The organism is Lysinibacillus macroides, from assembly GCF_001281525.1.
Lineage (GTDB): Bacteria > Bacillota > Bacilli > Bacillales_A > Planococcaceae > Lysinibacillus > Lysinibacillus macroides.
This window is the reverse complement of sequence record NZ_LGCI01000010.1, coordinates 485,971-601,313: the sequence shown is the minus strand read 5'-3', so window position 1 is coordinate 601,313 and position 115,343 is coordinate 485,971. Positions and strand designations below refer to the sequence as shown.

At 38.5% G+C, this 115,343-nt stretch carries 123 protein-coding genes, 2 pseudogenes and 1 riboswitch (1 of these 126 running past the window's edge); of the genes and pseudogenes, 89 read left to right on the top strand and 36 right to left on the bottom strand.

The genetic code is table 11. The features are described 5' to 3' along the window. The 14 genes from alaS to ADM90_RS24350 all read left to right on the top strand — a co-directional run. Nucleotides 1–528: the 3' portion of an alanine--tRNA ligase gene (gene alaS, locus ADM90_RS17755; RefSeq protein WP_053996248.1), read on the top strand. The gene continues 2,133 nt to the left of window position 1, outside the view; 528 of the gene's 2,661 nt are visible here — the last part of the coding sequence; its start codon lies off the left edge, out of view; the stop codon is at nucleotides 526–528. An 88-nt stretch (nucleotides 529–616) separates the two neighbouring features. Then, entirely contained in the window at nucleotides 617–883 is a 267-nt protein-coding gene (locus ADM90_RS17750; protein ID WP_004226839.1) for an IreB family regulatory phosphoprotein, read from the top strand. A 2-nt stretch (nucleotides 884–885) separates the two neighbouring features. Next, the gene (gene ruvX, locus ADM90_RS17745) at nucleotides 886–1,302 is read left to right on the top strand and encodes a Holliday junction resolvase RuvX (protein ID WP_053996247.1); all 417 of its coding nucleotides are present in this window, start codon (nucleotides 886–888) and stop codon (nucleotides 1,300–1,302) included. Between the two features lie 18 nt (nucleotides 1,303–1,320). Further along, complete coding sequence (locus ADM90_RS17740; protein WP_053996246.1) at nucleotides 1,321–1,629, top strand: DUF1292 domain-containing protein; 309 nt, start codon at nucleotides 1,321–1,323, stop codon at nucleotides 1,627–1,629. A 249-nt stretch (nucleotides 1,630–1,878) separates the two neighbouring features. Further along, a complete protein-coding gene (locus ADM90_RS17735; RefSeq protein WP_053996245.1) occupies nucleotides 1,879–2,406 on the top strand; it encodes a DUF1292 domain-containing protein in 528 nt (175 codons plus the stop codon). Between the two features lie 150 nt (nucleotides 2,407–2,556). Next, nucleotides 2,557–3,684: an endolytic transglycosylase MltG gene (gene mltG, locus ADM90_RS17730; RefSeq protein WP_053996244.1), complete on the top strand. Its 1,128-nt coding sequence runs from the start codon at nucleotides 2,557–2,559 to the stop codon at nucleotides 3,682–3,684. A 271-nt stretch (nucleotides 3,685–3,955) separates the two neighbouring features. Continuing rightward, entirely contained in the window at nucleotides 3,956–4,588 is a 633-nt protein-coding gene (locus tag ADM90_RS17725; protein ID WP_053996243.1) for an O-methyltransferase, read from the top strand. A 5-nt stretch (nucleotides 4,589–4,593) separates the two neighbouring features. After that, nucleotides 4,594–5,526: a peptidase U32 family protein gene (locus ADM90_RS17720; RefSeq protein WP_053996242.1), complete on the top strand. Its 933-nt coding sequence runs from the start codon at nucleotides 4,594–4,596 to the stop codon at nucleotides 5,524–5,526. 13 nt (nucleotides 5,527–5,539) lie between these two features. Next, nucleotides 5,540–6,820 (top strand): peptidase U32 family protein, encoded by a 1,281-nt coding sequence (locus tag ADM90_RS17715; RefSeq protein ID WP_053996241.1) that lies wholly within the window; start codon nucleotides 5,540–5,542, stop codon nucleotides 6,818–6,820. After that, nucleotides 6,821–7,459 (top strand): uridine kinase, encoded by a 639-nt coding sequence (udk, locus tag ADM90_RS17710; RefSeq protein WP_053996240.1) that lies wholly within the window; start codon nucleotides 6,821–6,823, stop codon nucleotides 7,457–7,459. A 175-nt stretch (nucleotides 7,460–7,634) separates the two neighbouring features. Further along, nucleotides 7,635–8,123 carry a transcription elongation factor GreA gene (gene greA, locus ADM90_RS17705; protein WP_053996239.1) on the top strand — a complete coding sequence of 163 codons (489 nt, stop codon included), beginning with the start codon at nucleotides 7,635–7,637 and terminating at the stop codon, nucleotides 8,121–8,123. A 151-nt stretch (nucleotides 8,124–8,274) separates the two neighbouring features. Beyond that, nucleotides 8,275–8,934, top strand: coding sequence for a YrrS family protein (locus ADM90_RS17700; protein WP_053996238.1), 660 nt, complete (start codon nucleotides 8,275–8,277; stop codon nucleotides 8,932–8,934). Nucleotides 8,935–8,993: 59 nt separating this feature from the next. Continuing rightward, nucleotides 8,994–9,686 (top strand): 5'-methylthioadenosine/S-adenosylhomocysteine nucleosidase, encoded by a 693-nt coding sequence (gene mtnN / locus ADM90_RS17695; protein ID WP_053996237.1) that lies wholly within the window; start codon nucleotides 8,994–8,996, stop codon nucleotides 9,684–9,686. Between the two features lie 39 nt (nucleotides 9,687–9,725). Beyond that, on the top strand, nucleotides 9,726–9,887 hold the full coding sequence (locus ADM90_RS24350; protein WP_235473672.1) for a hypothetical protein: 162 nt from the start codon (nucleotides 9,726–9,728) through the stop codon (nucleotides 9,885–9,887). 55 nt (nucleotides 9,888–9,942) lie between these two features. Here ADM90_RS24350 and sigK read toward each other — a convergent pair whose 3' ends face one another. Next, nucleotides 9,943–10,650, bottom strand: a complete 708-nt coding sequence (gene sigK / locus ADM90_RS17690; protein ID WP_053996236.1) for an RNA polymerase sporulation sigma factor SigK — start codon at nucleotides 10,648–10,650, stop codon at nucleotides 9,943–9,945. An 87-nt stretch (nucleotides 10,651–10,737) separates the two neighbouring features. After that, a complete protein-coding gene (gene pssA / locus ADM90_RS17685; RefSeq protein ID WP_053996724.1) occupies nucleotides 10,738–11,238 on the bottom strand; it encodes a CDP-diacylglycerol--serine O-phosphatidyltransferase in 501 nt (166 codons plus the stop codon). Nucleotides 11,239–11,373: 135 nt separating this feature from the next. Here pssA and ADM90_RS17680 point away from each other — a divergent pair, with 135 nt between their 5' ends. The 12 genes from ADM90_RS17680 to ADM90_RS17625 all read left to right on the top strand — a co-directional run bounded on the left by ADM90_RS17680 (nucleotide 11,374) and on the right by ADM90_RS17625 (nucleotide 21,012). Further along, nucleotides 11,374–12,156 carry a phosphatidylserine decarboxylase gene (locus tag ADM90_RS17680; protein WP_053996235.1) on the top strand — a complete coding sequence of 261 codons (783 nt, stop codon included), beginning with the start codon at nucleotides 11,374–11,376 and terminating at the stop codon, nucleotides 12,154–12,156. A 36-nt stretch (nucleotides 12,157–12,192) separates the two neighbouring features. After that, nucleotides 12,193–12,714: a YqeG family HAD IIIA-type phosphatase gene (locus tag ADM90_RS17675; RefSeq protein WP_053996234.1), complete on the top strand. Its 522-nt coding sequence runs from the start codon at nucleotides 12,193–12,195 to the stop codon at nucleotides 12,712–12,714. Further along, nucleotides 12,711–13,814, top strand: coding sequence for a ribosome biogenesis GTPase YqeH (gene yqeH, locus ADM90_RS17670; protein ID WP_053996233.1), 1,104 nt, complete (start codon nucleotides 12,711–12,713; stop codon nucleotides 13,812–13,814). Before ADM90_RS17675 ends, yqeH begins: the two co-directional genes overlap by 4 nt. Before the next feature lie 19 nt (nucleotides 13,815–13,833). Continuing rightward, a complete protein-coding gene (aroE, locus tag ADM90_RS17665; RefSeq protein WP_053996232.1) occupies nucleotides 13,834–14,664 on the top strand; it encodes a shikimate dehydrogenase in 831 nt (276 codons plus the stop codon). Between the two features lie 5 nt (nucleotides 14,665–14,669). Continuing rightward, nucleotides 14,670–14,972, top strand: coding sequence for a ribosome assembly RNA-binding protein YhbY (gene yhbY, locus ADM90_RS17660; protein WP_053996231.1), 303 nt, complete (start codon nucleotides 14,670–14,672; stop codon nucleotides 14,970–14,972). A gap of 9 nt (nucleotides 14,973–14,981) precedes the next feature. Then, complete coding sequence (locus ADM90_RS17655; RefSeq protein ID WP_053996230.1) at nucleotides 14,982–15,572, top strand: nicotinate-nucleotide adenylyltransferase; 591 nt, start codon at nucleotides 14,982–14,984, stop codon at nucleotides 15,570–15,572. After that, nucleotides 15,541–16,113, top strand: a complete 573-nt coding sequence (yqeK, locus tag ADM90_RS17650) for a bis(5'-nucleosyl)-tetraphosphatase (symmetrical) YqeK (protein ID WP_053996229.1) — start codon at nucleotides 15,541–15,543, stop codon at nucleotides 16,111–16,113. Before ADM90_RS17655 ends, yqeK begins: the two co-directional genes overlap by 32 nt. Further along, on the top strand, nucleotides 16,110–16,454 hold the full coding sequence (gene rsfS, locus ADM90_RS17645; protein WP_053996228.1) for a ribosome silencing factor: 345 nt from the start codon (nucleotides 16,110–16,112) through the stop codon (nucleotides 16,452–16,454). Before yqeK ends, rsfS begins: the two co-directional genes overlap by 4 nt. After that, on the top strand, nucleotides 16,455–17,195 hold the full coding sequence (locus ADM90_RS17640) for a class I SAM-dependent DNA methyltransferase (RefSeq protein WP_053996227.1): 741 nt from the start codon (nucleotides 16,455–16,457) through the stop codon (nucleotides 17,193–17,195). Between the two features lie 209 nt (nucleotides 17,196–17,404). Then, nucleotides 17,405–18,052, top strand: a complete 648-nt coding sequence (locus tag ADM90_RS17635) for a helix-hairpin-helix domain-containing protein (protein ID WP_053996226.1) — start codon at nucleotides 17,405–17,407, stop codon at nucleotides 18,050–18,052. A 100-nt stretch (nucleotides 18,053–18,152) separates the two neighbouring features. Beyond that, complete coding sequence (locus ADM90_RS17630; RefSeq protein WP_053996225.1) at nucleotides 18,153–18,728, top strand: ComE operon protein 2; 576 nt, start codon at nucleotides 18,153–18,155, stop codon at nucleotides 18,726–18,728. Then, nucleotides 18,697–21,012, top strand: a complete 2,316-nt coding sequence (locus tag ADM90_RS17625) for a DNA internalization-related competence protein ComEC/Rec2 (RefSeq protein ID WP_412176997.1) — start codon at nucleotides 18,697–18,699, stop codon at nucleotides 21,010–21,012. The genes ADM90_RS17630 and ADM90_RS17625 overlap by 32 nt, the downstream gene beginning before the upstream one ends. Nucleotides 21,013–21,043: 31 nt before the next feature. Here ADM90_RS17625 and ADM90_RS24020 read toward each other — a convergent pair whose 3' ends face one another. Next, nucleotides 21,044–21,181 carry a YqzM family protein gene (locus ADM90_RS24020; RefSeq protein ID WP_083448602.1) on the bottom strand — a complete coding sequence of 46 codons (138 nt, stop codon included), beginning with the start codon at nucleotides 21,179–21,181 and terminating at the stop codon, nucleotides 21,044–21,046. A 165-nt stretch (nucleotides 21,182–21,346) separates the two neighbouring features. Between ADM90_RS24020 and holA the strand changes: the two genes are divergently transcribed. Then, nucleotides 21,347–22,357 carry a DNA polymerase III subunit delta gene (gene holA / locus ADM90_RS17620; protein WP_053996224.1) on the top strand — a complete coding sequence of 337 codons (1,011 nt, stop codon included), beginning with the start codon at nucleotides 21,347–21,349 and terminating at the stop codon, nucleotides 22,355–22,357. Between the two features lie 57 nt (nucleotides 22,358–22,414). Here holA and rpsT read toward each other — a convergent pair whose 3' ends face one another. Next, the gene (rpsT, locus tag ADM90_RS17615) at nucleotides 22,415–22,663 is read right to left on the bottom strand and encodes a 30S ribosomal protein S20 (protein ID WP_053996223.1); all 249 of its coding nucleotides are present in this window, start codon (nucleotides 22,661–22,663) and stop codon (nucleotides 22,415–22,417) included. Between the two features lie 163 nt (nucleotides 22,664–22,826). Here rpsT and gpr point away from each other — a divergent pair, with 163 nt between their 5' ends. The 10 genes from gpr to lepA all read left to right on the top strand — a co-directional run bounded on the left by gpr (nucleotide 22,827) and on the right by lepA (nucleotide 37,929). Further along, entirely contained in the window at nucleotides 22,827–23,843 is a 1,017-nt protein-coding gene (gene gpr / locus ADM90_RS17610) for a GPR endopeptidase (protein ID WP_053996222.1), read from the top strand. A 97-nt stretch (nucleotides 23,844–23,940) separates the two neighbouring features. Next, complete coding sequence (gene spoIIP, locus ADM90_RS17605) at nucleotides 23,941–24,783, top strand: stage II sporulation protein P (RefSeq protein ID WP_235473666.1); 843 nt, start codon at nucleotides 23,941–23,943, stop codon at nucleotides 24,781–24,783. 272 nt (nucleotides 24,784–25,055) lie between these two features. Next, nucleotides 25,056–25,256: riboswitch (cobalamin riboswitch) on the top strand. Nucleotides 25,257–25,431: 175 nt separating this feature from the next. After that, nucleotides 25,432–26,157: a DUF4430 domain-containing protein gene (locus tag ADM90_RS17600; RefSeq protein ID WP_053996220.1), complete on the top strand. Its 726-nt coding sequence runs from the start codon at nucleotides 25,432–25,434 to the stop codon at nucleotides 26,155–26,157. Nucleotides 26,158–26,235: 78 nt separating this feature from the next. Beyond that, a complete protein-coding gene (locus ADM90_RS24880; protein WP_053996219.1) occupies nucleotides 26,236–30,201 on the top strand; it encodes an S-layer homology domain-containing protein in 3,966 nt (1,321 codons plus the stop codon). A gap of 65 nt (nucleotides 30,202–30,266) precedes the next feature. After that, nucleotides 30,267–31,799 (top strand): S-layer homology domain-containing protein, encoded by a 1,533-nt coding sequence (locus ADM90_RS17590; RefSeq protein WP_053996218.1) that lies wholly within the window; start codon nucleotides 30,267–30,269, stop codon nucleotides 31,797–31,799. 1 nt (nucleotide 31,800) lies between these two features. Continuing rightward, the gene (locus ADM90_RS24875; RefSeq protein WP_053996217.1) at nucleotides 31,801–32,643 is read left to right on the top strand and encodes a DUF4430 domain-containing protein; all 843 of its coding nucleotides are present in this window, start codon (nucleotides 31,801–31,803) and stop codon (nucleotides 32,641–32,643) included. Further along, nucleotides 32,643–33,524, top strand: coding sequence for an energy-coupling factor transporter transmembrane component T (locus tag ADM90_RS17580; RefSeq protein WP_053996216.1), 882 nt, complete (start codon nucleotides 32,643–32,645; stop codon nucleotides 33,522–33,524). Before ADM90_RS24875 ends, ADM90_RS17580 begins: the two co-directional genes overlap by 1 nt. Next, nucleotides 33,497–35,143 (top strand): ABC transporter ATP-binding protein, encoded by a 1,647-nt coding sequence (locus ADM90_RS17575; protein WP_053996215.1) that lies wholly within the window; start codon nucleotides 33,497–33,499, stop codon nucleotides 35,141–35,143. The genes ADM90_RS17580 and ADM90_RS17575 overlap by 28 nt, the downstream gene beginning before the upstream one ends. Then, the gene (locus ADM90_RS17570) at nucleotides 35,122–35,817 is read left to right on the top strand and encodes an ECF transporter S component (protein ID WP_053996214.1); all 696 of its coding nucleotides are present in this window, start codon (nucleotides 35,122–35,124) and stop codon (nucleotides 35,815–35,817) included. The genes ADM90_RS17575 and ADM90_RS17570 overlap by 22 nt, the downstream gene beginning before the upstream one ends. A 285-nt stretch (nucleotides 35,818–36,102) precedes the next feature. Beyond that, the gene (gene lepA / locus ADM90_RS17565; RefSeq protein WP_053996213.1) at nucleotides 36,103–37,929 is read left to right on the top strand and encodes a translation elongation factor 4; all 1,827 of its coding nucleotides are present in this window, start codon (nucleotides 36,103–36,105) and stop codon (nucleotides 37,927–37,929) included. 123 nt (nucleotides 37,930–38,052) lie between these two features. Here lepA and ADM90_RS25605 read toward each other — a convergent pair whose 3' ends face one another. The 3 genes from ADM90_RS25605 to ADM90_RS17555 are packed head-to-tail and all read right to left on the bottom strand — an operon-like array spanning nucleotide 38,053 to nucleotide 39,613. Further along, entirely contained in the window at nucleotides 38,053–38,373 is a 321-nt protein-coding gene (locus ADM90_RS25605) for a tyrosine-type recombinase/integrase (protein WP_412177000.1), read from the bottom strand. Nucleotides 38,374–38,393: 20 nt separating this feature from the next. Continuing rightward, a complete protein-coding gene (locus tag ADM90_RS17560) occupies nucleotides 38,394–39,062 on the bottom strand; it encodes a Fic family protein (protein ID WP_235473663.1) in 669 nt (222 codons plus the stop codon). 44 nt (nucleotides 39,063–39,106) lie between these two features. Continuing rightward, complete coding sequence (locus ADM90_RS17555; protein ID WP_053996212.1) at nucleotides 39,107–39,613, bottom strand: helix-turn-helix domain-containing protein; 507 nt, start codon at nucleotides 39,611–39,613, stop codon at nucleotides 39,107–39,109. 804 nt (nucleotides 39,614–40,417) lie between these two features. Here ADM90_RS17555 and ADM90_RS17550 point away from each other — a divergent pair. After that, entirely contained in the window at nucleotides 40,418–41,410 is a 993-nt protein-coding gene (locus ADM90_RS17550; RefSeq protein ID WP_053996211.1) for a hypothetical protein, read from the top strand. Between the two features lie 559 nt (nucleotides 41,411–41,969). On the opposite strand, the gene ADM90_RS25400 is transcribed toward ADM90_RS17550, so the two are convergent. Both ADM90_RS25400 and ADM90_RS17545 read right to left on the bottom strand, forming a co-directional pair. Then, nucleotides 41,970–42,104: a hypothetical protein gene (locus ADM90_RS25400; RefSeq protein ID WP_268766644.1), complete on the bottom strand. Its 135-nt coding sequence runs from the start codon at nucleotides 42,102–42,104 to the stop codon at nucleotides 41,970–41,972. A 515-nt stretch (nucleotides 42,105–42,619) separates the two neighbouring features. After that, a complete protein-coding gene (locus tag ADM90_RS17545) occupies nucleotides 42,620–43,162 on the bottom strand; it encodes a GNAT family N-acetyltransferase (protein ID WP_053996210.1) in 543 nt (180 codons plus the stop codon). Nucleotides 43,163–43,322: 160 nt separating this feature from the next. Here ADM90_RS17545 and ADM90_RS17540 point away from each other — a divergent pair, with 160 nt between their 5' ends. From ADM90_RS17540 to ADM90_RS17525, 4 genes are read left to right on the top strand one after another with little or no spacing between them, the layout of a single operon-like run. Continuing rightward, nucleotides 43,323–43,745, top strand: coding sequence for a GNAT family N-acetyltransferase (locus ADM90_RS17540; RefSeq protein ID WP_053996209.1), 423 nt, complete (start codon nucleotides 43,323–43,325; stop codon nucleotides 43,743–43,745). Further along, a complete protein-coding gene (locus ADM90_RS17535; protein ID WP_053996208.1) occupies nucleotides 43,742–44,734 on the top strand; it encodes a zinc-dependent alcohol dehydrogenase family protein in 993 nt (330 codons plus the stop codon). The genes ADM90_RS17540 and ADM90_RS17535 overlap by 4 nt, the downstream gene beginning before the upstream one ends. 12 nt (nucleotides 44,735–44,746) lie before the next feature. After that, nucleotides 44,747–45,760 (top strand): DUF1835 domain-containing protein, encoded by a 1,014-nt coding sequence (locus ADM90_RS17530; protein ID WP_053996207.1) that lies wholly within the window; start codon nucleotides 44,747–44,749, stop codon nucleotides 45,758–45,760. A 25-nt stretch (nucleotides 45,761–45,785) separates the two neighbouring features. Then, on the top strand, nucleotides 45,786–46,211 hold the full coding sequence (locus ADM90_RS17525) for a GatB/YqeY domain-containing protein (RefSeq protein ID WP_053996206.1): 426 nt from the start codon (nucleotides 45,786–45,788) through the stop codon (nucleotides 46,209–46,211). Between the two features lie 113 nt (nucleotides 46,212–46,324). Here ADM90_RS17525 and ADM90_RS17520 read toward each other — a convergent pair whose 3' ends face one another. The 3 genes from ADM90_RS17520 to ADM90_RS17510 all read right to left on the bottom strand — a co-directional run bounded on the left by ADM90_RS17520 (nucleotide 46,325) and on the right by ADM90_RS17510 (nucleotide 50,653). Next, nucleotides 46,325–48,022 carry a methyl-accepting chemotaxis protein gene (locus ADM90_RS17520; RefSeq protein ID WP_053996205.1) on the bottom strand — a complete coding sequence of 566 codons (1,698 nt, stop codon included), beginning with the start codon at nucleotides 48,020–48,022 and terminating at the stop codon, nucleotides 46,325–46,327. Next, nucleotides 48,009–49,649 carry a pyridoxal phosphate-dependent decarboxylase family protein gene (locus ADM90_RS17515; protein ID WP_053996204.1) on the bottom strand — a complete coding sequence of 547 codons (1,641 nt, stop codon included), beginning with the start codon at nucleotides 49,647–49,649 and terminating at the stop codon, nucleotides 48,009–48,011. Before ADM90_RS17515 ends, ADM90_RS17520 begins: the two co-directional genes overlap by 14 nt. Before the next feature lie 299 nt (nucleotides 49,650–49,948). Continuing rightward, entirely contained in the window at nucleotides 49,949–50,653 is a 705-nt protein-coding gene (locus tag ADM90_RS17510; protein WP_053996203.1) for a polysaccharide deacetylase family protein, read from the bottom strand. 167 nt (nucleotides 50,654–50,820) lie between these two features. On the opposite strand from ADM90_RS17510, the gene ADM90_RS17505 reads away from it, so the two are divergent. From ADM90_RS17505 to prmA, 8 genes are all read left to right on the top strand, one after another. Further along, the gene (locus tag ADM90_RS17505; protein WP_053996202.1) at nucleotides 50,821–52,008 is read left to right on the top strand and encodes a DHH family phosphoesterase; all 1,188 of its coding nucleotides are present in this window, start codon (nucleotides 50,821–50,823) and stop codon (nucleotides 52,006–52,008) included. Between the two features lie 114 nt (nucleotides 52,009–52,122). After that, the gene (locus ADM90_RS17500) at nucleotides 52,123–52,971 is read left to right on the top strand and encodes a DUF4179 domain-containing protein (RefSeq protein WP_053996721.1); all 849 of its coding nucleotides are present in this window, start codon (nucleotides 52,123–52,125) and stop codon (nucleotides 52,969–52,971) included. Nucleotides 52,972–53,142: 171 nt separating this feature from the next. Next, nucleotides 53,143–54,288 carry a radical SAM family heme chaperone HemW gene (gene hemW, locus ADM90_RS17495; protein ID WP_053996201.1) on the top strand — a complete coding sequence of 382 codons (1,146 nt, stop codon included), beginning with the start codon at nucleotides 53,143–53,145 and terminating at the stop codon, nucleotides 54,286–54,288. Between the two features lie 89 nt (nucleotides 54,289–54,377). Beyond that, nucleotides 54,378–55,409, top strand: coding sequence for a heat-inducible transcriptional repressor HrcA (hrcA, locus tag ADM90_RS17490; RefSeq protein WP_053996200.1), 1,032 nt, complete (start codon nucleotides 54,378–54,380; stop codon nucleotides 55,407–55,409). A gap of 14 nt (nucleotides 55,410–55,423) precedes the next feature. Next, nucleotides 55,424–56,005 (top strand): nucleotide exchange factor GrpE, encoded by a 582-nt coding sequence (gene grpE / locus ADM90_RS17485; protein WP_053996199.1) that lies wholly within the window; start codon nucleotides 55,424–55,426, stop codon nucleotides 56,003–56,005. Nucleotides 56,006–56,080: 75 nt separating this feature from the next. Further along, nucleotides 56,081–57,916: a molecular chaperone DnaK gene (gene dnaK, locus ADM90_RS17480; RefSeq protein ID WP_053996198.1), complete on the top strand. Its 1,836-nt coding sequence runs from the start codon at nucleotides 56,081–56,083 to the stop codon at nucleotides 57,914–57,916. Nucleotides 57,917–58,130: 214 nt separating this feature from the next. Beyond that, nucleotides 58,131–59,252 (top strand): molecular chaperone DnaJ, encoded by a 1,122-nt coding sequence (gene dnaJ, locus ADM90_RS17475; RefSeq protein ID WP_053996197.1) that lies wholly within the window; start codon nucleotides 58,131–58,133, stop codon nucleotides 59,250–59,252. Nucleotides 59,253–59,273: 21 nt separating this feature from the next. Further along, nucleotides 59,274–60,215 (top strand): 50S ribosomal protein L11 methyltransferase, encoded by a 942-nt coding sequence (prmA, locus tag ADM90_RS17470; protein WP_053996196.1) that lies wholly within the window; start codon nucleotides 59,274–59,276, stop codon nucleotides 60,213–60,215. A gap of 539 nt (nucleotides 60,216–60,754) precedes the next feature. Here prmA and ADM90_RS17465 read toward each other — a convergent pair. Then, nucleotides 60,755–61,993, bottom strand: coding sequence for an IS110 family RNA-guided transposase (locus tag ADM90_RS17465; protein WP_053995080.1), 1,239 nt, complete (start codon nucleotides 61,991–61,993; stop codon nucleotides 60,755–60,757). 621 nt (nucleotides 61,994–62,614) lie between these two features. On the opposite strand from ADM90_RS17465, the gene ADM90_RS17455 reads away from it, so the two are divergent. The 3 genes from ADM90_RS17455 to ADM90_RS17445 all read left to right on the top strand — a co-directional run bounded on the left by ADM90_RS17455 (nucleotide 62,615) and on the right by ADM90_RS17445 (nucleotide 65,607). Further along, on the top strand, nucleotides 62,615–63,550 hold the full coding sequence (locus ADM90_RS17455) for a hypothetical protein (RefSeq protein ID WP_053996194.1): 936 nt from the start codon (nucleotides 62,615–62,617) through the stop codon (nucleotides 63,548–63,550). A 273-nt stretch (nucleotides 63,551–63,823) separates the two neighbouring features. After that, nucleotides 63,824–64,540: a hypothetical protein gene (locus ADM90_RS17450; protein ID WP_053996193.1), complete on the top strand. Its 717-nt coding sequence runs from the start codon at nucleotides 63,824–63,826 to the stop codon at nucleotides 64,538–64,540. 329 nt (nucleotides 64,541–64,869) lie between these two features. Further along, the gene (locus tag ADM90_RS17445) at nucleotides 64,870–65,607 is read left to right on the top strand and encodes a 16S rRNA (uracil(1498)-N(3))-methyltransferase (RefSeq protein ID WP_053996192.1); all 738 of its coding nucleotides are present in this window, start codon (nucleotides 64,870–64,872) and stop codon (nucleotides 65,605–65,607) included. A 94-nt stretch (nucleotides 65,608–65,701) separates the two neighbouring features. Here the strand turns inward: ADM90_RS17445 and ADM90_RS17440 are convergent, their stop codons facing one another. The 5 genes from ADM90_RS17440 to mtaB all read right to left on the bottom strand — a co-directional run bounded on the left by ADM90_RS17440 (nucleotide 65,702) and on the right by mtaB (nucleotide 69,083). After that, nucleotides 65,702–66,271, bottom strand: coding sequence for a manganese catalase family protein (locus tag ADM90_RS17440; RefSeq protein WP_053996191.1), 570 nt, complete (start codon nucleotides 66,269–66,271; stop codon nucleotides 65,702–65,704). 24 nt (nucleotides 66,272–66,295) lie between these two features. Continuing rightward, complete coding sequence (locus ADM90_RS17435) at nucleotides 66,296–66,562, bottom strand: spore coat protein CotJB (protein ID WP_053996190.1); 267 nt, start codon at nucleotides 66,560–66,562, stop codon at nucleotides 66,296–66,298. Next, on the bottom strand, nucleotides 66,555–66,782 hold the full coding sequence (locus ADM90_RS17430; RefSeq protein WP_053996189.1) for a spore coat associated protein CotJA: 228 nt from the start codon (nucleotides 66,780–66,782) through the stop codon (nucleotides 66,555–66,557). The genes ADM90_RS17435 and ADM90_RS17430 overlap by 8 nt, the downstream gene beginning before the upstream one ends. 141 nt (nucleotides 66,783–66,923) lie before the next feature. Next, on the bottom strand, nucleotides 66,924–67,595 hold the full coding sequence (gene deoC, locus ADM90_RS17425; protein ID WP_053996188.1) for a deoxyribose-phosphate aldolase: 672 nt from the start codon (nucleotides 67,593–67,595) through the stop codon (nucleotides 66,924–66,926). Nucleotides 67,596–67,736: 141 nt separating this feature from the next. Next, nucleotides 67,737–69,083 carry a tRNA (N(6)-L-threonylcarbamoyladenosine(37)-C(2))-methylthiotransferase MtaB gene (mtaB, locus tag ADM90_RS17420; protein WP_053996187.1) on the bottom strand — a complete coding sequence of 449 codons (1,347 nt, stop codon included), beginning with the start codon at nucleotides 69,081–69,083 and terminating at the stop codon, nucleotides 67,737–67,739. Nucleotides 69,084–69,469: 386 nt separating this feature from the next. On the opposite strand from mtaB, the gene rpsU reads away from it, so the two are divergent. The 14 genes from rpsU (at nucleotide 69,470) to ADM90_RS17350 (ending at nucleotide 83,132) form a co-directional block, all read left to right on the top strand. Then, nucleotides 69,470–69,643: a 30S ribosomal protein S21 gene (gene rpsU, locus ADM90_RS17415; protein ID WP_004227078.1), complete on the top strand. Its 174-nt coding sequence runs from the start codon at nucleotides 69,470–69,472 to the stop codon at nucleotides 69,641–69,643. Nucleotides 69,644–69,933: 290 nt separating this feature from the next. Continuing rightward, nucleotides 69,934–71,262: an NfeD family protein gene (locus ADM90_RS17410; RefSeq protein ID WP_053996186.1), complete on the top strand. Its 1,329-nt coding sequence runs from the start codon at nucleotides 69,934–69,936 to the stop codon at nucleotides 71,260–71,262. A gap of 2 nt (nucleotides 71,263–71,264) precedes the next feature. After that, nucleotides 71,265–72,269 carry a flotillin-like protein FloA gene (gene floA, locus ADM90_RS17405; RefSeq protein WP_053996185.1) on the top strand — a complete coding sequence of 335 codons (1,005 nt, stop codon included), beginning with the start codon at nucleotides 71,265–71,267 and terminating at the stop codon, nucleotides 72,267–72,269. 25 nt (nucleotides 72,270–72,294) lie between these two features. Then, nucleotides 72,295–72,765 carry a hypothetical protein gene (locus tag ADM90_RS17400; protein WP_053996184.1) on the top strand — a complete coding sequence of 157 codons (471 nt, stop codon included), beginning with the start codon at nucleotides 72,295–72,297 and terminating at the stop codon, nucleotides 72,763–72,765. Between the two features lie 54 nt (nucleotides 72,766–72,819). Further along, nucleotides 72,820–73,068 (top strand): hypothetical protein, encoded by a 249-nt coding sequence (locus tag ADM90_RS17395; protein WP_053996183.1) that lies wholly within the window; start codon nucleotides 72,820–72,822, stop codon nucleotides 73,066–73,068. Nucleotide 73,069: 1 nt separating this feature from the next. Next, a complete protein-coding gene (locus tag ADM90_RS17390) occupies nucleotides 73,070–74,182 on the top strand; it encodes a sporulation protein YqfD (protein ID WP_053996182.1) in 1,113 nt (370 codons plus the stop codon). Between the two features lie 2 nt (nucleotides 74,183–74,184). Then, on the top strand, nucleotides 74,185–75,141 hold the full coding sequence (locus tag ADM90_RS17385; protein WP_053996181.1) for a PhoH family protein: 957 nt from the start codon (nucleotides 74,185–74,187) through the stop codon (nucleotides 75,139–75,141). A gap of 379 nt (nucleotides 75,142–75,520) precedes the next feature. Next, nucleotides 75,521–77,641 carry an HD family phosphohydrolase gene (locus ADM90_RS17380; protein WP_053996180.1) on the top strand — a complete coding sequence of 707 codons (2,121 nt, stop codon included), beginning with the start codon at nucleotides 75,521–75,523 and terminating at the stop codon, nucleotides 77,639–77,641. 8 nt (nucleotides 77,642–77,649) lie between these two features. Then, complete coding sequence (gene ybeY, locus ADM90_RS17375; protein ID WP_053996179.1) at nucleotides 77,650–78,123, top strand: rRNA maturation RNase YbeY; 474 nt, start codon at nucleotides 77,650–77,652, stop codon at nucleotides 78,121–78,123. Then, nucleotides 78,124–78,474 (top strand): diacylglycerol kinase family protein, encoded by a 351-nt coding sequence (locus ADM90_RS17370; protein WP_053996178.1) that lies wholly within the window; start codon nucleotides 78,124–78,126, stop codon nucleotides 78,472–78,474. Nucleotides 78,475–78,521: 47 nt separating this feature from the next. After that, the gene (locus ADM90_RS17365) at nucleotides 78,522–78,935 is read left to right on the top strand and encodes a cytidine deaminase (protein WP_083448599.1); all 414 of its coding nucleotides are present in this window, start codon (nucleotides 78,522–78,524) and stop codon (nucleotides 78,933–78,935) included. Next, the gene (era, locus tag ADM90_RS17360) at nucleotides 78,922–79,839 is read left to right on the top strand and encodes a GTPase Era (RefSeq protein ID WP_053996177.1); all 918 of its coding nucleotides are present in this window, start codon (nucleotides 78,922–78,924) and stop codon (nucleotides 79,837–79,839) included. Before ADM90_RS17365 ends, era begins: the two co-directional genes overlap by 14 nt. A 78-nt stretch (nucleotides 79,840–79,917) precedes the next feature. Continuing rightward, a complete protein-coding gene (gene recO / locus ADM90_RS17355; protein ID WP_053996176.1) occupies nucleotides 79,918–80,712 on the top strand; it encodes a DNA repair protein RecO in 795 nt (264 codons plus the stop codon). Between the two features lie 701 nt (nucleotides 80,713–81,413). Then, nucleotides 81,414–83,132, top strand: coding sequence for an HD-GYP domain-containing protein (locus ADM90_RS17350; protein WP_053996175.1), 1,719 nt, complete (start codon nucleotides 81,414–81,416; stop codon nucleotides 83,130–83,132). A gap of 54 nt (nucleotides 83,133–83,186) precedes the next feature. Here ADM90_RS17350 and ADM90_RS17345 read toward each other — a convergent pair whose 3' ends face one another. Beyond that, entirely contained in the window at nucleotides 83,187–84,572 is a 1,386-nt protein-coding gene (locus ADM90_RS17345) for a glycine--tRNA ligase (RefSeq protein ID WP_053996174.1), read from the bottom strand. A 377-nt stretch (nucleotides 84,573–84,949) separates the two neighbouring features. On the opposite strand from ADM90_RS17345, the gene ADM90_RS17340 reads away from it, so the two are divergent. The 11 genes from ADM90_RS17340 to ADM90_RS17290 all read left to right on the top strand — a co-directional run bounded on the left by ADM90_RS17340 (nucleotide 84,950) and on the right by ADM90_RS17290 (nucleotide 94,395). Beyond that, nucleotides 84,950–85,588: a helix-turn-helix transcriptional regulator gene (locus ADM90_RS17340; RefSeq protein WP_053996173.1), complete on the top strand. Its 639-nt coding sequence runs from the start codon at nucleotides 84,950–84,952 to the stop codon at nucleotides 85,586–85,588. An 11-nt stretch (nucleotides 85,589–85,599) separates the two neighbouring features. Continuing rightward, a complete protein-coding gene (locus ADM90_RS17335) occupies nucleotides 85,600–86,412 on the top strand; it encodes a pyruvate, water dikinase regulatory protein (protein WP_053996172.1) in 813 nt (270 codons plus the stop codon). Nucleotides 86,413–86,620: 208 nt separating this feature from the next. Beyond that, entirely contained in the window at nucleotides 86,621–88,453 is a 1,833-nt protein-coding gene (gene dnaG / locus ADM90_RS17330) for a DNA primase (RefSeq protein WP_083448598.1), read from the top strand. A 32-nt stretch (nucleotides 88,454–88,485) separates the two neighbouring features. Then, on the top strand, nucleotides 88,486–89,613 hold the full coding sequence (gene rpoD / locus ADM90_RS17325; protein WP_053996170.1) for an RNA polymerase sigma factor RpoD: 1,128 nt from the start codon (nucleotides 88,486–88,488) through the stop codon (nucleotides 89,611–89,613). Nucleotides 89,614–89,848: 235 nt separating this feature from the next. Then, entirely contained in the window at nucleotides 89,849–90,415 is a 567-nt protein-coding gene (locus tag ADM90_RS17320) for a hypothetical protein (protein ID WP_053996169.1), read from the top strand. A gap of 258 nt (nucleotides 90,416–90,673) precedes the next feature. Further along, entirely contained in the window at nucleotides 90,674–91,030 is a 357-nt protein-coding gene (gene cccA, locus ADM90_RS17315; RefSeq protein WP_053996168.1) for a cytochrome c550, read from the top strand. A gap of 170 nt (nucleotides 91,031–91,200) precedes the next feature. Continuing rightward, a complete protein-coding gene (locus ADM90_RS17310) occupies nucleotides 91,201–91,893 on the top strand; it encodes a tRNA (adenine(22)-N(1))-methyltransferase (protein WP_053996167.1) in 693 nt (230 codons plus the stop codon). A gap of 1 nt (nucleotide 91,894) precedes the next feature. Next, a complete protein-coding gene (locus tag ADM90_RS17305; RefSeq protein WP_053996166.1) occupies nucleotides 91,895–93,016 on the top strand; it encodes a Nif3-like dinuclear metal center hexameric protein in 1,122 nt (373 codons plus the stop codon). A 15-nt stretch (nucleotides 93,017–93,031) separates the two neighbouring features. Continuing rightward, complete coding sequence (locus ADM90_RS17300) at nucleotides 93,032–93,256, top strand: hypothetical protein (protein WP_053996165.1); 225 nt, start codon at nucleotides 93,032–93,034, stop codon at nucleotides 93,254–93,256. A gap of 81 nt (nucleotides 93,257–93,337) precedes the next feature. Then, complete coding sequence (locus ADM90_RS17295; protein WP_053996164.1) at nucleotides 93,338–93,586, top strand: DUF2164 domain-containing protein; 249 nt, start codon at nucleotides 93,338–93,340, stop codon at nucleotides 93,584–93,586. A 182-nt stretch (nucleotides 93,587–93,768) separates the two neighbouring features. Next, nucleotides 93,769–94,395, top strand: coding sequence for a hypothetical protein (locus tag ADM90_RS17290; RefSeq protein WP_053996163.1), 627 nt, complete (start codon nucleotides 93,769–93,771; stop codon nucleotides 94,393–94,395). 133 nt (nucleotides 94,396–94,528) lie between these two features. Here ADM90_RS17290 and ADM90_RS25220 read toward each other — a convergent pair whose 3' ends face one another. The 4 genes from ADM90_RS25220 to ADM90_RS17275 all read right to left on the bottom strand — a co-directional run bounded on the left by ADM90_RS25220 (nucleotide 94,529) and on the right by ADM90_RS17275 (nucleotide 97,751). Next, nucleotides 94,529–94,735, bottom strand: coding sequence for a hypothetical protein (locus tag ADM90_RS25220; RefSeq protein ID WP_235473660.1), 207 nt, complete (start codon nucleotides 94,733–94,735; stop codon nucleotides 94,529–94,531). 187 nt (nucleotides 94,736–94,922) lie between these two features. Beyond that, on the bottom strand, nucleotides 94,923–95,066 hold the full coding sequence (locus ADM90_RS25215) for a hypothetical protein (protein ID WP_235473658.1): 144 nt from the start codon (nucleotides 95,064–95,066) through the stop codon (nucleotides 94,923–94,925). Nucleotides 95,067–95,180: 114 nt separating this feature from the next. Further along, nucleotides 95,181–96,443 carry a dicarboxylate/amino acid:cation symporter gene (locus ADM90_RS17280; protein WP_053996162.1) on the bottom strand — a complete coding sequence of 421 codons (1,263 nt, stop codon included), beginning with the start codon at nucleotides 96,441–96,443 and terminating at the stop codon, nucleotides 95,181–95,183. A 252-nt stretch (nucleotides 96,444–96,695) separates the two neighbouring features. Beyond that, nucleotides 96,696–97,751 carry a TRAP transporter substrate-binding protein gene (locus ADM90_RS17275; RefSeq protein WP_053996161.1) on the bottom strand — a complete coding sequence of 352 codons (1,056 nt, stop codon included), beginning with the start codon at nucleotides 97,749–97,751 and terminating at the stop codon, nucleotides 96,696–96,698. A 112-nt stretch (nucleotides 97,752–97,863) separates the two neighbouring features. Here ADM90_RS17275 and ADM90_RS17270 point away from each other — a divergent pair, with 112 nt between their 5' ends. Together ADM90_RS17270 and ADM90_RS17265 are read left to right on the top strand one after the other, a co-directional pair. Continuing rightward, nucleotides 97,864–99,444 carry an ATP-binding protein gene (locus ADM90_RS17270; protein ID WP_053996160.1) on the top strand — a complete coding sequence of 527 codons (1,581 nt, stop codon included), beginning with the start codon at nucleotides 97,864–97,866 and terminating at the stop codon, nucleotides 99,442–99,444. Between the two features lie 18 nt (nucleotides 99,445–99,462). Then, nucleotides 99,463–100,164: a response regulator gene (locus ADM90_RS17265; RefSeq protein ID WP_083448596.1), complete on the top strand. Its 702-nt coding sequence runs from the start codon at nucleotides 99,463–99,465 to the stop codon at nucleotides 100,162–100,164. Between the two features lie 46 nt (nucleotides 100,165–100,210). Here ADM90_RS17265 and ADM90_RS17260 read toward each other — a convergent pair whose 3' ends face one another. From ADM90_RS17260 to ADM90_RS17250, 3 genes are all read right to left on the bottom strand, one after another. Further along, on the bottom strand, nucleotides 100,211–101,179 hold the full coding sequence (locus ADM90_RS17260; protein ID WP_053996159.1) for a 4-hydroxy-3-methylbut-2-enyl diphosphate reductase: 969 nt from the start codon (nucleotides 101,177–101,179) through the stop codon (nucleotides 100,211–100,213). A 73-nt stretch (nucleotides 101,180–101,252) separates the two neighbouring features. Then, nucleotides 101,253–101,750, bottom strand: coding sequence for a VrrA/YqfQ family protein (gene vrrA / locus ADM90_RS17255; RefSeq protein ID WP_053996158.1), 498 nt, complete (start codon nucleotides 101,748–101,750; stop codon nucleotides 101,253–101,255). Between the two features lie 165 nt (nucleotides 101,751–101,915). After that, the gene (locus ADM90_RS17250) at nucleotides 101,916–102,971 is read right to left on the bottom strand and encodes a 2,3-butanediol dehydrogenase (protein ID WP_053996157.1); all 1,056 of its coding nucleotides are present in this window, start codon (nucleotides 102,969–102,971) and stop codon (nucleotides 101,916–101,918) included. 278 nt (nucleotides 102,972–103,249) lie between these two features. Between ADM90_RS17250 and ADM90_RS17245 the strand changes: the two genes are divergently transcribed. Both ADM90_RS17245 and ADM90_RS17240 read left to right on the top strand, forming a co-directional pair. Next, nucleotides 103,250–104,551, top strand: a complete 1,302-nt coding sequence (locus ADM90_RS17245; RefSeq protein ID WP_053996156.1) for a DEAD/DEAH box helicase — start codon at nucleotides 103,250–103,252, stop codon at nucleotides 104,549–104,551. 12 nt (nucleotides 104,552–104,563) lie between these two features. Next, the gene (locus ADM90_RS17240; protein WP_053996155.1) at nucleotides 104,564–105,457 is read left to right on the top strand and encodes a deoxyribonuclease IV; all 894 of its coding nucleotides are present in this window, start codon (nucleotides 104,564–104,566) and stop codon (nucleotides 105,455–105,457) included. Nucleotides 105,458–105,497: 40 nt separating this feature from the next. Here the strand turns inward: ADM90_RS17240 and ADM90_RS17235 are convergent, their stop codons facing one another. Beyond that, the gene (locus ADM90_RS17235) at nucleotides 105,498–105,734 is read right to left on the bottom strand and encodes an endonuclease IV (protein ID WP_053996154.1); all 237 of its coding nucleotides are present in this window, start codon (nucleotides 105,732–105,734) and stop codon (nucleotides 105,498–105,500) included. 129 nt (nucleotides 105,735–105,863) lie between these two features. Between ADM90_RS17235 and ADM90_RS17230 the strand changes: the two genes are divergently transcribed. Genes ADM90_RS17230 through ADM90_RS17220 form a run of 3 tightly spaced genes read left to right on the top strand, consistent with a single transcriptional unit; the run spans nucleotide 105,864 to nucleotide 107,913 of the window. After that, complete coding sequence (locus ADM90_RS17230; RefSeq protein ID WP_053996153.1) at nucleotides 105,864–106,610, top strand: metal ABC transporter ATP-binding protein; 747 nt, start codon at nucleotides 105,864–105,866, stop codon at nucleotides 106,608–106,610. Between the two features lie 14 nt (nucleotides 106,611–106,624). After that, nucleotides 106,625–107,488: a metal ABC transporter permease gene (locus ADM90_RS17225; RefSeq protein ID WP_053996152.1), complete on the top strand. Its 864-nt coding sequence runs from the start codon at nucleotides 106,625–106,627 to the stop codon at nucleotides 107,486–107,488. Continuing rightward, nucleotides 107,485–107,913, top strand: a complete 429-nt coding sequence (locus ADM90_RS17220) for a Fur family transcriptional regulator (RefSeq protein WP_053996151.1) — start codon at nucleotides 107,485–107,487, stop codon at nucleotides 107,911–107,913. The genes ADM90_RS17225 and ADM90_RS17220 overlap by 4 nt, the downstream gene beginning before the upstream one ends. A gap of 277 nt (nucleotides 107,914–108,190) precedes the next feature. On the opposite strand, the gene ADM90_RS17215 is transcribed toward ADM90_RS17220, so the two are convergent. Beyond that, nucleotides 108,191–108,535: a hypothetical protein gene (locus ADM90_RS17215; RefSeq protein WP_053996150.1), complete on the bottom strand. Its 345-nt coding sequence runs from the start codon at nucleotides 108,533–108,535 to the stop codon at nucleotides 108,191–108,193. 237 nt (nucleotides 108,536–108,772) lie between these two features. Then, nucleotides 108,773–109,864 carry a 3-phosphoserine/phosphohydroxythreonine transaminase gene (gene serC, locus ADM90_RS17210; protein ID WP_053996149.1) on the bottom strand — a complete coding sequence of 364 codons (1,092 nt, stop codon included), beginning with the start codon at nucleotides 109,862–109,864 and terminating at the stop codon, nucleotides 108,773–108,775. A gap of 322 nt (nucleotides 109,865–110,186) precedes the next feature. On the opposite strand from serC, the gene ADM90_RS17205 reads away from it, so the two are divergent. Then, nucleotides 110,187–110,723: an isochorismatase family protein gene (locus ADM90_RS17205; RefSeq protein WP_053996148.1), complete on the top strand. Its 537-nt coding sequence runs from the start codon at nucleotides 110,187–110,189 to the stop codon at nucleotides 110,721–110,723. Nucleotides 110,724–110,770: 47 nt separating this feature from the next. Here the strand turns inward: ADM90_RS17205 and ADM90_RS25600 are convergent, their stop codons facing one another. Together ADM90_RS25600 and ADM90_RS25595 are read right to left on the bottom strand one after the other, a co-directional pair. After that, nucleotides 110,771–111,094, bottom strand: a complete 324-nt coding sequence (locus ADM90_RS25600) for a tyrosine-type recombinase/integrase (protein ID WP_268766658.1) — start codon at nucleotides 111,092–111,094, stop codon at nucleotides 110,771–110,773. A 137-nt stretch (nucleotides 111,095–111,231) separates the two neighbouring features. Beyond that, on the bottom strand, nucleotides 111,232–111,504 hold the full coding sequence (locus tag ADM90_RS25595; RefSeq protein ID WP_235473656.1) for a site-specific integrase: 273 nt from the start codon (nucleotides 111,502–111,504) through the stop codon (nucleotides 111,232–111,234). Nucleotides 111,505–112,335: 831 nt separating this feature from the next. Here ADM90_RS25595 and ADM90_RS17190 point away from each other — a divergent pair. Both ADM90_RS17190 and ADM90_RS24000 read left to right on the top strand, forming a co-directional pair. Next, complete coding sequence (locus ADM90_RS17190) at nucleotides 112,336–112,539, top strand: hypothetical protein (RefSeq protein WP_053996145.1); 204 nt, start codon at nucleotides 112,336–112,338, stop codon at nucleotides 112,537–112,539. A 67-nt stretch (nucleotides 112,540–112,606) separates the two neighbouring features. Beyond that, nucleotides 112,607–112,759: pseudogene (locus ADM90_RS24000) on the top strand (helix-turn-helix domain-containing protein); the annotation flags it as partial. A 133-nt stretch (nucleotides 112,760–112,892) separates the two neighbouring features. Here ADM90_RS24000 and ADM90_RS17180 read toward each other — a convergent pair. Genes ADM90_RS17180 through ADM90_RS23995 form a run of 3 tightly spaced genes read right to left on the bottom strand, consistent with a single transcriptional unit; the run spans nucleotide 112,893 to nucleotide 113,651 of the window. Next, nucleotides 112,893–113,105 carry a hypothetical protein gene (locus ADM90_RS17180; protein ID WP_053996143.1) on the bottom strand — a complete coding sequence of 71 codons (213 nt, stop codon included), beginning with the start codon at nucleotides 113,103–113,105 and terminating at the stop codon, nucleotides 112,893–112,895. Between the two features lie 14 nt (nucleotides 113,106–113,119). Further along, nucleotides 113,120–113,452, bottom strand: coding sequence for a type II toxin-antitoxin system RelE family toxin (locus ADM90_RS17175; protein ID WP_235473653.1), 333 nt, complete (start codon nucleotides 113,450–113,452; stop codon nucleotides 113,120–113,122). 22 nt (nucleotides 113,453–113,474) lie between these two features. Then, nucleotides 113,475–113,651, bottom strand: a complete 177-nt coding sequence (locus ADM90_RS23995; protein WP_235473651.1) for a helix-turn-helix domain-containing protein — start codon at nucleotides 113,649–113,651, stop codon at nucleotides 113,475–113,477. A gap of 88 nt (nucleotides 113,652–113,739) precedes the next feature. Here ADM90_RS23995 and ADM90_RS17165 point away from each other — a divergent pair, with 88 nt between their 5' ends. Continuing rightward, the gene (locus tag ADM90_RS17165) at nucleotides 113,740–114,219 is read left to right on the top strand and encodes a hypothetical protein (RefSeq protein WP_152928044.1); all 480 of its coding nucleotides are present in this window, start codon (nucleotides 113,740–113,742) and stop codon (nucleotides 114,217–114,219) included. Between the two features lie 227 nt (nucleotides 114,220–114,446). Here ADM90_RS17165 and ADM90_RS17160 read toward each other — a convergent pair. Further along, nucleotides 114,447–114,829 (bottom strand): annotated as a pseudogene (locus ADM90_RS17160) (IS256 family transposase); the annotation flags it as partial. A 4-nt stretch (nucleotides 114,830–114,833) separates the two neighbouring features. Next, nucleotides 114,834–115,343: IS630 family transposase (locus ADM90_RS17155; protein ID WP_152928024.1), on the bottom strand; the 510-nt coding region annotated here is incomplete at its 5' end.

The following is a 115,343-nucleotide window of genomic DNA, read 5'->3' as shown; positions in this document are numbered from 1 at the left end:
AAGGTGGCTTATGAAACAATAAAAGAGGAGGAGGCTTTACTAAATGATGCCGCAGCATTATTAAAAGCAAATCCGAAAGATATTGTGACGAAAGTACAGGCATTACAAACTGACTATAAAGATTTACAACGTGAAAATGAAGCACTATCTCAAAAAATTGCCAATGCTCAAGCTGGCGCAATTATTGATGCAGCCCAAACATTTGGTGATGTGACAGTGCTCGCTACAAAGGTAGAAGCGAAGGATAATAATCAATTGCGTCAAATGATGGATGATTTAAAAGTTAAAATGCCAAAAGCTGTGATTGTTCTTGGTGCGGTTGATGGCGACAAAGTGATGTTATGTGCAGGGGTAACGAAGGATTTAGTTGGTGGCAATTATCATGCAGGAAATATTGTGAAAATGGTGGCTGAAGCTTGCGGTGGTAAAGGTGGCGGTCGTCCAGATATGGCGATGGCAGGTGCAAAAGATGCATCAAAACTTGATGAAGCACTACTTTCTGTGTATGATTATGTTAAATCCATTTAATTAATTCACCAAAACATGTTATAATAAAGAGAAATTGGAGATGAGCTTGTTCGCACATCTCCTTATTTCTGAAAGCGAGGTGCTGGTCATGAGTTCATTTGATCAAACGATGAAATTTAATTTTCCAGAAGAATCAATGGAACAGGAAGTCAAGCAGGTAATGTTGAAAGTACATTCTTCATTAGAGGAAAAGGGATATAACCCTATCAATCAGATTGTTGGTTACTTACTTTCTGGTGATCCGGCGTATATTCCTCGCCATCAGGATGCTCGTAATTTAATTCGCAAGCTTGAACGTGACGAAATTCTTGAAGAGCTTGTTAAATTTTATATTAAAAAGAATAACGAGGACTAGCAATGAGAATTATGGGATTAGACGTTGGGTCAAAAACTGTTGGCGTTGCTGTAAGTGATGCGCTAGGTTGGACTGCCCAAGGTATTGAAACCGTAAAAATTGATGAAGCTAACGGAGAATTCGGCATTGAACGTATAGCCCAGTTAGTAAAGGAGTATGCTATTACAGAGTTTGTAGTAGGATATCCTAAAAACATGAACAATACGGTTGGACCGCGTGGAGAGGCTTCTGAACACTATAAAAAGCTATTAGAAGAACATTTTTCTCTACCGGTTACATTATGGGATGAACGTTTAACAACAATGGCAGCTGAACGTATGCTAATTGAAGCGGACGTGAGTCGCAAAAAGCGTAAGCAGGTCATTGATAAAATGGCGGCTGTGATGATTTTACAAGGCTACTTAGATAGCAAAAATTAATTGATGAGGTGACAATGCATGGCACACGAGCATAACCATGAAGAAGAATTACATGTTCAACACATTACAGTGATTGACGAGAACGGAAATGAGCAGCTTTGTGAAGTAATTCACGTTCATGAATCTCCAGAGTTTGGCAAATCATATGTATTCTACTCAATGGTAGGCGCAGAAGAAGATGAGGATGGCTCAGTTGAAATTTTTGTATCTTCATTTGTACCCTCTGAAAATGGTGAAGATGGTGAATTAGCGCCAATCGAAACTGAAGCAGAGTGGGATATGGTAGAGGACGTTTTAAACGCTTTAGAGGATGAAAACGAAGACTAATCTTCTAACTCAAAGCTTGGAACAAGGATCGCAGCTTGCAGTCCTTGTTCCTTTTTTCGTTTCTGCTCAATGCTGGCGTAAAAGTGAACAAAAAAGGAGAGTTCGCTCAATAACGGTATAAGAGTGATCAAAAAATAGAAGAAACTGCTCAATAATGGTATGAGAGTGATCAAAAAAAAGAGAATCCGCTCAATAATAGCATAAAAGAGACGTAACTACTTAATAATTATCATACAAGGAGAAATTTATATGAATGAAGAAACACAAAAATTTACAATAGTTGGGAAAGATGGTATGGAGCAATATTGTCGTGTTGTGTTGACATTTGATGCTGAGGAAAAATCATATGTCTTATTCTCAATTTTGGATGAACATGGTGAAGAAATTCCAGAAGATCTTTCTGCTATGACATTTGATTATGATGACAATACTGGGGAAATGATAAATTTACAAGCTGTTGAAACAGACTTAGAGTGGGAAATGATTAATGAGGTAGTGTTAGCACTTCTCGATGAATTTGAGGAAGAGCCACAGCTAATTACTGTGACAGGTGAAGATGGCAGAGATCAAGTTTGTGAGGTGATTCATACGTTTTCATCCGAGCAATTTAGCAAATCGTATGTTTTATATGTGCCTGCAACGGATGAGCCGATAGAAGAACGTGAGATCTTTGCTGCACAATATATCGCTGGAACAAATGGACATATTGAAGAGCTATTGCCGATTGAGTCGGATGAAGAGTGGGAATTTGTCGAAGAAGTAGTAAACACTTTATAGTTTGAACGAATTCTATAAAAGCTTGGAAATCTGCTAACGAAAGTCGTTGGCAGATTTTTTACATATGCAATTTCTCCTGAATTGTCGATTTCTGTTTGTCGTGAAAGTTGATTTCTAGTATGATATTGGATAGTGATAGGGGGGAAACCCGTGGATAACGGTTCAAAAAAACAAGAAATGTTTGCAAAAATGCAAGAAAAAAAATCTGAGGTAAAAATTGTGAGAAAAATCGTTGCAATTACTGCTATTGTCTTTGTGCTAATTATAGGAATCGGTGGCTTAATTGGCTACAATTATGTTAAAGGTGCATTAAAGCCGCTAGATCCTGATGCCACAAAAACAATTGCAGTTGAAGTACCAATTGGTTCTGGTTTAAGCTCTATTTCCACACTATTAGAGGAAAAAGGTGTTATTAAGGATGCACGTGTCTTTAAATATTATGCAAAATTTAAAAATGAATCACAATTCCAAGCAGGGAATTATGATTTAACACAAGCAATGACATTTGATGAGCTCATTGAAAGTCTGAAAACAGGGAAAGTATATCGCAAGCCTGTCTTTACGATGACAATTCCTGAAGGCTTAACACTTGAACAAATTGGACAAATTATTGAAAAGAAAACACCATATACACAGCAGGAATTTATGGATTTAGTGACAAGTGATACATTTGTTCAACAAATGATGGCCAATTACCCTGAGCTTGTAACAGAGGCTGTGTTAGCTGACAACATTCGCTATGATTTAGAGGGCTATTTATACCCAGCAACCTACTCTTATTATGAAGAAAAGCCATCCTTAGAGGCCATCGTAGAGGAAATGGTAGCAGCTATGAATAATGTGGTGAAAAATTACAGTGATGTTTTAGCAGAAAAACAAATGTCTGTGCATCAGCTATTAACATTTGCTTCATTGCTGGAAGAAGAGGCGACTGCTCAAACAGATCGAGAAACAATCGCAAGCGTCTTCTACAACCGAATAAATACAGATATGCCATTACAAACAGACCCAACGGTTTTATATGCACTTGGTGATCATAAAGATCGTGTCCTATATGAAGATTTAGAAGTGGATAATGCCTACAACACATATAAAAATAAAGGCTTACCACCTGGCCCTATAGCAGGCGCTGGTAAAACGTCGATTGAGGCAACATTAAATCCAAGTGACACAGAGTACTTCTACTTCTTGGCAGATAAAGAGGGTGTCAACCACTTCTCAAAAACATATGATGAGCATTTACAGAAGGTTGAAAAATATTTACGCCAAGCAGAGTAAGCACAAACGTATAGCATGATGATATGGATAGAAGGAAAGAAAAATAGCTTTCCTTCTATTTTCGTGCTATTATAAAGTGTGATTTTTGGTCAATCCGCATTCTATGTGAAATAAATATGCGTGGTGGCAATTGTTTAAGCACATTTAAAGCAATTGCTTATTTTTGTATGGGTAAGTACCAAGACTTTATGTTTGGTCTTTTTCTTTTTGTTAAATGATGAAGTACAGACAACGGCAAAGCGCACGTTGCCTTTTAAATGAGGGTGAAACAATGGAATTATCAGATGGATATATACAATCATTTATACAGCCACGTAATACATTGCTTTTAGAAATGGAAGCATATGCGGAGGAGAATCATATACCAATTATGCAGCTAGCAGCGATTGATGCTTTAAATCAGCTGCTACGTATTCAAAATCCGTCAAAAATTTTAGAGATCGGCACGGCCATTGGATATTCAGCGATCAGAATGGCAGAGGCATTGCCACATGTACAAATTGTTACAATTGAGCGGGATACAGAGCGCGTCACAGCAGCAAAGGCTTATATTGAACGTTCAGCTGCAGCAGATCGTATTACGGTCATTGAAGGAGACGCGTTAGAGGTGGATGATCAAGCCATTCACACAATATTTGATGCTGTTTTTATTGATGCCGCAAAGGGACAATATCAGCGCTTTTTTGAAAAATATGCGCCTCTCGTAGCATCAGGCGGTGTTCTGTATATCGATAATATGTATATGCATGGCTTATCAGATTTAGATTTAAAGGATGTGCCACGTCGCAAGCGTACAATGATTCGTAATTTAAAAAACTTCACGGAATGGATTATGCAGCACCCCGATTATACAAGTGCTTTTTTACCAGTCGGTGATGGTTTATTACTATGTTTGAAGAGGTGACTACTATGAAAAAACCAGAATTGCTTGTGACACCACAATCAATAGAACATATAAAAGCACTTTTAAATGCTGGAGCAGATGCTTTTATTATTGGTGAACAACAATTTGGTCTACGTCTAGCAGGAGAATTCTCTGTTGATGAAGTGGAAGAAGCAACAATGCTTATTCACGCAGCAGGTAAAAAGGTGTATGTGGCAGTGAATGCACTGTTCCATAATGAAAAATTAGAGGCACTTGCTAACTATTTAAAAGAAATGCAGCGTATTGGTGTGGATCGTTTAATTTACGGTGATCCAGCGGTACTCATTATTCGCAGAGAGCAAGGTGTTACGATTCCGTTACATTGGAATCCAGAAACGACAGCTACAAACTGGTTTACGGCTAATTACTGGGGGAAACGTGGTGCAACGCGTGCCGTGTTAGCGCGTGAACTTTCTCTTGATGAAGTATTAGAAATTAAAGAAAATACCGAGATGGAAATTGAGGTACAAGTACATGGAATGACATGTATGTTCCAATCAAAACGTCCATTACTCGGCCATTATTTCTTATATCAAGATAAAGTAATGGCTATTGAAAATCGCCAAGAAAATCGTAATATGTTCCTACATGATGATGAACGAAATAATAAATATCCAATATACGAAGATGTAAATGGTACACATATTTTCAGTCCTAATGATATGTGTATTATTGATGAGCTAGGCGAATTATTTGAAGGTGGCATTGATGCTCTGAAAATTGAAGGTGTACTTCAGGCGTCAGACTATGTAGTAACGGTAACAGAAGCTTATCGAAAAGCAATCGATACGTATTTTGACGAGTCAGAAGAAGCGTATGAAGACATAAAAGACGATTTATTAGCTAAAATTGAAGCGATTCAGCCAGCGATTAGACCATTAGATACAGGCTTTATCTTTAAAGAAACAGTTTACTAGGAGGGGCAGTAACATGGCATTAGCATTAGCACAAAATGATAAAATCCGTGACATTGTCGACGGTAAACGTGTCATTACAAAAAAACCAGAGCTACTTGCCCCGGCAGGTAGCTTAGAGAAATTAAAAGTAGCGGTTCATTATGGAGCAGATGCCGTTTTTATTGGTGGACAAGAGTTTGGCTTACGCTCCAACGCAGATAACTTTACGATTGAAGAGATGCGTGAAGGTGTGGAATTTGCCAACCGATACGGCGCAAAAATTTATGTCACAACAAATATTTTTGCTCATAATGAAAATATGGCGGGCTTAGAGGATTACTTACAGGATATTGAATCTGCAGGTGTAACAGGTATTATTGTAGCAGATCCATTAATTATCGAAACATGCCGTACAGCAGCACCTAAGCTTGAAATTCACCTTTCCACACAGCAATCGCTATCGAACTGGAAGGCTGTGCAGTATTGGAAGGAAGAAGGCTTACATCGTGTTGTATTAGCACGTGAAGTAGGCGGAGAAGAAATGAAGCTGATGAAGGAAAAGGTTGATATTGAAATAGAGGCCTTCGTTCATGGCGCTATGTGTATCGCCTATTCGGGTCGCTGTGTACTGTCCAATCATATGACGGCTCGTGACTCCAACCGTGGTGGTTGCTGTCAATCATGTCGCTGGGACTATGATTTATATGAGCTGGAAGATGGTGAAGAAAAGGCACTTTTCGATGATAGCCATGCACCATTTGCAATGAGTCCAAAAGATTTAAAATTAATTGAAGCCATTCCACATATGATTGAGCTTGGCATTGATTCGTTAAAAATTGAAGGTCGTATGAAATCCATCCACTATGTCGCAACAGTGGTTTCTGTCTATCGTAAAGTGATTGATGCCTATTGTGCTGATCCTGATCATTTTAAAATTAAACGTGAGTGGCTGGAGGAGCTAGACAAATGTGCTAACCGTGATACGGCTGAAGCATTCTTCCATGATGCACCTGGCGTTGAGGAGCAGATGTTTGGTGTCCATGGTCGTAAAACAACCTATGAATTTGCGGGTCTTATTTTAGAGCATGATCCAGAGACAAAAATAGTGACAATGCAACAGCGTAATTATTTTAAACCTGGTGACGAAGTAGAATTCTTTGGTCCTGAAATTGAGAATTTCCGTTTAACAATGGGTGAAATTTGGGACGAGGATGGCAATAGCCTAGATGCAGCTCGTCATCCATTACAAATTGTTAAATTTAAATGTGATACACCATTGAAACCGCATAACATGATGCGAAAGGAGAATAACTAAATGGCAGTGAAGCGTCCTGTTGTTATTGGTATTGCAGGTGGTTCATGCTCAGGTAAAACGAGTGTGACACATGCCATTTACGATGTTTTCCGTAATCATTCAGTGGTGGTCATTGAACAAGATTTTTATTATAAAGATCAGCGTCATTTAACATTTGAAGAGCGTTTAGGCACAAACTATGATCATCCATTAGCGTTTGATAATGATTTATTAATTGACCATATAAAAAAATTATTAGCGCGCCAGTCAATAGAGAAGCCTGTCTATGACTATGTACAGCATACAAGAGCGCAGGAAGTTATTCATATTGAGCCTGTAGATGTTATTATTCTGGAAGGCATTCTTGTGCTGGAGGATGCAGATTTACGAGATTTAATGGATATTAAATTATTTGTGGATACGGATGCGGATTTACGTATTATTCGTCGTCTGCTACGTGATATTAAAGAGCGTGGTCGTACAACTGATTCGGTGATTGAGCAATATTTATCGGCAGTACGACCTATGCATAATTTATTTATTGAGCCAACGAAACGTTATGCTGATATTATTATTCCTGAAGGCGGGGATAATGAGGTTGCGATTGATTTAATGGTAACGAAAATTAAAACTATTCTTGAAACCAACAACGTATTGTAATAAGATAGAGTGGTATTGACAATATTTTCATGCATATTTGAAAAAGCGATGCATACTATTAGGTCAAAGCGTAATTTGAAAACGTTTAAAAATAATAAAATTCGATTAAATGCTTCTTTATAACATTTAGTCGAGTTTTATGTTTTTATATTGAAGAAATAAGGAGTGAAGGACTTTGGCAAACGAAAAACAGTACCCAATGACAGCTGAGGGGAAACGCAAATTAGAAGAAGAATTAGTGAAATTAGAAACAGAAACACGTAAGGAGATCGTGGAACGCATTAAAATAGCACGTGATTTTGGTGATCTTTCTGAAAACGCTGAGTATGATTCAGCAAAAGAAGAACAAGCCTTTTTAGAAGGACGTATCTCTACGCTAAAATCAATGATTCGTAATGCGGTTATTATTTCTGAGGATGAAACAGATAATAGTGTAGTATCACTAGGGAAAACGGTTACATTTGTTGAAATTATTAATGGTAAACCATCAACAGAGGAAGAATCGTATACAATTGTAGGTTCAGCTGAGGCAGATCCTATGGAATTCCGTATTTCAAATGAATCACCAATTGCTAAAGGTCTACTTGGACGTGGTGAGGGTGAAGAAGTAGCGATCCAAACACCTGGTGGCGAAATGAAAGTGAAAATTCTTTCTATTAAATAATAGATAGGTGTACAAGCAGTTGGTCTTTCTATCAAAAAAAGACCAGCTGCTTTTTATCTACTTAAAATTGGCAGTTTAGAAATTATAGGTATAATTATTTTGCAAGTGCTGTCGAACTTGATAGAATATTGGCTAGAGAGGGGGAGAGTTTATGAGTGAACGACAAACTCGCAGTAGTCGTCATTTGCAGCCATCTCGTAATAAAAAGCTAGATAAACTATTGAATGTTTTAATTGGTATTGTGGTCGTACTAATTATACTAACAGCAACTTATGTGTTTAAATGGCAAGGTGATGCAGAGCAAGCAGTGAAAGATGAACCAATCCAAGAGGAAAAGAACGATGACAAAGAGGCTGACAAAGCTAGTGAGAAAGAGCCTATTCAAGAGGATGAGCAAGAGCATGCAATAGACGAGGATGAAGCCCTAGAGGAAGAACCAGAAGTAGCACAGGAGGAGCAGAACACCTTAGAAGAATCAACATCCAACGATCCAATCGTTGACAAGGTAATTACAAGCAAAAACTGGCAGCCAACACCGACAACACAAACAGGGCAACATGTGTCTTCTTATGATGATAAATCTGTAGACTGGGCTGAAAAGGTAGCCACTGTAACAAATGCTACGGGGATTGATGAAAGCAATATGACTATTTGGCGTATGCAAAATAACGGTAGCTCTAATTCAACGCTCGCTGTTGTTTCAACGAATGATAAATCTCAAATGTATCGTGTCAGCATGGAATGGGTGGATAATGAAGGCTGGATACCTGTAAAGCTCGAGCAACTTAATACATTAGAAGGCTCCTATTGACGAAAATCACTCTTTTGATTATTTTTAATAGAGTTGATAAAGAAGGGAAGTAACAAGACATGAAAATAGCAGTCATTGGTGCAATGGAAGAAGAAGTGGAGCTATTACGTGCGGCATTAAACGATGCGCAAAGTACAACAATTGCAGGTAGCGAATATACAACAGGCACATACGAGGGTAAGGAAATCGTCTTATTAAAAAGTGGCATTGGTAAAGTGAATGCTGCTATGTCCACAACGATTCTTTTACATGAATTTCAGCCTGATGTTGTAATCAATACAGGCTCTGCGGGTGGATATGATGAACAGCTCGAGGTTGGTGCAGTGGTTATTTCTGATGAGGTACGACACCATGATGTAGATGTCACAATATTTGGCTACGAGATCGGTCAAATGGCGGGTATGCCAGCAGCCTATCAATCAGACGAACGCTTAATAAAGGTCGCTGAGGAGGCTGTACAGGCTGTAGGCGAGCACCAATATGGCATTGGCTTAATTTGCTCAGGGGATACGTTTATGAATGATCCTGTGCATGTAGAATCTGTCCGTCGTCATTTCCCTCAAATGAAGGCTGTTGAGATGGAAGCGGCTGCTATTGCACAAGTATGCTATCAATTTGCCACTCCTTTTGTTGTGATTCGTGCGTTATCAGATATTGCAGGGAAGGAATCCAATATTAGCTTTGATGAGTTCTTACCAATTGCCGCAAAGCATTCAACTCAGGTCGTATTAAAAGCGATTACTTCTTTATAAATAAACTACACAAAATAGTCAAAATGTGTTGTTCTCAATGTGAGAAAAATCACAGTTCATCGGAGCTATACATGCTACACTAATAGCAATCAATCTCTTTCGTTATGGGAGGAAGTTATTATGCTATTTTTAACAGCAGGTGTTGTGATTATCACCACTTTAATCGGTTCACTAATTTCAGTAGAATTATTAGAATCATAACAGGAAAAGCTCCCTTGTGACACGTTGGAATGTCGCAGGGGGCTTTTTTATATAGCTATTCAATCGCTTTTTGATCTCGTTTGTATAATTGATAGAGTTTAATAAGCGCGCGTTTTTCAATACGGGATACATAACTGCGGGAAATATTTAAACGGGCTGCAATTTCCTTTTGTGTGAGTGCATCCTGCTGATTTAAACCATAACGAAGTGTGACAATTTCAAGTTCGCGTTCATCAAGCATATGCAAATAGTGATAGAGCTGTGCAACATGCTCTTTATGCTCTAGCTTCTCTGTTGCACTTTCTTCATCACATTGAAGTAAATCTCGAATTTGCAGTGCATTGCCATCTTTATCTGTGCCGATTGGCTCAAACAGTGAAACATCTTTTTGCACTTTTTTCTGTGTTCGTAGATGCATTAATATTTCATTTTCAATACAGCGTGCAGCGTAGGTGGCAAGTCTTGTTTTTTTGTCAGGCGTATAGCTTTCTACAGCTTTCATAAGGCCAATTGTGCCAATCGAAATATAATCATCCAGCTGCTCATGCTTTGGATGGAATTTTTTTACGACATGTGCAACAAGCCTCATATTCCGTTCTATTAGGTCAAGCCGCGCCTGCTCATCGCCACCTAAAAATCGCTCAATACAAGCAGCTTCCTCTTCTTTTGAAAAGGGTTTATGAAATGTTTGCCCCTTTAAATAGCCAAGTAATGCAGGAAGCTCAAACCATAACTGCAACATAGATGTAAAAATTCCGCTCATTGAATGATGTCATCCTTTCCCCATTTTTCGACAGTATATGTTTAAAAGCTGTGGGAAATGAAAAAAAGTGCAACAGCAAATGTGCTGTTACACTTTTTTTAGTGTAAATGTACTGATCATCAGTAAAGCTAAAATGGGAAAAAGGAAAAGATAAAATGCCGGATGGAACGTATTAGCCGCAAAATACGTTAAAGTTAAGAATGTACCTGCAGCAGTAATTGGTAAGCCTGTGAAATAGCCATTCGCTTCGCTAATATTGAAGCGAGCTAAACGCATCGCACCACAGACAATAAATAATACGGCCATCATCATGCCGACAAAACCAAAATCAACTAGAACAACTTCATACATTAATAATGCAGGCGCCACACCAAATGATATAATATCACTCATAGAATCCAATTGTTTACCTAACTCAGACACTTGTCCGAGCGCTCTCGCTACCTTACCATCGTAGCGATCAAGAAGAGCTGCTATGAAGATAAACAAGGCACTATAGCTATAATATTCATGTAGAGTGGCCATAATAGCCGCGCCTCCAAAGGACATATTACTAATTGTGATGAAGTTAGCTGCGTGCGATTTCATTTTCTTAACCGTGGTATCCACCAACTTGTGATAAAAAAACAAGGGGGATCACTCCTTTGACTTAAGATATTATACCATTATACTTCGAATGCAAAAAAATTGACAGTCTAAATTAATGGATAGGGGTTTTACTGTATGAAAGAAAAATTATACCAAAGCTTAATAGAACTAACGAATGGTAAGCAATCCTCTCATCTTTTGCAAACTATTGCAAAAGCGAAGTGGAGTAAACGTATTATTCCAAGCTATATGAAACTATACGATATTAACCTTGAAGAAGTTTCAAAAAAACCACAGCAATTTTCATGTTTACATGAATTTTTTACAAGAGAGCTATTGGAAGATGCTCGGCCGATTGAAAAAAATCCTATGACTTATGCCAGTCCTGTCGATGCCAAAGTAGAATCCTTTGGACGAATTGAATGGGATATGACATTTCTTGTAAAAGGTAAGCCTTATGCACTACAAGATTTGCTCGGCAATACAGAACGAGCGACACAATATATAGATGGTCACTTTATTGTGTTTTACTTAAGTCCTGCCGATTATCATCGCATCCATAGCCCAATTGATGGCGAGGTCGTACGTCAATATACACTGGGCCAAAAATCTTATCCTGTAAATCAATTAGGTCTTACATACGGTAAAAAACCAATTTCTCATAATTACCGTTTAGTAACAGAGTTGAAGGCCGCAAACAATCAGCAGGTTGCATTTATAAAAGTAGGTGCGACCTTTGTTAACTCTATTGTTCTTACCAATACAACATCCAAATGGCATAAGGGGCAGGAGGTTGGTTATTTTTCATTTGGCTCAACAGTTGTTATGCTATTTGAAAAAGATGCAATTGAGTTTACAGACAATGTTGTGCAAGGAAGCCCAATTCGAATGGGTGAAGCCTTTGCAAATATGCTATAATGGTCGAATAATACGTTAAGATTAGGGGTCGCTATTTTGTACAATTTTTTATTACCAAATGAATTTGTCACAAATATTTTTGAAATTACACCAGAAAAGCTACATGAATTAGGGATTAGAGGCATTATTACAGACTTAGACAATACGCTTGTAGAATGGGATCGTGCAGATGCAACAGAAGAGCTGACGATCTGGTTACGCATTATGAAAGAATCAGGTATTCGTGTTATTATTGCATCGAATAATAATGAAGCACGTGTGAAACATTTTGCTGAGCCCTTAGGCATCCCATATATTCACAAAGCAAAAAAGCCGCTTCGCAATGCTTTTTATAGCGCACTGATTCAATTAGGCTTGCGTCCTAAAGAAGTCGTGATGGTCGGCGATCAGCTTCTTACAGATGTAATGGGCGCTAATCGCTTAGGGCTATATACCGTGTTAGTAAAGCCTGTTGCCCAATCAGATGGGCTTGTGACGAAATTTAACCGTTTCATTGAACGTCGTGTGTTTAATGATTTAAAACGAAAAGGAATAATAACTTGGGAGGAACAAGAATGATTGAAATGCCAAATTGTATTGGCTGTGGTACAACAATTCAAACAGAGGACCAAACAGCAGTTGGGTATGCACCCCCATCATCATTAGAAAAGGATGTGGTCATTTGCCAGCGCTGCTTCCGTTTGAAAAATTATAATGAAATTCAACCAGTATCATTAACAGATGATGACTTTTTACGTATTTTAAATGGTCTTGGTACACAGCAAGGCTTAATCGTAAAAATTGTTGATATATTTGATTTTAATGGAAGCTGGCTACCTGGACTTCACCGTTTTGTCGGTAAAAATCCTGTCTTATTAATTGCCAATAAAGCCGACTTATTGCCAAAGTCAGTAAAGCCGAAAAAGGTGATTAACTGGCTGAAGCGTGAAGCGAAGGCTCTAGGGCTTCAACCAGTGGATGTCCTCTTAGTCAGTGCCCATAAAGGCAAAGGAATGGTTGAGGCAATGGAAGCCATTGACGAATACCGCCAAGGACGCAATGTCTATGTGGTCGGCTGTACAAATGTTGGGAAATCTACCTTTATTAATCGCATTATTAAGCAGGCTACAGGTGAGGGTGAAGTGATTACAACGTCGCATTTCCCAGGCACAACTTTAGATATGATTGAGATTCCATTGGATGATGGTAGTGCATTATATGACACACCTGGCATTATTAATCACCATCAAATGGCCCATCATATTGATGCCAGTGAATTAAAATATATTATGCCGAAAAAAGAGATCAAGCCAAAGGTCTACCAGCAAAATGCAGGACAAACCTTATTTATTGGGGCATTGGCGAGATTTGATTTTATTCAAGGGGACCGTTCTGCCTTTACAATTCATGTGGCAAACGATCTACCCATTCATCGTACAAAGCTTGAGAAAGCAGATGCATTGTATGTAGAACATAAAGGCGAGTTGCTAGCACCCCCAACAGCGGACTTTATTGACCAGCTACCACCATTGGTGCGTCATGAGTTCTCGATAAAAGAGGCTAAAACAGATGTTGTATTCTCTGGGCTAGGCTGGATTACGGTTCAGCATGCCAATGTAGTAGTAGCGGCATATGCACCAAAAGGTGTACAGGTGTCCATTCGTCCTTCACTTATTTAGAGAGAAAAGGGGCTAGAACATGAAGAAATGGTTTGCGGTTATTGGTGATCCGATTGAACATTCTAAATCACCAGCTATGCACAATGCTTGGTTTGAGGAGATGGATATTGACGCAACATATATTCCTATCCATGTAGCTTCTCACCAGCTAGAATCAGCCGTTGCGGGTTTAAAAACATTAGGAGCAAGCGGCTGGAATGTCACAATCCCTCATAAAACAGCGATTATTCCCTATTTAGATGAGCTGGATGAGCTGGCACAAAAAATGGGTGCTGTTAATACAGTGGTGCGTACACAAGAGGGCAAGCTGAAAGGTTATAATACAGATGGTATAGGCTTTGTACGTTCATTAGAGGACGCTGTTGGCACAACCCATAAAAATAAGTCAGTGCTGCTTGTTGGTGCTGGTGGTGCTGCGCGTGGCATTGCCTTTGCGATGCAGCAGCAAGGCTATCGCGATTTAACGATGGCCAATCGTACAGTAGCAAATGCACAAGCGATTGTGGACGAGATGGGGATGGGTCGCGCAATATCTTTACAAGAGGCGGAAGAAACATTAGCTGATTTCAGTATTATTGTGCAAATGACATCGGCTGGTCTTGCTACGGGCAATTTTTCAATGCCATTTTCATTAGATCGGCTTACAACAGAAGCAATTGTTGCAGATATTGTGTATAATCCATTAATGACGCCTTTTTTACAGGCTGCTGAAGAACAAGGAGCAACGATTGTCACGGGCTTAGGCATGTTTGTGCATCAAGGAGCGATCGCTTTTGAGCATTGGCTAGGAAGCTATCCAAATACAAATTCAATGATTGCGCAGCTAAAGGCGCAATTGGGAGGAAACTAATTTTTATGTTAACAGGTAAACAAAAACGTTTTTTACGTGCAGAGGCACACCATTTAGCACCTATTTTCCAAGTGGGAAAAGGTGGCGTTAATGATGAAATGACAAAGCAAATTCGTGAGGCATTAGAAGCACGTGAACTGATTAAAGTGCGTATTTTAGATAACTGTGAAGAGGATAAACATGATGTTGCAGAAGCACTGGCAAAAGGCGCACATGCAGAGCTTGTACAACTCATTGGCCTAACAGTTGTTTTATATAAAGAATCGCGCAATCATAAAAAGATTGTCTTACCAAAAACAGCGAAGTAAGGTGAAACGATGAAACGAGTCGGTTTATTAGGAGGCACATTTAATCCACCACATATAGGGCATTTATTAATGGCAAATGAAGTTTATCATGCACTAAGGCTTGATGAAATCCGCTTTATGCCCAATGCCATACCGCCACATAAGCATGCACGTTTTGATGCTAGCAATGCCGAACGTCTTGAAATGGTGCGGCATGCGATTCGCCCATTTCCTCATTTTTCAGTAGAGTCGTATGAGGTTGAGAAGGGTGGCGTATCCTATTCTTACGAGACGCTTTCTGCATTGTGTAGCCGAGAATCAAATGTGCAGTTTTACTTTATTATCGGCGGTGATATGATTGATTCGCTACATACATGGCATTGTATAGATGATTTAGTGAAACTTGTTCAGTTTGTCGGTGTAAAGCGTCCAGGGACAGCGGCGACAACAGAGTACCCTATAAGTATGGTGGAAATACCTCAAATCGATTTATCGTCCACACTGATTCGTCAACGTCTGGCAACTGGAGGAACGGTGACATTTTTATTACCAGAGGCGGTAGAGACGTTCATACGAGAGGAAGGTCTTTATGGAACGCGAGCAGTATTTAGCGGCGATTAAGCCACGAATGCCTGAAAAACGTTATATTCATACAATCGGTGTAATGGAAACAGCCATCGCCTTAGCACAAAAGTATGGCGAGGATGTGAAAAAGGCTGAAACAGCAGCCATCCTCCACGATATTGCGAAATATGCAGACATTGAATGGATGGAGAGGATCGTTCGTGATGAACATTTAGATTCAAGACTCATTGGTTGGGGTAGTGAATTACTACATGGTCCAGTGGGTGCCTATATAGCACAAAGTGAATTTGGCATCACAGATGAGGAATTGTTGAATGCTATTCGTTTCCATACAACAGGACGCGCTGGTATGAGCCGTTTAGAAAAAATTATTTTTGTCGCAGATATGATTGAACCAAACCGTCGATTTGATGGGGTTGACCGTCTGCGAAAAAAGGCGCAAAAAAATTTGGATAAGGCGATAAGTGCATGTGTGCGCCATACATTGGCATTTTTAATTGACACAAAGCAGCCGATTTATCCTTTATCAATAGAATGTTATAACGATATAATGAACAGAGAGGATAGTGAAGGATGACTTCAACTTTATTACAAGCAGCGTACAAAGCAATTGACGACAAACATGGTGAGGATATTGTCGTATTAAATATGCAAGGAATTTCCCTTTTAGCGGATTACTTTATCATTGCCCATGGTAATTCAGATCGCCAAGTGCAAGCAATTGCGCGTGAGCTACAGGATGTAGCCGAACAACAGGGCTATGAAATCCGCCGTGTAGAGGGCTTTGATGCAGCTAGGTGGGTTCTTGTAGACTTAGGCGATGTAGTGGCACATATATTCCATAAGGATGAGCGTGCTTATTATAATTTAGAGCGTCTATGGGGCGATGCACCGCAACTAGACGTACCAGAGGCTTAAGTGAGTAGCTACGAACGCTTTGCTTATGTCTATGATGAGCTACAAGTAGATATTCCTTACGATCGTTATATAGATTGGGTTGTACAATATGCACCAAGCAACCAATATCCGACACTCTTAGATATTGGTTGTGGTACGGGTGTACTGAGCTTGCTATTTGCACAGGCTGGCTATCAGGTCAGCGGTATTGATTTATCAGAAGAGATGCTGTCCATTGCAGCAGAGCGCTTTGCTGACGCAGGATACCATGCGCCATTGTATTGTATGTCTATGGATGAGCTAGAGGGCTTTGAGGCACTGGATGTTGTGACAATTGCGATTGATTCCCTCAATTATGTTTTAGAGGAGCAGGCTGTTTATACAACATTAGCACGTATTTACAATGCTTTACGAGATGGGGGTCAGCTATTTTTCGATGTCCACTCATTATTTAAAATGACGGAAATTTTTTTAGATGGGCCGTTTACGTATGATGATGGTGATATTAGCTACATATGGCATACGGAGCCTGGTGACTACGAATATTCCATTATCCATCAAATGACCTTTTATGTGCGAGAGTCTGCCAGCGATTTGTATGAACGTTTTGATGAGGAGCATATGCAACGCACTTTCTCCCTCGAACAATATATAACTTGGCTTCGTGCGATTGGCTTTAGCGATGTAAAAGTAACAGCCGATTTTCGTGAGGAACCCCCTGAGGATGACAGCGAGCGTATTTTTATTCGCGCGGTAAAATAACGAGAGAAGCAGCCACACTGTTGATGGGACAGTGTGGCTTTTTGCTTTGGTGGTGGATAGTGAGAGCAACGTAACGGATAGCATGGTAAAAATAATAGATAGCAGATACACTCAGCAAATAATATAAAGGTATCTTTTCAACAAACACATGATCGTGTATGATGGAGATAACTCCATATGATTCCCTTTTGCAATGAAAGGATGGTACTGTGTTCCAAACCTTATGGCAAAAGTATAGAAAAAGTATGTTATTCCCCAGCATACTCGTAGTCAGTGGCATTTTTTACTTCTATTTTTCGAATATTAACTCTTCACCTCCCCAGGAAGAGCTTATCGAACCAATCCAACCAATCGAAGAAAATAATCCTATTGAACCTGCTGAGGAAGCGGTTGAACAGCAGGTATTTGTAGATATAAAGGGTGCTGTGGTGCATCCAGGCGTTTATGAGCTACAGTCAGATCAACGTATTATCGATGCTGTACAACTTGCAGGTGGCTATACACAGGAGGCTGACACACAGCTAATTAATCATGCGCAAAAAGTGCAGGATGAAATGGTCATTTATATACCAATAAAGGGTGAGCAATTAGACGAGATAGCCTCCACCATTTTAACAATGCCTGTATATGGAACAGCACAGACTGAGAGCAATAGTCAGGAGCAAAAAATCAATATTAATAAGGCAGATGCAGTAGCTCTGACAACACTACCTGGCATTGGCCCCTCTAAAGCCCAAAGCATTTTGGCTTATCGAGAGGAAAATGGTAACTTTCAAACAATTGAGGATTTAAGGAAAATTAGTGGCATCGGTGATAAAACCTTTGAAAAACTAAAGGACTTGATTACTGTAAAGTAAGCATTGTGATATTGACGCGTCTTTTCTAAAAGGGCTACACTAGAGTAGGAAAACAACAAGAAAACTAGCACTTATCATGGATATTTTTGGAGGTAGTCATATGGAGCGAATTACTTGGGATCAATTTTTTATGGCACAAAGCCATTTACTCGCATTACGTAGCACATGTACAAGATTAGCCGTAGGAGCAACCGTTGTACGGGATAAACGCATTATCGCAGGTGGCTATAATGGCTCTATTACAGGCGATGAGCATTGTATTGAAAAGGGCTGCTATGTGGTGGACAACCATTGTGTGCGTACGGTACATGCCGAAATGAATGCATTGCTGCAATGCGCTAAATACGGTACACCTACAAGAGGAGCAGACTTATATGTCACGCATTTTCCTTGTCTACCATGTACAAAATCAATTATTCAAGCAGGTATTGAGCGTATCTATTATGCAACAGACTATAAAAATAATCCCTATGCTCAGGAATTATTTGCAAAAGCGGGGGTAGAGGTTGTGCACGTCCCGTTTGACGAACGTAAAATTGATTTTTTAAGCGATGAAAAACTAGCTCTATACACAGATATGCTACAAGAGCTTCGCGAGAGTGGCGTGTCAGCTGAAAAATTGCTGCCCTATGAGCAAAGGGTGAGTGCATTATTTGGCAAAAGCATTAAAGCATAGATGGATATTTGTAGCGCTTGCTGTACTTGTAGCGTCCTTGGCGGCACACAAGACAGCAGGGTTACTCCTATGTTTACTTCTTTTAGCGCTATGGCTGCTATTAAAAGGAGAGACCCGTTTTCCTGCGCTATTAGTAATAATTAGTGGTTTACTATCTTATTTGTTTTTAATAACCTATCAGCTAGAAGAACCTTCCCCCTTACCAGCAACCTTCCCTTTAACGTGGACAAGCGACTATAACATAAATGGTCAAAAGCTGCGCGGCTTTGCTACCACCGCACATGGCGATAAGCTTTATATTGTTTATACATTTACATCCGCACAGGAGAAAGCCTTTTATGAACAACGATCGTTAGCAGGTATGACCTTTCTTGCAAAGGGTGAGCTATCTGAACCTAACCCTCCCGCACATGCCTATGCATTTTCAATGGCACACTATTTAACGAGTAAAGGAGCAACGGGTATTGTTGACATTAACGAGTGGACGTATGTCGAGAAGCAGTATTCCATTCGTACCTCTCTTGCCACACTTAGACATAGCATCAAAATGCATATTGAGAGAACCTTTCCTGCATCACTTGCCGCGGAGGCACAGGCATTGCTAATTGGTGTACAGGATCAGGTGGATGAGGATTTGCAGCGTGCCTATCAAAAACTTGGTATCACTCATTTATTTGCGATTTCAGGTTTACATGTAGCCTTGATATCTTGGCTTTTTTTTGAAGGCTGCTTGCGCCTAGGTGTTCGCAGGGAAATAGCGACAGTCATACTAATGATGTTACTACCTACTTATGGTGTTATCGCAGGTGGTGCGCCCTCTGTGTGGCGGGCAGTTTCTGTTGTCGAATTAATCCTGCTACTGCGCTATCTAAAATGGGCAATTACTATTGATGATGCGTTAGCAATAAGCTTTATAGGCTTTGTTTTACTTGAACCAGGTGCTATTTTTCAAGTTGGCTTTCAATTATCTTATTTAGCAACAGCTAGTCTTATTTATTCAGGTGCGATCTTGAAACGCACAAGGAACTGGCTCACGCGCTCCTTCTTTATTACATTTGTCTGCCAGCTTCTTGTTTATCCTTTATTACTCCATCATTTTTATGAACTCTCCATTTCCTCATTTTTAGTGAATATTTTCTTTGTTCCTTTATTTTCCTTTGTAATATTACCTTTTAATATTGTGGTATTAGGCATAACTTATTTATCATTGCCACTGGCCAATAAACTATTTGCTGTTTATGAGCCATTACGTACATGGCTAACCAATATGATTTTTGCTCTACAGGAGCTACCATTGCAGCTCTGGTCGCCAGGTAGACCATCTATCTGGCTAATGACTCTAGCTATGCTAAGTGTACTGATGGGCTTTTATTTTTTAGAAATAAAGCAGTATAGAAAGTTAATAGCTGTATTGGTGATTCCTGCTATAGCGATTCATGTGTCGCCTATGCTATTTCAGGACACGAAAATTACCTTTTTAAATGTTGGACAGGGAGATAGTATTGTAATTGAATTACCTTTTCGCAAGGCTGTCTATGTCATTGATTCGGGAGGGGTACTGCGTTTTGAGCAGGAGCGGTGGAAACAAGTAAATCAACCCTATAAGATAGGTAAACAGGTTGTTGTACCTTTTTTAAAGGGTAAAGGTATTCGAACGATTGATACTTTTATCGTGACACATGCCGATGCAGATCATGTAGAAGGGGCAGAGGAAATATTACAGGAGATTGCGATGCATGAAATTCATGTGACCCCTGGCTCCTCGGATCAGCCTGTTATGATAGATTTACAAAGAGAAGCTAAAAAGCAGCGTGTGCCTGTGAAAGAGAGGATGCAAGGCATGGGGTGGCATAAAGGAGGGACCGAGTTTTATTATTTATGGCCGCGTGATACTTTATACGAAGGAAATGATGATTCGCTTGTGTTATTAATGCGGCAAAAAGGTTTTACAGCGCTCTTGACAGGCGATCTGGAGGCAGAGGGCGAGCAGCAACTTATTCAACACTACGGTCAGCAAATCAGCCAGATAACATTGCTAAAGGCAGGTCATCATGGTAGTAAAACCTCAAGTACCGAGTCTTTTGTTGAGCTACTACAGCCTCAACTAACAATTTTCAGTGCAGGACTGAATAACCGTTATGGGCATCCCCATAAGGATGTAGTAGAGCGCTTTGTTCGGCGAAATTTAGCTACTTTAACAACGGGCATTGATGGCACAATTGAAGTGCGCATTCGTGGGAAGTATTGGGCTGTTAGGGCTACAGAAAAAGACCTTGTCCAATGACCAAGGTCTTTTTCTTCATGCATAAGTCCGGTTATTTTGCTACGAAATCTACGACAATTGCGATGATAAACATAATTGTAAAAACGCCAAATGATACGCCGAAGCCAACACCAGAATCAATTGCATCGTTACGTCGACATTGAATGTTTTTTCCTTCAAATGGATTCATTGATATCCCTCCAATTCTGTTATTTATTATAAGACAACATGGTCATAAAAGCTATATCGAAAAGGTGATTTCCCCGTCTGGCAAGGAATCGACACAATTCGGTCAAAGACACAAAAACGGTAAAAATCATGTATACTGATAGTATTGCTAGATGGAGGGGAAATTATGATTTCAAAGGCTTGGAATACAATTAAAAAAGGTGAGCTGGCACCAGTATATTTACTTGTTGGTGAAGAAAGCTATTTTATAGATGAGACCATTAAACGTTTAAAAGAGGCAATGGGCCCAGAGGAAGAGCTGGAGCTGACGGCATTCGATTTAGATGAGGAGCCAGTGGATGCGGTTATGGATGAGGCAGATACCATCCCCTTTTTCTCAGAACGTAAGCTTATTATTGCTAAAAATGCCTCGTTTTTAAAGGCAGCAGAGAAGGGGAAGGAAAAAATCGACCATGATGTGAAGCGACTGGAGGCATGGCTCGCCAATCCATCTGATTTTTCTGTCACAGTTTTTATTGCCCCTTATGAAAAATTGGATGAACGTAAAAAAGTAACAAAAATCATGAAGAAGCATGCTTTATACATTCAAGCAGAAACACCAAAGGAGCAAGATTTAACTGTTTGGCTTCAAGGTATTGTGAAGGCAGCAGGTAATTCGATTACACAAGATGCGATTGAACAACTTGTTGCAATGGTTGGAGCAAATATGCTGCAATTACAAATGGAAATAGACAAGCTAACTCTCTATTTAGGAGAGGGTGGTGAAATTACGGCCTCATTGGTAGAAGAGTTAGTGGCAAAAACTTTGGAAGAGGATGCCTTTAAAATGCTGAATGCTTATTTGGCGAATGATGCTGTTGGCGCTTTGACGATTTATCATGATTTACTGCGCCAAAAACAGGAGCCTATTATGCTTGTAGGTCTACTTGCCTCCAATGTTCGTACAATGTCGAATGTTTTTTATTTATTAAAAAAGGGCTATCATCCACAGCAAATTGCAAAAAATTTAAAAATCCATCCGTATCGTGTAAAGCTAATGGTTGAGCAACGCCACCGTCCTTCAGAGGAAAGTCTACTGCGGGCATTATACCAATTGGCTGAGGTTGATTTACAGTTAAAATCGACAGGTGGTAATCGTGAGCGCTATTTAGAACTTTTTTTATTACGACAGCTTTAACTTAGGAAAATCAAAAAGACCAGCTACCTTTAAAAGAGTAGTTGGTCTTTTACATCATTACGCTTTTTTAGCAAGGCGAGACTTTTTACGAGCCGCCGCATTTTTGTGGATAAGTCCTTTTGAAGCTGCTTTATCTAAAGATTTATAAGCCGCTTGTAAAAGCTCTTGTTTGTTATCAGCGTTAGCAGCAACAGCGTTTTCAGCTTTTTTAACTGTAGTACGCATTGCAGATTTAGCTTGAGAATTAGCAAGGTTTGCTTTTTCGTTCACTTTTACGCGTTTAATGGCAGATTTAATGTTTGGCATCTATTTCACCTCCTAAATTAGGTACGAGATGATAACTTCTCATTGATTTCTTGTGTCAATACAACAAAAATCATTTTAACAAACGCTTGGACAAATTGCAATAGATAAATGCAAAGAATATTTACTTGACAGTTTGAACAAACTACAGCTTGAGGTGAACTGTATGCAAAATTTTAATTGGCAACGAACAGATTTAATCGATGAATCAGAAGAAGTAGTTGTCCATCAGACGAAAGAGCAAAAAGAAAAGCTTGAACAATCAAGTGGCATTCAAATTGAAGATCGGAATGCGGGTCGAGTAAAAATTACAGATGTTCTTGTAGACGCTGAAGGGGAAAAGCAAATTGGTAAAAAGGAAGGGCAGTATATTACCCTTTCTGTCCCGACACTGACACTAGAAGATCGAGATGGCTTTGCACAACTTGAACAAGAATTGCTTGTAAATTTCAAAAAAATGCATGATGCACTTTCTTGGCAAGAAGATGATAAAATTTTAATAGTTGGTTTGGGAAATCGTACCATTACACCCGATGCAATAGGCCCCTATTTAATTGATCATCTGCATAGCTTAGATGTCATTGATGAAAAATTTGTTATGTATGCCCCAGGTGTAACAGGACAAACAGGCTATGAAACAGGAGAGTTTGTAGCTGCCATTGCTAAACGTCTACAGCCGAAGTTAATCATTGTAGTGGACGCACTTGCTACAAGAGCGAGTAATCGACTGTGTAAAACAATTCAATTAACCGATACAGGTATTCATCCAGGCTCAGGGGTAGGCAATCAACGGCAAGAAATTTCTTATGAAATGCTGGGTATTCCAGTGACAGCTATTGGTATTCCAACAGTAGTAGATGCCCCTGTATTAATTGCAGATGCAGTGGAAACAATGCTTCGCTCAATAGCAGCTCGTGTGGCTGAGCGCCATAAACCATCCTCGAAGCTGTCCCTCTCCTCCTGGCAGCCAGATATTCAGCAGGAGCTTGATATGTCTTTAGTACAGCCTATTTTTGGCGAATGGGCAACATGGTCGAGAGAGGAACGCCAGCAATTGTTTGAGGAAACCTTGGCAGGCGCACATACACAGCTAATGGTGACGCCAAAAGAAGCGGATTATTGGGTGGACCGCTATGCAAAATTAGTTGCCTCTATGCTAATGAATTGGGCAAGCGATCTATAAAAACAACCGTCTAAGATACTACAGTTTATGCGAAAAACAAGAAAATTTTTTTCGTTCTAAATGCCATACCCCCTCCATACGATAAGGGGAGGAGGGTGTGACTTTGCTAAAAAAACTACAATGGTCATTTGGTCTATTATTGTTCTTTTTCGTATTACCTGTCATTGCTGGGCAACTTCCGTTCAACAAGCAAGCATCGACTCCGACGCAACAACCAGAAGATAAACAAGTCGTGTTTGCCGCTACCAATTTAGCTGAACAAAATGCGCTTGAAGAAACGAAAGAGCCTGAAGTAGATGCCGATCCTTTTAAGGTGTTAGTGTTGTTTACACATTCACACGAAGCATATGAGCCAATGGTGAAAGCTGTAAGTGGTAAGGTAGCGACCTCTCATGAAACGGTCAATATTATGGGTTTTAAAGATAAGATTGTAAACCATTTTAATGTCAATGGCTTAACAACGAATGTATTGGATGTAGATGTGATGAAAGAATTAAAGCTAGAGGGCAAGGGCTATCATGAATCCTATAATGTGATGAGACCGCATCTAAGCAAGCATTTAGAAACAAATAATTATGATTTAATATTAGATTTACATCGTGATGCATTAAAGCATGAGTTAACAACTGTGGGGTATAATGGTGAGAATTATGCAAAAATTGCAATCGTTGTTGGTGCAGAGCATGCAAATTTCCGCTGGAATACTGCCTATGCTGAAAGTTTATCATCCACATTAAATGCAATTGTGCCTAAAATATCAAAAGGGGTTATTTCTAAAAGTGGTGATGGCGTTGATGGGCGCTACAATCAAGATTTAGCAAAGCAAATGATGATTGTGGAAATTGGTGGCATCGGCAATACTGAGGAAGAAGTCAATCGTACAATTGCCGTTTTAGGAAAAGCAATTGCCAAAGCATTTGTTAATGATACAAAAAAATAACTATATAGTAAAGGGAATATTAAGTCAGTGCCGCGCTGTTAACTGCGCCACTGGCTTTTTTCGGTTAATTACTTAGTGTAAGCCATTTTTTATAGGTGTATTAAAAAAACAACTATGTACGTTTCTACTAATCAAAAAGATTATTATACTGTCACTAATGAATAGAATCGCTACAAAAGGGTGAAATATAAGTAAACTTTTCCAACATTTTTTCTTTTTTATTATAATATTTTGAAAATAAGGAATTTGTGCTATACTTTCTAATAAGTGAATAGCAATTGCAGAATAAAGGTGCTCTTTTATAGAGCTTAATAGGGAATTCGGTGCAAAACCGAAGCTGTTTCCGCAACTGTAAGTGTAGATGACTACAGCGTAATACCACTGTCGAACGAGGAAAAATGCCTCCAGTAGATGGGAAGGTGCTGATTTTAGGATACACAAGCCAGGAGACCTGCCTTTATTTCATCGTATTAACTCTCTTCGGAAGCTAGGAGAACTTACGGCAAATAGACGGACAGGCAAACTGTATTTTACGCCTTTTTTCTGTTTTCCATTAGATGCTTCCCCCCTTTTTGGGAGAAGCATCTTTTTCTTTTTCGAGTTAATAGCAAGAACATTCACGAAATAATAAAATAGGAGGTTTTGCAAATGAAGATTTTCAAGAAATGGTGGCAATTAGCGTTTGCCCTGCTTTTAGCAGTTTCGCTCGTATCACCAACAGCAAGTGCCGCAGTATTACAGCCTGTAAACCAAGAACAACAAGCAACAACATTTGATGTTACATTATCTATTGATGGTTTATACGGTACAACTATTGTGCCAGAAACAATTGAGGATGTTGAAGCAGGGACAACGGCGCTAGAGCTTTTAGAACAAGTACTGCAAGACAATAACAAACCCTATGTAGTAACTATTCATCCTGTATACGGTCCTTACCTAGAATCAATTGATGGACTAGCTGCTGGTAGCTTAAATGGCTGGGATGGCTGGGTATATACAGTAAATGATAGTAGCCCAACAGTTGGCTTAGGTGCTTACGTATTAGCTCCGAATGATGAAGTTCATGTGTATTACACAACATGGGCTCAGCTAAACACGCCAAGCACAGTTGCTGTAGATGATATAAATCCATCTATTACGGTAAATTTAACTGGTGATTTATTGAATACGGGGACTGCTTCCAATTTAGCGAATTGGACAATTGACACTGGAACAACAGCATTAACAGCACAGTCCGTTACTGTGAATACAAGCCAGCAAGCTGTTATTACATTTGCAGGTCAAGCGGAAGAAGGCACGATTACGATTACAGCCTCTGCCAATGCCTTATTTGGTAATTCAGCAAGTGATCCACTTGAAGTGGTCGTCCAATAGCTAGGTAAATTCATACTGACAAGGTGAATTCTTTCATCTTGTCAGTATTTAACTATTTATAGAGGGAGTGAATTTTACATGGCTATATGGAAAAAGCAACTACATATAGCGGTTATCTTTATTTTAATATTGTCGCTATTTTCTCCATCCATTGCTGTAAAAGCACAGTATTTAGAAGGGGAAATATTCGATTCAATTATAGAAGATACTAGCGATAGTGAACTTAATGATTCACCAGAGCAAGGCAATGCGATAGAATCCAATAATGAAACAGAACTAGACAAATCAGCAGAAGGGGACAATGTACTAGAATCTGAGAATGAAGTCGAGCTAGAGCATCTTATGCCACTAAAGGATGCAAGAGAATTTGCGCCCTTTTCAGGTAGTGAGATTCAGCTAAATACAGAGAAGCCTTTATTATTATTAGAAGGAGAAACATATCCACTTACTGTAACTGACGCAACAACAGAGGATAGTGCTATAGTTGTATGGTCTTCAAGCAAACCTAACATTGCGACAGTTGATGTCAATGGGCTCGTAACAGGCATTGCTATTGGAGATGCAGAAATTACTATTGCGATAGGTGCAGTATCTAAAACAATTAAAGTTCATGTTATTCCAGAGGCAGTAAAAGAAACAATAGATTTAATTATCGCACTGCCTGATGAATTAGAACCAACTGAAACGATCTATCAGCAATTACTTACGATCCGAGAAAAAGAAACTAATTTATCTAAGCTAAAAATACGAGATCTATTCGATAATACGTCTTATGACAAATTGCTACGTCAAAGAGAAGTTGAATTTACCATTAAATATATGGAGGATCCAGCTAACACTACACCCGCAGTTGAGGAGATCACGACATTAGATGAAAATCTTAGTGATCAACTAGAAAAAATACGTAAAGTATATACATCCTTTTTCTCAATTAGTGGTCGTTATCAGCCAACTGATTTGACATTAGAAGCACTTAATTATGCGTTAGCCAATAAAGAAGTTAAATATGCAATTCTTGCTATTGATACACTTCCTAAAATAGGGGATTTAACACCAGATCCAACTATAAAAGTGTTGCTTGACTATGCTAGAAAAAAATATGAGAGTATAACTAGCGTTCGACCAACACCTCCTTTATTTCCTGGTTTGCCTCCTGGAAATGAATCATTTAAAGTTGATGTAACAAATAGACAGGAACTTTTTGATAAAGAAGTTAAATATGTTGAACTATTAATTGATGCAATTGATACAAATAGCCCATTAGTAAAAAATCAATTAAAGGCAGCAAACGCTGCATATAGTAACTTGAAGAAGCTCAAAGATGCTAGTAATAAGGCACAGCACACTAAAGTATCAAACTATAATGATCTCCTTGAAAAGGAGAAAATAATTAATGCAGAGGGCGATATTAACCAAGTTATTGCCAAAATTGATGCACTTCCTTCTGTAGAAGAACTTGTTTGGGCTGATTATCTAAAAATATTTGAAGCTCAACAAGCCTATGACCAATTATTAGCGATTCATAAAGAGCTAGTAACAAATTATGCTAAGCTAGGGGTTTTACAAAAGCGTCTTATACAATTACAGCCGCCAACAGTTGATACATATACTACTGTTGCCGAATATTTAACCAAAAATTTAAATAGTCCTGGTTATGGGTACGAATGGACGATGATAACATTAGCCCGCGGTGATCATTCTGCGAAGTATGCAACTTACTATGATCAATATTATCGTAATATTGTAAACCATGTAAAAGCCACGAATGGTGAAATAGATAAGCAAGCAACAGACTGGGCTCGCGTTATTATAGCTCTTACAGCAATTGGAAAAGACCCGACGGATGTTGCTGGCTATAATTTAGTTGATAGATTAGCAGATCTAAGCTTTATTACAGGGCAAGGAATAAACGCAACCATTTATTCATTAATTGCACTGGATACATGGGGGTTTGAACTACCTGCAACTGCAACAACAACACGGGATAAATTAATTCAGCATATTTTATCTAAGGAAATTCAAAATAGCGGAGGATTTGCATGGAGTGGAAGTGTAGCTGACCCAGATATGATAGGCATGGTGCTTCAGGCATTAGCACCCTATCAAAACAGATCGGATGTGGCAGCTGTCACGAATCGAGCAATAGCTAAATTGGCAGCTATCCAAACAGCGAATGGTGGCTATATATCGACGGCAGGCAGTTCTGAATCTGCTGAAAGTGCTGCTCAAGTTGTCACCGCCCTTGCTAGCTTGGGCATTGATGCCAACAAAGACCCTCGCTTTAATAAAGTTATTGCTAATATGATGACATTTAGCGCTGGTGATGGTGGCTTTAAGCATATCCATAGCCAATCGAAAGCAGATGGCATGGGAACCGTGCAAGTTGGTTATACATTAGCAGCCTACAACCGTCTACTAAGTGGACAAACGGCGCTTTATGATATGTCAGATACGAAAGATCGACCATCAACTCCAGGGGATAAGGACGGAGATGGTGATGATGACGAGGAGCCTTCCCCTCCTGATAACAATGGCAATCAGCCATCTGTTCCTTCTGAAGAAATTGGTTATGCAACGGTTTCCATACGAATTTCGTCATCTGAAGTTCCATTAAAACCGACAGCAACTAAGTTATTTGCTGGTGAAACTGCTTTTGATGTTTTACAACGAGCAGCAGAAGAAAACGGGGTTGCCCTAAGCTATCGTCAAACAGAATATGGCATATATGTAGATGGTATTGCGGGGCTTTATGAATTCGATCGTGGTCCTTTAAGTGGGTGGATGTACCGGGTCAATGGCAAATATCCTTCATACTCAGCAGCCAATTACACACTCTCTCCAAATGATGCTGTTGAATGGCTATACACAACTGATTTAGGAAAAGATATTGGTGGCTATGTGGAAGGAATAGAGGACAAACCCGCTGTTGAAGAAGAGAAAAAACAATGTGCTGAGGAAGCAACAGAAAATTGTCTGGAGTTAGAAGAAAAGCCATGTACAGATGAAGAGTGTATAGAAGAATCCAAGAATGAAAATAACAAAGAGGAAAAAGATAGCTTAGTAGTTGAAATTACGATTGAAGAAAACGCTAATAAAGTCGTACTTACACCTCAAAATATTCAAGAATACATGGATAAAAATATTCAAAAACTTGTGATTCAGAAGGAAAACCAATTCAAATTCGAGGTGGCTACCTCTGTATTTGCTGGAATTAAACTTGCTGAATCCGAGAACATCATGGCTGCTGTAACGAAAGAGACAGGACAACAACAATTTACAGTGACATTTGGTATTGAAACAAAGCAAGGAAATCTAAAGCCCATTTCTTTAGGAAAGGAGTATTTAAAAGTAACGCTACCAGCCAACGATCTAAAGCCAAACAGCGTTGTTTTACAGCTTGTAGGTGACGAATATAAACCTGTTCCACATAAAATTGTGGATGGCGAAATTGTTTTATTTACAAAAGCAGGTGGTACATTTGTGATCATAGAGAATGCAGTAACCTTTAAAGATATCGCGCATTTAGCAAATAAAGAGGAAATTGAGTTTTTAGCGAATCGTCTTGTTATTAAAGGTGTTACACCAGACACGTTTGGCCCAACTCAACCAATTACACGTGCACAGTTAGCAGCATTAGTAAGCCGTGCCCTTGGTTTACAAGCAACTGGTACAAATCCTTTCCGTGATACGGCTGGCAAATGGTATGAGGCAGATATTCAAGCGCTATATGAGGCGGGAATTACAAACGGAGCAACAGCTACAGCCTTTAATCCAGAGGCCCATATTACACGTGAACAGGCTGCTGCATTTATGGCACGTGTTTTAGAATATTTAAATGCTGATATGAAGAATAACAATGGAGAAATTCATTTCAAGGACATTCACAATATTAGTGCTGAATATCTACCATATATCGAGCTATTAAATAGCCTTGATATTATGACGGGTAAGACGAATGGCTCTTTTGATCCAAAGACGCCATTAACACGTGAACAAACAGCAAAAATTTTAAAACGTACGTTAAATACTGCAGGTATGATGTAATTTTCATGGCTAACCCAATTGCAGAAAGCTTTTGGGTTAGTATTTTTAGAATGGAGGTTATCCAAATGAAGCAAAGATTATCCACGCTTATCATGATGCTATTTGCATTCGTGTTAATTGTAATGCCAGTTTCCGCTCAAAATATTTCTACTGTAGATGCTTATCAAACGACTGGGCAATTTATGGTGACAAAAGCACCAAATCCTGCTTTTGGTGATGAATGGTTTATTATTGCACTTGCCCGTGGCGAATACAATGTTCCTGATGGCTATTACGATCAATACTATGCAAATGTTGTAAAACATGTACAGGCAGTAAAAGGTGAATTACACAATCGTAAATATACGGAATATTCACGTTTAATTATTGCCCTCACTGCTATCGGAAAGGATCCTACGAATGTGGGTGGCTATAATTTAGTCGAAAAATTAAGTGATTTTGATAAAGTTGTATGGCAAGGTCCCAATGGTGCTTATTTTGCTTTAATTGCTTTAGATACGTGGGACTTTGAGCTTTCTAAAACAGCTACAACGACTCGTGAGAAATTGATTCAACATATACTGGCAAAGCAATTGCCTGATGGGGGCTGGGATTTATCGGGGACGAAGGCAGACCCAGATATGACCGCAATGGCTATTCAAGCCCTTTCCACGTATAAGGATCAACCAGATGTGAAGATATCCATTGATAAGGCACTTCATACATTAACAAGTTTACAAGGAGCTGATGGCAGTTACAAAAGCTGGGGCACAACCAACTTAGAAAGCACAGCACAGGTTATTACAGCACTTGCCAGTTTAAATATTGATGCCAACAAAGATGAGCGCTTCCATAAGCTATTTGCAAGCTTTTTCGCCTTCTATCATGCAAAAGACGGTGGCTTCAAGCATGTATTAACTGAGAGTGCGGCTAATGGCATGGCAACAGAGCAGGCTTCTTATACACTAGCAGCCTATAATCGATTACTTGCAGGTAAAACAAAGCTTTATGATACATCCGATAAAAAGCCTAATAGCTCATCCACACCGACTCAGCCTACAGCTCCTCCTGTGAAAGTGAGCTTTAAAGATACACAATCTCACTGGGCAAAGTCTGATATCGAAGCGGCTGTGGCGAAAGGGCTATTAAAGGGCTATGAAGACAATACATTTAAGCCGAATAATAATTTAACACGGGTACAGGCTATATCGATTTTAGTGCGTGCTCTTCATTTAACAGGCTCTGGCAATGCACCTTTCACAGATATTAATGCCTATCCAAATGACATAAAACAAGAAATTGGAGCTGCCTACGAGGCAAAGTTATTAATGGTAAAGTCCAAGAAGCTTTCACCATCTTCTCCTATCTCACGTGAGGAGCTGGCAGTTATGCTGGCAAGAGCCTATGCATTTAAAACAGATAAACCATATGTACCGAAAAATAATGCACCTTTCAACGATATTGCAAAATTATCACAGGAATCGCAGCAAGCCATTACATTTTTATATGATTTTAACATTGCACAGGGAGCGAATGGATCATTTAGCCCTACAGATGTTCTTACGCGCGCACAAGCAGCTAAAATGTATGTTAATTTCTTAAAGGTAGTTGAAGATTAGTATGAAAAGATTTCTACATTTTTTCTTTATCTCGTTGCTTGTTGTTTTTTTAACAGCATGTAATATTCAAACCGTAGAGAAATTTGAGCAAATGCAGGATGAGGAACGGAGCATGGAAACCCAACCGTCTCCTGGGCAGCCTGAAGTCGAAGAACAGACTCCCTCAGTGGAAAATGAGATTGCTGAGGAAGAGCAGGAAGTGCAAGAGCCTGAGGTAGATAAGAAGATTCAAGTGGAGGAGCAAAAGGAAGAGCCTCGGCAAAGGGTAGAAAAGCAAGCAGTACCACCACCAGCACCAAATATAAAAACAGAGCAGCCTATGGTTCAAAAAGGCGATCATCAGCCAACAACAGTTACTCCCTCAGCAGAAGAATCTAAGCCACAAGCAACCGAAAAGCAGCAACAGCCAGCACCTAAAAAACGCACTGTAACCATTGCAATCCGTGTTGATACATTACTAAAGCATTGGGATAAGCTAGACCCTGCCCTACAAAGTGAGAAATATGTCCCGAAAAATGGCGTTATCCTAAAATCAACAACCTATGAACTATTATCAGAGCATGATACTGTTTGGGATGTGCTGCAACGTGCAACAAAGGAGCATAAAATTCAAATGGAGTATCAAGGGGCCAATGAAAATATGTATAACAGTGTCTATGTAGAAGGGATTAACCATTTATATGAATTTAGTGCAGGTGAATTAAGTGGCTGGATGTACAAAGTGAATGGGGTCTATCCAAATTACGGTTGTAGTCAATACGTCTTAAAGGATGGCGATGTCATTGAATGGAACTACACAGTCGATTTGGGTCGTGATTTAGGACATTATTGGGATGGTGAATAATGAAGGCATTTGAAACATTTCATCCTATCGTACTTTTTGCTTTTTTTGTAGCTGCTGTTGGCTTATCAATGTTTTTTATGCATCCAGTCTATTTGGCGATTACTATTTTTTCGGCTATTAGCTTAAATATTGCTTTACGTAGACAGCTATTTTTTAAGGACTGGAAGCTATATGTACCACTGTTTTTCTTAATGGCGATTATTAACCCACTGATTAGCCATAATGGTCAGCTCGTATTACTTTATATCAATGGCAATGCCCTTACTGTGGAGGCAATTATGTATGGACTTGCCATTGCCACGATGATTGTCGCTGTGATGCTCTGGTTTAGCTGCTACAATGTGGTGATGACATCGGATAAATTTATTTATTTATTTGGCAAAGTATCACCAGCCTTGTCACTAACCTTATCTATTTCATTGCGCTTAGTTCCACGCTTTCGGCATCAGCTAACGCAAATCATACAGGCACAAAAGGTTATTGGCATGGATTATACTGCTGGCTCATTATGGCATCGCATCAAATGCATCGTCCGAATTTTATCTATTTTAATTACGTGGGCATTAGAGAATGCAATTGATACGGCAGATTCGATGAAAGCTCGCGGCTATGGTGTGAAAAAGAGAACAGCCTTTTCGCTTTTTATTTTTGAGCGTCGCGATGGCATTGCTCTAACGATAATTATGCTACTTTTTGTTACGAACCTCGCTGCGAGTTTTCTTGGTACAACAACCTTTTATTTCTATCCAACATTTGGAACTATTAAATGGGACATTGGTAGTCTATTGTTTTATAGCAGCTATTTCCTGCTGCTGTCTATCCCATTAGCAATTGAAATCAGGGAGGCGTTCAAATGGCGCTCGTTAAAATCGACAATGTAAGTTTTACTTATCCTAATGAGACAAGCCCTGTATTAAAAAATATTCATGTAACAATTCAGCAAGGTGAGTTTATCGTGCTGATAGGGCAATCGGGCTGTGGAAAAAGCACGTTGCTACGGCATTTCAAGCGTGAGCTACAACCACATGGAGAAATGGCGGGGCAAATTTTTTATAAAGGCTGCGATTTACAACAATTAAATGCTGAAGTTGCAGCAGCAGATATTGGCTATGTTTTTCAAAATCCTGATAATCAAATTGTTACAGATAAAGTATGGCATGAGCTCGCTTTTGGGTTAGAAAGCTTGGGGCTTGATTCAGTAACAATTCGCCGAAGAGTAGCTGAAATGGCAAATTTTTTCGGCATTCAAAAATGGTTTCATCAAAAAACAACGGCGCTTTCTGGTGGACAAAAGCAGCTATTAAATTTAGCCTCTATTATGGTGATGCAGCCAAAGTTATTGCTATTAGATGAACCGACATCGCAATTAGACCCAATCGCTGCGTTGGAATTTATTCAAACATTGCATCGCTTAAATAAGGAACTGGGTATTACCATTATTTTAATTGAGCATCGCCTTGAGGAGGTGTTGCCTCTCGCAGATCGCGTATTGATTATGGACAGTGGGGAAATTTTATTCGATGGTTTACCAAGGGACATTTTAATGACATTGCCAAAAGAGCATGCGATGATTACTGCATTGCCGGCAGCGACAAAAATTTTCCACCGGCTTAATGGTGTCGGATCTATTCCGCTGACGATTCGTGAAGGGCAGCGCTGGCTTCATAATCAACAAGTGACGCCAGCAGATATGTCACCTACAATATCGTACAATGACACAGCTATTGCAGTAGAAGCAAAGGATGTTGCCTTTCGTTATGAAAAAAATGGTCAGGATATTGTCTATCATTTTAACTTACAAGTGAAGGAGCAGGAATTTTTAACGATCATCGGCGGTAATGGTACAGGCAAGTCTACGGTGCTTGCTATTTTGGCAGGGCTTCAAAAGCCTTATCGTGGCAAAGTGACTTTATTCAATAAAGCCTTAAAAAGCTATAGCAATAAACAATTGTATCAACAATTTTTAACGTTATTACCGCAAGATCCAAAAACATTATTTGTGCAAAAAACAGTGCGTCAAGAACTAGAAGATATGGCTCGTTTACATAAAGTAACAGAAGCAAATATGCAAAAAACGATTCAGTTATTTCATTTAACGCATTTATTAAATCGTCATCCCTATGATTTAAGTGGTGGGGAACAGCAAAAATTAGCACTCGCTAAGCTTTTATTAATAGAGCCGAAAATTTTGTTACTAGATGAGCCAACAAAGGGGCTTGATGCACATGCAAAGGAAGAACTAGCCGAAATATTAAAGGATTTACAAGCTAAAGGAATGACAATTATTATGGTGACACATGATATTGAATTTTCAGCACAGTACAGCAGCAGATGTGCCTTATTTTTCGATGGTAGTATCGTATCTGAGGATGAGCCGCGCGCATTTTATAGCGGCAATAATTTTTATACAACTGCCGCACATCGTATATCGAGAGAGTTACTAAGCAATGCCATTACATGTGAGGATGTTGTTACGTTATGTCAAAAAACATTCGTCTAATGATCTCAATCATTGTGATTGTCGTTTTAATGCCACTTACTTTATATGCGGGTATTACCCTATTTGCAGATCGAAAATATTATTTTATTTCGATTGTTATTATTATTTTAGCGTGTGTCCCTTTCTTTCTATCCTTTGAACGCCGCAAGCCACAGCCGCGTGAAATTTTAGTTATTGCTGTGATGGCTGCTATTTCTGTGGCAGGTCGTGCCTTATTTGTTATTACCCCTGGCTTTAAGCCTGTTGCAGCAATTACAGCCATTACAGGTTTTTCACTTGGGGCAGAGGCAGGCTTTTTAACAGGCGCTCTTTCCGCATTGGTGTCGAATATGTTTTTTGGGCAAGGGCCATGGACACCCTTTCAAATGTTTATGTGGGGGATGATTGGCTTTATAGCAGGCTTATTAGGGAAAACGGGGCTGATGCATAAAAAAATTCCCCTTATCTTATTCGGTATTTTTGCAGGCGTATTCTTTTCCTTTGGTATGGATATTTGGGGAACAATATCTATGTACGGTGTGTTTAGCTGGCAGGCTTATACACTGGCATTAACTTCAGCAGTGCCGTTTATGATGGTTTATGCGGTTTCAAATGTTATCTTTTTATTATTATTAGAAAAGCCAATAAGAGAAAAGCTAGAGCGTATTAAAAATAAATATGGCATATTACAATAAATAAACCATGATGTGTTTCTTTATAAAAAGCAAGCTAAAAGTGCTCATTTGAAACAGTGGGCACTTTTTATTAATGGACCCTAATCTGTTATTGCTCACATATTCTTATATATTAGCTCCGAATACTGCTCTATTTAACTCCAAATCCGACTGTGTTTCGCAAAACCTAAAAAAGTTCTAGTATACGTCAAGCATTGATAGTATAGGCTTTTGCATGGAGTTGCTGTTGTACTTTGCCTAACGTTCATAGTATAATTCAGTATAGTTTAATTAGGAGTGGAAAAGATGAACCGAGAAGCACGTTTAAAACGACAAGAGAATATACGAAATTTCTCTATTATTGCACATATTGACCACGGGAAATCAACGCTTGCTGACCGTATTTTAGAGCAAACGAAATCATTGACATCCCGTGAAATGAAAGCACAGCTCCTTGACTCAATGGATTTAGAGCGTGAGCGAGGCATTACGATCAAATTAAATGCAGTTCAATTAAAGTACGAAGCAAAAGACGGCGAAGTGTATACATTCCATTTAATCGACACACCAGGTCACGTCGATTTCACATATGAGGTATCCCGAAGTTTAGCTGCTTGTGAAGGGGCTATTTTAGTGGTGGATGCTGCACAAGGCATTGAAGCACAAACATTAGCAAATGTTTACTTAGCCCTTGATAATGACTTAGAAATTTTACCTGTTATTAATAAAATTGATTTGCCAGCCGCTGATCCTGAACGTGTGCGACAAGAAGTAGAGGATGTGATCGGGTTAGATGCTTCTGAGGCAGTATTAGCTTCTGCCAAAGCTGGTATTGGGATTGAGGATATTTTAGAGCAAATTGTGGAGAAGGTTCCAGCGCCAACGGGTGATCCTGAAGCACCTCTACAAGCTTTAATATTTGACTCTATCTATGATGCCTATAAAGGTGTTATTATTTCAATCCGTATTGTCAATGGGACCGTAAAGCCCGGTGATAAAATTCGTATGATGGCAACTGGCGCAGAGTTTGAGGTTATTGAGGTTGGGGTACATACGCCAAAGGTTGTGGCTCAGGCTGAATTAACAGTAGGGGATGTAGGTTATTTAACAGCATCCATAAAAAATGTAGGTGACACACGCGTAGGGGATACAGTAACCTTTGCGAACCGTCCAGCAGCCGAACCATTAGCAGGGTATCGTCGCTTAAACCCAATGGTATACTGTGGCTTATATCCAATTGATACAGCAAGATATAATGACTTACGTGAAGCATTAGAAAAGCTAGAACTCAACGACTCGGCTCTCCAATATGAGCCAGAGACATCACAAGCACTTGGTTTTGGTTTCCGCTGTGGCTTCTTAGGGCTACTACATATGGAAATTATTCAAGAGCGTATTGAGCGTGAGTTTAATATTGATTTAATTACAACAGCGCCTTCCGTAATTTATGATGTCCATATGACAGATGGCTCTGCCATCAAAGTAGATAATCCATCCTTTATGCCAGATCCGCAAAAAATTGATCGTGTGGAGGAGCCCTATGTAAAGGCTACTATTATGGTGCCAAATGATTATGTGGGCGCTGTCATGGAGCTTTGTCAAATGAAGCGTGGCAATTTTATGACAATGGATTATATTGATACATCACGTGTAAGCATTATTTATGAAATGCCGTTATCGGAGATTGTTTATGATTTCTTTGACTATTTAAAATCCAATACAAAAGGCTATGCATCCTTTGACTATGAGCTGATCGGTTACCAGACATCAAAACTAGTAAAAATGGATATTTTACTAAATGGTGAGCAAGTCGATGCACTAAGCTTTATCGTACACCGTGACTTTGCGTATGAACGTGGTAAAGTGATTGTTGAAAAATTAAAGGAATTAATTCCACGTCAACAATTTGAAGTACCGATCCAAGCAGCTATCGGTCAAAAAATTGTCGCCCGCTCTACAATTAAGGCTATCCGTAAAAACGTTTTAGCTAAATGTTATGGTGGCGATATTTCACGTAAACGAAAACTACTTGATAAACAAAAAGAAGGTAAAAAACGTATGAAGCAAGTAGGCTCCGTTGAGGTTCCTCAGGAAGCATTTATGGCGGTATTGAAGATGGACGATAGCAAATAGTAGACGTATCAAGGGTTAGTGGTGTTGGATAAAAAGACCAATACCCATTTTGCCTGCGAATTGCTTGCGAAAAAAACTTGCCGACCAGCGGCAACTGATCGGCAAGTTTTTATTTAATATCATCTAGTGCTCGTTCAAAAATATTGACGGATTCCTTTTGCATCTTTTCTGTGAGGTGTCGATAGTGATAGCGGAGCGGCTATGACCAAGACGAGCCTGGATGTCTTTTATTTTTGCGCCGTTTTCCATTAACATTGTGGCGTGCGTATGTCGTAATGAATGGAAGTTAAACGGAATTTCGAGTGTTTCTTGTAATTTTCTTGTGTTATATTTCATACTACTATGCGTAAGAGGTTCGCCACTTTCTTTTACACCGGACGTTTGCCCATATAATTCTCCTTTCCGGAAAGAAAGAGCAAGACAGCCATCTTGCTTTTTTTTAATTAATTTGCAAATTAAACAGTTTATTGATAGTTGATACCGAAAATACAGTTATTGTATGTCCAGTTGATGATTTTTTCATCATTGTTTGTTTCGTAAAATTCGGATAATAATTCATTCCACTTTTCAAGCTGACTTTCCTCGATATGCAAAATGCCATTACCATTTAGTAGCATGATATAGTTTGCCGAAATAAGCGTCGTGCGTTTGTTGCCATCCCAGAAAATTTGTGTACGCATAGCATAATACATGTATTTCAATGCGCGGTAAGTAGTTGAAACGCTATCGTCTGCTAAAAGAGATTGAATATATGCTGCTACTTCATCCTCTACAGGAATACTAGGCTGATAATTAACGCCATGAATACCAACATTCCCGTTTCGCACAACACCCCATGCAAGTGATTCATTATAGGAAACAAATGAATTAATTTTCTTTGCCACCTCTAATGTAAATGGAACAGATTCTTTTAAAATATAGCTATAGGCATTTTTCAAATTTAAAATAATTTGAATATCGTCCATGCTTACACCACTAACACTCATACCCTCAACAATTGTCTTTGTTTGAGGGAATGTTGTATTTACCTTTTCAAGTCGTGAATTGGCGTGTATGAGTTCGACCAACGACTTTTTTAATAGAAATCTGGATTCACGTTCGTTTAGATTATATTTGTTAACTATTTCATTCACAGCTTCTCATTCAACTCCCGTCTACTTCTTATATTTAGATTTTCTTAACCTGTTTCGTTGTGCTTTTGTGAAGCTGATAACATTTTCGCTTTTTTCTCGTCTAACAACTCTTGTCGAATAATATTCAACTCTTTTTCTACTTCCGCCTCAATTGCCTCTTCTGCAGTAGTAGCGGCAATTTCGGAAGCATTACCAATTTCAGCAGCAAGCGAAAGAACATAATTTTTGATGGCTTCACGATGTCCACTATCTAATTTGACGAAATGTTCAACGATTTTCTTTTCTAAATCATCAAGTTTATATTCCTTTGCTAATTCCTCAATGATTGTGGTATTCGTTTCAATAAACATTGGTTCTTCCCCTGTGCGTAGCCAGTGTTCGTTGACATTGAAATTTTCACATATTAGAAGAATGTTTCTATCCGTAACATTTCTGATGCCTTTTTCTAAAGCAGATAAGGCTGCTTGACCTATACCAATACGCTCGGCAAATTCGGATTGATTTAAGTTTTTATCAGTCCGAATTTTTTTTATTCTTTCTCCGATTTCCAAATAATCACCTCCTAATGCGTTTAATATAACACCTTAAATACAACTTAGCAATATTTTTGGTGGATAAATGTTGATATTTTTACAATTTAATTTTATCTTGTTATTACAAAGTTGTGAAACGAATTTGAAAGTGAGGTGAAAAGAGGGGCGGGTAGCACAGCAAATGAAAGAGTAGCTTTATTAGCGGGTTTGGCTAATAAAACTGCTAATGAACTTCTGAGGTTAAAGCCGATAGAGGAAAAGATGTAATCATTTACCACTGGGCTTCAGGCTGTTGATAAGTACCCAGCAAAAATTTAAGTTTGTGAATCGATAAGCAGTGACTGGATAAATTTGCTCAAAGAAATCTCACAGGTAAGGGCTAAAGATCCTCGTTTCACAGGGTACTAACGAGTGTTTGTTTCCGTAAAATCACTAAGACCATCAGAGCTAATTATTTAGCCGAGCTGGTTACTTTTTATTTCATACATAATAAATGTGACAATTTTGTGACAATTATTGTTTCGTAAAAACAATTATATGAGAATAAGGTTTTAATAATTTGGTATAAAATTCACTAAAACCGTTACTTTAGAATTATAAGAAAATAAAGGTAACGCCAAAAGATGGCGGAATACGTGGCGTGAATTGGCGTATAGTGTAAGAATGGACCTTTAATCCGCCAAAAAATGGCGGGGGAAACGCAAAATATTGGCGTGAATTAACCGTTGTATGGTTATTTTGGGAGTGATAGGATATAAATAACTCGAGGGAAACTATTAGCTATAGCTAATACAGATTATAATTAATGGAGGTTAGTAATATATGCATACTACACTTGATATTGATTTTAAATTAAAAGAAGGATTTCGTTCTTTATTCCCTGATTATGCAACAAAACTAGAGAAAGCAACTTCACAAGAAGAAATTAATAGATTTCAGGCTGAATTTATAGAGGAAAGAAAACAAATTTTGGCGGAAGCGCTAGGCAAGGATATATCCGAGCTAGAGGCAAGCGATCAGACTGCACCCATTCCACTGAAACAAGATATGTATAAAATTCTTATCAATGCTACTGGTGATGATATTAAAAAACAACTCCATGTGCTGATTGATGGTTTAAATCGATTGCAAGGAATGGAAGATGATGACGCTGGTCTTGTTACTGCACAAATTCTTGTTTCGGGTGCATTAGGAATTGGTCTATTATCAACCTCTACTGTTATTGCAAAATTGGCAGTTGGAGCAGCCGAAGCAGTCGCAGCTTTTGCTGGTGTTACAGTTGCTTCAGTTGGTGCAGTTGTAGCCATTGCTGCTCTAGTAATTGTGGCTATTATCATCCCAATTATTTATTTTATGGCAAAACCAGCAAATGCGATTGTGTTGTTAATTAATGAATTGGACAAGCCTCTTACTTTTGTATCAGATCATAATGTTCATGGTAAACCAATGTTAATGACAACGCCAATTCCTGAAGCTGTTGTGATTCCTGAAGTGGGTACATATCCAGTATCAGGATTGATTGCAACAGAAAAGAGAGAAAACGCTTTAGTAGGCACACAATACGGATTTACCATGCAGTATGGAGGTACAGATACGAAGCTTTCTTTCGGTGTAGAATGTCCTTTAACGGGTATCTATACAGATAATAATTGTTATTGTGCTATAGATGAAAGTGCGAGTACAGTTGCCGAAATGACTACAAAACAGAATAAACAGTTTTGGGAAGATGAGAAAAATGGTATCAAATTAAGCATTCGTTGCAACTCTGGAAGCGGATCGATAGCTTATTATGTAGCGCGAGCGTATAGAGGATAGACAGCAGAACACATCTTAACTAAAATTTTAGCTATATGAAAGACGTATCGCTTTAGGATACGTACACAAAAATCCAGGTGCTCATTTAAAGTGAGTACCTGGTTTTTGAGCTTTTACCATAATGGTAGGCATCTAATTTGTTACATAAAACCTCATATACAATGTTAAAGGGAAGCAGACGAATGGAATTTTCTGCTGAGTGATTTCTTAGCTTTCAGGAGAGCACAGACAATGAGATAATAATTATTAAAATGTATCTTATACAAGTTGATAGGATTGTAATCTTTTCTTAGATAACCGTTTATCGACTATACATAGATAAATACGACTGACTAGAATGTTTTGGTAAGACACTTTTATGGCGATGCGAAAGAGGGGGGCTTCTAAGTTGAGGTTATATGCCAACTGAAATTTAAGTGAAATAAAAAATGGCGGGCTTCCTTACCATTGTCACTACTAACATTTAAATTAATATGATCAGTTTATCATTATGAATGTTCAATAAATCAAAAGGAATCACGGCTAGACTGTGGCTCTTTTTTGAGTGTTATCTTCAGTTTTAATAAAATAATAAGAACAATTTAGCCAATAGAAAAAGGGGGACTCCTACGATGATAACACCTGCCAAGAAATAGCAAAATAACATAAAAACATCGAAAACCGCACCTGCTAAATCATCCATGAATTTAAACATTTTACTTCCCTCCAAACATAAAAAATAGATCTCAATCAACACTTCAACTGATTTTTAGAAACGTTTTTTACTAATGGCTAAAGTAATATAGAGCATCCCTACCTTGAGAAAAAAGTAGAATATATTATAGTGACTATTTAGATAAATAGCAGGGCTAAAAAAGGAGAAATTGCCCACTCCAATATAGCGGACCGATGGAATTGATTTACCAAAAGTTGAATAATGATCGGTGAAAAAATATAGAAATACAAGTAAGAAAGATACTTGCTTATAATAATCATTTATTGGCAGTGTTTACTTCATTAATTTATAAAATAATGGTAAGGCTTAAAGGTTAAATATGTCAAATTTATTAAAATATTCATTATACTGACCATTTGACAATATTCTATTCATAAAGTGGAGGATTGACATTGTAATGATATATTTGCACTTTTAGCCTGTAAAAAAAGGTGGGTGAAACGTCCAATCAGTGGAGGATACGCGTAAACTACACTGATTGAAGATTCACTTTCTCAAAATGGTATTGAACGTTTCCAAATCATATGATGAGTATTTGGTTCCCAATAATGCTCCAGACAAACATCTGGCTTGCCCAATTTTTTCTGCCAAACTATTTGAGCCTGTCGATAGCCGCTATCCAAGCAAAAGCTCGGTATTTGCTGTGTTTCGAGTGTAGTAAGCATATGTCGAAATAACACCGTGCCAATACCGCGCTGCTGATAGCTTGGATGAACATAAACAGTTCCGATTTCTGGACAGTTTGTTAAATCCTCTTGTATTGTTTGCTGGATAAGTGCATTTGCCTCGCCATATTCAATTGTGCCAATTATTTCTCCTGTTTTTGGCTCCACAGCTACCAAAAAAAATCGCTGCTGTCCTTGGCTTGCTAAGTCCATTGCTAAATAGTGCTTTTTCATTGCCCATTCAGTATGTTGATCTTCTACTAGCTCTGTAAGCCCTTCTTTGGCAAACGTATCCTGAATAACAAGGAAAAAGAATTGGTGCAAGGCCTGAACATCCGTTGATTTCGGCCGTCTTACTAAAATATTTTTCACACGTATCCCCTCCTTTGCCTATGATCGTGTCTCATGATTATAGCATGTTCTTCTTAGTTAGTTATGAATGATATATAATTAATCATATCCTAAATTTACGGTTGATTAAATAATGGTTATTTTGTATATTTATACAATCAATAATAGGAGGGGATATGCTATGTATATAACTAGTACGTTAAATCCTACGATGGAGGCGTATAAAGCATTGCATCAAACAACTGGCTGGAATGCAAAGGGGCTTTATACATATGATCAACTGTATCGTGCTATTTGTAATAGCTGGTTTAGTCTATCCATCTATAATGGTGAACAGTTAATTGGCTATGGACGAATTATTTCGGATGGAATCTATCAAACATTTATTTGTGATGTAATGGTGCATCCCGATTATCAGCGCAAGGGCTTTGGTACAATGGTGATGGAAGGCTTGTTAGAGCATTGTCAAAAGGAAAATATTAAATGGATTCAGTTATTTTGTGCAAAAGGCAAGCAGCCTTTTTATCAAAGACTTGGATTTTGTGAGCGTGAAGCAGATGCGCCTGGTATGATGTTATTTTATGAAGGAGGTTCAAATAGTTGAAAGCAAAATGTCTGAAAATCTATGAATTTGGCAATCCAACGGAAGTAATACGCCTTGAAAATAAAACGATTACACCTCCACAGCAACAAGAAATTGTTGTGCGTATGCTAGCAAGACCGATTAATCCTTCCGATTTAATACCGATACGAGGAAAATATGCACATCGCATTCCTTTACCAACCATTCCAGGCTATGAGGGAGTTGGTATTGTTGAACAAGTGGGACCACTTGTGTCACCACAGCTTATCGGTCAGCGTGTATTGCCATTGCGTGGAGAGGGAACATGGCAGGAAATGGTGAAAACACAGGTTGAATTCGCTGTAGCTATTCCTGATAACATGGATGATTTTACAGCGGCACAAATGTATATTAACCCCATAACAGCTTTTGTCACATGTACAGAGGTTTTGAAATTGCAGCCAAATCATACTTTACTTGTAAATGCATGTGGCTCTGCTATCGGTCATATTTTTGCGCAATTGGCAAGGCTGCTTGGCTTTCAGCTTATTGCTGTTGTGCGCAATGGTCAACATACCAAAACATTGCAGCAGCTTGGCGCTAGCCATGTAATTGATACGTCACAAATGCCATTAAAGGAAACAGTTATGGCACTTACAAATGGTAGAGGGGCAGATGCAGCGATTGATTCCATTGGAGGGAAAGCGGGTACAGAGCTGGCTTTCTGTGTAAAGCCTACTGGCAATTTTTTAGCGATTGGTCTTCTATCAGGTATGCAGGTCGATTGGACAAGTATTGTGAATGAAGCACGTGTACAGGCTAATTTATTTCATTTACGACATTGGCAGCGCCAGACATCCGTTGAGCAGTGGCAGCAAACGATGCAGCAACTTATTAACCTTGTACAATGTGGTTTATTAACAATGATGAAGGTTAACGCCCACTATCCATTGCTAGATATTCATAAGGCTATCCAAGCGGTTGAAACCTCTGATGCTAATAAAGGGAAAGTTTTTATTACAAGCTATTAAGGAGGATAGTGAATGACAGAGATAAAGCAATTAAAAAAGGCTATTAAACAATTAAGCGAAGATGAGGCAAAGTCCATGCTTTTTCTAGCACTTTTAAATAAGGGATCAAGGGATAGCATACAGCAATTTTTATTGCAGCAAACAGAAGGACCCTCTGTTTCAGCTAAGCAAACTGTCCATATTGTTTTTGGTGATTCACCAGGAGGCAGTTTAAAAGCAGCACTTCGCAACACAAGCTATGATAAGACAGATGAAGTGATTGTAATACCGGGTAATTTTTCTATCGGTCCCTTAAAGGCTATACATACAGCAGCAGGGATTGAGGCTCGCTTCCAATGGCTTCGAGAGCGCTCTATCATGAATAACGATGACTTAGAGCTATTGCAGCGTCAAACAATGGAAGCGATCGAGCACATTAAAAATAGCCCACCACATCTCGATATTATTATTTGGACTTGTCAAAATGCTCATGAACAAATAGGGCTTCGGCTTATATTGGCGATATTAGAACATAACATCAATGATATTTACGTATTAGATACCTTTCAATTATTCCATGAAATGTATACATATCCCCAGCTAGCAGAGGAGCATTATCCACGATCATCAGGAGAGGTCAGAGCAGAGGATTTATTATATTTTTATGAGCATGATCAGGGACGCCCTTTAAAAACGGCATTACGACAGATTTTGTGCCAGGAAGGTTTAAATATGTTAGCTGACGATTTTCACTCTATTCGTACATGGGAGTTTCATGAGCTTTGGCATAGTAGTGACGAAACAAAAGATGATGACTTGATTATTGCCTGTGCTAAGCGCCTCCATCATGAGCAAGGGAAGCATGATTATCAAAACACAGCTAGAATTGTTGGAGAAGCGCTGGGACATATGGAGCAATATAGGGAAGCGGAATGGATTGAATATCGTATTCGACAACTGATTCGGCAAGGCGTTTTTTCTTATCAGGGCGAGCTAAAAGGGATGCTATTGTATCAAGTAAAATTATCCGATGCTTATATGGTATAATCGTTGACAAAAAGGAGTGAACACATTGTTAAAAACAAAGGTATTTGAACAATTAAAAACAGCTATGAAGGAGAAGGATGCTTTAGCGAAAGGCGTATTATCGCTATTAAAATCGGCGTTAGATGCGGCTGAAAAGGACAAAGGCGAGGCGCTAACGGCTGCGGAAGAAATGGCGGTTATTAATCGTGAAGTAAAGCAAACCAATCAGGCTTTAGAGGGTGCTCAAACGGCTGGCCGAGCAGATTTAATTGAAAAAGAAAAGGCAAAATTGATCCTCTTAAAATCCTTCCTACCAAAGCAACTATCAGAAGAGGAAATAGCTGGGAAATTAGCTGCTGCTGGTATTAGCAAGGGAATGAATATGGGCGAGGCAATGAAAATTGCTAAACCGTTATTAACAGGTCAGGCGGATGGAGCTGTTATTTCAAAAATGGTGAAAAGTCTTATATAAAGCTATTTTTTCTTAAAGAGGTGGATAGTATAACAAAAGTGACGGATAAAATAGCAAAACTGATGGATAGAAAAATCCGCTATGCTTTCTTTTTTAGCATAGCGGATTTTCATTTATAGCTTAAATTTGTGAATAATATGGCGAAGCTGCTGTGCCATCTGCGCTAAATTATTAGAGGAGGCTGTAATTTCTTCAATACTTGCAGACTGTTCCTCAGAGGCGGCAGCTACATTTTGAATATTGCCAGAAGCTTGTGCTGCGACAATACCAACCTGCTCTACGGAAGTAGCGATGCCATCAATGCCTTTATTCATAGTGGTCATAATTGTATTGACATGATCCATTTCCTCTGTAAGTGCTGTAATTTGAGCATAAATCGTACTAAATGCTTCGCCTGATGCATGAAATGTTGCTGAGCTTTCAGCAAGATTGCTACTGCTAATAGCCATTGATTTGACGGCTTGTGTAGATTCTTCTTTAATGGTTTCAATACGTGTGCGAATATTATTTGTGGCTGCTAACGATTGGTCAGCCAGCTTGCGAACTTCTTCAGCAACAACGGCAAAGCCTTTTCCATGTTCACCTGCACGAGCTGCCTCAATGGAAGCATTTAAAGCAAGTAAATTTGTTTGGTCTGTAATTTGCGCAATTAATGTTACAATATCACCGATTTCATTTGTATAAGCGCTTAAGCGTTCGACAACCGAACTTGATTCTTGAATTGCTTGAGAGGTGATGGACATTTTTTCTGTTGCTTCTTGGATCGTTGCATTGCCTTTCTCTGAAATAGCCGATGTTTGGAAGGCTTTATCTGTCACATCATTGACGCTTGTCACAACCTCTGTCATTTTGCTTGAAATCTCTGTAATATGGCTTTCCACATCCTCAATAGAAGCAGTTTGCTTTTCTGACCCTGCTGCCACCTCTTGCATGGAGGAGGTAATTTGTTGAATGGATGCACTTGTTTGCTCTGAGCTTGCTGTTAATTCTTCGGACATAGCAGCTACTTGCTCAGCATTGTGTGCTATTTGTTCAATAAGCGTGCGTAAATCTTGTGTCATCTTTTCAATGCCTGTTGCTAACTGAGCAATTTCATTGTCCCCTTGTATCTGAAGCGGCTCCTCAATTAAATCTCCCTGTGCCACCTTTTCCACATAATGCGTCATTTTTTTAATTGGCTTTGTAATACCGAGGCTAATAAAATAAGCGACAATAACCCCAAAAATAATAAAGATAATGGTCATCACAATACAAATCCACAACGTTTCTGTTTGTAGCTTAGAGATAAATGATGCATCCATATCTAAGCCAAAAATAATATCTGTATTATTAAATGGAATAAAGATCGATTTATGAGTGCCATATTCATCTTTATAAATATCACTTACCTGTGGAGAGCCATTATCGAGGGCTACATGCATTTTTTCATCAAATATATAGTCCTGATGATGATTGTCAGTGTTACTTAAAGCAACAATATGCTCCTTGCCATTTGCCCTTGAAAGAATATAGGCATTTTCAATATCATATTTTTTAACGGCTGTATTTAATTGCTCCAATATTTTTTTATATTTGTCAGGATTGCTATTATCCGCTGCGATCGCATCATTTTTTTCAATGTTTTCAAAAATAGCGTTTGATGTTGTTTCAAGGGAAGCTTCAAATTGTGTTAAAACAAAATTATCAATAATACGGTAGGAAACAACAAACAACACAACGCTAAATAATACTGAAATAATCGCTATTGGTATGGTAAAGCTAGCTATATATTTATAGAGTAATGAACTTTTTAATTTATTAACTATACGCATGATGAGCTGCCTCCAATACGTTAAGCTTTTCCTGTAAGAAATCAATCATATTTGGGATATGTGCTGTTTCTGTATAAGGTGAAATCGAGAAGAATTTTGCCGCAGCAATAGGAACAGATTGTGCTGTATCGCTTGCTTTCACCGTGCAGACACGTGTTGTATCACCGAAAAATACTTCCTCTCGACCTTCACCGATAATTTCAAAGAAAGAGGCATTCATCGCATTAATATGCTCAATTTGATCTTGCGTATAATGACCAGCTTGTTCAGACTGCCAATTCAAGCCGTCTGGATATAAACGAAAGGCTGTAACTGGTCCGATAGTTGTTGCATTGACGACTTGTAGCAGAGGTATTTTTGCCGTTAATTGTGCACGGAAAACTAAATTTACTTGTACATAATTGGCTAATAATTGCTGGTAGCCCTCCTTACCAAATGCCTGTAATGCAGCAAAAATGGCGATAGAACTGCCCATACGAGAGCATTCCAATGTATAACCTGTATGGTAAGAGCCATAGCCACGATTGCCAACATAGAGTGTATCAAAGTCTTCGATATCTAATAGCTCTAAATGCTTGCCCTCTTTTAGTAAAAATAAGCTTGTTAAATAAGGCGTTTGTCCGAGTTTTTGGAAATCAAAGCACAAGCTATCTGCAATGGCTAGGTGCTGCATACGAGCCTGTATTTGTAATAGCCCTTGTAAAACAGATTGCTCAAATTGAAGAGGGTTATTTTTGAAATCATAGTCATTAAAGAACGCATAAAAGCCACCTAAAGCTGAATCTGCATGAATATGTATTGGTTTTAGACTGTACTTTTTCTCAAGGCTTGTTGTGACTTCTTTAATTGCTTGTACATCATCAATACCAAATTGATCAGTTGCACCTGTTGTTGCGACAACATAAATCGGGATACCCCCATTTTCTATCACTTCCGTCATACGAATATGTAAATCTGCCACATCCATTGAGTGATCCCTGCCTGCCTTCACACGTACTAAGTGCTTACTGCCAATACCTACTGCTTCTATAGATTTTAATAGGCTGTAATGTGCATTTTCTGAAGCAAAGCAATATAAATTATTTGGTACACCATCCTCTTTTGCATGTGGGAATTGTTTTGCAATGGCAAGACGTAGCCCGCTAAAAACAGCACCTTGTCCACCCCAGGTTGTATAGCCAAAGCTTTTTGTATAATCATAGCCAACTAATTTAGACATCATTGCGACTACCTTTACTTCACATTCCGCAGCAGCTGGTCCATAAACGTCCCATAAATTATTGCCATTTAGTAGCGCATTGGTAAATTGGCCCAATATGCCAGGAATGCTTGCCATTGGTAACACATTTGTCACAAAGTTATGTGTGTGGTAAGGATGTCCTTGCATGAGTTGGGTTAATTGTTCTACTACTTCCTCAAGCCCAATGCCTGTTGTGGGCACTTGATGCTCCTGCATAAGCTCTCGATAAAAATTAGCAGGGCGTTCCTTCAATGGGCCAAGTGTTGTGATGTCTGGATCTTTTAATGCATCTAAAGAAGAAACAATTTTCTCTAATAATACTAATAATTGCTCTCTTTGATGGATATTCCCATCTTCGCTCTGAAATAATTGCTGGATATTTTTCATAGTCATCATCCTTTTATAGTTCTTATTTCCTCTATTTTTCGTTTAAGAAAAATAGGACCTTATACTAAAATTATAATAGCATATTTTAGTATAAATGGATCTTATATTTTATTAAGAAAATATTTATTAATAGTTCCAAAAATTCTAACTTCTATATCATACTATTAAGAAGATGGTGGAAAGCCTTGAATACTATACATATATTATAATGTTAGAGGGAAATATTTTTTAGCAGCCTCATATTAAAAAAAATCTGCACCATGATAAGGGCAGATTCTTAATATAAGGAGTAAAAGAAATTATTTTTGTAATTTTTGTAATTCCTCAATCGTTACAAAAGTATAGCCATCGTCCATAAGTGCTTGTAAAACGTCCTCAATTGCCTGTAATTCATTGCCTGTCGCATCATACATCGGGTGCATTAATAGAATGGAACCTGGTTGAACATTTTCTTTGACATATGCTACTTTATCCTTCGCCTCTGTATAGTAAGTATCAGGCTCTAAATTCCAAGTAATCGTCTCACGATGATGCTTCTTTAAATAATAGGGTAAGCCTATTAATTTTTTGCCATATGGTGGTCTGATAACGGGTACCTTTGAATAGCCAAGATTGGCAATTAAGACATCTGTTTTTTCGATTTCATTCTTGATAAAGGAAGGGCCTTTTAGCACCATACGTTTATGCGAATAGGTATGATTGCCGATTTGATGTCCTGCCGCAGCAATTTTCTTCGCTTCTTCAGGGTTTGCTTCAATATCCTTACCGATGAGAAAAAAGGTTGCTTTTACGTTATAGTTGTCTAAAAGTGATAAAATGGCATCTGTCTGGTGAGTAGGCCCATCATCGAAGGTTAAGGCAATGACTTTTTCATGGGTTTCAATATGAGAGGTAATATTACCAAACAATTGATAGTCTCGGGCATTCATTAATTTATATGCTGAAAAGGCTAAAGCAAAGATAAATAAAATGCCAACTCCGATATACGTTATTTTTCGTTGCATTGACAGTTTCCTTCCTTCTTGTAGGTATGGTTATTTTTATTCAATTATAAATCTTTTCATGATAGATCGGAGCGTGGTCATTTCAGCAATGGTTTATTACAAATTTATAGAAAGCTTTTTTGTTTGAATTCCAAAAAAACAACCATACTACTTTTTGAGGTGAAGACATGTATCAATTATTATCACATAACGATTTAGATGGTGTAGGGTGTGGCATTTTAGCAAAGCTCGCCTTTCAGGATAAGGTGAAAATACGTTACAACTCCATTTCCTCATTGGATCGAGAGATAGAATTCTTTTTGGAAAATGATCATCAAAATACTTTTTTGTTTATTACAGATCTTTCGCCAAATGAAACGAATGAACAACATTTAAATGATTATTATCAAGCGACTGGTAATGTACAATTGCTGGACCATCATAAAACAGCACTTCATTTCAATCATTATGAATGGGGAAGGGTATTAATTGAAGATGAGCAAGGTTTATTAACGTCAGCCACATCTTTATTTTATCAGTACCTTGTAACACAGGGCTTATTAGAAAAAACAGAGGCTCTAACAGAATTTGTAGAGTTAGTGAGACAGTACGATACATGGGAATGGGAAAAGAACGGAAATTTTCAAGCACAACGGCTCAATGCTCTCTTTTTCTTAGTATCCATTGATGAATTTGAAGAAAAAATGCTGGATCGCTTAAAAACAAGTGAGCATTTTAATTTTGATGAATTCGAAAAGAAAATTTTAAGTATGGAAGAAGACAAAATAGAGCGTTATATTCGACGAAAAAAACGAGAGCTTGTACAAACGAATTTGGGAGATTTCTATGCAGGTGTTGTCTATGCAGAATCCTATCTTTCTGAGCTGGGCAATGAATTGGGCAATGACAATGTACATCTCGACTATATAGCCATGATTAATATGGGCAGTAAAAAAATGTCCTTGCGTACGATTCATGATCATATAGATGTTTCATCTATTGCTGCAGCATTCGGTGGAGGAGGGCATCAAAAAGCGGCTGGTTGCTCTTTAACAGAGGAGGCTTACAAGCAGTTTGTGTTAGCGACATTCCATATTGAGCCAATCCCTGAGGATGCTAAACGAAATCGCTATAACTTAAAGGGCTCTGCATCTGGTACTTTTTATAAAAATCAGCACGATGAATTATTTATTCTCTATTCAAAGGACGAGATTGACTGGGTAATTGAAAAAGATAAAAGCCCTTTAGCGCACACCTTTACAAGTTTTCATGAAGCAGAATGGTTTTTAAAAAGAAACTTTCAAGCATGGCTAGTCAGAGACGATGTATTTGTGAACTATTTAATGCAGGAAGCTACTAAAGCTCGTCACCAATAATAAAGGAATTTTATCATAGCGAATTTACTCCAACCTCCTATTCACTACAGGTTATATAATGCTCCATTACTAACTACAATAAGTCATAACTATTTTTAAAAAGAGGTGTACATGTTGGCTAATGATATGCTTCGAGTTGTCGATCTGGATAAGGAAAATCGAGGACGCAAGAAATGGATGATGGCTGTATTCCTTTTATTGATAGTTACTAGTGGCGCTTTGCTGTATTTGTGGTGGGATAAGGAAGTAGCGTTTGAAGCCTACAAAACGGATGTAGAGAAAACCTCTAAAAATAGCTTAGGACGTTTAACATTACATGAAGTAATTATTGATGACAATCAAATTTTATTAAATGCAACGTTTGAACCTGTGAAGACGTTTACTTCAGAGCATCAGATATTTTTCTTTCCACAAATACTTATCAATGGTAAAGATTATATGGTTCGCAATGGAGGTCAGTCTATTGCACAGTCTACTGAAGCATATACCATTTATAATAGTGTAAAGATGGACAATTTACCGAAAGATGATCACTTAAAATTGGACATTCGTTATAAAGATTGGAACGTAGAAACACCGATTGAAGAGCCATGGGAATTTCAAGTGGAGGCTTCACAAGAGCAATTACAGGAAGATCGCCATGTTTTTACGGTAGAAAAAAAAGTCAAGCATGTCGATCAACAGGAAATAACGATTGACAGAGTGGTGTCAACACCCATTTCGACAACGATTTACTTTTATGCAGAGCAACGTCTTGTCAATGATGCAATGCCATTTAAAATTCAATCAAAGGGAGGGAAGACATGGCTTTTTAAAGAGCCTTATTCATTAAATGATGAAGGGACTAAGTGGGGCATTCGCGTGGATGCACTTTATTTAACAGAGAAACATTATAAGCTCTTTCCTGTCGATATGGATGGTAATAAGCTTGGTCCAGCTCTTACAATAAAGAAAGATGACTAATAAATATTAGATAAAAGTATGCTAGAGTGATAGGTTTTAGCATACTTTTTTACTTGGAATAAAAAGGGGGTATAGACGTGTAAAGCTTACTAGATGGATTCATAGCGTTCCTTGTATGGATTGGTTATAATGTAAAAATGGAAAAGACTTAACAAGAAAGAAGGGATTGCTATGGCACGAGGTATTTACATTCACATTCCTTTCTGTCATCAAATCTGTAATTATTGCGATTTCAATAAATTTTATTTTAAACATCAACCTGTCGATGAATATATAGAAGCATTGGGGCAAGAGATGGCGCTTGCTACAGCAAAATATCCTAAACATTTTCGTCATATTGACACAATTTTTCTTGGCGGAGGTACACCAACCGCTTTATCACCCAAGCAATTGGACAAGTTGCTAACACTGATTCAGATGTATATTCCATTGGAGAGTGTGACAGAATTTACATCAGAGGCTAACCCAGATGAACTGTCAGCAGATAAGCTACAAGTATTGTTTGACGGTGGCGTGAATCGTTTAAGTATGGGTGTGCAATCCTTCGACCAAGGGCTATTACAAAAAATTGGCCGTACCCACAGTAATGAGCATGTCTATGAAACAATCGCCTTGGCTAAAAAAATTGGCTTCCACAATATTAGCATTGATTTAATGTATGGCTTGCCAGGACAAACAATGGCGCAATGGCAGGACTCATTAGGGCAAGCATTGGCGCTTGATTTGCCGCATTTTTCAGCGTACTCCCTTATTGTGGAGCCAAAAACGATTTTCTATAATCAGTATGCAAAGGGTAAGCTGCATTTGCCAACGGAAGATTTAGAGGCAGATATGTATGATGTGTTAATGCAGCAGATGGAGTTACAAGGACTTCAGCAATATGAAATCAGTAATTTTGCAAAGGCTGGTTTTGAATCAGGCCACAATAAAATTTACTGGGATAATGATGAATATGCAGGTTTTGGTGCTGGCGCTCATGGTTATCTAGCAGGTGTACGCTATTCGAATCATGGTCCATTAAAAAAATATATGGATGCTGTTTTAGCAGGGGAGCTCCCAATTGTACAGCAGCATACTGTAACGCAAACTGAGAAAAGGGAAGAGCAAATGTTTTTAGGGCTGCGTAAAACAGAAGGTGTTGTGCACAAAATATATGAAGAAAAATTTCAAGCACCCATGACGGTACATTATCCTACAGTTATTGAAAATTTAGTAGCAAAAGGTCTTTTAGAACACGATCATAAAGGAATTCGTCTAACAAGAAAAGGGCGTTTTGTAGGAAATGAAGTATTTCAACAATTTTTATTAGAAGATTGAGCGATTTCATTGACATAAAAAGTGGGATTTGATAACTTAATAATAGTATTAGCACTCCTCTTAGTTGAGTGCTAACAGAGGTGATAATCATGCTAACAAATCGGCAATTACAAATATTGCAAGTAATTGTAGATGATTTTATTATGTCTGCACAGCCGGTAGGTTCTCGCCAGATCTCCAAAAAACAAGGGATTACATTTAGTCCAGCCACTATACGAAATGAAATGGCGGATTTAGAGGAACTAGGATTTTTAGAAAAAACCCATACTTCCTCTGGTCGAGTGCCTTCAGAAAAGGGTTACAGATTTTATGTAGATCATTTGTTGCGTCCACAAGGCATTAACTCAAGGGACATTCAACAAATCCAATCAATTTTTAATGACCGTCTTGTAGAAGTAGAGCATATTATCCGAAAGTCAGCCAATATTTTATCAGAGCTGACATCATATACGTCTATACTTTTAGGGCCCGATGTTCAACGACATCGTGTCAAACGTTTTTCCATTGTTCCTCTTTCTAGCGATACAGCAGTAGCCATTATCGTGACAAATAGAGGACATGTTGAAAATCGTATGTTTACTTTACCACCTGATGTTACGGCTGCTGATTTAGAAAAAATGGTTAATATTTTAAATGAGCGTTTAATCGGTGTGTCCTTAGAGGATATTCATAAAATGCTTGAGGCTGAGGTGCTAGCCGTTTTACAGCAGCATGTTCGATCAGCGGATGATTTTATTCATACACTTGTGACAGCAACGATGCATAATTCAGAAAGTAAAATTTTCTATGGTGGTAAAACCAATATGTTTAATCAGCCAGAATTCCATGATTTGAATAAAGTCCGCATGATTTTGGACTTGATGGAGACGACTAGCCAGGTGCAGTCACTTTTCCATCCAAATGAATCAGGTATTCATATTCGGATAGGCTCAGAAAATAAACAACTAGAAATGGAAAATTGCAGTGTCATTACCACGACTTACTCAATTGGTGATGATCAGCAGGGAGCAATTGCTATTATTGGTCCAACACGCATGGATTATAAGCGTGTCGTGGCTTTATTAGATGTAATGCGTCTGGATCTAACGCAGGCCTTTACAAAAAATTTGAATGAGGAATAATGAGGAGGATTCAAGTGACGGAAACAACTGAAAACAAAGATCTAGTACAAGAACAACAAGATGTACAGGCTGATACTACTGCAGAAAATGTAGAACAAGCAGAGGTACAAGAAGAAACAGCAGAATTATCAATAGAAGAGCAGTATGAGGCAAAGCTTGCTGAACTACAAGCTAAGCTGGAGGATGAGGAAAATCGTCATCTACGCCTACGTGCTGACTTTGATAACATGCGTCGCCGCCAGCAACTAGATCGTGAGGCTGCTGAAAAATATCGAGCACAGAGCTTACTCTCTGATTTATTGCCAGTCCTTGATAATTTTGAGCGGGCTTTACAGGTGGAAACAACTTCTGAAGAGGCAGCGTCTATTATTAAAGGCATTGATATGGTCTATCGCTCCTTAATAGAAGCAACAGAAAAAGAAGGCCTGCAAGTGATTAAAGCAGAAGGTGAGCCATTTGATCCAAATGTACATCAAGCTGTTATGCAGGAACAGGATAGTGAAAAAGAAACAGGAATTGTTTTACGCGAGCTGCAAAAAGGCTATCTATTAAAAGATCGTGTATTACGCCCAACAATGGTATCTGTGAACGAATAGTCATTGCACTATTTTATCAATTATAGTTAGTGAGAAAACGCATCCATTGCGTTGACATAATAGGAGGAAATTTTAATGAGCAAAATTATTGGTATTGACTTAGGAACAACAAACTCTTGCGTTTCTGTACTTGAAGGTGGAGAGCCAAAAGTAATTCCAAACCCAGAAGGTAACCGTACAACACCATCTGTTGTGGCGTTTAAAAACGGTGAGCGTCAAGTTGGGGAAGTGGCGAAACGTCAATCAGTAACAAATCCAAACACAATTATTTCGATCAAATCAAAAATGGGTACAGCTGACAAAGTAAAAGTGGAAGATAAAGAATACACACCACAAGAAGTATCTGCTATGATTCTTCAATACTTAAAAGGCTATGCAGAAGATTACTTAGGTGAAAAAGTAACAAAAGCAGTTATTACAGTACCTGCTTACTTTAACGATGCACAGCGCCAAGCGACAAAAGATGCTGGTAAAATTGCTGGTCTTGAAGTAGAACGTATTATCAATGAGCCAACAGCAGCGGCACTTGCATATGGCTTAGACAAGCAAGATCAAGATCAAAAAGTACTTGTATTTGACCTTGGTGGTGGTACATTTGACGTATCTATCCTTGAGCTAGGTGATGGTGTCTTTGAAGTATTAGCAACTGCTGGTGACAACAAACTAGGTGGCGATGATTTCGATGATGCGGTAATCGAATATCTTGTTGCTGAATTTAAAAAAGAAAATGGCATTGACTTATCAAAAGATAAAATGGCGATGCAACGTTTAAAAGATGCAGCTGAAAAAGCGAAAAAAGATTTATCTGGTGTTACATCTACACAAATCTCTTTACCATTCATTACAGCTGGTGAAGCAGGTCCATTACACTTAGAGATTTCTTTAACACGTGCGAAATTTGACGAAATTACATTACCATTAGTAAATCGTACAGTAGGTCCAGTACGTCAAGCATTATCAGATGCAGGTCTTTCTACTTCTGAAATTGACCAAGTTATTTTAGTTGGTGGTTCTACACGTATTCCAGCAGTACAAGAAGCGGTACGTAAAGAAACAGCTAAAGAGCCGCACCGTGGTGTAAACCCTGATGAGGTTGTTGCAATGGGTGCTGCAGTACAAGGTGGTGTCTTAACAGGTGATGTAAAAGATGTTGTATTACTTGACGTAACACCACTTTCACTTGGTATTGAAACAATGGGTGGCGTGTTCACAAAATTAATTGACCGTAACACGACAATTCCTACTTCAAAATCACAAGTATTCTCTACAGCAGCTGATAACCAACCAGCAGTAGATATTCATGTATTACAAGGTGAACGCTCAATGGCAGCTGACAATAAAACATTAGGTCGCTTCCAATTAGCAGATATTCCACCAGCACCACGTGGTGTACCACAAATCGAAGTAACATTCGATATTGATAAAAATGGTATCGTATCTGTAAAGGCAAAAGACCTTGGTACAAACAAAGAACAAACAATTGTGATCCAATCTGATTCAGGCTTATCAGAGGAAGATATTGAACGCATGGTGAAAGACGCAGAAGCGAATGCTGAAGCAGATGCTAAACGTAAAGAAGAAGCAGATCTTCGTAACGAAGCTGACCAATTGGTATTCCAAGTGGACAAAACAATTGCTGACCTAGGCGAGCAAATTACAGAAGACGAGAAAAAATCTGTAGAAGATGCTCGTGATGAATTGAAAAAAGCGCTTGAAGCTGGTGAGTTAGAAGGCATTAAAGCAGCAAAAGAAAAATTAGAAGGCGTATTACAACCATTGGTAATGAAAGTGTATGAGCAAGCGGCAGCAGCAGCTCAGGCTGCACAAGGCGGTGAAGCAGGTGCAGACACTGACAAAAAAGATGATGGTGTTGTAGATGCTGACTTTGAAGAAGTAAAAGACGATAAATAAGAATAAACAGCACAGTTAAGTGAAAAAGCCAAAGACCGCTTGCGGCTTTGGCTTTTCTTATTGTAAGGTTACGATGAGTAAATAACACCATTGGCAAAATCATTGTGTATGCTAACAAAATTTTATGCTTATCAATGATTCATTAAAAAAATAAGACAGTTTTATCGACTGCATGGTACAATAGATTTTATGCAAATAGAGCGGAGTGTGAATAATGGAAAAACGCGATTATTACGAGGTGCTGGGTTTAACAAAATCGGCTTCAAAAGATGACATTAAAAAAGCATATCGTAAATTATCAAAGCAATACCATCCTGACCTTAATAAAGAGCCAGGTGCAGATGAAAAATTCAAAGAAATCGCTGAAGCATATGAAGTATTAAGTGATGATGAGAAAAAAGCACGCTACGACCAATTTGGTCATGAAGACCCAAATGCAGGCTTTGGTGGTGGCTTCGGAGGCGGCGGCTTTGGCGGCTTCGAGGATATTTTCAGTTCATTCTTTGGCGGTGGCGGTGGTCGCCGACAAGATCCGAATGCACCACGTAAAGGCGATGACCTGCAATATCGTATGAACATCAAATTTGAGGAAGCTGTTTTTGGAAAAGAGACAGAAATTGAAATTCCAAAGGATGAAACATGTGATACATGTCATGGCTCAGGTGCAAAGCCAGGTACTCAACCTGAAACATGTTCGACATGTAAGGGTGCTGGTCAGATCAATCAAGCGGTCGATACACCATTTGGACGTATGATGAACCGCCGTACATGTTCAACATGTCATGGTACAGGTAAAATTATTAAAGAAAAATGTTCAACATGCCATGGAGAAGGAAAAGTTCAAAAGCGCAAGAAAATTAAAGTAACCATCCCAGCCGGTGTTGATGATGGTCAACAAATTCGCGTATCTGGTCAAGGTGAACCAGGTATAAACGGCGGTCCAGCAGGCGATTTATATATTATGTTCCGCGTGCAAGGGCATAAAGATTTTGAGCGTGATGGCGACGATATTTACTTTGAGCTAAAACTGACATTCCCACAAGCATCTCTTGGTGATGAGATTGAAGTACCAACTGTTCATGGTAAGGTAAAATTACGTATTCCAGCAGGTACACAATCAGGCGCTCAATTCCGTCTAAAAGATAAGGGAATTAAAAATGTTCATGGTTATGGCATGGGTAATCAATATGTAATTGTAAAAGTAGTAACACCCGAAAAGTTAACAGAAAGACAAAAACAATTACTACGTGAATTTGCGGAAATTAGTGGTGATATTCCTGAAGAGCAAGGTAGTTCACTATTCGATAAAATTAAGAAAAAATTCCAAGGCGAATAATTAGAGGAGCTGAAGAGCTACGTGAAGTGGTCAGAGTTATCCATTCATACAAAAAATGAAGCGGTAGAAGCAATTTCAAATATTTTGCATGAAGCAGGTGCAAGTGGCGTAGTTATTGAAGATTCTGCAGAATTTGCGAAGCCACGTGAAGATCAGTATGGTGAAATTTATGCGCTAAATGAAGAGGATTTCCCAAAAGACGGTGTAATTGTCAAAGCCTATTTACCAGAGTCTAGTTTTTTAAATGAAACAGTCGAAGAAATTAAAGCAGCCGTTACAAATCTGACCAACTTTAATATTGATATTGGTGAAAATATTGTTTCGATTGTTGAGGTCAATGAGGAAGATTGGGCAACTGCTTGGAAGCAATACTATCATCCTGTCAAAATTTCTGAGCGCTTTACCATTGTACCAACATGGGAGGACTATACACCTGTGTCAACAGATGAGCTAATTATTGAATTAGATCCAGGAATGGCATTTGGTACAGGTACACATCCAACAACGGTGATGTGTTTACAAGGACTGGAGAAAGTGATCCGAGAGGACGATACAGTGATTGATATCGGCACAGGCTCGGGCGTATTGTCAATTGGTGCAGCATTGCTTGGTGCTAAAAGCGTGCATGCCCTCGATTTAGACGAGGTAGCTGTACGTGCAGCACAAGAAAATATTGCGTTGAATAAAGTTGAAGATCAGGTAGCAGTATTCCATGGCAACCTATTAGATACTGTCAAAGAGCCAGCGGATGTGGTCGTGGCAAATATTTTGGCAGAAATTATTATGTCCTTCACTGACGACGCCTATACAATTGTGAAACCAGGTGGATTATATGTCACTTCAGGTATCATCGCTGCAAAACGTGATGATGTCAAAGCTGCCCTAGTAGCATCGGGCTTTATCATTGAAGAAGTATTACTAATGGAGGACTGGGTCGCCATCATCGCCCGTCGTCCACAATAAATTAATGGGGAAAACGCCAAAGGTAAGAAATCTTAATTTCTTATAGTTGGCGTTTTTTATATTCCTTAAAAAATAACACACTAATTGAAACTAATAGCGTCTAATCCTTTATAAGCTGCTGTTTTTGCCAGTTGTATTTAGAGAAAGAACGTGTATTTTTTCAAGATCATAAAGATTACATAGTGATGTACTATTGTCGAAATAGAACGAAATTTGATGTACAAAAGAATATTTTCTTTTTTTAAATAAAGATATAATAAAGATGAGATAAGTATACCTTTTATATTACATTTTAGGGAATATTTATCGCGTGTATTTTGTTTCTTTTTCACACATTGCTTTGAGGTAATAAAAAATTTTATAATTGAGCCCAGTGGTGAAATGTCAACCATAAAAAACATCAAAATTGGAAATTCCTAAGTGCGAAAGCTTATTCATCGCCACTTTAAGGCGCACTCAAATAAACCTCACGTTTTCCAACTTAAAAAGTTAAAAAATGGAAGTTGCAAATTAACTAAAGAAAAGCGAGAAAGTGTTCGTTATTCTCTCCTTTCTTCTTTGGGCGTGTACAGCTGTTTCGTGCGTAGTAGCGAATGCACGAGCCGTACAAGTTTTCTAGCGGTTAAGACGAGAGCGCGTTTGTGTTGATGCTTGGTTACTTCTTGATATTTCTTTTGATAAAAGGCTTTATATTCGGTGTCATGTTTTCGTATGGCGTCTGAAGCTTGTACAAGATAATAGCGTAAATACTTATTGCCGGTTCGCATCCGACTGGTGTTTTCAGACTCATATTCACCTGATTGATGCTGTGTCCATACGAAACCTGCGTATTTCGCTAAAGCGTGGTGATCATCAAAACGATGGATATCGCCAATCTCTGCGATTAAGCCCGCTGCGTACACGGGACCGATGCCTTTTACTGATGTTAATGTTTGCGGAATACCTTTCATCATGCGTTCGATTTCTTTATCTAAACGCTTTACTTGGGTTTCCATGTGCTGAATCGTGCTCAGAATGACTGATAAAGAAAGATTGACGGGATCCGCCATCACTTTATCTAAACGATAGGAATTGCGAGCGAGCTGCTTGAGATATTTCGCCATCTCCTCTGGCGCCACAAAACGATTTTTGCCTTTCTCTTGTAGGAACTCTACGAGCTCCTCTAAAGGCATATCGGCAATGATACCTGGATCTAGTTCTTCTATCACCGCGACACTTGTCGCACCGAATGTATCGGAGAACGGATTATCTTGGCGTAAGCCACTAAATTTTAAGTACAGTTGATTTAACATGTATGTTTTATTACGGGCAATTTCATGGACTAAATGGAAGCGCGTGCGTGTTAATCGACGAAGTGCATCGTAAATTAAGGTTTCTTGCATTTCATGTGGCAATCGTCCAAAGCGTAGATGATCCGCAATAACCCAGGCGTCTATTTTGTCGTTTTTCGGTAACATATCATAGCCCTTCTTAAAACGGGAAACTTTACGTGCGTTGAGCATATAAATCGCTGTTTGAAGATGTGGTACTACTTTCTTACATTGTGCTTTTAAGTAATGGGCAAGGTGCCAACTATATTGATCCGTGGCTTCCATCCCAATTTTTAATTGATCTGTTTGATTTTTTTCCGCTGTTCGTATAATTTTTTGAATCAAGGTGTCCGCACCTTCTACATCATTTCGAACAGAAAAATCAGCGAGTGTGTGACCCTCTCCATGCATGAAATGGACATGATGGGAGCGCAAACTCACGTCAATACCGACTAGCATTTGTGACATGCCAATCACCTCCTAAAGGGGGAATTAATCAAGATACACGCAGACCTGGGTGCCCAGTCGAATCATCGATGTCTGCCTCGTGATGAGCAATCGCATGGAGAAGACCATAATTGAGCGCTACACTCTCTTCAATCATTGCGTCGCAGCCAGTGGTTAGACCTTCCATAATGAACGATGGGTAGCAGGCTTATGAAGCAGTACACATGCGTGTCCGCAAGGAGGAAAAGCTATTTCCTGCGAATACCTTGTCCGTTCCATTGTCTCATGGGCACAGTCTGAGTGAAATAAAAGTTGTCATAAAAAAGGACGAAGTACTGAAATGGAGCCTCCTCCATCCTTCGCCCTTGTGCTATAAAATTGGGTTAAAAAAGTGTATGACAAATAAACAGGCAAGCACCTGTGAGCAATACTTTAAGAAAAGATGATAAATAATGAAAATAGTGATTTCCTTTTGGCTCCCTCGGTCAAACCAGGGGCAAACAGGTAAAACATAAAACAGGAGTGAGGGAGCCAATTGGCGACCACTTCCTATAGGAAATCCAACAGATCCTCCAGCTGTCCGGATCAACTGGAAATTCTATCGGAAAGAGCTCTTACTACTAATATACGAGGAGGAATAAAATGAAAAAATGTTTTATTAAACCATTCTTATTTTTCACAATCTTTATTATAACGATGCCTTTTATCTCATTAAAAGTGCAAGCAAATGAACAAAACGAAGAAAAAGAAGAGATTTTTTACACAAATTTAAATGGGGTGGAGTTGACTAAAAAGCAATATAATAATCTTTTGAGAGGATTCGATGAGGATACAATAGCAACAATGGAAATAGAAATGTCTGATAATTTTAAAAATAATGATAGTTTATTGAGAGATGACACTATCATCTATGTTAAAGTTGAAAGAACATATTTAAATGGTATGGTCATAGATTCAACAGAAACAACTGTTTCAGAGGAAGAGTATTTAAATTCTGACTTAAGTAAAGAAGTTTTAGCAAATGATGTAATTCTTAGCTTAATGTCTAGTGGCAATACAGGACAACCAACCCATGAAACAACTTATAAAAAGATTAAAATTTCTGTAGTTCACAGTAGTTTAAGTGATAAAGCTGTAACTTTGACTAATGAATGGAAACAACTTCCTGCTATTAGATCATATGATGTATTAGCTATTATTCCTTATAATAATTCTGGAGGAACTATGGTATCTACTAAAAGTGGTTATCAAAAGTGGGACGGTAACACGATAAATTATTCTTCAAGCTCTGGAAATTTTAAAACTAGTAATGGAGGGGTAGGTTTATCACAAAAATTAGAATCTGGAGCGTCAACTTCTATTACAAATTCACTAACAGTGTATTTTTTGAATTCAGGCAATCCATTTACTGCAAGAGGAAGTTATCAACATGCTACATCTAACATTACTTTATCGCAATCTCAGAATTACACTTTAAGTTCAAGTGGCATGGGAGGAGTAATTTCTTTTAATTCATCAGTTGCTTCTTATTTTGATGATACCCAAGGTGTTCAAATTACTAGTTACCGACCTTTTTAGCAAAGAATTAAAACAACGAGTTAATGCATGAGAATACAAATTCTGAATAAATGACAGTAAACTTTATAGGATGAATTTAATCTGAAATATCTAGTGAGAGTGTTGTCGTACATGCATTTCATAATAAAATTATTTATTGTCATAACTAAATTGTGAAATGGATTTATGAAAAATGGAGTATTTTTACTATTAAAATTTTTTGTGGATCAAGGTTAATATTTATATATCATCATGAAGTAGTAAAATGATTGAAGAAAGGATGGAGATAAAGATATGCAGAAAAAACTGAAGCGACAATCCACTTCACTCATTCTACTTCTTATTTTTCTCTTAATCATTGTAACTGTTATCTTTGTTTTGGTACACAGAGTAAAGTTATACAATCAATATGAAGCTTCTTTGACAGGAACAGAGGTTTTTCAGTACGAAGTTCGTGAGTATCATAATGAGCCACGCAATAGTATGTTGACAATAGATCAGCAGTTATTCTTTACAGTAGATAAAGGCTATTATTTATTAGATGATAGTGACCATGGTGCTAGTTACCAATTTCAGGATGAACAGAAATATATCACAATAAATTTTATAAAATATGATGCTGATAATCCAGTTATTGGAGGTATGACTGGCATTAATGGGAGTGATGTACTAAGTGAACAAGCTGTCCATGCAATTTTGAAAGATAGACAAATTTACAATAGTACGGATCTGTTGTTACATGCAATTGAGTATTTTGAAAAAGAGAAGGTAACTTTTTTTTCTCCTAAGAAAAAGTTAGAAGAAAGTATTTTTTTTAATAGCTTGATACAAGATCTAGTACGTTTAGGAAACGTTGAAAAAATAGCAGGAAATATACAGGGGCTTAGCTATTCAGAAGATAATAGCTTTTTGATTGCTAATGGCAATAAATCGTATTATATAAGCTTTATAGGAAATCATAGTGCAGAGGAAATAGATAGATTTTTAAATAATATAGTAATCAAAAATTAGAAAAAATATCTATTTTATAGTGATAGTATTGATGAAAAATTTCACTCCTTTCTGTGAGATACGATTTTCATGTCAAGATCATTGCTATTGGAACAATTTTATTAGTACATGAGTGATTTCGTTGACGAAAAATGTGGGATTTGATAATTTTATACTAGGGTTAGCACTTACTCAAAAAGTAATTATAGTGTTATTGAAGCATTTAGTTGAAAGACTGGGTCGCCATCATCGCCCGTCGTCCACAATAAATTGACTGAGAAAGCGCCAAATCATGAGCCGAGTGCTTGTGATTTGGTGTTTTCTCTTCTTTATGGAAAGGAATGTGTATTATGCAGCGTTATTTTATTGAAACCTCTATTCAAGCCGCACGAATCAGTGGAGAAGACGCCCGTCATATTGAACGAGTCATGCGAATGAAAGAAGGTGACAAAATAGTAGTAGTAGCACAAGAAAATGCTCATATTTGTACAATTGCAGCCTTTGCTGGAGATGAGGTAATTGTACAGCCTACAGGGGAGATTATTCCTTCTTCAGAGCTGCCTGTTCATGTTACAGTGGCCTGTGGTTTGCCAAAGGGAGATAAGCTAGAACTGATTACGCAAAAGGCGACTGAGCTTGGCATGTTTGCTTTACTACCATTTGAGGCTGAACGTTCGATTGTGAAGTGGGATAAGAAAAAGGGGGCAAAAAAGCAAGAGCGATTACAAAAAATTGCAAAAGAAGCAGCAGAGCAAGCCCATCGTACAGTTATTCCAAAAGTATATGAACCCATTGCCTTCCAACAATTAGTACAGCAAGCTCAAAATTTTGATGCAATTTTTATTGCCGATGAAGAGGATGCTAAGGCTGATAAGCGCACAAGCTTTGCGTACAAGCTACAGCAAATAAAAGCACAGCAGGCGAAATCCATACTGATTATTTTTGGACCAGAGGGGGGCATTGCACGTAAAGAAGTGGAGGCTCTGCTACAGGTAGGTGCTCAACCGATGTCACTAGGTCCAAGAATTTTACGAGCAGAAACAGCCCCACTCTATGCTCTATCTGCTATTTCGTATGAATTTGAGTAGGAAAAAACCTTGCCATTAACTCATCTATCTATGGGTTAATCAAATAAAAAAGGCTGTTTCAAGTTTTTCTTGATACAGCCAAGTACTTATTTCATTAGAAAACTTTTTTCTTATCTCGGTCATCCTTTAAAATTTCAACAGCCTCTCTAAAGCGCTGGGAATGGACAATCTCTCGTTCTCGTAAAAATTTCAGGCTATCGTTTAAATCGGTATCATCAGATAAGTCAATAATCCATTGATAAGTGGCACGAGCCTTTTCTTCCGCTGCAATATCCTCATATAAATCAGCGATTGGATCACCTTTTGCCTGAATATAGGTTGCTGTAAATGGTACACCAGAGGCATTTTGATAAAATAATGCTCGATCATGATTAACATAATGATCCCCTAATCCTGCTTCCTTGAGCATTTCAGGCGTAGCATCCTTCGTAAGCTTATAAATCATCGTTGCAATCATTTCCAAATGCGAAAATTCCTCTGTTGCGATATCGGTTAATAGCCCAACCACTTTATCGGGAATCGTATAGCGCTGATTCATATAGCGTAGCGCAGCCGCTAGCTCCCCATCTGCACCCCCATATTGCTCAATTAAAAACTTAGCAAGCATAGGGTTACAGGTACTCACTTTTACAGGATATTGGAGCTTTTTTTCATAATACCACACAGCTTATTCCTCCTAGTCATATGTTTAGACCTGCCATGGCCATGGCGTATCAATCCAATTAAAAGGATAATTGGAATAGCTTCTCCCAAAATTCATCAGCGGACCATATTTTTGTTCAAAGTCAATTTTCAGCTTCATGCTTTTCTCTGTATATTCATTAAATTGCTGAATAGCATCATAATCGTGGGGATGGGTATCTAAATAGAGATTTAATTCAACAATTACGAAGTCAATAGCCTGTATTTCCTCTAATTGCTTATAAAATTCGGGCGGCATCTTTTTGTTAGTCATGCTTTGTCCCTCCTTTTATCGGAAATGGATAAGGGCTAAATAGTTGTGGCCATAATGTTCCAGCCATTAGAGCCTCTCTAGGTGTTTGAAATTGGGGCAATCCGTATGGTTGAAAACCCATGTATAATTGTGGGGGTGTTGCAAAATACTTTACTTCAATGGGTTTACAGGGGTCGAAAGGGCTAATATAAGGCCTCCAATACTTATACTGCGTAAACATTGCATCCTCCCTTCTGTTATTCAATTCGTCTGTGGAGTATATGAGACTAAAAATTTGTTTATTCATTCATCACCAATAAAATAAGCCCTAAGCTCTTGCAAAAGACAGCAGGAGCTTAGGGTTTACAACAGTAAAATATAATTAATAATTGGAATCAGCAATTAAGCCTTTCATAATGGCTACACCAGAGCTTGCGCCAATACGAGTGGCACCAGCTTCCACCATTTTTTTCATGTCCTCTAAGCTACGGACGCCTCCTGAAGCTTTTACACCAAGCTCAGGACCTACTGTTTTACGCATAAGGGCAATATCCTCTACTGTTGCACCACCAGTAGAAAAACCAGTTGATGTTTTGACAAAATCAGCGCCTGCTGCTACTGCTAATTCACACGCTTTTACTTTTTCTTCATCTGTTAATAAGCATGTTTCGATAATCACTTTGACAAGTGCGTTATCTTTCGCTGCTTCTACGACTGCTGCGATATCAGCTTGTACAAGGTCATAGTTTTTATCTTTTAATGCGCTTATATTAATGACCATATCTACCTCTTGTGCACCGTTAGCGATGGCATCCTTTGCCTCCAATGCTTTGACAGCTGGTGTATTGGCGCCAAGTGGGAATCCAATAACTGTACACACTAAAACGTCTGAGCCGTGTAAAAGCTCACTGCTGTGCTTCACCCATGTTGGATTGACACAGACAGAGGCGAAGTTAAATTGTTTTGCTTCTGCGCAAAGCTTGTCAATTTGTTCCTTTGTAGTCTCAGCTTTTAATAGTGTGTGGTCAATCATACGTGCAAAATTTTGTTCCATTTTAAGACACTCCCTTATCACTCAAGATGTACGTACCTCTTCGCATCATACCACTTTTCAACGTCTACGTCTAATTTCTTGTTGAATAGCCAATCTATCGTAAAAAAGGGTTGCCTAGAAAACAGGCAACCCTTCTTCCTATTAGTGAACTGTTTCTAACAGACGAACAAATTGGCCTTTAGAATGTGGATAGCCTGCCTGAGTAATTTTTACCTTTACAAGCTGGCCAATTAAGTCTTCGGAGCCTTCAAACACTACTTTTAAATAATTATCTGTATAGCCTGTTAAAAGACCTTCTTCGCTGCCATCATGCACAAATTCTTCAGGGATTACTTCTAACACCTGATCTTCGAAACGACAAGCATACTCCTTTGCTAATTGGTCATTTAAAGCAATTAAACGATGGACACGTTCATTTTTAATATCTTCATCAATTTGGTCTTCCATACGTGCAGCTGGCGTTCCTGTACGTGGAGAGAATGGGAAGACATGTAGCTCAGAAAATTTATGGTCACGAATAAAGTTGTGTGTTTCCATAAATTCCTCTTCTGTCTCCCCTGGGAACCCCACAATAACATCAGATGTAACAGCTAAATCAGGCAGTGCCTCATGTAGCTTCGTTAACCGTTCGCTGAAAAATGCCATTGTGTATTTACGACGCATACGCTTTAACACGGTATCAGAGCCAGATTGGATTGGAATGTGTAAATGATTAACGACAATGTTGGATTCACGCAGCACATCAATCACTTCATCTGTTAATTGACTTGCTTCAATGGACGAGATACGAAGACGTTTTAAACCTTTTACATTCGCCTCTAAATCGCGCAATAATTGAGCTAGATTATAATCCTTTAAGTCTTGTCCATAGCCACCTGTATGAATCCCTGTTAAAACAATTTCGAGATAGCCAGCATCTACTAATTGCTGTGCTTGATGGACTACTTCTTGTGGGTCACGAGAGCGCATTAAGCCGCGTGCCCACGGAATAATACAAAATGTACAGAAGTTATTGCAGCCTTCCTGTATTTTTAATGAAGCACGTGTACGGTCCGTAAATGCGGGTACATCTAATTCCTCATAGACACGATTTTTCATAATATTACGCACAGCATTAATTGGTTGACGTTCAGCACGATATTGCTCAATATAGCCTAGTAATTTTGTACGATCTTGTGTGCCTACTACAATATCAACACCAGGAATCGCCATAATTTCTGCTGGGGATGTTTGTGCATAGCATCCTGTGACACAAATTACAGCATCAGGATTTTGACGAATAGCTCGACGAATAACCTGCCGTGACTTTTTATCGCCAGTATTGGTAACTGTACAAGTATTAATGACATAAACATCTGCTTGTTGATCAAATTCTGTACGTTTATAGCCTTCCTCTTTAAACAGCTGCCAAATCGCCTCTGTCTCATAATGATTTACCTTACAACCTAGAGTATGGAAACTCACGATTTTTGATCGCTCGTTACTCATAATATATATCATCCTTTCAATTACACGTTGTACCTTTGCGCTTTAGCCAGCCTTTAATTTTTATTTGCTACATGTTTTATAATAACACTGATTTATGATAACATATTTGATTTAAAATCAATACTTTAATGAATGATTTCAATATGACTATGAGCAAAGAATTCTTTTAAACAGTGGAATATCATAGACATAGAATAAAATGGATGCTGTAGTGAGGAAGTGAAGACAAAGATCAAGCAAATGACATAACACCGAAAATTCATTTGATAATTTCGCACACTTTCTATTGACCATTATTAGACAATACGATATAATTTTTTAGTACACAACAGAAGGTAATTTGCCTAATTGTGTATTGACGTGTGTTCGGAGGGAGGGAAAGAGAGATGTCAAAAACTGTCGTTCGCAAAAACGAATCGCTTGAAGATGCTCTTCGCCGCTTCAAACGTACTGTATCAAAAAGTGGTACAATTCAGGAAGTTAGAAAGCGCGAGTTCTACGAAAAACCTAGCGTAAAACGTAAAAAGAAATCAGAAGCTGCACGTAAACGTAAGTGGTAATTTAATTTCCCATTAAAAATCCCTACGTTCATAACACGCAATTGTATGATTCATTGAGCAGACAACGTTATACCTGAAATTAATCATGTTTGTGATTAGTTTCAGGTATTTTACATTGCTCTATTTTACGTACATATGAAAAAAGCCGAATGCACTTTTGTTGATGCATTCGGCTTTTTTATGTCACACTATAGGTAGATCGCATATTAAAAAATTTTAAGATTTGTGAAACTTTTTACATGATCAGCCGTATATAGAGTAGAGAAGCGTGTTAGAAGGGAGGGAAAAAGGTGCGAAAAGGGAGAATCCTCAGTTACTTACTGGTGATTTGGATGGCTCTTTTGTTAGCGTTTCCATTAACTTCGGCGTTTGCCACTAGCAAGGTTTATCACATTCCTATTCATAATGAAGTGGAACGAGGGCTTCATGCATTTTTAGAACGAGCTTTTAAAGAGGCTGAAGAAAACCACGCGAAGGCGATTATCTTAGATATACATACGCCTGGCGGTTTTGTGAATGCAGCAGGTGAGATCGCCAAGCTTATGGATGCTACAGATTTACGGACAATTGCGTATATCAATAGAGATGCGCATTCCGCAGGTGCTTTTTTAGCCTTACATGCAGAGGAAATCTATATGGTCCCCAATGGCACAATTGGTGCAGCGGCAGTCATTGATTCGGCAGGGAACGCAGCCGATTTAAAAGCCAAAAGTGCGTGGAATGCGCAAATGCAGGCAGCAGCAGAAACATCAGGTCGCAATCCCAAATATGCATTAGCAATGGCAGATTCTACTTATGATCTTCCTGAATATCGTGCGGGTGGAGAGAATTTATTAACTTTATCAGCGTCAGAAGCGTTAAAAGTCAAGTACTCTGAAGGAACAGTTCATAATTTTCAGGAGCTTTTAGAGGTAACAAAGCTAGATGGTAGTGATATTGTGTCAATTGAACCAACGTTTACAGAAAAGCTTGCCCGTTTTATTACAAACCCTATTATTGTACCAATTTTATTGTCTGTCGCGAGTTTGGGGCTTGTTATGGAATTATATTCGCCAGGCTTCGGGGTGCCAGGTATAATGGGGCTGTCAGCTTTAGGGTTATTTTTCTTTGGACATCTGGTTGCAGGCTTTGCTGGCTATGAAACCTTATTGTTATTTATTATTGGTTTGGCGCTGATCATTGCGGAGTTTTTTGTCCCCGGTGGTATTGTCGGTATTTTAGGTGGCGTACTTATATTACTAAGTCTTATACTGGCAGGTGCAAATATGATGCAAATGGTAACAGCAATTTTCATTGCGCTTGTGATCGCAATGATAGGAATGGTGATCCTGATGAAATTATTTGGTAAAAAGTTACATGTTTTAAATAAGCTTGTATTAATGGATGCAACGACGACTGAAGAAGGGTATGTGTCCAATGTTAATCGCACCGAATTGTTAGGGCAAGTGGGCAAAACACTGACACCACTACGTCCCTCAGGCACAATGGTCTTTGGTAATGAACGCATTGACGTCGTATCAGAGGGTGGCTATATTGATGTCAATAAGCATGTAGAAATTGTTAAAGTAGAAGGCTCACGCATTGTCGTGAGACCAACAGAAAAAGAGATGGAGGCATAAAAATGGGTTTTGATTTAGCTTTAATAGCTCCAATTGCGGGACTGGTTATTTTATTCATTGTTCTCGCGGTATTCTTTACCTTTGTTCCAGTGGCACTGTGGATTTCTGCACTAGCTGCAGGTGTTCGCGTTAGTATTTTTACATTAATTGGGATGCGCTTGCGTCGCGTAATTCCTTCTCGTATTGTTAATCCATTGATTAAGGCACATAAGGCAGGTTTACCTGTGACGATTAATCAATTAGAGAGTCACTATTTAGCAGGCGGTAATGTCGACCGTGTTGTCAACGCTTTAATTGCAGCGCATCGTGCTAATATTGAGCTATCGTTTGAGCGTTGTGCAGCGATTGATTTAGCTGGTCGTGATGTATTAGAGGCTGTACAAATGTCCGTTAATCCAAAAGTGATTGAAACACCATTTATTGCAGGGGTAGCCATGAATGGGATTGAAGTAAAAGCAAAGGCACGTATTACTGTGCGTGCAAATATTGAGCGTTTAGTCGGCGGTGCTGGTGAAGAAACCGTGATTGCCCGTGTCGGAGAAGGGATTGTTTCGACAATTGGTTCTGCCAATATGCATACAGAAGTTTTAGAAAATCCTGATATGATTTCACAAACGGTATTATCGAAAGGCTTAGATTCAGGAACTGCCTTTGAAATTTTATCCATTGATATTGCTGATGTAGATATCGGTAAGAACATTGGTGCGGAATTACAAATTGAACAAGCACAGGCAGATAAAAATATTGCTCAAGCAAAGGCGGAAGAACGTCGTGCAATGGCTGTAGCAAATGAGCAGGAAATGATTGCCCGTGTGCAAGAGATGAAGGCGAAAGTAGTAGAGGCTGAAGCGGAAGTACCACAAGCAATGGCAGAGGCATTACGCTCAGGCAATTTGGGGATTATGGATTACATGAACTATCGCAATATTCAAGCTGATACAGCAATGCGTGACTCCATTTCAAAGGTGGGCACTGATAAATCAGAAACAAATGAACCAAATGCCTAAAAACGGAAAGGGGCGGAACTAGCATATGGAACAATTAATTATCTTTGCAATAATTGCCATAGTTAGCTCTATTTTCGGGAAAGCTAAAAATAAAAAACCAGAAAAGCAGACAGCTCCTCAGAAAAATACGTATGCAGAGCCTCCTGCTTCCGAGAAGACGCTGCATCGTACGGAGAAAACGCAAAGCTTTGAAGACTTTGCCCGTGAGTTTATAGGCGATTGGATCCCATCAACTGAAAGTGTGGAAGAGTCTAAAGAAATTGTCGAAGAGCAGGAAAAAAAGGCTGTACCAAGCTATGTAGCTCCACCAGTTGTACCACCTGAAGTACCAAGCCGTTCTACGCAGCGAGACAGCATAGGACGTTTGGCAGCGGGGAAAAAAGAAGCAGCAAGGACAGCTCATTCGACTTTCCAAATACCGAGATCTAAAAATGCACTGATGCAAGCGGTTGTAATGGCTGAAGTCCTAGGGCCTCCAAAAGCAAAAAGAAAATAACAAGTATGTCCTCCTTTTTCGTTGCATATATTGCCGAAGAAGGAGGCATTTTTTATGAGAAAATTATTTCAATTAACGCCACTACTTGAATTGTTAGAATACGAATCATTAAAAATTATTGGACCTTATCGTTTTATCCATGCAGATGCTACGACCTGTTCGTTTGTGTATGCAGATTATCATATCACTGTAAATGCAGATTCAGTGACGATTAATGCTCTTAAAGAAGAAATGCTTCATCTCTCTGTTGACAATCTACAGGAGCTTCATATGAAAAAGACAAAAAATACGGGTGTGAGCTAATATGTGGAATAATCGGCCAATTATTATACGTATAAAACGCCATGAAAATGTTCATCCTTTTATTCAAACATTGCACGCTCAGCATGTACCTTTAAAGCGTGTAGTCTTTCGTGAACAAGAGGTTTCCTTTGAAACAACAATGCATTATTTACCGAAAATTCGCCGAGTTCGAAGACGTTTTCGCTTGAAGATGACCGTTTTTTATGCTGATGAGCTCCAAGTCGTTCGTACACAGCTTTGGACGTTACTTGGCATGGCTTTGATGATGATTATTCCGTTATTATGTGCGCAAGTTATTTGGCGAGTTGATATTGAAGCAGCAACACCTGAAATAGAGGAGCGTCTTGGTAAGACCTTTCAAGATATCTTCCATATAACAACACCATTATCTAAAAAAAATATACCGTCCAATACGATGATACGGCAAAAGCTATTAGAGCAGCATCGAGAGCTTTCATGGGTGCATATTGATAAACATGGTGGACGTATCATTCTTAGACCACAGGAATCACCTAAACAAACAGAGCAATCAAGTGACAAGCTAGCCTCGCATTTACTAGCAACGAAAAGCGGTGTGATTACGCATTTTAATATCCAAAATGGCGAGCGTAAAATTTCTGTTAATGATACAGCTTATGAGGGAGATGTTCTCGTTAGCGGTGTGATTGACAGTGGCACAGAGCAGGTTTTTGTGGGAGCAAAAGGAGAGGTTTTTGCGGATTATTGGCTTGAGTGCTCGTTTAAAATACCAACAAAAATTACACTGGAAACCTTACAGCAAAAGCAGTGGCGCGTATTGATAAAGGGGATTCACCAAGAGCAGGTGGAGTATGTGCAAAAAAAGGATTTACCGAATTGGCTAGATCCATATGTTTCAATTGTAGAGGAGCAACAAACGAAAACCATGCAAGTAGAGCTTGATGAATCAAAAATAGAATCGTTGCTAATACCGCTACTTCATGAAAAAGTATTACGTTCATTGCCTGCAAAAACGATAATTAAAAAAGAAAACCTTTTACAGGCAAAGTGGGGGAATGGTACAGTTGAAGGGAAAGTTCTATTTTTAATCAATGAGAACATTGCAAATCCAATACAAGGCCTACAAGGAGAATGATTATGTCAGAACAGTTAACTGTATTACAGGTAGATAATCCAAACGAAGCGGTGATGCTACTCGGTATTTCCGATGCCAATATGAAATTAATTGAAGAGGCACTTCATGTTCACATTATTACACGTGGTGAACAAATTCAACTTGCAGGTGAGGAGAATGCTAAGGAACAGGCAACACTTCTGCTGCATGCATTATTAAAGGTTATTCGCAAAGGCATCAACATCGATCAACGTGATGTCACAACAGCGATCGAAATGACACAAAAAGGAACAATTGAATATTTCGCAGAACTATACGATGAAGAAATAGCACGCACGACAAAGGGAAAATCGATTCGTGCAAAAACAATTGGTCAACGAGAATACATACAAGCAATCCGTCATAAAGACGTTGTTTTCGGTATTGGTCCAGCAGGTACTGGGAAAACGTATTTAGCAGTAGTGATGGCAACACAAGCGCTAAAAAATGGACATGTAAAACGCATTATTTTAACACGTCCAGCGGTTGAAGCAGGAGAGTCTCTAGGGTTTCTTCCAGGTGATTTAAAGGAAAAGGTAGATCCTTATCTAAGACCGCTCTATGACGCTTTAAACGATATTTACGGGGCAGAACAGACACAGCGCCTAATTGAGCGAGGTACAATTGAAATCGCCCCATTAGCCTATATGCGGGGTCGTACACTAGACGATGCCTTTGTCATTTTAGATGAAGCACAAAATACAACACACCAACAAATGAAAATGTTTTTAACGCGTCTAGGTTTTGGCTCGAAAATGGTGATTACAGGTGATAAAACACAAATTGACTTACCAAAAAATATGGAATCAGGATTAATTGTCGCTGAACGTACATTAAAATACGTAAAATCCATCCATTTCCAAATATTAGAACAAGGCGATGTCGTACGTCACCCAATCGTTGCTAAAATCATCCAAGCTTACGAAGAGCAGCAATTGTAAAATTGCGCTTTTGCGCAATTTTACAATCTGCCCCGAAAGCGCTAGCGGCAGGGGCAACAAGGTGTTAGTCTGTCCTGAAAGCGAATCGACAGACAGAGGCAGCAATCTGTCCCGAAAATAGCAGGTAATCCATTTAGCTGAGAAATCGCTCAAATCCAAATGGTATGTGATCTATGGAGCCATGAAGCCGCTCAATCATCAGACAAAAGTGCTCAATGTGTCGACTGTTCGATTATGGATAAATCGGATTTTATCAAAATATGGAAAAAGTTGTGACAGCTATGCGAAATTGTATAGCTGTTTTTTGCTTTCTTATACATTTTTCGAGAAAAATGTATGTTGAATTGGTATGATAGTAGGTAGATAGAGGAGGTGCCAAATGGAGAAACAACTTCGGAAATTTACAGAGCTTATCGGTTTTCGTTACTTTATCATCATCATTCTCATTTTAACAGGAGCTCTACAGTTTGCGTTTATGTATGGCAATGTTAAAGGAGTAACATATGATTTTAAACCACTACAGCTTGCGCCTGAAACAGTACGATCTACTAAAACAATTGAAGACACCTATAAGACACAGCAAGAGCGGGAAAGAGCCGCAAATGCAGTAGAGCCTGTCTATCAATTTTCGGAGGATGTCGCCAAGCAAAGGGCCGCGATCATTACATCATTATTCGACTATGTTCTTGAAGTGAAAAAGGATGTAGCTGATAGTAAAGAACCGATTCCAGTTGTCGATCAAGTTACGCAGCTCCGTAAAAAATTTGAATCCATTGATGAAGGTCAAATGCCCTTAAACTTTACGGATTCACAGCTAGAAGGTCTTCTCACACAAAGTGAAGCGGATTTGACTCGGACAAGTACGCAGCTATCTAAATCTGTAGAAGAATATTTACAAAAATCCATAAGACCAGAAAATGTCTTTGTTGCGCAAAATGATTTTGAAGCGACAATTCGAGGACAACGTGGTTATCCTGATAGAATATTTAATACGGTTGTGTTAATTGCCCGCACAAGTATTATTGAGAACGAAACGATCAGTGAGGAACAAACGAAGGCTAGAAAAGAGCAGGCAAAAGAAAGTGTCGAGCCTACACGTATTTTGCAAGGACAAATTATTGTGCAGGAAGGACAAATAATTGATAACGAGGCTTATCGCCAATTAGAGTTATTAGGAATGATTAGTAATAAGACATCCTTAAAGCCAATTGCAGGACTTATTATTCTAACTCTATTGCAAATGATGTTTATGTTTATTTTATTTGAGCGTTGGCAGGCTGACGAACGGAAAAAACGCAATGCATTGTTAGTAACAGTGATTGTTTATAGTTTATCTATTTTGCTGATGAAATTTATTAGCTTAGTGGCAGGAGGCTTTGATGTAACAATTGCGTTTTTATTCCCAACAGCATTGGCGACGATGCTTGTACGCTTGTTAGCAGATGAGCGTACGGCTGTCCTTGTCACCGCGCTGACAGCTGCTTCTGCGGGTGTTATTTTCCAAGAGGGCTATTCATCCGTGATGCAAATGGAAATCACGCTTTATATTATTTTTGGCGGGTTTGCAAGTTTATTCTTTTTGCGTAATGTGGAAAAACGCTCACACATTTTACAGGCAGTTGGTGTGATTTCCTTTGTGAACCTGGCTTTTATCGCTTTTTACTTACTAATGACACAATCGTCCTATGACTTAAAAGAGTTGATCTTTTACTTGATTGCAGCTCTGCTATCGGCTTTGCTTTCAGGAGCGTTAACAATGGGGCTTTTACCATTCTTTGAATCAGCATTTGGGTTATTATCATCTTTACGTTTAATCGAGCTATCCAATCCAAACCATCCATTATTAAAAAAATTACTAATGGAAGCGCCAGGAACATATCATCACAGTGTGATGGTGGCAAACTTAGCGGAGGCTGCTTGTGAAGAAATAGGCGCAGACGGTTTATTAGCACGTGTTGGCTGTTACTATCATGATATTGGGAAAACTAAGCGACCTGCCTTTTTTATTGAAAATCAGATGTCAGGCATTAATCCGCACGATTCATTGCCACCTGAAACAAGCGCCGAAATTATTATTGCGCATACAACAGATGGAGCGGATATGCTTCAGCACTATAAAATGCCGCAGGAAATTATTGATATTGCCTTACAGCATCATGGGACAAGCTTGTTAAAATTCTTCTGGTATAAAGCGAAGGAAGAAGGAGAAAGTATGGATGAGGCGAAGTTCCGCTATCCAGGGCCAAAGCCACAAACAAAGGAAGCAGCTGTTATTAGTGTTGCGGATAGTGTGGAGGCGGCGGTGCGTTCCATGAAGGAGCCAAATGCTGAGAAAATTCGTAAGCTAGTACGAGCCATTATTGATGATCGCGTACAGGATAATCAGTTTGATGAATGCGATATTTCTATAAAAGAGTTAAAATGTATAGAGCGGGTACTTTGTGAAACGATGAATGGTATATTCCATTCACGTATTGAATATCCAAAGGCAGATAAGTAGGAGGATCTATGATTTTAACAATTGATTTTACAGATGAAACAAATGAAGTCGCAGCCCAGCATATAGAGCTTGTAGAAAAGCTTTTACAACATGCAGCAAGCGTCGAGAATATTGAGCCTGAAACAGAGGTTTCTATTACCTTTGTGACGAATGAGGCGATTCAAGACATTAATCGTGAATACCGTGATAAGGATCAACCAACAGATGTCATTTCCTTTGCCCTAGAGGAGCTAGGTGAAGGTGAAATGGAGGTCACATTTGAAGGGATGCCACGTGTACTGGGTGATATTATCATTTCAACGGACCGTGCGAAGGAGCAGGCAGAGGAATACAATCATTCCTTTGAAAGAGAGCTAGGCTTTTTAGCGGTACATGGTTTTTTACATTTACTTGGTTATGATCATATGGAGCCAGCAGAAGAGAAATTGATGTTTGCCAAGCAGGATGAAATCTTACAAACGTTTGGCTTAGGAAGAAACTAAATGGATATGCGTAAATACTTGCGATCTTTTGGCTATGCATTTGAGGGCATCCTTATGGCAAGTAAAGAGCAAAATATGAAATCACATGTACTAAGTGCAATCATTGTCATGCTGGCCGGTTATTTTACAGGTTTATCTCGTATAGAATGGTATATTGTGCTACTATTAATAGCACTAATGTTGGCACTAGAAATGATCAATACAGCTATCGAGCGGGTCGTTGATTTGGCTTCACCAGACATACATCCACTCGCAAAGCAGGCAAAAGATATTGCAGCAGGGGCAGTGCTAGTATTTGCGCTATTCAGTGCTATCATCGGGTTACTTATCTTTCTACCAAAATGGTTTTAATGGAAACCACATAACTTAAATATGATATAAGGGAGCAATCATAATAGATGACAATGGATATGCAAGTATTGTTAGAGGAATCAAAAAAAGCGCGTGAAAAAGCTTATGTACCCTATTCTAAATTTAAAGTAGGTGCAGCGCTTTTAACAAAAGAGGGAAAGGTTATTCACGGTTGTAACATTGAAAATGCTGGCTATAGCATGACAAATTGTGCTGAGCGTACGGCATTTTTTAAGGCTGTATCAGAGGGTATTTATGATTTTGAAGCGATTGCGATTGTTGCGGATACAGATGGACCGTGTGCACCATGTGGAGCGTGTCGTCAGGTGATGATGGAATTCTGCGCACCAACGATGCCTGTGTATTTAACGAATTTAAAAGGTGATGTGACGGTAACTTCGGTTGGCGAATTATTACCATTTGCATTTACAACGGAGGATTTAGAGAATGCTGGAAACTAAAAGTGGCTATAAATCAGGCTTTATCTCCATTATTGGCCGTCCCAATGTGGGGAAATCAACATTTTTAAATCGTGTGATCGGTCAAAAAATTGCGATTATGAGTGATAAGCCGCAAACAACAAGAAATAAAGTACAGGGCGTACTAACAACAAATGATAGCCAAATGATTTTTATTGATACACCAGGTATTCATAAGCCTAAGCATAAGCTAGGTGACTTTATGCTAAAGGTTGCTAAAAACACATTGCGTGAAGTGGATATTATTATGTTTATGGTCAATGCAGAGCAAAAGCTTGGTAAGGGTGATGAATTTATTCTCGATATGCTAGCAGGAAATGCAACACCTGTGTTCCTTGTTATTAATAAAATCGATCAAATTCATCCAGATGAATTAATCGGCATCATTGAGAGCTATAAAGAGCGCTATGAATTTGCAGAGATAGTGCCGATTTCGGCGCTGCAAGGTAATAATGTTGAGAACTTATTGGCAACACTATCGAAATATTTACCAGAGGGTCCGCAATATTATCCCGCAGACCAAGTAACAGATCATCCTGAGCGATTTATTATTTCTGAACTTATTCGTGAAAAGGTATTGCATTTAACACGGGAGGAAATTCCTCATTCCATAGCAGTAATCATTGATAAAATTCGCCGTGATGAAGAAAATGAAGGCAAAATCCATGTAGCGGCAACGATTATTGTAGAGCGCGACTCTCAAAAGGGCATTGTCATTGGGAAACGCGGTGCACTATTAAAGGAAGTAGGAATACGCGCACGTAAAGATATCGAAATGCTTTTAGGCTCTAAAGTATATTTAGAGTTATGGGTGAAGGTGCAAAAGGATTGGCGCAATAAATCGACGCATTTACGTGATTTTGGATTCCGTGATGATGAATATTAAAATGCTGTTATAGTTTTGTAGGTGGAGCTGTCCAAAAATTTTGGAGAGCTCTATTTTTTGAAGAAAGGAGGAGATACGATGCTTTATAAATGGGAAGGGATTGTATTAAAGGTGCGTGCTTATGGGGAATCCAATAAAATTGTTACGTTATTAACACGTGAGGCTGGAAAGGTTGCCACGATGGCTCGAGGGGCCAAGAAGCCTTCGAGTAGATTGGCGTCTGTGACACAGCCCTTTACCTATGGCATGTTTATGGTCCAGCATCATACAGGCATGGGGACATTGCAACAAGGGGAGCACCTTAATTCAATGCGTCATATCCGTGAAGATATTGTAGCGACAGCCTATGCTAGTTATATTATGGAGCTAGTGGAGCGCGTTGTAGAAGAAGGGAAGCCTGAGCCCTTTGCATTTGATGTGCTGCTCCAAGCATTACAAGCCATAGAGGAAGGCTATGATCCTGAAGCTATTACACTATTTGTAGAATGGAAAATGCTCCCTTACACAGGTGTTCAGCCTATTTTGCATGCTTGTGCAGTGTGTGGAGCTGTTGATGGTGAGTTTGCCTTTTCCTTTGCACAAGGAGGATTCTTATGTCACCGCTGCTATCAGTATGACCCTTACATCATTCGCTTAACACCAACACAGCTTAAGCTAATTCGTATGTTTTATACTGTACCAATTGACCAGATAGGGAAAATAGAGTTGAAAAAGGAAACCAAATATTTTATAAAAAAAATTATTACCACCATCTATGAAGAACAAACAGGGATACGTTTTAAAACAAGGAAATTTATTGACCAGCTAGAGCGCACCCCTGAATTACAAATTCGCTCCATTACTGCGAAAGAGGAAATGCCAGAAGACCATTAATCTACTTCTGGCATTTTACATTCAGCGTAAATAATAATGGGGAACCATAATGTGTGTAAGGAACTACATGGTTGGCAATTTAACCAGTGTTTATTAAAACCTTAAGTAGCATAGATAAATAAAATTTTAATTTTGGAAAAATAAAATAATTATATAAAATTGATATAATTAGATATTTATTTGTTTTATATAAATAAATTATAGGTCTATTTATGTGAATTTTAATAATCATTGATTTTAATGATAAAATATATAGATCTAAAGTAGTTTATTTTTACATAGTTTTCAGTGTTTTTATGGTAAAAACTATTCATATAATCGTCATATACTAGTTGAAAAGGTATTTTAACCTATGATATTGTAATGGATATAGCTCATCCTGTTTATATTTTGCAATTATTCAAGCCGTTCATACATTATTGGAACAAATAAACTTTATATAGCTTAATCATGCCTCTATCAGCAAAACGTACTTTTATTTTGGCTGGGCAGCTGTTTTTATATCTTAGAATGAGATGTACAAACGGCTGTTGAACCAAAATAGAGCCTCTAACAGATATCACAGATTTTCCTGTGTGAACGTAAAAAGTCTTAACGAGAGTTAGCAGAGGTGTCATGGATACGTTTATCAGAATTATGCATTCCTATGGAAAAAGGAGGGAGTCACATTATGCATGTTATATGCATATGTGGCATAAAATATGCTACGAAAAGTAACCTTAAGCATTGATGAAGTTGAAGCGAATGATATATTAGCGGAAGATATTTTTTCAGAATATCGTTTCTTAGCTAAAAAAGATTTGGTGTTAACAGAACGCATTATTGAATTACTGAAGCTTCGAAAAGTAGATGAGTTAGCTGTCTTTATACCTGCCGATTCAGCTCGCGTTGCCTATGATTTAAGTATGCAACGAACAAGAGAATATGAGGAATTATTCGAACCATTGCTAGATGAAAAAGAACCAGTAGACGATTATCAAGAAATGGTTAGCCAGCTTTTTATGACAACATTGGAGAATGTTGTACATGAATTGCGATACGGACAAATATTGAAAAGCTTGCAGGATACGGCCTATGTGCAAGGTGTTTTTGAAAAAATTTTGGAAAAAAAGCATCGTTATGATTTACTGATACGTTTAAAGGAATGGGATGAATATTCGTTTGTGCATTCATTCGATGTATTTGTCTTAGGCACTATTTTTGCCCGATATCTTGGTTTAGCAGATATCGAAACATTGGCAAGAGGTTATTTGTTTCATGATATTGGGAAAGTATTTATCCCACAAGAAATATTAAATCTAAAACGGAAATTATCCGAAGATGAGTTTGATATTGTAAAAATGCACACAACAAAGGGTTATGAGCTGTTGATAGAAAATAATGAGGAAGACATTGCTTATTTAGCACGAGATCACCATGAGCGGTTTGCAGGCAAGGGATATCCAAATCAATTATGTGCAGATGAAATGAGTGAAGGAGTACAATTACTACAGATTATTGATGGCTATTCAGCGATGACATCAAAGCGCGTGTATCATACTGGCTATGGTGCTACAGATGCTTTAGCTGTATTATACAGAGATCGACATTTATATAATGAAAGCTTTATGCATAAATTTGTAGAATGTTTAGGGATTTACCCCGTCAACTCGGTTGTGCTTTTGTCAGATAATCGCAGTGCGCAGGTGGAGCTTGTCTATGATTTGTTTCCTACATTACCAAAAGTAAAATTGCTAGATGAACAAACATCCATGAATTTACCTTTAAATTATAGTGTGAAAATTCTGAAAATGATTGATTATCGTGTAGATAGCTTTGAGGAGATTTTTAATTTATTCGTAGAGCAATTAATCCGTTGCGATGAACAAAATTTGAGAATGCACTACAGTAAATTGATCGATCATCTACATCCAAAAGAGATTGTTTTGAAAATTTTCTTACCAGCCTTTCGAATACTACGCTTATTGACAAGAGAAATACAAACGGATAGAACAAAATATCAAAATTCTATTCTTATATTAAAGAAGTTACTGGAAGAGCAATTAAATGTTTTATATATGGATTACCAGCATGAACAGACGACCATTTTAGTGGTAGAAACTTCCCTGCGTGAAAACTTCTTCATCAAACTTTTACAAAGTATTTTATATATTGATAAAATTGTCCCATTCTTTATAAATCCAGAAGATGAGCAACGTATTACCCAATTAATGAATCATTGTCAGGTAAATGTCGCGTATTTTATTGAAGATGAACTAACCGTAGAAAAACGGGTTCGTCCAATGCGAGAGGGAACATTCCTTTATTATTCGCTGGCAGATATTGAGGAGATACTCGTAAGTCTAATCGGCATGAGTATGAAAAAGTTTTCATTCGAGGAAAAAATGCAGGAACGCTTATTTTCAACGTATAAAGCATAAAGAGAGAGTCAGCCATTTCTAGGCGACTCTCTCTTTTTTGTATTTTTAAAGTGATTAGAATTGAAGATGTTTTTCGATGTAGGCTTTAACTTCTGCAATTGGCATACGCACTTGTGTCATGGAATCACGATGACGTACGGTTACTTGACCATCCTCTTTAGAATCGAAGTCATAAGTGATACAGAATGGTGTACCAATTTCATCTTGACGACGGTAACGTTTACCGATGGATTGTGATTCATCAAAATCAACAGGGAAGGCTTTGCGAAGCTCAGCCCATACATCTGTTGCCTCGTCTGATAATTTTTTAGAAAGCGGTAGAACCGCTGCTTTAAATGGTGCTAGTGCAGGATGGAAACGTAAAACCGTACGTTTATCGTCGCCTTCCAGCTCTTCTTCATCGTAAGCATCACATAGGAATGCTAATGTTACACGATCAGCCCCTAATGATGGCTCGATGCAATAAGGCACATAGCGATCATTTGAGACAGGGTCGATATACGTGAAATCTTCGCCTGAATGCTCCATATGTTGCTTTAAGTCGTAGTCTGTACGGTCCGCTACACCCCAAAGCTCGCCCCAACCAAATGGGAATTTGAATTCGATATCTGTTGTAGCGTTAGAGTAGTGAGATAGCTCATCATCTTCATGGTCACGAAGACGCATCGAATCTTCTTTCATACCTAGGTTTAGTAACCAATTTTTACAGAATTCTTTCCAATATGCATGCCATTCAAGATCTTCACCAGGCTTACAGAAGAATTCAAGCTCCATTTGTTCGAATTCACGTGTACGGAATGTGAAGTTACCCGGTGTGATTTCATTACGGAATGATTTACCGATTTGTGCGATACCAAATGGTGTACGTTTGCGCATAGAGCGTTGAACGTTTTTAAAGTTGACAAAAATACCTTGTGCCGTTTCTGGGCGTAGGTAAATTTCATTTGTAGAAGATTCTGTGACACCTTGGAATGTTTTAAACATCAGGTTAAATTGGCGAATATCTGTGAAATCGGCTTTTCCACAATCAGGACACACGACATTATATTTCACCATTGTTTCTTTCATTTGATCGAACGTCATACCATCTACAATAATTTCATCGCCCTGTGCTAGTGCAGCATCCTCAATAATTTTATCTGCACGATGGCGAGCCTTACAGGATTTACAGTCAATCATTGGGTCATTAAAGTTACCAACATGCCCTGATGCCACCCAAGCCTTTGGATTCATTAAGATCGCCGCATCGAGCCCTACATTGTGCTCTGATTCTTGGACAAATTTTTGCCACCAAGCCTTTTTAATATTATTTTTTAATTCCACACCAAGTGGACCGTAATCCCAAGTGTTTGCAAGACCTCCATAAATTTCAGAACCTGGGAAGACAAAGCCACGATGCTTTGCTAATGATACGATTGTTTCCATTGATTTGTTTGTCATGTAAATAGCCTCCTTTAAATTACACTACATGAAAATAGCACCCGTCGCCGGGCACAATGTATGCCCAGGGACGAGTGCTAATACCCGCGGTTCCACCCTGATTGTTTTAAACGATGTGTTTAAAACCTCTTTTTTAAAGGTTAGCTCAGGGAGTGCCTTTTCTCTGTTACTGTGTAGACTTTCACCATCTCTACTCGCTTGTAAATGGAACAGATACTTTTTTCCCATCATCGCCTGTATAACGCAATCCTGCTCAAACGTGTATTGAGCATAAGCGTATGTGTTGATATTGTAGCATGTAGTTCTTTAATTCGCAATAATTATTAAAATAGTATATAATAATCGAGCATAAGTATAACACTATTAGATTTGAGGCGGTGAGTCCAATCGAACTCAATAAACGTCAGGAAGACATTTTACAAATTGTGAAAGAAAATGGCCCTATTACCGGGGAGCATATTGCAGAACGTCTCCATCTGACAAGGGCAACTTTAAGACCAGATTTAGCGATTCTAACAATGGCAGGTTTTTTAGATGCAAGACCAAGAGTTGGCTATTTTTATTCAGGTAAAAAGGCATCTGTTACATTACTGGATAGCATTCATACGTTAAAAGTGAAGGATTTTCATTCGGGGCCTGTTGTTGTGCCAGAGACGATGACGGTTTATGAGGCAATTTGCTTTATGTTTGCAGAGGATGTTGGTACACTCTTTGTCGTAGATAAGAATGAGTTTTTGACAGGCGTCCTATCTCGCAAAGATTTATTGCGTACAAGTATCGGCTCACAGGATTTAAACAAAATTCCTGTACACATTATTATGACGCGTATGCCAAATATTTCGTATTGTGAAAGATCAGATTCTTTAGTTGTTGCAGCGAATAAGCTTATTGAACGGGAAGTTGATTCACTACCAGTTGTTGAACCACAGGAGGGTGGCTTAATAATTGTAGGTCGTTTGACAAAAACAACGATTACACGAGCTTTCTTATCACTCGCACAAAATATCGAAGTTTGAAGGGGAGCTATATGAAAAGACCACGCGTATTTGTTGTCTCTGATTCTGTCGGTGAAACTGGTGATCAAGTGGCGAAAGCTGTTATTAGCCAGTTCCGACCAGGCTTAGAAAATACGATAATTCGGCGTTTTCCTCATATTCAATCAGAGGACCTTATCCGAAAAATTGTTCGTCTTGCAGCGCAGCAACAAGCATTTATCGTTTATACACTGGCGCGCCAAGATATGCGCTCATTATTACAGGCGTTATGTGAACAAGAAAACGTACAGGCTGTTGATATTTTAGGGCCAGCTTTACAGTCTATGGCAGCTTTTATGGAAGAACTACCATTAGAAGCGCCAGGCATCGTTCATATACTAGATGATGACTATTTCAAAAAAATTGAAGCGATAGAATTTGCCGTAAAATATGATGATGGTAGAGATCCACGTGGATTATTACAAGCAGATATTGTGCTTGTAGGCGTATCGCGTACTTCAAAAACCCCACTGTCGCAATATTTAGCCCATAAAAAATATAAAGTTGCGAATGTTCCTTTAGTACCAGAGGTGGAACCGCCAGAAGAGCTTTTACAGCTAGATCCTAAAAAATGCTTTGGCTTAATTATCTCGCCTGAAAAATTAAATTTTATTAGAAAAGAAAGATTATTATCGCTTGGTTTAAATGATGATGCGATCTATGCACAACATGATCGTATATTAGAAGAAATTCAACATTTTGAGAAAATTGTCGATAAAATAGGCTGTCAGGTCATTGATGTTACTAATAAGGCGGTAGAAGAAACTGCAAATACGATTATTGAATATATTTTAGCTTGTAAATAAAGATGGGCTAACCATAAACCACCTCGGTTCATAGAGGCGGTTTTTTTGAGTGGATTTTGAAAATAGTATAGATAAATACTAATTTTTGTTTTATAATAATAAAATTGTGGTAAAAATATTAAAAGAGAAAAATCCTATTTTTTTGTCGAGAAATAAAGGAATTTTAAAACGGATAGCGAATTGTGTTTTTAGAACGTAAATATTAAAGATGGTGATGGAGTTGGCAGGGAAGATTCCAGAAGAAGTAATTGAGCAAATTCGCACACAATCAGATATTGTCGATGTGATTAGTGAATATATGCAGCTGACGAAACGTGGGCGAAATTGGTTTGGTCTCTGTCCATTTCACGGAGAACAAACACCGTCTTTTTCTGTATCATCCGACAAGCAGATTTTTCATTGCTTTGGTTGTGGTGCAGGGGGCAATGCTATTACTTTTATAATGGATATAGAGGGCATTTCTTTTCCTGATGCAGTTGTGAAACTTGGGGAGCGTGTTGGCATACATTTAGATGTTGAGCCAAGTTTTCCAGGAGTTACAAAAAAGGTTTCAAAAGCCGAAGAAAGGATGAAGGAAGCACACGCCTTTGCAGCAGATTTTTTTCACCATTTACTGCTGAACACTGAGGATGGTGAAGAACCTTTAAATTATTTGCTAGAAAGAGGATTTACAAGGGAACTTATCGAATCTAATAACATCGGTTGGTCACTCCCGAGCTTCGATGCCTTGACAATATTGCTTGAAAGAAAAGGTTATAACTTACAAGAAATTGCAGAAAGTGGTTTAATTATTAAGCGAGAAGGGGAAGAACGTTATTTTGATCGTTTTAGGGGACGTATTATGTTTCCGATTCGTGATGAGAATGGAAAAATAATTGCCTTCTCAGGACGAATACTTTCCTCCACGGGTGAAGAGGCAAAATACTTAAATAGTCCAGAATCACCAATATTTCAAAAAAGTGAAGTGCTATATAACCTAGATCAAGCACGAACTTCTATCAGGAAAAATCGTCAAGTAATATTGATGGAAGGTTTTATGGATGTGTTAGCAGCCAGCTCAGTAGGTGTTAGCAATGCAGTTGCCACAATGGGAACTTCGCTAACAAATCAGCATATCACAAAGCTCAAGCGCTTAGTAGAGCAAGTTACGATTTGCTATGATGGTGATAATGCTGGTTTTGATGCAGCGAAGAGAGCGGCGCAGTTGCTGCATACGGAGCGCATGAGCATTCGTATTGCCGTGTTGCCAGAAAAATTAGATCCAGATGAATATATTCGTACTTTTGGGGGACAAGCCTTTAAAGAACAAATTTTGGAAAACCCTCATGCGTATATTGCTTTTATGATGATGCATGCTAGACGCAATAAGAACTTTCAATTTGAAAATGATACGTTGCAATATATTCAAGAAGTCCTAGAGCAGCTAGTGGGTAGATCCTCACCAGTCGAACGAGATTTGTATATTCGCCAATTAGCACATGAAACCAATATCTCAGAGGAAGCCATTTATGCCCAATTCCGAAAGCTAGAGGCAAATCAGGTACGTTCTACAAAAGCAGAATTACCTAAATCTCTGCCTCCAATGCCAGTCACGCAACAGCAAAAGCCTATGAATGCAGCCGAACGTGCCGAACGTTTATTACTTGCACATATGCTTCATAATATAGATGTAGTGGACAAGGTATTACGTAGTGAACAAAAAGAACCATTTGTGCGAGATGCTTATATGGCAGTGTTTGTTCGCTTAGTAGGGTTTTATGAGGAATATGGCCATCCTGATTATCAACGTTTTGTGGAAATCTTGGATGATGCCGAATTGCGAAAAATTGTGATGGAAGCGGCTTTAGTTGAACGAGATCCTGACCAAGCAGAGGCGGAGGTCACAGACTCTATACGACAGCTTCAAAAATATAGAATTGAGCAAGAAATTGATCAAAAGATGCATGAGTCAAAGGAAGCGGAGAAGATGCATGAGGATGCACGTGCACTTGAAATCGCCCAACAGATTATTCATTTAAGAAAATCGTTATCGGCGATTTAACCCGATTCGGTTGTTTAGAAGGAGGAAGGTTTATGGCGGACAAGTCAGAACGTTCAAAAGAGATAGAAGTAGAAATTACATTAGATGATGCAAAAAAAAACCTACAAGAAAAAGCAAAAACAGAGGGTGAAATTTCAATGAAAGAAATTTCAGAGAAACTTGCTCCTTATGAATTAGAAAATGAGGAAATTTTCCATTTTGCTGAAGATCTTGAAAAGCATAAAGATATTCAAATCATCGGAAAAGAAGAATTTGAAGAAGAAAGCTTAATGAAAGAAGAAGCAAATGAAGAAACTTTTGACTTAAATGATTTAAGTGTACCACCAGGTGTTAAAATTAACGATCCTGTACGCATGTATTTAAAGGAAATTGGTCGGGTAGATCTACTCTCTGCTGACCAAGAAATAGCGTTAGCAGAACGTATTGAGCAAGGAGACGAGGAAGCCCGTAAACGTTTGGCAGAAGCAAATTTACGTCTTGTTGTATCGATTGCGAAGCGTTATGTGGGTCGTGGGATGCTGTTCCTTGATTTAATTCAAGAGGGAAATATGGGGCTTATTAAAGCTGTTGAAAAATTCGATTACCGTAAAGGCTTTAAATTCTCTACGTATGCCACATGGTGGATTCGTCAGGCGATTACGCGTGCAATTGCTGACCAAGCACGTACAATTCGTATCCCTGTTCATATGGTCGAAACCATTAATAAATTAATACGTGTACAACGTCAACTTTTACAGGATTTAGGTCGTGAGCCTTCTCCAGAGGAAATTGGTGAAGAAATGGATTTAACACCTGAAAAAGTACGTGAAATTTTAAAAATTGCACAAGAACCTGTATCTCTTGAAACACCAATTGGAGAAGAGGATGATTCCCATTTAGGAGATTTTATTGAAGACTCTGAGGCACAATCTCCCTCTGACCATGCAGCTTATGAACTGTTAAAAGAGCAATTAGAAGATGTGCTTGATACTTTAACAGACCGTGAAGAAAATGTACTTCGTTTACGTTTTGGCTTGGATGATGGTCGCACACGCACATTAGAAGAAGTAGGGAAAGTTTTTGGTGTGACACGTGAACGTATTCGCCAAATTGAAGCGAAAGCACTTAGAAAATTACGCCATCCTTCTCGCAGTAAACGCCTAAAAGATTTCTTAGAATAAAATTGAATAGAGCTGGAGCTATCCAAACAATGAGCAAATAGCTCGTGGGGATAGCTCCTTTTTAATAGCTGGAAGCTGCAAAACAAAAGCTATTCACCTATAGCCTGATGGGGAATAATAGATAATTAGAAGGAACAAAATAATAGATTTGCTACTTTATACAGATGTGTTTTTTTATAGTGTGAGATAAAATTGTAATAACAACCATTATTAAGCAATGTTTGGAGCTAACACTATGACAAATCCTCGAAAAAAAATAATTCTGAATGAGATTTTGTTTTGGAAGCAAAATAAACTTTTGCCCGAGCACTATTGTGACTTTTTAGCGGCTCTTTATACAGAGGGAGCGGACCTAGAAGAACTAGAACCTGTGCAACATCCAAAGCAGGCTGTTTTGCCAACAGAAAAACGAAAAATGATCCTGTTAGTAGCGGGGCTATGTATGGCTATTATAGCGATGCTAGCGGTGTATTTTACCATCACTTCATTAACATTAATATTAACCATTGTAGTGGGGATAAGTGCATGTATACTATTTATAATCGCATTGAGAATGGCACACAAACAACATCTATTAGCACCGGCTTTTCATTTACTTGCGGCGATTTTATTTTTTAGCATGTCTATTCGTATTTGTACAACCTATTTTAGTGGAAATAATATCGTCTTATTTTGCTTAATTGCTGCCAATTGTGTGATTTGGCTTTGGTCAGGTCTTAAAATGAAGCTGCTCTATTTCACCGTTTCAGGTGCACTAGGCTTACTAGCGCTGATTGGGTATTATATCATAAATTTAATGTAGACTTTAGTATTTATCATAAGTAGCAAAAGTAACTTTTCATTTTTAGTATTGCCTATAATTAGCCATCAATTAGTCGCCATTTTTGGAATGGCAAGACATATTTTAGCCAATAGATACAGAAATGTCGAATTTGTTACAAACAAAGGAAAACTTAGCGAATAGGGCTTTTCGTTTCTGTAGGAATGAAGTACAATATTAGATGTTGACTGATTCTATATTATAGATAGAAGTAGACTTAAAATGAGGAGGGGAAACATTATGAAAAACAATCCAGTCGTTCCTTACATCTTAATTCTTGCATTTGGTATTGGTCTTATTTTCTTCATGTCTTTACAAGGTGCAGATAACAAGAAAGAAATTGCTGCTGAACATGAAGGTGGCGAAACTACAGAAACTACAGACGCAACTGATGATGGCGCAGCACTAGTACAATCTTGTATCGGTTGTCACGGCGGTGACTTAACAGGGGGTATGGGACCAAATCTACATGGCTTAGAGGAAGCACATATTGTAGATGTTCTAGTAAACGGTATCGAAGGTACACCAATGCAACCAAACATGAAAACTGAAGATGAAGCAAAAGCAATTGCTGAATACATCTCTACTTTAGAATAGGATGAATGATAAGTAGCTGTACTAAAATGGTACAGCTACTTTTTAATGTTAAAAATTATACAGATGGGGGTGTTCGTTTAGCTGATTAATAGAGGGACAACGCCATTTGTTTTTTTTCATCATATCCTTCATACTAAGAGTGGACTCTATTTAAGGTAGGCGGTATTAAAATGAACGCACAAAAACTGTCAAAGCGATTAGAAGCAGTCGCAAAATTTATTCCCTCAGGAGCTACCATAGCTGATATTGGGAGTGATCATGCATACTTACCATGTTATTTGGTGCATAAAGGAATCGTCTTACATGCTATAGCCGGAGAGGTTGTTAAAGGACCTTATGAATCAGCAGTAAAGCAGGTACAAAAGGAAGGCTTAGCCGCAAAAATTACAGTACGTCTTGCCGATGGATTAGCAGCGATTGAGCCAACTGACCATGTAGACACAGTAGCCATCGCTGGAATGGGCGGACCTCTGATTGTCGCTATTTTAGAGAAGCATCCAGAAAAGTTGCAAGGTGTGACACGTCTTATTTTACAGCCTAATATTCATGCCAAAGTAATTCGTGAATGGGCCTTAGCACATAATTGGGCAATTCTCGATGAAGAAATTTTAGAGGAAGACGATAAAATCTACGAAATTGTTGTGTTGCAACGTGGACAAATGGAGCTTTCAGATGCAGAAATTTTAGTTGGTCCTCGATTAAGCCAACGACAATCACCGACATTTATCAAAAAATGGCAGCGTGAAAAGGAAAATTGGCAGCGTGTCTTGCACGCCATTGAAGAGGCAGAACAAACACCTGAAATTGAAGAAAAACGCGCAGAGTTAACGGCTCTGATTCATTTAGTGGAAGGAGTTTTGTGACATGAAGGCAGTAAATGGTCAAGAAATCATTCAAGTGTTTGAGTCATGGTCACCGAAAAAACTAGCTTGTATGGACAATGATCCAATTGGTCTAGCAATTGGTACCTTGAACAAGCCTGTTCATAAAGTATTGGTCACATTGGATGTCAATGAGGCTATAGCAAACGAGGCGATTGACCAAGGCTGTGAGCTGATTATTGCACACCATCCCCCTATCTTTAGACGTCTTGCGAATATCCGTACAGACAATCCAGCAGGGCGCTTATATGAAAAGCTTATTAAGCATGATATTGCGGTTTATGCGGCTCATACGAATTTAGATGTAGCTGAAGGTGGGGTCAATGATTTACTAGCAGATGCGTTGCAGCTTGAGCGTCGCACAATTTTAGAAGAAACCTATTCAGAAAATCTTTTAAAGCTTGTTGTTTTTATTCCAATGGCACAGGCTGAACATTTACGTGCAGCACTGGCAAAGGCAGGAGCAGGGCGACTTGGTGACTATGAGGCATGTAGCTATACAACCATTGGTGAAGGGCGTTTTCGTGCATTAGCAGGCGCAAATCCTTTTGTCGGAGCTGTTGGCGAATTACATGTGGAAGAGGAAGTAAAGGTAGAGGTTGTATTTCCTGAAGCCATTAAAAACCGCGTATTAAAAGCGATGCTTAACAGCCATCCATATGAGGAGCCTGCCTATGATGTTATTCGTCTCGAACAGCAAACAAATAGAATGGGCTTAGGACGAGTAGGTGATTTAACAGGGGAAATGACCTTACAGCAATTTGCTAACTATGTGAAGCAGCAACTAGATGTACCAGCAGTGCGTGTAGTGGGTGATTTACAGTCAACGGTTCGCAAAGTAGCACTAGTTGGTGGCGATGGCAATAAATATATTTATGCGGCAAAACGTGCAGGAGCAGATGTTTTTTTAACAGGAGATATGTATTTCCATACAGCACAGGATGCACAAGCTATTGGTTTACAAATTGTCGACCCTGGTCATCATGTGGAAAAGGTGATGATTGCAGGGGTTGCAAAGAAAATGGCTGCTATGTGTGAGGAGAAAAAATACCTTGTTGAATTTGTTCAATCAGCCATCCACACAGAGCCATTTTTATTTGTATAAGTGAGGGGAACACATGTGGTAAATGAACGACCTGCTGGCAATAAAGCTGGTAAGCTATGGATCATCATTGGTTTATTCATCGCTGTATTTGGCATTGGTATGACCCTGATGACCAATATGCTCAATGACAAAAAAATGGATGCCATGATACAGCAATGTGAAAGTGATGGTGGACAAGCCATAGTGGCAAAAGAAAAAAACTTTCTATCCACGCAATATTCATTTGAATGTAAACAATAAACGAGAAGCTGAGTACTAGGTAAGCTAGTATTCGGCTTTTTAATTAATATGATAAGATAGAGAGAAAGGGGAGGGATAAATGTGTTTATTCGTTTAACAAAGGAGCAGCAAAAAATGATTATTGAGGATATCCAACGATTTTTCTATAATCAGCGAGATGAAGATATTAGTGAATTTGAAGCAGAGCGTATGTTAGACTTTATCAAAGAAAATATTGCGCCATATATTTACAATGCAGCATTATCCGATGCAAAGTATGTTGTAGAAAGCCAATATGCTTCTATTGAAGAAGAGCTGATGGCATTAGAGCGACCTATCCATATAAAATAATAATTCGATGACTGCTTACTTGGATGAAGGTGGTCATTTTTTTATGTGATTAATCATATGTACAAGCTAATGTAATTTGTGCTTCTCTCGAAAGAGCAGAGAAAATATAAGCAAGACAAGGATGCAAGTAACGGTGAATATTGTATTTCTAGTGGTCATACCTTCCTATCAGGAGGGGTGTAATGCATAGAAGACGACGAATCATTATAGGGCTATTTCTAGCGCTTATGGTGGTAGTGATACTGTTCATTAAATTATCTGAGGATAAGACGTCAAAAGTCAATCGAGAGGAGCAGTCATTGCTCCCGCAGGAAGAATTAAGTCAGGCTGCATTGCAAGAAAAGCTGTTGGAAACCTATGTAGGGATTGATGTGAAAAGGACGGAGAAAAAAGAGCTAGTGATACAAGTGGTGGGTGATGCAGAATATTTTCTTTCCATTAAAAACGACTTGGAATCCATTGCAAAACAAGCAATAAAAGATACTGTATTAGAGGATTATACAATTGTTTTTGAAAGATGGGAACTAACATCATTACTGGACCCTAATAAAAAAATGGATGATGATACGAACTTTTTAATAGAGGCATTGATCGAAGGGTTACAAGCTTTTGATGTATACGAATATTTAACACTTAAGAATCGAACAACGATTATTATTCAAACAACGATAAAGGATGTCAACCAGGAAGCACGTCGGTTAATAACGAAGATGGAAGACACAGTGAATAAAATTATCCAAACAAATACATCTCACAATGATTTATACACAATCTATATAGTAGATGCTCAGCAAAAGAAAATAAATTAGCCTTTACAAGAAAGGGACGGTCAGAAAAGGTTTTTTCTTTTTCGATCGTCCTCACTTTTATATAAAATATTGACTAAAAACATGGTGTACCTATGTTTTCGGTACAATAATTTGATAACATTTCACCCATTAGCTACTGATCGATACCGAATAAAGCTTGATAGAGAGTTGCTAGTAGTGCCACAAAACGTATATTATCAGCCTGAAAAAGCTTAAACATAATACCTGTTCGTATGAGCTTATGTTCAATCGGTTTTGCACTCGCAATTTTTTCATCATTGCAATATAAATAAGCTGTGGATGTAAAATCCTTTTCAAATCGAAATACTAAATCATCCATTTCAAAAGAATTAAGAGGATTCTAATAATTGAACGGTCTTTCGTTGAATCGGTACAATGCTATCATTCGGCATCATAAGCTGGTGACTGATCCCTTTTGTTAAAGGTTTAGCTTTTATTCGAAAAAGAGGCGCACCGAATGTTGTCCGTGTTTCGTAATGATATGGTAATACTTGCTGTGCTACTGTTCATAATACAGCATTCAAAATTTTTTCAGTAGGGGAACGTTCTATTTTTTGAAGCATACATACTGTTTCATGATGCTCATCCACAATAGGCATATTCGTAAAGCTTTTAAAGGCTTTTGGATAGGCAAGTGTAAATGTTGTCATCGAGAAAACCGCCAGTCCTTATCTATACATATAAGCAGTTAGGAAAGTTTCGTGAAAAGAGAAGAGAAAAGACTGCTAAAAGGTAGGAATTGCTTTCAACAGTCTTTTGACGAATTATGGAGCCGTTGTTACTTGTCCTGCAAGCGCACGTTGTTCCTGCTCAGGATCAAATTCTTTTTCTACTTTTGAGACAACAACTGTTGCCACACCGTTACCAATCAGGTTTGTCACAGCACGTGCCTCTGACATAAAGCGGTCTACGCCGATTAATAGGGCAATTCCCTCTACTGGTATCATTGGGAATGCAGCAAGTGTTGCAGCAAGTGTAATAAAGCCAGAGCCTGTTACACCGGCAGCCCCCTTCGATGTAAGCATTAAAATTGCAAGCAATGTAAGCTGCTGCCAGATATCTAAATCTATACCATAGGCTTGGGCAATAAACAATGCTGCCATAGATAGATAAATAGATGTACCATCGAGATTAAAGGAATAGCCTGTTGGTAATACGAGTCCAACTACTTGCTTTGAACAGCCGTAATTTTCTAGTTTACGCATCATTGAAGGCAGTGCCGACTCTGAGGAGGATGTGCCAACAACAATAAATATTTCATCTTTAATATATTTAATAAATTTGAAAATATTAAATTTAAAGTAGTATGCAATAATACCGATAACAACAACGATAAAAATAAACATTGTTATATAGACAGATAGCATTAAAAATCCTAAATTTTGCAGCGATTTTAGTCCAAAGTTACCAATTGTATAACTCATCGCCCCAAATGCCCCAATTGGAGAGATTTTCATTACCATATTGACAATTTTAAAGAAAATATCTGCTACCTGTTCGAAAAATTTAATAACAGGCTTTGCTGGTTCCCCAATAGCGGCAGCAGCTAGACCAAATAAAACAGCAGAGAATAAAACAGGTAACAATTCACCATTTGCTAAAGCTCCTACTACATTCTCTGGGATAATTTGCATAATAAATGCTCCAAAGCCATGATCCTCAGCCGCAGCATTTGTATATTGAGAAATATCCGCTTTACTGGCTGCCTCTGTATTGAATCCTTTACCAGGCTGTACAAGATTAACAACAATTAAGCCAATTGCCAGCGCAAATGTAGAAACAACCTCAAAGTAAATTAAAGCTTTTCCGCCAATTTTTCCAACCTTTTTTACATCTCCCATACTACCAATACCAATAACAACAGTTAAGAAGATAATTGGTGCAATTAACATTTTAATTAGCTTAATAAAAATATCTGCTAATATTTTTAATTTTGCGCCAAACTCTGGGAATATTGCCCCAACAATAATACCTAGTATAATTGCGATGATCACTTGCACGGTTAAATTTTTAAAATTTATACGCATCTTTTTTCCTCCTATCACTAGTGTGAACGCTTTCAGTGAGGTAATCATAGCTGAAATTTTCCGACAATAGTTTTTATGACCGTAATGTTTTTATTGTTCATTTTGTTCATTTTTAGTCAGATACAAGAGAAAGCTAGTAATAGCAAAGATTTTAAGCTGTTTTATAGTAGTTTGGAAAACAGTGATTCTATTATAATACAAAAGAAAAAACCCTCACAATTTGTCAGGGTTTATGATTAATGACCAAAAGTATTAGGGCGTCACAACTTTTTCAATCTCTGTTAGAATATCATTTGTTTGTATATGGCTTCTATAAAAATCATAGACAGGTGTAAGCTGTTGTTTAAAGCGCTGTCTTTCTTGGTCACTCATTGTGTAAACAGTGAAATGATCTTGCTGCATCAGCTTTTGCATATCTTTTTCATTCATCAGTGTTGCTTGTTCGAATTGCCACTCTGTTGTTTCTTTCATCGCTGTGAGCATTTGTTTCTGGATTTTTTCAGGTAAGGAATCCCAGAAGTTTTCGTTGATTAAAACAGCATATCCTAAAATGCCATGCTCTGTAATCGTCATATGTTGCTGCACTTTGTAAAAGCCTTTGGAGTAAATATTGGAGGCTGTATTTTCTTGTGCATCAATCGTATGTGTCTCTAAATCCGTAAAAAGTTCGCTAAAAGAGACTGGTATTGGTGTTGCTTTCACGGCTTCAAATTGTTTTTCTAATACTTTACTTGGCATTGTGCGAACGCGTAAGCCTTGTAAATCCTCAAAGGTATGGATAGGTTGGTCAGCAGAGGTTACGTGCTTAAAGCCATTGTACCAAAAGCCTAACCCTTTCACATGGAGGTGAAGCGGTCCTAGTTCATCTAATAATTGCTTACCGATTGTTCCTGTCAGCACTTCATGTACTTCCTCTTCTGTATGAAACAGATAGGGGAGATCAAGCACCTGCCAGTTAGGTACATATGTTGTCATTTTCGAAAATGTAGGGATAATCATTTCGACATCGCCCTTTTGCAAAGCACGAAATTCATTTTCATCATTAAATAAAGAGGCATTTGAATAAACATGTACTTTTACCATGCCATTTGTTTTTTCCTCGACTAATTCAGCAAATTTATTGGCAGCCTGCCCCTTTGGTGTATTTTCGGCTACGACATGGCTTAAATGTATGGTAATCTGTGTACTTAAGCCTTTTTGTTCATCATCATAGGGAAGTGGTTTTGCTAGAAGTAAACCTTGTTGCACACTAATAACGATCATTAACAATAAGACAGTAAAAATAGTTCCTACAATAAATTTTTTCATGAATTACACCCAATTAATTCGTATTTTCTGATGTTTTTGTTATTTTAACATATGAGGTAAGCTAAAATATAGTCGAAGGGAGGCGTTTCGCTTGAAATTCCAAAGGTTGTCGATGGAGCGAAAAATTATGTTTCTGACATTTTTTATTCTGATGCTTTCCTTTAGTATAGGTGGTACTTTTTTATTAGGATTTGTGATGAATGGGCAAAAGACTGACCTTCGTGATCAAGCTTTACTTGTAGCCAAAACCGTCTCACAGCTTCCTGAAATCAAAACCTATATTTCACAGCCAAATTTTCGCGACGCAACTGACCATATTCATCCAGTAGTAGAGGAAATTCGTGATATCAATAAAGCACAGTATATTGTTGTTCTCGATATGCAAAGACGTAAGTATTCTCATCCAAATCCACAGGAAATTGGACAAATTTCACAATCTAGTGATCTCAGTGCCGCGTTTACGGAGCATTATTATACGTCCATTGCACATGGTGAGCACGGCAATATGATGCGTGCCTTTGTACCAATTATGAGTAATGAGGGCCAGCAAATCGGTGTTGTTGTCGTAGGCTATAGTGTGCTAACAGTATTGGAATTACTGCAATCTATGCAGACAGAGCTGCTCATAACAGTTGTCTTATCCCTCTTCTTTAGTGCATGGGGCGCACATACATTAGGACTTCACATAAAAAAGCAAATGTTTGGGCTAGAGCCACATGAAATTGCCAAAATGTATGTAGAACGAACGGAGACCTTTAATGCCATGCATGAAGGAATTATTGCCATTGATAATGAGCTGACCATTACCATTTTTAATGAAAGGGCATGTGATATACTAGGTGTTCATGAACGCCCTTCCACATTGATTGGACAGAAAATATTTCAAGTATTGCCGGATACACGGCTTCCTGAAATTTTAGAGCTTGATCAGCCTATCTTTAATCGTGAGTTATATATTAATAACCATAGTATTATGAGCAATCGCATTCCTATACAGGTGAATGGCAAAACAGTTGGAGCCGTTGCGATGTTTAAAGATCGTACGGAAGTGAAAAAGCTTGCGGAAGAACTAACAGGTGTAAAGGCATTTGTCCAAGCGTTACGTGTACAAACACATGAACATAAAAATAAACTGCATACAATTGCTGGTTTATTACAGCTTGGTCATTATGAACAGGCATTGACCTATTTAACACAAGTGAAGGAAGAGCACGATGAAATTACTAATTTTTTAAATGAACGTATTAAAAATGAAAATATTTCAGGCTTATTGCTTAGTAAAATTTCCTATGCCAAAGAACAAGGTATTCGCTTGGACATTGACCGTGAAAGTCGCTTTACAACATTTCCACCGAATTTAGACCATCATGATTTTGTTATTTTATTTGGGAATTTAATTGAAAATGCCTTTGATGCGTTGATGGACGTGCAAGCTGAAGAGAAGATTATTCATGTTTCAGTAGATGAGGACGATGATGTACTAGCCATTCTTGTGACTGATAATGGTGTTGGTATGACAGATGGGGTCAAGAGGCATATTTTTGACAATGGCTTTTCAACAAAGGCGAAAAATTATCGTGGTATAGGGCTTTATTTAATAAAAGAAATTATTGATAAAGGACAAGGAAATATCGAAGTTATAAGTGAAGAAAATAAAGGTACGAGTTTTTTAATAACCTTTTATTATTCTTGATAGGATGGGGAGCTGACGGTGGCACAAATCAATGTATTATTAATTGAAGATGATCCAATGGTGCGAGAGGTGAATCGTCAATTTATTGAAAAGGTAGAGCATTTTCAAGTCATTGGACAGGCATCAAATGGCTTAGATGGTATTGCACAGATTCGTAAGCATCAACCTGATTTAGTATTTATGGATATTTTTATGCCAGAGCAAGATGGCATTACGAGCTTACGCAAAATACGTGAGCTTGATTTACCAGTAGATGTGATCACGGTGACAGCCGCCAATGATATGGAAACGGTAAGGCAGGTGCTGCATTTAGGTGTCTTTGATTATATTATGAAGCCGTTTTCATTTGAACGGGTCCAAGGAACACTTGAAAATTATCTTCGCTTTAAGCAGCAAACACAAACAGAACGTGAGCTTACTCAAGGAGAGCTCGATCAGCTATTCCATTATCGGGGTGGGCACAACGATGAAAAGCAACCTGATACATTACAGTTAGAGCAAAATCTGCCAAAAGGCTTTAATCGCGCAACACTCGACAAGGTTGTCCAATTTTTGCAATCAGTGGATGGTGCATCTGCAGAAGAAGTAGCGACTGGCATCGGCATTGCTAGAGTCACGGCAAGAAGATATTTAGATTACTTGGAGAAGCAAGGGGCCATTACCATGGATGTTCATTATGGAGGGATTGGCCGTCCTATTAACTATTATTTTAGTAAATAAAGAAAATCCTGATTGTCATAAGGCAACCAGGATTTTTTTCCATATATTAATAAGGCATAATTTTTTCAACAGGTGCTGGTGTTTTAATTTTTGGTAAAATTTTATCTAATGTGACAGTACGGTTAATGATGTGTGTCGATGCATCCTGTTCATCGAATTGATCAAGAAAGGCAATCACCTCTTTGACAATCGGTGTTGGTGTTGAAGCACCCGCTGTGACAGCAACCGTCTTAATGCCTTTTAACCACTCTATTTTTAGCTCTGACACATCTGCAATACGATAGGATGGTGTGCCAGCGATTTCAACAGAAACCTGTGTTAAACGATTTGAGTTATTGGATTTTGGGTCGCCCACAACAATTAGTAAATCCGCTTCACCTGCCTGCTTGGCAACGGCTTCTTGGCGAACCTGGGTAGCTAAACAAATCTCTTTGTGTACTTCAATATGTGGGAATTTTTCCTTTAAGCTATCCATTAAATGAGCGACATCCCATTGGCTCATCGTTGTTTGATTTGTGACAAGTAATTTATCATTTGTTAACTCTAATGTATCAATGTCATTAGATGACTGTACTAAATGGACATGGTCAGGTGCAACACCAATGGCCCCCTCCGGCTCAGGATGTCCTTTTTTACCAATATAAATAATATCATAGCCTTCTGCAGATTTTTCACGAATTAAATCGTGTGTAACTGTTACATCAGGGCATGTAGCATCAATGGACACGAGGCCTTTGCGCTTCGCAATCTCACGAATTTCAGGTGAAACACCATGGGCTGTGAAAATCACAGTACCTGTTTCAACCTGTTCAATAATTTCTAAACGGTTATCGCCATCTAATGTGATGATACCATCTTCTTCAAATGCATCTGTGACATGTTTATTATGCACAATCATCCCTAAAATGTAGATAGGTCTTGGTAATGTTTTATCGAGTGCGGCGTTTCGTGCAATGACCATCGCATCAACAACACCATAGCAATAGCCACGTGGATTAATTTTTAATACTTGCATGGTTGTGACTCCTTTCAAGCTTACCTATCTACATTATAACGGACAGGGGCAATGAATACAAAGAAACGTTCATTTACATAGGTGGCTGAAAAATTCGCGGCGTAGATGGCAGTGGTTCAGGAGGCGTATAGGATGCACTTTGCCTAGATGATCGTCTGCCTTCACTAGAGGCTCTTCGTTCACTGCCTGCCGCTTCAGCAGCTGCAGCCCCAGCAGCCGGAAGTCCCTGGAATCCCTTGTATAATTTTAATAGTGATGGGATATTTTTGACCATTGGCATTGCTTGCTGGATATAAGGTGTATAGGTTTTAGCCGTATTGAATAGGCTATTGGCTTGTTGTAGAAATGAACCGATTTTAGACGGTTCCTGTACAGGTGGCACTGGCATTTGTCCTCCAAAGGAGCCTATTCCATTTGCCATTGGAAAACCGCCTGGAATTCGTGGTTGAGCAGGGAAGCCTCCAGGCGGGAAAAAGGACTGCGGTGACATCTGTGGAGGTGTTGGCATAGGCATAGGCATTCTCATGCCACTGGGATACATAGGGTAGGGATAAGGTTGTCGAAATACCATAATGATCTCCTTTCTACTTGTTTATCATTGATGACATACCTGATTATAGCTATGATATGCAGCAATTGACGAGAGGGTTCAACAAAGGATAGATCAGTTGAGGAATTGAGTACTTCTCAATTAAAAACGCCAAGAATGAGCTTCTTGACGTTTTCTTATCTATTATTAGGCTTGAGAGTTTACAAGAATTTTAATGTGGTTACGTTCCTTCATTAATGTTTCAAAGCCTTCTGTCACGACTTCATCCAGTACAATGCGCTTTGTCACAAGCTTATCGGCAGGGAAATAGCCTTGTGTCATCAGCTCCATAACCGCTGGGAAAATATCGCGGTAAGCAATAATTCCTTTTACCGTACGCTCTGATAGCACAAGATTATTCGGCTGAATAGCGGCTGTAGTTTCCCAAATGGAGACGATAATTGTTTCACCCTCAAATGTTGTGGAATCAATGGCTTGTGATAATACTACTGGAACACCTGTTACTTCAAAGGCAACGTCTACGCCACCATTTGTTAATTCAAGTAAGCGCGCAACGGCATCTTCTTCTTTAGGATTAATAACGGCTGTTGCGCCAAGCTCTAAGGCTTTTGCAGCACGCTCTTCTGAAAGCTCTACGGCGTAAATTTCTGCTGCACCTGCTGCACGTAATGCCTCAATCACCAATAGCCCAATAGGACCTGTGCCAAAAACAGCGGCTTTATCGCCAGCTTTTAGCTTACTTTGACGCACAGAATGTAAGGCAACGGCTGCTGGTTCTACAAGCGCTCCTTGTTCATAGGAAAGACCCTCTGGCATTTTGTGTACCATTTTTTCATCGACCATTGTATATTCAGAGAAACCTCCGCCACCCCCTGAAAGACCGTGGAAGCCTAGGTGTTTACAAATATTATACTTCCCTTTTTTGCAGGCAGCACATTCGCCACATGCAAGGATTGGTTCTACTACAACAGGATCTCCTACTTTAACAGATGTGACACCATCGCCAATTTCAACAACTTCTCCTGAGAATTCATGTCCCATCACAATTGGCGCAATGTCTTTACTTACATAATGAGGTTGCTCCACTGGAATAAAGATTGGTCCAGCTGCGTATTCATGTAAATCACTGCCGCAAATACCCGTCCAATGTACTTTGATTTTTACTTTTCCAGGTTCGATGACTGGTTCTTCAATGTTTTCTACGCGAATATCATGTGCTTTATACCATCTTGCTGCTTTCATAAGTTATCAACCTCCTGTAATAATATACACCCCTATCATAACATGTAAGGAAGCAATTCATCATTCGTTTACTATAAATTGACATGGAAATTACATAGTATGAATATTTCTGAACATTCCTATAGTGCTTTTTTTGATTGCATATTGTTAGTATTTCAAGTACCTTTGATAAGGTAATAAAATGATGCAAACATGTGGAAGCTGTTAAGAATAGGACGCCAATACGCCTTCAAGTGCGAATCATGATACAATAAGAAAGATGTTAGGAGGAACGCATTATGTCAAAATATACAGATTATAATTTTCAGCCATTTTTGCAGGACGCGATTGCAAAACTTGGCTTTACAGAACCAACACCCATTCAAAAGGAAATTATTCCACTTGTTTTAAAAGGGAAGAGTGCTATTGGACAGGCACATACAGGAACAGGGAAGACACATAGCTTTTTAATTCCGATTGTACAACGCATTGATGCAGAGAAGCAGGAAGTACAGGCTGTCATTACTTCTCCTACACGTGAGCTTGCACAGCAAATTTTTGATGCCTTACAGCAACTAATAGAAGGAACAGCAATTCAAGCCAAATTATTTATCGGGGGTACAGACAAACAACGCTCCATTGATAAGCTAAAAACACAGCCGCACATTGTTGTTGGCACACCTGGACGTATTCGTGACCTTGTTGCAGCGCAAGCTTTATTTGTGCATACAGCTCCAATTTTAGTGGTCGATGAAGCCGATTTAGCCTTTGATATGGGTTTTATCGAGGATATAGACGGCTTTGCGGCTCAAATGCCTGAGAAGCTTGAAATGTTTGTATTTTCAGCAACCATTCCAGAAAAGCTACAGCCCTTCCTAAAAAAATATATGGAAGCACCTGTGCATATTCACATGAATGATAAGCGACCAGTTGCAGAGGGGATTGACTTTGTGCTTGTCCCAGTCCGTTCTAAATCTCGAAATAAACGTCTGTTGGAAGTAATTGAAGGGATTAATCCGTTTTTGGCGGTTATATTTACCAATACACGTAAAACAGCAGAGCAAGTTGCTGGTTATTTAAATGAGCATGGTGTCCGCTGTGGGCAAATCCATGGTGATTTAAGTCCACGCGATCGTAAAAAGATGATGAAGCAAATACGTGACCTCGACTATCAATATATTGTCGCAACAGATTTAGCTGCACGTGGTATTGATATTCAAGGAATTTCACATGTTATTAACTATGAAATCCCTGAGGATCTTGAATTCTTTATTCACCGTGTTGGACGTACAGCACGTGCAGGCAATAAAGGAACAGCCATTACCTTATTTGAGCCATCAGATGAGGATGCAGTGGCTCGTGTAGAAAAAATGGGGATTCCATTTGTTCAAAAGGATGTAAAAGATGGTGAATGGTCGGAATTAAAGGATCGTCATGCCCGTAAAAATCGTGTGAAGCAAGAGAATGAAATTGATGTGAAAGCAAAAGCATTGGTACGTAAGCCTAAAAAAGTTAAACCAGGCTATAAACGTAATATGAAGTGGGAAATGGAAAAAATTAAAAAACGTGAGCGTCGCTTAAAAGCACGTGGTAAAAAATAAGGAGGCTTTGACATGCTACTTGGCTCACATGTTTCAATGAGTGGCAAAGATATGCTACTTGGCTCTAGTAAAGAGGCACTGTCATACGGGGCCAATACATTTATGATTTATACAGGAGCACCGCAAAATACACGCCGTAAAGCGATTGCTGATCTTAATATTGAAAAAGGGCTTCTGCATATGAAGGAGCATGGTATGACAAATATTGTGGTCCATGCACCCTACATTATTAATATTGCGAATACGACAAAGCCTGAAACATTCCGTCTCGGTGTAGATTTTTTACAATCGGAAATTGAACGTACTGCGGCACTAGAGGCAACGCAAATTGTTTTACACCCTGGTGCCCATGTAGGAGCCGGTGCTGATGCTGGTATTGCTAAAATTATTGAAGGTTTAAATGAGGTATTATCTCAAGACTATCCCGTTCAAATTGCATTAGAAACCATGGCAGGAAAGGGGACAGAATGTGGACGTTCCTTTGAAGAGCTTGCTAAAATTATTGATGGTGTAACGAATAACGAGCGACTTTCTATATGCTTTGATACTTGTCATACACATGATGCTGGCTATAATATCGTGGAAGATTTTGATGGTGTATTAAACGAATTTGATAAAATGATAGGCGTGGAACGCATTAAAGTATTGCATATCAATGACTCCAAAAATGTGCGCGGTGCAGGTAAGGATCGCCACGAAAATATTGGTTTTGGTCATATTGGCTTTGATGCCTTAAACTACGTTGTGCATCATCCACAATTAATGGATGTTCCCAAAATTTTAGAAACACCCTTTGTACCGCTAAATAGTGATGCAAAATCTAAAGTAGCTCCGTATCAAGTTGAAATTGAGATGCTGCGAAGCGGTACATTTAAGCCCGATCTTATTGAAGCATTAAAAGGCTAAGGAAAAGCCCGAAATCAATGATACTGATTTCGGGCTTTCGTTATTTTGTAAACAATGCGATAAGTTGACGAGAGCGCTTTCTTCCTAAAATCGCCTCAACTTCTACAAGAATATCTTTAGGAATGCCTAAAAAAAGCCAAGAAAATGAGAATTGCTCCAAATAAGGCCGAAGCTTTTTTACTTCAGACGTTGTAATCGTAAACCCTTCATGACGGGCAATTTCAACAATTTCCTTATCAGTGCTTTGAAGCAATTGCTGTAAAAATTGTATACTCAAAGCCAATCCTCCTTTATGCAAAATGATGGGCAAAGCACCTATCTTCTTTTCTTTACAAAAACTGCACTTTCATTTATACTTAAATTTTGTAAATCGTAATGATTTTGACTTAGAAAGAAGCGATCATGTATGAAATCAACACTTATCGACATTCAAAATGTGTCATTTCAATATGACTATACACAGGTTTTAAAAAATATTTCCTTTCGTGTAGAAGAGGGCGATTTTTTGGCCCTTCTTGGTCCTAATGGTTCAGGGAAATCAACATTATTAAAAATTATTTTAGGTTTATTAAAGCCACTATCAGGTAAGGTACAACTTTTTGGTGAACCAAGTGCAACCTTTAAGCACCGCGAATGGATTGGATACGTCTCGCAAAAATCCAATGCCTTTAATTCTGGCTTCCCGGCAACCGTGCAGGAGGTTGTGAAAAGTGGATTAACCAAAAAATTAGGGCTTTTTAAAAGACCCGGGCGCAATGCCAAGGAGCAAGTAGAGGAAGCGCTAAAGGCAGTTGGCATGGATGCTTTTATGCATCGCAATATTGGTGAACTATCAGGCGGTCAACAGCAACGTGTTTTTATTGCACGAGCTTTAGTCAGTGAGCCAAAACTGCTTATTTTAGATGAACCAACTGTTGGCATTGACCACGAGAATGTGCAGTCATTTTATGATATGCTGGCGACATTAAATCGGGAACAGGGAATTACGATGATTCTGGTGACACACGATGTCGATACGGTATCAAATCGTATTAGTCATGTGGCATGCTTAAATCAAACGATTCACTTCCACGGCTATAAAAATGAATTTGATACTATTTCGCAGGATGCACTGGACAAGTGGTACGGTCATTCTGTAAGAAAGATTCATTAAAAGGAGAAGGCACAATGATTGAAGCAATTTTACATTATGAATTTTTACAAAATGCCTTTTTCTCGGGGGTATTGATCGGCATACTAGCACCGCTTTTAGGCGTGTTTATTGTTGTACGTCGCCTATCCTTAATTGCAGATGCCCTGTCGCATGTAACGCTGGCAGGAATAGCAGGCAGTCTGTATATCAGTCAATCTGTAGCAGCTTTAGCGATGCTGAATCCTATCTATTTAGGTATATTAGCCTCTGTTAGTGGCTCTATTTTAATTGAACGCCTGAGACGTCTATATAAGCACTATGAAGAGCTAGCGATTCCAATTATTATGTCGGGGGGGATCGGCATTAGTGCCATCTTTATCTCACTGGCCAGCGGCTTTAGCACCGATTTAATGAGCTATTTATTTGGCTCCGTATCCGCTGTTTCACGCCAAGATTTATGGGTAGTCATTGGCATTGCTGCGGTTGTCATTCTCTTTTTATCTTTATTTTTTAAAGAGCTGTTTGTGTTATCATTTGATGAGGAATATGCAAAAGCAAGTGGGCTTCCTGCACGCTGGATTCATCTTTTGTTTATGGTTATCACGGCCCTTGTAATTGCGGCAAGTATGCGTATCGTTGGGATTTTATTGGTATCGTCTCTGATGACATTGCCTGTGGCGGCTGCGATGCGACTAGCAAAGGGTTTTAAGCAAACGATTATTTATGCGATTATTTTTGGAGAGGCCGCTGTATTAATTGGGTTAGTGAGTGCCTTTTATTTGGATTTAGCACCAGGAGGCACGATTGTTGTCACTTCTATTTTGATATTGCTATTGGTGATTTTAGGTAAGAGAGTAGCATTTAAAATGGCTGCAAAGCAGGAGGAGGTAGCACCATGAACGTTTCGAGAGCGTGGGAAATTTTAAAAGAAAATGGCTATAAAAAAACAGATAAGCGAGAGTTAATATTAGATATGTTTGCGGCAACGGATAAATATCTAACAGCACGTGATTTATTAGATGTTTTGAAGAAAGATTTTCCTGGGATGAGCTTTGATACAATTTATCGCAACCTTGCAACATTTGTGAAGCTTGGGATCTTAGAGGAAACCGAGCTATCTGGTGAGCGCAATTTTCGTATGCACTGTGAATCCGCACATCATCACCATCATTTTATTTGTATGGACTGTGGCAATGTCAAAGAGCTTAACCTTTGTCCAATGGAGATGCTGGGTGAAAAACTGCCAGACTATGAAATTGAAAATCATAAATTTGAAATATACGGGAAATGTCCTGAGTGTAAGCAAGAAACGCTGCCAACATAATAGGAAGGCACTGAAAAAGTCGATTTGTCACAAAAATGTGATACAAATCGACTTTTTTAAGTTTTCAAATCTAATAAAAGACAGATTACTAATATAAAAGAATGAATTTTTTAGTTTTTCAGTGCCCTCATAATAGTGGCAGTGTTTTTTAGTTAGAGGTGGCAGAGTTGGTGGATAGAGTAATGAAAATAACGGATAGAGCATCAAAAGTAGCTGAATAAGAATGTTAACATCAAAAAAGAGGGTAGCTTCATGCGAGAAGCTCCCTCTCAAATCATTAAGCTGCTACTCTACGAAGTGCAACAATTTTATTACAATCTACAATTAATGGAGAAGTAGCTGCCGCACCTGCTTCAAGGAAGTATGCACAGCAAGTACGTGGATCAAAGGAAAGAAATGTTAAACCTAAGAAGCTAACACCGCCCTCTAAGAAAATATCTACAGTTGCTGCAAGCTCTAATTTTCTTAATTGGTGACAAGCACAGCCTCTACAGTTGCTGCTCATTCTTGGTGTATTTTGACAAGGGCATTTTTCTGGTTTACGTGGACAGCGTTGCTCCTCTTTTTTAGGACATTTGCAGCCTTGCCAGTTCATATGTGTCATATAGCGTTTGTCTTCCATTCTCAAGACCTCCCTTCAACTAGATTCGTAAGAGTAACCCTTACAGTAATAATCTATGTTCAAGGAAGCACTAAAGGTTGGTAATATGTCCGCTAGGCAATTGAAAAAACTATATTTTTCTCAAATTCTTTTGCGCTGTGTAAAGTCCTAAGCGTTAAATTTGCTATAAATCATATAGTTTTCCAATAAAAAACGACGAATCATTACAGAAGCGTAATTTATCGTCGTTTTTCATGATTATGCTTGATGCTTTTGTTGGAAATCTACCATAAAGTCTCGTAAAGCCTCACATGCCTCTAATGGTACAGCATTGTAAGTGGAAGCACGGCAGCCCCCGACAGAACGATGTCCATTTAGCCCTACAAAGCCCGCTGCTTTTGCCTCAGTAAGGAATTGCTTTTCAAGCTCCTCATCAGTAACGCGGAATGTAATATTCATGAGTGAACGGCTTTCTGGTACTGCATGTCCTTTATAGAAACCATTGCTATTATCAATGGCATCATAAATAACCTTTGCCTTTAATTCATTATGCTTCTCAATTTCAGCAACGCCACCTTTAGCCTCTACCCATTTCAACACTTCTCCTAGCATATAAATACCGAATGTTGGAGGAGTATTATAAAGAGAATTACTATCCGCATGCGTTGTGTATTTTAACATGGTTGGAATATTTTTATTTGCTTTTTCAAGTAGGTCTTTGCGAATAATGACAACTGTTACACCTGAAGGTCCAAGATTTTTTTGAGCGCCTGCATAGATCAGCCCAAATTTTTGAATATCAATAGGCTTTGATAGAATATCACTGGACATATCAGCGATTAATGGGACATTTCCTGTTTCAGGGAATTCTTTCCATTGTGTACCGTAAATTGTGTTATTGGAAGTGATATGCACATAGGCATCATCTTCATTAAAATGAATATCCTCTAATGCAGGGATATTACGGTATTGATTGTCTTTTGTGCTCCCAACTTCAACCGGTGTACCAAATAATTTTGCTTCCTTGAATGCTTTTTCAGACCATGAGCCTGATAAGATATAGCTAGCTTTCTGATCAGCTGCTAAAAAGTTCATAGGCACCATTGTAAATTGAAGGCTTGCGCCACCTTGTAGGAATAACACCTCGTAGTTTTCAGGGATTGCGTAAAGCTTCTTTAATAGGGCAATAGCTTCATTATGTACTTCATCAAAAATAGCACTACGATGACTCATCTCCATAATAGACATACCAGAATCATGGAAGTTTACTAATTGCTGTTGAGCTTTTTCTAATACTTCTTGTGGTAGTGCAGATGGACCTGCGTTAAAATTGTATGCACGTTGTGTCAAGGCGATACACTCCTTATTTTTGTTATAAGATAACAGAACTTTACTGAATTATACCGTACTTTTCAAGAGAAAAAATAAAATTCTTAATATTTGAGCAAAATATCGACAGGCTCGCAATAAAATCTACATATTTTAGGCATATTAATCATTAAAACACGAATGAAAGAAGAAATAATACTTTCATTTATATATAATTTTCGTTATTGCTGCTTTTAAATAGTTATTTAATTTTGGAATGTTCGTATTTGTGGAGTGCTCGTGAGGAACAGCATAGTAGAGAAGTTTTTTGTATAATAAAAAGAAAAAGGGGAGTGTGCAATAAATGTTTACAGTAGAAAAAGTATGTTTAGTGGTTGTGGATGTCCAAGGGAAACTAGCAACAATTGTTGATGAGAGTGAAACGATAATTGCCAATGTATCAAAGCTGGTACAAGCAATGCAAGCACTTGAAGTACCGATTTTATGGCTGGAACAAAATCCGAGCCGATTAGGAGGCACAGCATTGGAGATTGCCCAACATTTACAAGGGGAGGCGATAGCGAAAATGGCCTTTAGTGCTTGTCAGGAAGAAACATTTGTCGAAGCGATGAAAGCGAGTGGGCGTTCGCAATTTATTGTTACAGGTATTGAAACTCATATTTGTGTCTATCAAACAGCTAGACAGCTGAAGGAGCAGGGATTTGAAGTGGAGGTTGTGGTAGATGCGGTGTCCTCTCGTACAAAAGCTAATAAAGAGGTCGGGCTAACTAAAATGCAAGCACTTGGTATTGCTCCAACAAGTACGGAAATGATTTTATATGAGTTGTTACAGCATGCCGATCATCCACAATTTAAGACTATATTACAACTTGTAAAATAACGGGTAATACAAAAACATTGATATGAAGTGGTTTAAGAGTGGGTTAGCTAAATGCTAGCCCCACTTTTAGCCCCAATTGCGTTTAAACTTTCACTAAATACGGATACTGCTTGTGCTTCCATTTCCTTTAATACATGTCCGTATGTTGTATGAATCATTTCAGGTGTATTCCCTAAGCGTTCAGCAATAGCCTTGACGGGTATACCATTATTCATAAGGATCGTAGCATGTGTGTGCCGTAATCCATGAATGGTTGTAGCTGGAAGTTCAGCCGTTGCTACCATGCGATTAAATGTAGCATTTAAGCCAATAGGTTCAAAGGGCTTTACTGTATATGGTGAAAGGAAAATAAACGAATCACCCTTCGTTATATCGTTATGCAGCTTTCTACCATGTGAAAGTAAAAGAGCTTTAACAGTTGTTCGGTAGCTGTTCCATTACAATGTCATCCACTTTGATAGTACGCTCACTATTTTGGGTTTTTGTAGAGCCTACACCGTTACATCCTCTAGTACGACCAATGGTAATCGTTTGATTGGCAAAGTCGATATTCCGCATTCCGCCATTGAAGCCCCAATGCTTCCCCTTTTCGCATTCCTGTGTAGGCAATGGTTAAAAATAAGCTGTAGTAGGCTATATTCTTTTGCTTGATAGAATCTAGCAAGATGCTGAGTTGGTCAGGTGTACTATCTAGCCATTGAGTGACAGTTAGGTTATCATGTTCTATATGTTTTGTTTCACCATGCAACGTTGCAGCCTTTACTTCCAAGAGGGCTTTCAATGCTGCTTTTCTTCTTTTCTCTTCGTTTATTAGCCGCATCATAATATTTATGGCGGTACATCCACAGTTTTTCACCCTTAGCATTGAAATAGTAGTATACTTCTGATTCTTTTGCTGATTTATATATGTTCACCTTATCCATTCCTTTCATGCTTGGTGGCGTGTGTATAGGAATGTGTAATTAGTCTAAATTGTTGAATAGATTAAAATCGATTAAATACATCGGAGTGAATGTTTATAAACGTATTTCCTCGTATCCCTTTTTCAAACCGCTGTCTATGTTGCTCATCCTAAAAAGAATGTCTCCGCTGTGAATTTGTATAGAAGCTTATCCCATGTAGCTGGAATTCTTTTAGTATTATGAATCGTTTATAATATAGGTAGACAGGAGGATTAGAAATGACAGAAAAAACTTTGAACAATATTTTTTATATTAGTTTAGGATAACTTCTTTAGTAGCTTTTTTTAGTTGTAATAGTTGTTTTCTATGAAACTGGGTTATGGGAACCAACGATAGCAGCAGGATTCATAGGTTTTACTGGAGCAATAATCGGAGGTATTGTTACTTGGTTAGGTGTTAAGGTTTCAATAGACAATCCTAATAGAATATTCGTGAACTAGATGCTATTCCAGCTAAAATAGAAAAGATAAATAGATTTTACGTATGAATAAGTGGTTTATTAGAAGTAATGTTTGTTGAATCAACGGGCGTGAACAGGGCTTATTTGTCTACTCATAAAGTATTGACATACATAGAGAAGCATAATTTGATTACAGAAACGATAACGATTAATAAAACTGTATATAAAGAATTCATTGGGTTGGTGAGTTATGTATGAAAATCTTGGCTCTGAAGATAGTTTTGATACGTATAGTAGTTATCAAGACAAATTGAAAGCAACGATAGATGCTCTCAATCAAACATTAGAAAAAAAAGCAATAACTTTTACTCAATTTTATCGTTTTCCGACAGAAGACTTCCACTTCAAGGAATGTGTAGGGCGTAGTAAGTGGGCGATGAATGGCGGTTGGTGATAGCCAAAGCGACTCCCTTTCGGTTAAAATAGAAACAAACATTCGGGGAAAGAGGGAGGCGTTTCGTGTGTTGGTCAACAAAGCATACAAATTCCGTATCTATCCAAACAAAGAACAAGAAATCCTCATAGCTAAAACAATCGGTTGTTCGCGTTTTGTCTTCAATTATTTTTTAGCAAAATGGAAGGCTGCTTATAAAGAAACAGGAAAAGGGTTCACTTCATCGTGATGGGTGGTCTTCTTAGTATTTTAAATGTCTTTAAGAGGCTTCATACAAATTCCTCACAGATAAATAACCGTTTCTATGCAAAAGCATCCGCTCCATGAGAGTAGATGCTTTTTGTTGTGGTTGTTCAGTTCCAATCAATATCAGCGTAGTTAGTTACTTCGCCCCGTTTTAAATCTTGGGTTGATTCTTCAAGTCGTGCGCGTTCTATGGGTGTTAGCTTAGTATAATCATTATCCCAGGCAAGTACAAGGCGCTTTACCATTTCATACGCTAAATCTTGCTCGGATTCAGGTAATAAATTGAACATTTCTACTAAGTCCTGTGCGCGTTTACTCATGTGTAGCCCTCCTCTTATTTGTAGATGTCGCCACGTGAATCTATATCACGAATATAGATAAATGGAGAATCTTGATTTTCAGAAATTATTTCATATACAATTCGATATTTACCTACACGAAGCCTATACATAGTGGGCTGATAACCTCGTAAAACTTTAATATCTCCACTAGGTGGGATTTCGCGTAGCCCATCAATAGCTTTTTTGATTCGTGCTTTTGTTGGCTTATCCGCTGCATTGATGAATTTTACTGCAACCTTAGAAAACTGAATTTCCGTTGTTCTCCCCTCCATCTTAGCAATGGCAGGTACTCTACATTTATTATAGCTTGTGTCGAGTAATGCCATCAATTTTTATGTGCAGGTGTGGTTAGATTTTTTCGCCGTTTTCCCCTGGTTCCTCGATAATTTCTAACAAGTCGCCGATTTCACATTCTAATGCTTTGCACAATGCTCCTAGTGTATCTAGTTGATATTGCATTGTTGTGTTGTTATACATACGTCTAACCGTTTCAAAATATTTTACCACTTTTTGTTTTGAAAACAACTTCAAAAGATGCTTCAAGTGCCCCAGCAATTTTTTCTAAATCCACTATTGACCAATCATTGTTATTCATCTTTTTTGAAAAATATGATTGAGAAATACCGATGATGTGGCTTCTAAGTATCAAAAATTAATGATAGAAGCATTTGAGGAGCTTAATTTAAAATTTTCATATAAAAATTACTATAATTCTAACTTGGAATCTGTAGACATTAATTTATCTGGTGCGTCTAAAGTACAGGCATTTATAGCTCAATATATTTCTATATATCAAATGAGTATAGATAATAAAGAAACTGTTAATATGCCTATGTTTATTGACACATTTTTAAAAGATGATTTTAATAACGAAGAGATAAAGAAGACAGCGAAATATATATTTTCTAAATTACAGGATTTGCATCAATCATTTATTTTTATTTCAGATAATGAGCAGACTTTAAAAGCTATCGAAAACTATAACTTCTCTAGAATCAATTTAAAAGAAACATTTAACATATTTAATAAAGAATATAAAGAGGTATATAACCGTTTTAGATTTATGGTACTGTCAATATTTTTGTGTAAATGACGATTCACCCGTTCAAGGGAACTCATCACCTGTGTATTCAATTGGACTTGTTTGAAGTGTTGATTTGAGTGTGTGGGATAGGGCTAGCCCTTTCCTACACACTCAAATTTCGCGCTGGCGCGTCCCGGTCTAGTTTGTCGGTTCGTGCAGCTGCTCAAACATTTCTTCTAGCTTCGCACGGGCCTGATTGAAGCCGATGTGACAGCGTGTGGCGAAACGTTGATTGNGTGACTTTTTTATACGATTTACCCCATTTTTCGCAGAACGTCTCGAGCGCTTTTTTCGCTGCTTCGGCGTCCTTTGCCTGGTGAATCGTTTTAAAATCCTCGCACACTTCCTTGCGATCTTCTACACGGACTTTATGCATAATATTACGCGCCACATGGACAAGACACACCTGATATTTTGCCTTTGGAAACACATTGAACACAGCGTCTGCCATACCTTTTAAGCCGTCTGATACGAATAAAAGTACGTCTTCTACACCACGGTCTTTGAGCTCTTCTAGTAGCTCCTGCCAGTTGTAAGCCGATTCTGTTGGGGCAATCGTATAGCCAAGCACTTCTTTCGAGCCGTCTTCACGAATACCAACCGCAATATATATAGATTGAACTTTAGAACCTAACACAAAGTCGGTCGATTATACCTTGTGTATCTTCACTTTGACAACGGATAAATTCACGAACAGCGAGTTTGATTTGCGATGTACTTGAAAAAAAGACATTATGAATGACGCTGTCTTTCAACCATTTCCATAGCCCCTCAATTAAATTCAATTGCGGGCTGTAAGGTGGTAAAAACACCAGTTGTAATCGATTTTGATGCAGCTTTAAAAAAGGCTGAATGAGCTTCGCATGATGAATGCGAGCGTTATCGAGGATCATGACAATTTTTCCATTTGGGTAATGAGCAATGACTTTTTCTAAGAAACGCAGGAAGACTTCTGCATCGTATTTCTCTTCTTCGACGCAGAAGATTTCACCTGTTTCATAATTTAACGTACCGATTAATTTCACGCCTTGATGCTTACCGTATGTGGGGATTTGACGCTGTTTCCCTTTTGGAAACCATGACTTTTGAATGGCTTGGTAGTCACGAATCATGGACTCATCTTGAAAGAGAAG

Coding starts and splice junctions, on each gene's coding strand:
- lepA (WP_053996213.1), top strand. CDS start 36,103: ATGAACCGAGAAGCACGTTTAAAACGACAAGAGAATATACGAAATTTC.
- ADM90_RS17280 (WP_053996162.1), bottom strand. CDS start 96,443: ATGCGTATAAATTTTAAAAATTTAACCGTGCAAGTGATCATCGCAATT.
- ruvX (WP_053996247.1), top strand. CDS start 886: ATGAGAATTATGGGATTAGACGTTGGGTCAAAAACTGTTGGCGTTGCT.
- hemW (WP_053996201.1), top strand. CDS start 53,143: ATGGCACGAGGTATTTACATTCACATTCCTTTCTGTCATCAAATCTGT.
- gpr (WP_053996222.1), top strand. CDS start 22,827: ATGCAAAATTTTAATTGGCAACGAACAGATTTAATCGATGAATCAGAA.
- ADM90_RS17250 (WP_053996157.1), bottom strand. CDS start 102,971: ATGAAAGCAGCAAGATGGTATAAAGCACATGATATTCGCGTAGAAAAC.
- ADM90_RS17735 (WP_053996245.1), top strand. CDS start 1,879: ATGAATGAAGAAACACAAAAATTTACAATAGTTGGGAAAGATGGTATG.
- hrcA (WP_053996200.1), top strand. CDS start 54,378: ATGCTAACAAATCGGCAATTACAAATATTGCAAGTAATTGTAGATGAT.
- ADM90_RS17430 (WP_053996189.1), bottom strand. CDS start 66,782: ATGTTTACGCAGTATAAGTATTGGAGGCCTTATATTAGCCCTTTCGAC.
- udk (WP_053996240.1), top strand. CDS start 6,821: ATGGCAGTGAAGCGTCCTGTTGTTATTGGTATTGCAGGTGGTTCATGC.
- ybeY (WP_053996179.1), top strand. CDS start 77,650: ATGATTTTAACAATTGATTTTACAGATGAAACAAATGAAGTCGCAGCC.
- yqeH (WP_053996233.1), top strand. CDS start 12,711: ATGATTGAAATGCCAAATTGTATTGGCTGTGGTACAACAATTCAAACA.
- ADM90_RS17435 (WP_053996190.1), bottom strand. CDS start 66,562: ATGACTAACAAAAAGATGCCGCCCGAATTTTATAAGCAATTAGAGGAA.
- ADM90_RS17335 (WP_053996172.1), top strand. CDS start 85,600: ATGAAAAGACCACGCGTATTTGTTGTCTCTGATTCTGTCGGTGAAACT.
- ADM90_RS17180 (WP_053996143.1), bottom strand. CDS start 113,105: ATGAGTAAACGCGCACAGGACTTAGTAGAAATGTTCAATTTATTACCT.
- ADM90_RS24020 (WP_083448602.1), bottom strand. CDS start 21,181: ATGAATCCATTTGAAGGAAAAAACATTCAATGTCGACGTAACGATGCA.
- ADM90_RS17320 (WP_053996169.1), top strand. CDS start 89,849: ATGACAAATCCTCGAAAAAAAATAATTCTGAATGAGATTTTGTTTTGG.
- ADM90_RS25400 (WP_268766644.1), bottom strand. CDS start 42,104: ATGTTTAAATTCATGGATGATTTAGCAGGTGCGGTTTTCGATGTTTTT.
- ADM90_RS17310 (WP_053996167.1), top strand. CDS start 91,201: ATGAACGCACAAAAACTGTCAAAGCGATTAGAAGCAGTCGCAAAATTT.
- ADM90_RS17190 (WP_053996145.1), top strand. CDS start 112,336: ATGTATGAAAATCTTGGCTCTGAAGATAGTTTTGATACGTATAGTAGT.
- yhbY (WP_053996231.1), top strand. CDS start 14,670: ATGTTAACAGGTAAACAAAAACGTTTTTTACGTGCAGAGGCACACCAT.
- ADM90_RS17400 (WP_053996184.1), top strand. CDS start 72,295: ATGGAACAATTAATTATCTTTGCAATAATTGCCATAGTTAGCTCTATT.
- ADM90_RS17370 (WP_053996178.1), top strand. CDS start 78,124: ATGGATATGCGTAAATACTTGCGATCTTTTGGCTATGCATTTGAGGGC.
- ADM90_RS24875 (WP_053996217.1), top strand. CDS start 31,801: ATGAAAAGATTTCTACATTTTTTCTTTATCTCGTTGCTTGTTGTTTTT.
- ADM90_RS25215 (WP_235473658.1), bottom strand. CDS start 95,066: ATGACAACATTTACACTTGCCTATCCAAAAGCCTTTAAAAGCTTTACG.
- ADM90_RS17450 (WP_053996193.1), top strand. CDS start 63,824: ATGCAGAAAAAACTGAAGCGACAATCCACTTCACTCATTCTACTTCTT.
- vrrA (WP_053996158.1), bottom strand. CDS start 101,750: ATGGTATTTCGACAACCTTATCCCTACCCTATGTATCCCAGTGGCATG.
- ADM90_RS17580 (WP_053996216.1), top strand. CDS start 32,643: ATGAAGGCATTTGAAACATTTCATCCTATCGTACTTTTTGCTTTTTTT.
- ADM90_RS17720 (WP_053996242.1), top strand. CDS start 4,594: ATGAAAAAACCAGAATTGCTTGTGACACCACAATCAATAGAACATATA.
- ADM90_RS17270 (WP_053996160.1), top strand. CDS start 97,864: ATGGAGCGAAAAATTATGTTTCTGACATTTTTTATTCTGATGCTTTCC.
- dnaK (WP_053996198.1), top strand. CDS start 56,081: ATGAGCAAAATTATTGGTATTGACTTAGGAACAACAAACTCTTGCGTT.
- ADM90_RS17345 (WP_053996174.1), bottom strand. CDS start 84,572: ATGACAAACAAATCAATGGAAACAATCGTATCATTAGCAAAGCATCGT.
- pssA (WP_053996724.1), bottom strand. CDS start 11,238: ATGAAATCGCACGCAGCTAACTTCATCACAATTAGTAATATGTCCTTT.
- ADM90_RS17570 (WP_053996214.1), top strand. CDS start 35,122: ATGTCAAAAAACATTCGTCTAATGATCTCAATCATTGTGATTGTCGTT.
- rpsU (WP_004227078.1), top strand. CDS start 69,470: ATGTCAAAAACTGTCGTTCGCAAAAACGAATCGCTTGAAGATGCTCTT.
- cccA (WP_053996168.1), top strand. CDS start 90,674: ATGAAAAACAATCCAGTCGTTCCTTACATCTTAATTCTTGCATTTGGT.
- ADM90_RS17365 (WP_083448599.1), top strand. CDS start 78,522: ATGACAATGGATATGCAAGTATTGTTAGAGGAATCAAAAAAAGCGCGT.
- ADM90_RS17275 (WP_053996161.1), bottom strand. CDS start 97,751: ATGAAAAAATTTATTGTAGGAACTATTTTTACTGTCTTATTGTTAATG.
- ADM90_RS17350 (WP_053996175.1), top strand. CDS start 81,414: ATGCTACGAAAAGTAACCTTAAGCATTGATGAAGTTGAAGCGAATGAT.
- ADM90_RS17750 (WP_004226839.1), top strand. CDS start 617: ATGAGTTCATTTGATCAAACGATGAAATTTAATTTTCCAGAAGAATCA.
- rsfS (WP_053996228.1), top strand. CDS start 16,110: ATGACTTCAACTTTATTACAAGCAGCGTACAAAGCAATTGACGACAAA.
- ADM90_RS17225 (WP_053996152.1), top strand. CDS start 106,625: ATGATTGAAGCAATTTTACATTATGAATTTTTACAAAATGCCTTTTTC.
- ADM90_RS17245 (WP_053996156.1), top strand. CDS start 103,250: ATGTCAAAATATACAGATTATAATTTTCAGCCATTTTTGCAGGACGCG.
- ADM90_RS17530 (WP_053996207.1), top strand. CDS start 44,747: ATGACAGAGATAAAGCAATTAAAAAAGGCTATTAAACAATTAAGCGAA.
- ADM90_RS17465 (WP_053995080.1), bottom strand. CDS start 61,993: ATGTCACAAATGCTAGTCGGTATTGACGTGAGTTTGCGCTCCCATCAT.
- ADM90_RS17215 (WP_053996150.1), bottom strand. CDS start 108,535: ATGGAAGACAAACGCTATATGACACATATGAACTGGCAAGGCTGCAAA.
- rpoD (WP_053996170.1), top strand. CDS start 88,486: ATGGCGGACAAGTCAGAACGTTCAAAAGAGATAGAAGTAGAAATTACA.
- ADM90_RS17205 (WP_053996148.1), top strand. CDS start 110,187: ATGTTTACAGTAGAAAAAGTATGTTTAGTGGTTGTGGATGTCCAAGGG.
- aroE (WP_053996232.1), top strand. CDS start 13,834: ATGAAGAAATGGTTTGCGGTTATTGGTGATCCGATTGAACATTCTAAA.
- ADM90_RS17655 (WP_053996230.1), top strand. CDS start 14,982: ATGAAACGAGTCGGTTTATTAGGAGGCACATTTAATCCACCACATATA.
- ADM90_RS17680 (WP_053996235.1), top strand. CDS start 11,374: ATGAAAGAAAAATTATACCAAAGCTTAATAGAACTAACGAATGGTAAG.
- dnaJ (WP_053996197.1), top strand. CDS start 58,131: ATGGAAAAACGCGATTATTACGAGGTGCTGGGTTTAACAAAATCGGCT.
- ADM90_RS17445 (WP_053996192.1), top strand. CDS start 64,870: ATGCAGCGTTATTTTATTGAAACCTCTATTCAAGCCGCACGAATCAGT.
- ADM90_RS17385 (WP_053996181.1), top strand. CDS start 74,185: ATGTCAGAACAGTTAACTGTATTACAGGTAGATAATCCAAACGAAGCG.
- ADM90_RS17510 (WP_053996203.1), bottom strand. CDS start 50,653: ATGCAACGAAAAATAACGTATATCGGAGTTGGCATTTTATTTATCTTT.
- ADM90_RS17550 (WP_053996211.1), top strand. CDS start 40,418: ATGCATACTACACTTGATATTGATTTTAAATTAAAAGAAGGATTTCGT.
- ADM90_RS17715 (WP_053996241.1), top strand. CDS start 5,540: ATGGCATTAGCATTAGCACAAAATGATAAAATCCGTGACATTGTCGAC.
- ADM90_RS17380 (WP_053996180.1), top strand. CDS start 75,521: ATGGAGAAACAACTTCGGAAATTTACAGAGCTTATCGGTTTTCGTTAC.
- mtaB (WP_053996187.1), bottom strand. CDS start 69,083: ATGAGTAACGAGCGATCAAAAATCGTGAGTTTCCATACTCTAGGTTGT.
- yqeK (WP_053996229.1), top strand. CDS start 15,541: ATGGAACGCGAGCAGTATTTAGCGGCGATTAAGCCACGAATGCCTGAA.
- ADM90_RS17630 (WP_053996225.1), top strand. CDS start 18,153: ATGGAGCGAATTACTTGGGATCAATTTTTTATGGCACAAAGCCATTTA.
- ADM90_RS17390 (WP_053996182.1), top strand. CDS start 73,070: ATGTGGAATAATCGGCCAATTATTATACGTATAAAACGCCATGAAAAT.
- ADM90_RS17305 (WP_053996166.1), top strand. CDS start 91,895: ATGAAGGCAGTAAATGGTCAAGAAATCATTCAAGTGTTTGAGTCATGG.
- rpsT (WP_053996223.1), bottom strand. CDS start 22,663: ATGCCAAACATTAAATCTGCCATTAAACGCGTAAAAGTGAACGAAAAA.
- deoC (WP_053996188.1), bottom strand. CDS start 67,595: ATGGAACAAAATTTTGCACGTATGATTGACCACACACTATTAAAAGCT.
- ADM90_RS17515 (WP_053996204.1), bottom strand. CDS start 49,649: ATGAAAAATATCCAGCAATTATTTCAGAGCGAAGATGGGAATATCCAT.
- ADM90_RS24880 (WP_053996219.1), top strand. CDS start 26,236: ATGGCTATATGGAAAAAGCAACTACATATAGCGGTTATCTTTATTTTA.
- ADM90_RS17540 (WP_053996209.1), top strand. CDS start 43,323: ATGTATATAACTAGTACGTTAAATCCTACGATGGAGGCGTATAAAGCA.
- ADM90_RS17725 (WP_053996243.1), top strand. CDS start 3,956: ATGGAATTATCAGATGGATATATACAATCATTTATACAGCCACGTAAT.
- ADM90_RS17600 (WP_053996220.1), top strand. CDS start 25,432: ATGAAGATTTTCAAGAAATGGTGGCAATTAGCGTTTGCCCTGCTTTTA.
- ADM90_RS17590 (WP_053996218.1), top strand. CDS start 30,267: ATGAAGCAAAGATTATCCACGCTTATCATGATGCTATTTGCATTCGTG.
- ADM90_RS17575 (WP_053996215.1), top strand. CDS start 33,497: ATGGCGCTCGTTAAAATCGACAATGTAAGTTTTACTTATCCTAATGAG.
- ADM90_RS17290 (WP_053996163.1), top strand. CDS start 93,769: ATGCATAGAAGACGACGAATCATTATAGGGCTATTTCTAGCGCTTATG.
- dnaG (WP_083448598.1), top strand. CDS start 86,621: ATGGTGATGGAGTTGGCAGGGAAGATTCCAGAAGAAGTAATTGAGCAA.
- era (WP_053996177.1), top strand. CDS start 78,922: ATGCTGGAAACTAAAAGTGGCTATAAATCAGGCTTTATCTCCATTATT.
- ADM90_RS17505 (WP_053996202.1), top strand. CDS start 50,821: ATGTATCAATTATTATCACATAACGATTTAGATGGTGTAGGGTGTGGC.
- ADM90_RS17395 (WP_053996183.1), top strand. CDS start 72,820: ATGAGAAAATTATTTCAATTAACGCCACTACTTGAATTGTTAGAATAC.
- mtnN (WP_053996237.1), top strand. CDS start 8,994: ATGAAAATAGCAGTCATTGGTGCAATGGAAGAAGAAGTGGAGCTATTA.
- recO (WP_053996176.1), top strand. CDS start 79,918: ATGCTTTATAAATGGGAAGGGATTGTATTAAAGGTGCGTGCTTATGGG.
- floA (WP_053996185.1), top strand. CDS start 71,265: ATGGGTTTTGATTTAGCTTTAATAGCTCCAATTGCGGGACTGGTTATT.
- ADM90_RS17740 (WP_053996246.1), top strand. CDS start 1,321: ATGGCACACGAGCATAACCATGAAGAAGAATTACATGTTCAACACATT.
- ADM90_RS17240 (WP_053996155.1), top strand. CDS start 104,564: ATGCTACTTGGCTCACATGTTTCAATGAGTGGCAAAGATATGCTACTT.
- ADM90_RS17175 (WP_235473653.1), bottom strand. CDS start 113,452: ATGGCATTACTCGACACAAGCTATAATAAATGTAGAGTACCTGCCATT.
- ADM90_RS17700 (WP_053996238.1), top strand. CDS start 8,275: ATGAGTGAACGACAAACTCGCAGTAGTCGTCATTTGCAGCCATCTCGT.
- ADM90_RS17520 (WP_053996205.1), bottom strand. CDS start 48,022: ATGCGTATAGTTAATAAATTAAAAAGTTCATTACTCTATAAATATATA.
- ADM90_RS17455 (WP_053996194.1), top strand. CDS start 62,615: ATGAAAAAATGTTTTATTAAACCATTCTTATTTTTCACAATCTTTATT.
- ADM90_RS17230 (WP_053996153.1), top strand. CDS start 105,864: ATGAAATCAACACTTATCGACATTCAAAATGTGTCATTTCAATATGAC.
- holA (WP_053996224.1), top strand. CDS start 21,347: ATGATTTCAAAGGCTTGGAATACAATTAAAAAAGGTGAGCTGGCACCA.
- ADM90_RS17220 (WP_053996151.1), top strand. CDS start 107,485: ATGAACGTTTCGAGAGCGTGGGAAATTTTAAAAGAAAATGGCTATAAA.
- sigK (WP_053996236.1), bottom strand. CDS start 10,650: ATGAGCGGAATTTTTACATCTATGTTGCAGTTATGGTTTGAGCTTCCT.
- ADM90_RS17260 (WP_053996159.1), bottom strand. CDS start 101,179: ATGCAAGTATTAAAAATTAATCCACGTGGCTATTGCTATGGTGTTGTT.
- ADM90_RS25220 (WP_235473660.1), bottom strand. CDS start 94,735: ATGGATGATTTAGTATTTCGATTTGAAAAGGATTTTACATCCACAGCT.